The organism is Variovorax paradoxus (genome assembly GCA_016806145.1).
Taxonomy (GTDB): Bacteria; Pseudomonadota; Gammaproteobacteria; order Burkholderiales; family Burkholderiaceae_C; genus Variovorax.
The window spans coordinates 2,296,548-2,411,890 of record CP063167.1; the positions used below are offsets into that span (position 1 = coordinate 2,296,548).

Sequence of the window (115,343 nt, forward strand, 5' to 3'; positions counted from 1 at the left end):
AGGCGCTCGCCGGCAGCACGACGTCGGCGTACCACGCGGTCTCGGTCATGAAGATGTCCTGCACCACCAGGTGCTCGAGCGAGGTCAGCGCGTGGCGCGCATGGTTCAGGTCCGGGTCGCTCATGGCGGGGTTCTCGCCCATGATGTACATGCCGCGGATCTTGTGCGGATCGCTGTCGGGCGCGAGCGCCTTGTGCATGATCTCGACGACGGTGTAGCCGGGCTTGTCGTCCAGCGGCGCGCCCCAGAAATTCTCGAACCAGGCGTTCACGCCCGGGTCGTCCACGCGCTGGTAGTTGGGCAGCATCATGGGGATCAGGCCCGCGTCGCTGGCGCCCTGCACGTTGTTCTGACCGCGCAGCGGATGCAGGCCGCTGCCGGGCTTGCCGATCTGGCCCGTGACGCTCACGAGCGCGATCAGGCAGCGTGCGTTGTCGGTACCGTGCACGTGCTGGCTGACGCCCATGCCCCACAGGATCATCGAGCCCTTGCTGGTCGCGAACTCCCTGGCGACCTCGCGGATGGTCTCGGCCGGGATGCCGCAGATCGGTGCCATGGCCTCGGCGGAGTAGCCCTGCACGTTGGCCTTGAGCGCCTCGTAGTTGCTCGCGCGGCGCGTGAGGAAGTCGGCGTCGGCCAGGCCCTCGTCGATCACGGTGTGGATCAGCGCATTGAGCAGCGCCACGTCGGTGTCGGGCCGGAACTGCAGGGTGCGCCAGGCATGCCGGCCGATGTCCGTGATGCGCGGGTCGGCCAGCACGATCTTCGTGCCGCGCTTCGCCGCGTTCTTCATCCAGGTGGCGGCGACCGGGTGGTTGGCCGTGGGGTTCGAGCCGATCACGAGGATCAGCCCCGCGTTCTCGACGTCGCCGACCTGGTTGCTGACCGCGCCCGAGCCCACCCCCTCGAGCAGCGCCGCGACGCTGGAGGCATGGCACAGGCGCGTGCAGTGGTCGACGTTGTTGCTGCCGAAGCCGGTGCGGATCAGCTTCTGGAACAGGTAGGCCTCCTCGTTGCTCCCCTTGGCCGAGCCGAAGCCGGCCAGGGCCTTGAGGCCATGCGTGTCGCGCAGGGACTTGAGCTTGCCGCCGGCGAGCTCGAGCGCCTCCTCCCAGGTCGCTTCGCGGAACACCTGGCTCCAGTCGGCGGGGTCGCCGATCGCCTCGGGATCCTTCGGCACGCCGGCCTTGCGGATCAGCGGCTTGGTGAGCCGCTGCGGATGGTGCGCGTAGTCGAAGCCGAAGCGGCCCTTGACGCACAGGCGGCTGTGGTTCGCCGGGCCATCGCGGCCGTCGACGCTGACGATGACCTCGTCCTTCACGTTGTAGGTCAGCAGGCAGCCGACGCCGCAGAACGGGCACACCGAGTCGACCTTGCGGTCGACCTCCTGGGGCCCGATGTGGCTCTTGGGCATCAGCGCGCCGGTCGGGCAGGCCTGCACGCATTCGCCGCAGGCCACGCAGGTGCTCTCCCCCATGCCGTCCTGCAGGTCGAACACGATCGCGCTGTCGTGGCCGCGGAAGGCGTAGCCGATCACGTCGTTGACCTGCTCCTCGCGGCAGGCGCGCACGCAGCGGTTGCACTGGATGCAGGCATCGAGGTTCACGGCCATGGCCGGATGCGAGAGGTCCGGCGCGGGCTGGGCGCGGCCGATGGCGGCCAGGGCCGGACGGACCTCGACCTCCATGCGCGCGGCCCACTGGCTCAGTTCGCCGTGCTGCAGCGTGCTGTCGTTGCCGACCCACTTGTGGCCCTGCTCGGGCATGTCCGACAACAGCATCTCGAGCACCATCTTCTGGCTCTTGAGGGCGCGCTCGCTCTTCGCCTGCACCTTCATGCCGGCGACGGGGGCGCGGCAGCAGCTCGGCGCCAGCGTGCGCTCGCCGTCGATCTCGACCACGCAGGAGCGGCAGTTGCCGTCCGCGCGATAGCCCGGCGTGTAGCAAAGGCGCGGAATCTCCACGCCGTGCCTGTCGGCCACCTGCAGGATCGTTTCGCCCTCGTAGCCGCGCACCGGCTTGCCGTCGAGCTCGAACTCGACGGTGGCGGGCGCCAGGAGCGTTCCTTCGCGTGCATTCATTCAGGACACCTCGTGGGGAAAGTACTTCTGGACGCAGCGCACCGGATTCGGCGCCGCCTGGCCGAGGCCGCAGATCGACGCGTCGACCATCACCTGGTTCAGGTCCTCGAGCGTGTCGTGGTCCCACCGCGCCGACGTCATCAGCTGGGCCGCCTTGCCGGTGCCGACACGGCACGGCGTGCACTGGCCGCAGCTCTCGTGCTCGAAGAAACGCATCATGTTCAGCGCGGCGTCGCGGGCCCGGTCCTGCTGGCTCAGCACGATGACGGCCGCCGATCCGATGAAGCAGCCGTGCGGCTGCAAGGTGTCGAAGTCGAGCGGGATGTCGCTCATGCGGGCGGGCAGGATCCCGCCCGAGGCGCCGCCGGGCAGGTAGGCATAGAGGTCGTGCCCGGGCAGCATGCCGCCGCAGAACTCGTCCACCAGCTCGCGCAGGGTGATGCCGGCGGGCGCCAGCTTGACGCCGGGTTCGCGCACCCGGCCGCTCACGCTGAACGATCGCAGCCCGTGGCGACCGTTGCGGCCGAAACCGCTGAACCACGACGCACCCCGCTCGACGATGTCGCGCACCCAGTAGAGGGTCTCGAAGTTGTGCTCGAGGGTCGGCCGGCCGAACAGCCCGATCTGGGCGATGTAGGGCGGGCGCATGCGCGGTTCGCCCCGCTTGCCTTCGATGCTCTCGATCATCGCGGACTCCTCGCCGCAGATGTAGGCGCCCGCGCCGCGCCGCAGCTCGATGCGCGGCAGCTCGTAGGGCGGATTCGCCTGCAGCAACGCGAGCTCGCGCTCGAGGATGGCGCGGCAACCGTGGTATTCGTCGCGCAGGTAGACGTAGCAGGCGTCGATGCCGACCACCGTCGCGGCGATCAGCAGCCCCTCGAGGAAGCGATGCGGATCGCGCTCGAGGTAGGTCCGGTCCTTGAACGTGCCGGGCTCGCCCTCGTCGATGTTGACGGCCATCAGGCGCGGCGCCATCTGCTGGCGCACGATGCCCCACTTGCGCCCCGCGGGAAAACCCGCGCCCCCGAGGCCGCGCAGGCCGGAGTCGGTCATCGCCTTCAGGATGTCGTCGGCCGGCCTGGCACCCGAGGCGACCGCGGCCGCGAGGGCGTAGCCGCCGCGCGCCTGGTAGGCGCGGTAGCCGACATAGGCCGGCGCGGTGTCGTCGGGAGAGGACGTGATGGCGCCGGGTCCGGCCGCCGCGGCGTCGAAGACGCCATCGTCGGCGGGCAGCGGATGCTTCTTCGCATCCCTGCCCACGGCGGCCGCGACATCTTCGGCCCGGGTCATCACCACGGGCGCCTGGCCGACCACCGCCACCGGGGCCTGTTCGCAGCGCCCGACGCACGGCGCCGCCACCACGCGCACCTCGGCGCCGAGCAAGGCGGGCAGCCGCTGCAACAGGTCGCGCGCGCCGGCCAGTTCGCAGGACAGTCCGTCGCACACGCGCACCGTGAGCGCCGCGGGCTGGTCATCGCCGCGAAGCACCTCGAAGTGATGGTAGAAGGTCGCGACCTCGAAGACCTCGGCCATCGGCAGGTTCATCTCGCGCGCCAGCGCCACCAGGTGCCGGTCGTGCAGGCACTGCCATTCGTCGTTGAGGCGATGGAGGTGCTCGATCAGCAGGTCGCGCCGGTGGGGCGCGGGACCGATCAGGGCCCGGACCTCCTCGAGCGCGACGTGGTCGGGCTGGCGGCCCTTCAGCTTGCTCTTGCGGCGTATGCGGCCGCGAAGTTCGTCCAATGTGGCTAGTCGCACCGGTTCAAGCGGGCGCATGGCTGTGGTCATAGCTTCGGCGAAACGGTCAGGCTTCGCTGCGGTGAGGGGAACGGAAAAGGGCCGGGACCCGCATGGCGCCGACGGCGGCACGATCCGCGCGTCGGGAAAGGTTGGGGCCTGCCGCGCCACCGGGTCGAGTGGCGATGCTGACGAATGCCGGAGGCAAGGTCATTGATCGTGGTCAACTTGTTGCGACATGGCGATCGGGTGGCTCCCGATGCGACCGTGCCGCCGAGCGGCCCGAGGGGTTCCGGGCAACTCGTCATCTCTCTTGTATGGGTCTGCGCGGCATGCTACCCGATGTCCCCATGCCCGCCGCCCGAAGAGACGGGGCGGCGATCGGCTATCGTTCGCTCGATGCCTACCCCCGAAACTCCCGCGGCCGCGCCCACCGGCCGCCCGACGCTCGACGTCGCGGTGCTCATGCGCCGCGAGCGGCTGCATGGTCCGTCCGCCCACTGGCAACCGTGGCGCTGGACGCTCGACAGCGTGCTGCCCGACGAACCCGGCTTCGGCACCGAGCCGCGCCTGCTGCAGGACCAGGACGGCGAGCAGCGCTGGCTGCATCCGGGCTTCAAGGTCGAACTGTTCCGCGACGAAGCCGAGGGCTACCACCTCAACGCGATCACGCCGACGCCGTGCTGGTTCGTGCTCTGGCGCATGGACGAGGAAGCAACGCTGGCGCCGGAACCGATCCCGCGGCCGGTGGTGGTGACGCTCAGCTACTACGAGGCCGGACGCTGGCTCGACGCGCAGGAAACCGTCGAGCAGGTGCCGGCGCCCGCGGAGGTGGTCGAGTGGGTGCGCGCCTTCGTCGACGAGCACTACGTGATCGAGCCCAAGCGGCGGCGCCGGCCCGAGAGCTTCCGGTCGCTGGTCGACCGCTTCGGCAATGCCGCGAGCGTGACGACCGAGAAGAAGCGCGGGCGGGGAGCCGGCGATGTCTGAGGGTTTTCTCGGACGCTGGTCGCGGCGCAAGCAGGAGGTGCGGGAGACCGAGGCCGCCGTCGAAGCGAAGGCCGCGCCGGAACTCGCGCCCTCCCCGGCGCCGGCCGCCGAGCCGGTCCCGGCTCCACGCACCGATGCCGCCGATCCCGCCCCGGTTGCGCAAGGCGATGTGGAGACGGCGCCACCGCTGACGCTCGCGGACGTGGAAGGGCTCGGCATCGAGTCCGACTACAAGCCGTTCGTGGCCAAGGGCGTGGCGCCCGAAGTCAAGAACGCGGCCTTCCGCAAGCTCTTCTCCGATCCGCACTTCAACGTGATGGACGGCCTCGACACCTACGTCGACGACTACTCCAAGCCCATGCCGATCCCCGACGGCATGCTGCGCCAGATGGCGAGTGCCAAGTTCCTCAAGCTCTTCGACGAGGAGCCCGAGGAAATGCCCCCGGAAACCCCCGAAGCCGTGGGGACGGAGGACGTGGCACAGTCCGAGAACCCCGGGGAACTCCCCAGCCCGCCAGTTGCCGCCGTGCAACCAGCCAGCCAAGAGACCGATGACCACCACGCTGATCTGCGACTGCAACCAGACGATGCCGCTCGAGCCGAAGACGATCGGCACGGCACTGGCTGAAACCCTCCCCCTGCATTCGGCGCTGTGCCGCCGCGAAGCGCCCGCCTTCCAGCGCGCGATCCAGTCCGGCGACGACGTGGTGGTCGCCTGCACGCAGGAGAAGCGGCTGTTCGGCGAGCTCGCCACGCAGACGCCCGGCGCGAGTTCGCCGATCCGCTTCGTCAACATCCGCGAGACGGGCGGCTGGAGCCGCGATGCGAAGAACGCGATGCCGAAGATCGCCGCGCTGCTTGCGGCCGCGAGCCTGCCCGAGCCCGATCCGGTCTCGACCGTGAGCTACAACAGCCAGGGCCGGCTGCTGATCGTCGGGCCGCTCGACGAGGCCGAGCGCGCCGCGGCGCTGGTCGGCGACGCGCTCGACGTGACGCTGTGGGCGCAGGGCCCGGGCGTGGCCGGCGGCGCGCAGGAGCGGCGCTGGCCGGTGATCGCGGGGCGCATCGATTCGCTCGCGGGCTGGCTCGGTGCCTTCACCTTGCGCTGGACGCGCGACAACCCCATCGACCTCGACCTGTGCACGCGCTGCGATGCCTGCGTGGTGGCCTGCCCCGAACAGGCGATCGGCCTGGACTACCAGATCGACAGCGCGCGCTGCACCTTGCACCGCGATTGCGAGCGCGCCTGCAAGGTGGCCGGGGCGATCGACTTCTCGCGCGCGCCCCAGGCCTTCGACGCGGCCTTCGACCTCGTGCTGGACCTGGGCGCCGCGCCGCTGATCGACTGGCACGCGCCGCCGCAGGGCTATTTCCACCTGCCGGGCGGCGTCGCGCATGCCGAGGGCCTGCAGACCTTGCTGCGGCTGCGCGAGCTGGTCGGCGAGTTCGAGAAGCCCAAGTTCTTCGACTACCGGCAGAACCTCTGCGCGCACAGCCGCAACGAGGTGGTCGGCTGCAACGCCTGCGTCGAGGTGTGCTCGGCGCACGCCATTGCCAGCGACAAGGAGCGGCAGCGCATCGTCGTCAACCCGAACCTGTGCGTCGGCTGCGGCGCCTGCACCACCGTGTGCCCGTCGGGCGCGCTGGGCTACACCTACCCGCGCGCGCCCGACCAGGGGCTCAAGCTGCGCAAGCTGCTCGGCGCCTACACGGCCGCGGGCGGCCGCGACGCTGCGCTGCTGCTGCACAGCCAGGAGTCCGGCCAGGCGCTGATCGAGCGGCTCGGCCGCCAGGCGCAGCTCGGCACGGCCCAGGGCGTGCCCGCGCGCGTGATCCCGGTGGGGCTCTTTCATGCCGCGAGCACGGGCATCGACCTGTGGCTCGGCGCGATCGCCTTCGGCGCCTCGCAGGTGGCGGTGCTCTGTACCGGCGAGGAGGCGCCGCAGTACCTCGCGGCGCTGCGCAAGCAGATGGAGATCGCGCAGGCGCTGCTGCGCGGCCTGGGCTACACGGGCACGCACTTCCGCCTGATCGAGGCGGACTCGACGGCCGTGCTGGATGCCGCGCTGGCCGAGCTGCGCACCACCACGCAGCGCCTGCCCGCGACCCCGGCCCGTTTCGCGGTCGGCGCGGACAAGCGCGGCCGGCTCGAGATGGCGCTCGACCACCTGACGGGCGCGGCCCCCGCCGTGCAGGCGGAGGCACCGCTGGTCGTCGAGCTGCCCGCGGGCTCCCCGCTCGGCGCCATCGCGGTCGACAAGGACAAGTGCACCCTGTGCCTGGCCTGCGTGGGCGCCTGCCCGTCGGGCGCGCTGCTCGACAGCCAGACGGCGCCGCAGCTGCGCTTCATCGAGAAGAACTGCGTGCAATGCGGCCTGTGCGAGACCACCTGCCCCGAGGACGCGGTCTCGCTGGTGCCGCGGCTGCTGGTCGCGCCCGAGCGCAAGCAGCCCGTGGTCCTCAACGAAGCCAAGCCCTGGGCCTGCATCCGCTGCAGCAAGCCCTTCGGCACGCAGAAGGCGATCGAGGCCATGCTCGGCAAGCTCGCCGGCCATGCGATGTTCCAGGGCGAGGCGCTGGAGCGCCTCAAGATGTGCAGCGACTGCCGGGTCATCGACCTCTACAGCGCTACCAACGAAGTGAAGATCGCGCCGCTATGAACGAAGCCTTTCCGGTGTCATCGGCACTCGACGAGGAGGTGGCGCGCGCCGAACTCTACGGCCTGCTGGCGCGCCTGTGGTACGCCGCCCCCGATGCCGAGCTGCTGCAGGCCTTCCAGGTCGCGCCGACCGAGGCGCCGGCCGCGGGCTCGTTCCTGGAGGAGCCGTGGCGCCAGCTGGTCGGCGTGGCGCGCGACACCAGCACGGCCGCGGCGCGCGAGGAGTACGACGCGCTCTTCGGCGGCCTCGGCAAGCCCGAGGTGCTGCTGTTCGGTTCGCACTACCTGAGCGGCTTCCTCAACGACAAGCCGCTGGTGCAGCTGCGCAACGACCTCGACCGCCTGGGCCTCGCGCGCGCGGAAAGCACCTACGAGACCGAGGACCACATCGCCTGCCTGTTCGAGGTCATGCGCTACCTGATCGCGGGCGACGATGTGGAAGTCGCCAACCTTACACAACAACAGGCTATTTTCTCGAAGCACATCCAGCCCTTCCTGGGCGATTTGTGCGATGCAGTATCTCGGCATCCCCAGGCGCGCTTCTATGCGGCGCTGGCCATCTTCACCCGCGCGTTCGGCGAGGTCGAGGCCCAGGCCTTCGACATGCTGGCATGAGGGAGGGGAATCCGGGTTGCCCGTCGATGCCCGCTCGTCTAGTATCGAGCGGCACCGACGGATGCCATCGCGTCGAGCCTAGCCACTCCTGGAGCCATCATGCAGGATAGCCAAGACACCGGCCTCAAGCCGGCATCCCGCCGAGGATTCTTCCTCGGTGCCGCCACCGCCGGCGCCGCCGTGGCGGCCGTCACCGCGCTGCCGAAGGTCGTCGAGACACCCGTCGACACCGCCGACGCCCCCTCCTCCCTGCCGCCCCCGCCCGAAAAAGGCGGCGGCTATTCGTTGAGCGAGCACGTCCAGCGTTATTACAAGACCGCTTCGGCCTGAGGAGTCCATGGTGCTTCTGACCAAGAAATCCCCCCACGCCACGCGCGCACACGCCGCCGATCCCGCCACGGCATCGTCGCCCTTCGTCCACAGCCTGCGGCGCGGCCTCGCGAACGCCTTGCCGACCATGGACCGGCGCGCCTTCCTGCGCCGCTCGGGCCTGGGCGTCGGCGTGGGCCTCGCCGCGAGCCAGCTCACGCTGATCCAGAAGTCGCGCGCCGCCGACGGCCGCCCCGTGGCCATCGGCGCCGGCAAGATCGAGGTCAAGCGCACGGTCTGCTCGCACTGCTCGGTCGGCTGCGCCTCGGACGCGGTGGTCGAGAACGGTGTCTGGGTGCGGCAGGAGCCGGTGTTCGACTCGCCGATCAACCTCGGCGCCCATTGCGCCAAGGGCGCCGCGCTGCGCGAGCACGGCCACGGCGAGTTCCGCCTGCGCTACCCGATGAAGCTCGTGAACGGCAAGTACGAGCGCATCAGCTGGGACACCGCGCTCGACGAGATCACCGCCAAGCTCAAGGAACTCACCAAGGCCAGCGGCCCCGACGCCATCTACTGGATCGGCTCGAGCAAGCACAGCAACGAGCAGGCCTACCTGCTGCGCAAGTTCGTGAGCTTCTTCGGCAGCAACAACTGCGACCACCAGGCGCGCATCTGCCACTCGACCACGGTCGCTGGCGTGGCCAACACCTGGGGCTACGGCGCCATGACCAATTCGTACAACGACATGCGCAATGCGAAGGTCGCGATGTACATCGGCTCGAACGCGGCCGAAGCCCACCCGGTGAGCATGCTGCACATGCTGCATGCCAAGGAGAACGGCTGCAAGATGATCGTGGTCGACCCGCGCTTCACGCGCACGGCGGCCAAGGCCCACGAGTACGTGCGCATCCGCTCGGGCTCGGACATCGCCTTCCTGTTCGGCCTGCTGCACCACATCTTCAAGAACGGCTGGGAAGACAAGCGCTACATCAACGACCGCGTCTACGGCATGGACGAAGTGCGCGCGGAAGTGATGAGCAAGTGGACGCCCGACAAGGTCGAGGAGGCCTGCGGCGTCAGCGAGGCGCAGGTGCTCAAGGTCGCCACGATGCTCAACGAGAACCGGCCCGGCACCATCGTCTGGTGCATGGGCCAGACCCAGCACACGATCGGCAACGCCATCGTGCGCGCCTCGTGCATCCTGCAGCTCGCGCTCGGCAACGTGGGCAAGTCGGGCGGCGGCACCAACATCTTCCGCGGCCACGACAACGTGCAGGGCGCGACCGACGTCGGCCCGAACCCCGATTCGCTGCCCGGCTACTACGGCCTGGTCGAAGGCTCGTGGCGGCATTTCGCCGCGACCTGGGGCGTGGACTACGACTGGATCAAGGGCCGCTTCGCCTCGCCCGCGATGATGACCAAGCCCGGCATCACGGTGTCGCGCTGGATCGACGGCGTGCTCGAGAAGAACGAGCTGATCGACCAGGACTCGAACCTGCGCGGCGTCTTCTACTGGGGCCATGCGCCCAACTCGCAGACCCGCGGTCTCGAGATGAAGCGCGCCATGGACAAGCTGGACCTGCTGGTCGTGGTCGATCCCTATCCTTCCGCAACCGCGGCGATGGCCGCGATGCCGGGGCGGCCCGAGGACGCGAACGCGAACCGCGCGGTCTACCTGCTGCCGGCCTGCACGCAGTTCGAGACCAGCGGCTCGGTCACGGCGTCGAACCGGTCGATCCAGTGGCGCGAGAAGGTCATCGAGCCGCTGTGGGAGAGCCGCACCGACCACATGATCATGCAGCAGTTCGCCGACCGCCTGGGCTTCGGCAAGGAACTCAGCAAGAACTTCAAGATGCAGAAGGTCAAGGGCATGGACGAGCCCGTGCCCGACGACATCCTGCGCGAGATCAACAAGTGCTGCTGGGCCGTGGGCTACTCGGGCCAGAGTCCCGAGCGGCTGCAGGCGCACATGCGCAACATGGCCGCCTTCGACGTGCGCACGCTCAAGGCCAAGGGCGCGGTCAAGGACAAGGTCAACGGCTACGACATCTCGGGCGACTACTACGGCCTGCCCTGGCCCTGCTACGGCACGCCCGAGCTCAAGCACCCGGGCTCGCCGAACCTCTACGACCCGTCCAAGCACGTGATGGACGGCGGCGGCAACTTCCGCGCGAACTTCGGCGTGGAGCGCAACGGCAAGAACCTGCTGGCCGAGGACGGCTCGTACTCGCTGGGCGCCGACATCACGACCGGCTATCCCGAGCTCGACCACATGCTGCTCAAGAAGCTCGGCTGGTGGGACGAACTGACCGACGCCGAGAAGCCGAAGGCCGAGGGCAAGAACTGGAAGACCGACAGCTCGGGCGGCATGATCCGCGTGTTCATGAAGAACCACGGCTGCCATCCCTTCGGCAATGCCAAGGCGCGGGCCGTGGTGTGGAACTTCCCCGACGGCATTCCGCAGCACCGCGAGCCGCTCTACGGCACCCGGCCCGACCTGGCCGTGAAGTACCCGACGCATGACGACAAGATGGCGTTCTGGCGCCTGCCCACGCTCTACAAGACGGTGCAGCAGAAGAACCTGGCCGACAAGGTGGCCGAGAAGTTCCCGTACATCATGACCTCGGGCCGGCTCGTGGAATACGAGGGCGGCGGCGAGGAAACCCGCTCCAACCCCTGGCTGGCCGAGCTGCAGCAGGAGATGTTCATCGAGATCAATCCGAAGGTGGCGGCCGAGAAGAACATCCGCAACGGCGAGCGGGCCTGGGTGCACACGCCCACCGGCGCCAAGCTCAACGTGCAGGCCATGGTGACCGAGCGCGTGGGACCCGACACGGTCTTCATGCCCTTCCACTTCTCGGGCCACTGGCAGGGCGCGGACCTGCTCGCCTACTACCCCAAGGGCGCGGCGCCGATCGTGCGCGGCGAGGCGATCAACACCAGCACCACCTACGGCTACGACAGCGTCACCATGATGCAAGAGACCAAGACCACGGTCTGCAACATCGAGAAAGCATAAGGAATCACCATGGCAAGAATGAAGTTCGTCTGCGATTCCGAACGCTGCATCGAATGCAACGGCTGCGTCACGGCCTGCAAGAACGAGAACGAGGTGCCTTGGGGCGTGAACCGCCGCCGCGTGGTCACGCTCAACGACGGCCTGCCGGGCGAGAAGTCGATTTCGGTGGCCTGCATGCACTGCTCCGACGCGCCCTGCATGGCCGTGTGCCCCGTGCAATGCTTCTACCGCACCGAGGAGGGCGTGGTGCTGCACGACAAGGACGTCTGCATCGGCTGCGGCTACTGCTCGTACGCCTGCCCGTTCGGCGCGCCGCAGTTCCCGTCGCAGGGCACCTTCGGCGCGCGCGGCAAGATGGACAAGTGCACCTTCTGCGCCGGCGGCCCCGAGGCCAACGGCTCCGAGGCCGAGTTCGAGAAGTACGGCCGCAACCGCCTGGCCGAGGGCAAGCTGCCGGCCTGCGCCGAGATGTGCTCGACCAAGGCACTGCTGGCCGGCGACGGCGACGTGGTGGCCGACATCTTCCGCACCCGCGTGCTGCATCGCGGCACGGGCGCCGAAGTCTGGGGCTGGGGCACGGCCTACGGTTCGCAGCAGGCCGGCACGCCGACCACCGGAGAGAAGAAGTGAAGCGCGCGGCGCTGGTCTTCGTGGCACTTGCTTCGGGCGCGGTGCTGCTTGCTGCCTGCGGCGAGAAGCCGCAGACGAATGCCGAGGGCGTCAAGCACGACGCCGTGCCCTGGAGCGGGACCGGCACGCAGACCAACACCGGCACGGTCTTCACCGCACCGGGCTGGAAGGTCGGCGACAAGACGGCATGGGAGCAGCAGATCAAGCTCCGCTCGAACGGCCAGAACGAATACACCCGAGAGAACTGAGCCGGAGGCCGCATGAGCGTCACCATCAGCATCAGGCCAGCGTTCAAGGCGCTGTTGACGACCGCGCTGCTGGGCTGCGCGGCGGTGGCGCTGGCACAGGGCGCCACGCCGGCCGCGGGCGGCGCCGTCACCGAGCCGGCCCCCGCGGTCGCCCCCGCGACGGCGCCTGCGCCGCAGGCCGGCGCGGGCATCCGCAGCCAGAACATCTTCGACGTCAAGCCCGAGGCCAGCGCCGACCCGAACTACCTGAACCAGACCAACGGCGAGCGCAACAAGGTCCAGCCCGGCAACAACGCGCCGATGTGGCGCCAGGTGAGCGGCGGCGTCACGGGCTACAGCAGCCTGCCGGCGAGCGAGGCGCCCGAGGCCGGCAACCTGATCCAGCGCTTCGTGCAGTACCCGGGCTCGCGCTTCACCAACGCCGGCGAGGCCTGGCGCCAGGTGCGCAACAACTGGATCATTCCCTACGGCGCCGCCCTGCTCTTCGTCACGCTGCTGGCGCTCGCGATCTTCTACTTCACGCGCGGAACCATCCGGCTGCACGAGCCCGAGACCGGCCGCAAGATCGAGCGCTTCACGCCCTTCGAGCGCGCCACGCACTGGTCGAACGCCATCGCCTTCGTCACGCTCGCCATCTCGGGCATCGTGATGGCCTTCGGCAAGTTCTTCCTGCTGCCGATACTCGGCAGCTCGCTGTTCGGCTACCTCGCCTACGTGCTGAAGACCGTGCACAACTTCGTCGGGCCGCTGTTCGTCGTGACCACGCTGTTCATGATCTTCACCTTCATCCGCAGCAACTGGCCGCGCAAGGAGGACTTCACCTGGCTCAGGCACGGCGGCGGCCTGTTCGGCGGCAAGGAGCCCGCGTCGCACCGCTTCAACGCGGGCGAGAAGGCGGTGTTCTGGGGCGGCGTGCTGTTCCTCGGCAGCATCGTGATCGGCTCGGGCCTGTTCCTCGACAAGCTGCTGCCGGGCTTCGTCTACACGCGCGGCGAGATGCAGGTCGCGCACATGGTGCATGCGGTGGCCACGCTGCTGATGATGGCGATGATCATGGGCCACATCTACATCGGCACGCTCGGCATGACCGGTGCCTACAAGGCGATGCGCGAAGGCTATGTCGACGAGACCTGGGCGCGCGAGCACCACAAGCTCTGGTACGACGACATCGCGGCCGGCAAGATTCCGGCGCAGCGCTCGACCCCGTCCGACGCATCGGCCCCCGCGCGGCCGGTGACCGTGCAAGGAACCTCCGCATGAAGCAAACGCTGATCCTCCAGGGCGCGCTCACGCTGGCGCTGGCTTCGTCCTCGGCCTTCGCGAAGCTGCCGCCGCTCGGTCCCGAAGCCCAGGCCAAGGCCGCCGATACCGCGGCCCGCACCGCGTGGAGCGGCAAGGTCGACGCCTACCTGCTGTGCAAGGCGCAGGACCAGGTCGCGGCCAAGTATCGCGCGAGCGCCCAGGCCGCCGGCAAGACGGTGCCGGCTGCGCCCGCGACGCCGGCCTGCGCCGATCCCGGTCCTTACGTCGCCGCGGCGGCACCGACCGAGGCCAAGCCGATCGAAGCTTCTGGCGCGCACTCGCCGGCTCCCACGGCGGCATCGCCGCCGAGCGCGAACCAGCCCTCGTCCGAGGTCCATCCCGCTCCCAAGAAGTGAGCTGGCCGCGCGGCGCGCAAGCGTCGGCGCGGGCCGACCGGTGATGGTCCCCGGCGAGCAAGGCTGGCGGCATCCAACTCCTATACTGGCCTCGATGCTCCCACCCGAACGATCCGTCTCGCCCGATGTACGCATGCGCGGCTTCACGCAGCGCGCCGAAGTTCCCACCGCCCTCGCCTGGATCGATGCCCACACGCCGCTGCTGCCGGGCGAATCGGTCGCGGTCGACGATGCCACGGGGCGCGTGCTGCTGAACGACCTGATCGCGCCGATCGCGGTGCCCGAGTTCGATCGTGCCGCCATGGACGGCTATGCGCTGCGCGGCGGCGAGACCACCGGCTCCGGCGAATACAACCCGCTGATGTTCCCGGTCGTCGGCCACGCCTGGCCGGGCCGGCCCTTCGATGGCGCCGTGCCCGCGGGCGCGGCCGTCCGCATCATGACCGGCGCGCCCGTGCCGGCCGACCTCGATGCCGTGGTGCCCGCCGAGTACGCGAGCGAGCAGGACGGGCGCCTGAGCATCACGCGCGCCGTCGCGCCCGGCCAGCACGTGGGCCATGTCGGCGAGGACATCGCGCGCGGCAGCGCCGCCCTGGCCGCGGGCCGCCGGTTGCGCCCGCAGGACGCGGGCCTGGCTGCTTCGCTGGGTCTGGCGCAGCTGGATGTCGTTCGTCGGCCACGCGTGCGCCTGCTCGTGACCGGCAACGAGGTGCGGGCGCCCGGCACGGCCAAGGGCCCCTACGAAATCTACGACGCCAACTCGATGACGCTGCGCGGCCTGGTCGCGCGCGATGGCGGCGTGCTCGAGTCGCACCAGCGGCTCGGCGACGACCCGCGGGTCATCGCGCAGGCGCTGGCCGCCGCGGGCGCCGACGTGGTGCTGGTGTCGGGAGGCTCCAGCGTGGGCGCCGAGGACCATGCGCCGCGCCTGCTGGCCGAGCTCGGCGAGCTCGCGATCCACGGCATCGCGATGCGGCCCTCGAGCCCGGCGGGCATGGGGCGCATTGGCGATGCGCTGGTCTTCCTGCTGCCGGGCAACCCGGTGTCCTGCCTGTGCGCCTACGACTTCTTCGCGGGCCGCGCGATCCGCCGCATCGGCGGCCGACCCGCCGACTGGCCCTATCGCCAGGCGCGCGCCACCGTGGCGCGCAAGATCGTCTCGCAGGTGGGGCGCGTCGACTATGTGCGCGTGAAGATCGGCGAGGCCGGCGTGGAGCCGCTCGCGCTCTCGGGCGCCTCCGTGCTGAGCTCGACCACGCGGGCCGACGGCTTCGTGGTCGCCCCCGCCGAAAGCGAAGGCTTCGGTCCCGGGACCGAAGTGACCGTCCATTTCTACGACTGACCGTGAAACCCCAATCGCAATTCCTCGATGTCGTCACGCGCGACGAGGCCGAACGCCGCTTCCGCGAGCACCTCAAACTCTCTCCGCTGGGCAGCGAGACGATTCCGCTGCACGAGGCGCTGGGCCGTGTGCTGGCCGACGACGTGGTGGCCGCCATCGACGTGCCGGGCTTCGACCGCTCCAACGTCGACGGCTTCGCCGTGCGGGCCGCCGACACCTGGGGCGCGATGGAGGAGCAGGCGCGCTCCCTGGCGCTCGCCGACGAGACGCTGGCGCCCGGCATCGTGCCGCGGCGCGAAGTGACGAGCGGCCGCGCGACCTCGATCGCCACCGGCGGCATGCTGCCGCGCGGCGCCGATGCGGTGGTGATGGTGGAGCACACCGATGCCGAGGACGGCCAGGTGCAGATCCGCCGCGCGGTGACCGAGAGCGAGAACGTCAGCTATGCCGGCACCGACATCGCGCGCGGCGAGACGGTGCTGCGCGGCGGACAGCGATTGAGTTCGCGCGAGATCGGCGTGCTCGCGGCGCTCGGCCTGGCCGAGGTCGATGTGCACCGCAAGCCGCGCGTGGCGATCTTCTCCACCGGCAACGAGATCGTCGCGCCCGGCGCGCCGCTGCCCACGGGCGCGGTGTACGACTCCAACGCCGCGATCATCAGCGCGGCCGTCGAGGAGCTCGGCGGGCTGCCGGTGCGCCTGGGTGTGATCCCGGACGACGAGGCGGCCCTGTCGGCCGCGCTCGCGCGCGGACTGGCATGCGATGCCGTGGTGTTCTCGGGCGGCACCTCCAAGGGCGAAGGCGACCTCTCCTACCGCGTGGTCGCCGCGCTCGGCGATCCGGGCGTGGTGGCGCACGGCGTGGCGCTCAAGCCCGGCAAGCCGGTGTGCCTGGCCGTCACGGGTGGCAAGCCGGTCGTGATCCTGCCGGGCTTCCCGACCTCGGCGGTGTTCACCTTCCATGAATTCCTGGCGCCCGTGATCCGCGCCTTCGCGGGCCTGCCGCCGGAGCGGCGCGAACATGTCGCGGCCACGCTGCCGATGCGCATCAATTCCGAGCGCGGCCGCACCGAATACCTGCTGGTGGGCCTGGTGCCCACGGACGAGGGTCTGGCCGCCTACCCCATGGGCAAGGGCTCGGGCTCGGTCACCACCTTCAGCAGCGCCGATGGCTTCATCACCATCGGCCAGCACACCGAGATCGTCGACGCCGGCGCGCCGGTGCAGGTGCAGTTGCTGGGCCAGGGGCTCGACCCCGCGGACCTGATCCTCATCGGCAGCCATTGCGTGGGCCTCGACTGGCTGGCCGGCGAGCTGATGCGCCAGGGCGTGCGCATCAAGGCCATGAACGTGGGCAGCACGGGCGGGCTGATGGCGGCCCGGCGCGGCGAGTGCGACCTGGCCGGCATCCACCTGATGGACCCGGCCACCGGCGTCTACAACCGGCCGCTGCTCACGCCGGAGCTCGAACTGATCGCCGGCTATGGCCGCATGCAGGGCGTCGTCTACCGCCCCGGCGATGCGCGCTTCGAGGGCCGCGACGCCGCCGCGGCAATCGCCGGCGCCATCGCGGAACCCGGCTGCACCATGGTCAACCGCAATGCCGGCAGCGGCACGCGCATCCTCATCGACCGCCTGCTCGGCAGCGCCAAGCCGCCCGGCTACGGCGTGCAGACCAAGTCGCACAACGCGGTCGCCGTCGCCGTGGCCCAGCAGCGCGCCGACTGGGGCCTGGCCATCGACACGGTCGCGCGGCAGTACGGCCTGGGCTTCATCCCGGTGCAGGAAGAACGCTACGACTTCGTGGTGCCCAAGGCCCGGCTGGCGCGCGCGCCGGTGCAGGCCTTCGTGGCCCTGCTGCAATCGGCCGCGGCGCGCGAGGCGCTCGGCCGGCTGGGCTTTCGCGTCGATCCGCCCCATTGAAAGGAACGTCATTCATGAACGCGCGCAAACGCTCCACCCTTCTCGCCCTCGCCGGCGTTCTTGCCGGCGCCCTGCTCGCGCCCCTCGCCCAGGCGCAGGACAAGTTCATCGTGCTGGCCTCGACCACCTCCACGGAGCAGTCGGGCCTCTTCAAGCACCTGCTGCCGCAGTTCACGCAGGCCTCGGGCATCGCGGTGCGCGTGGTGGCCGTGGGCACGGGCCAGGCGCTCGACATGGCGCGCCGCGGCGATGCCGACGCGCTGTTCGTGCACGACCAGCCGGCCGAGGAGAAGTTCGTCGCCGAGGGCTTCGGGCTGCCCCGCCGGCCTGTCATGTACAACGACTTTGTGCTGATCGGCCCGAAGTCCGACCCGGCCGGCGCGCGCGGCAAGGACATCGCGGCCGCGCTCAAGCGGCTCGGCGCCACGGGCGCCGCCTTCATCTCGCGCGGCGACAAGAGCGGCACCCACTCGGCCGAGCTGCGCCAGTGGAAGCAGGCCGGCATCGACCTCGCGAGCGCCAAGCCCGCCGGCTACAAGGAGTGCGGCTGCGGCATGGGCCAGGCGCTCAACATCGCGGCCTCGACCAATGCCTACGTGCTCTCCGACCGCGGCACCTGGCTGAGCTTCAAGAACCGCGGCGACCTGGGCATCGTGGTCGAGGGCGACAAGGAACTCTTCAACCAATACGGCGTGATCGTCGTGAACCCGGCGAAGCATCCGCACGTCAAGAAGGACCTGGCCCAGGCCTTCTCCGACTGGGTCGTGTCGCCGGCCGGCCAGGCGGTGGTCGCCTCGTACAAGATCGACGGCGAGCAGCTGTTCTTCCCGAACGCGAACCAGTGAGCGGCGCCGGCTTCCTCGGCACGAGACCGCCAACGCCTTCTCGCGGCTGAGCCGGGGGCGCTGCTTCGATGAACACCATGAACGAAGGCTGGGCACTGGCCTGGCGGCTCATCGTCGGCGCCGACCCCGAGCTGGTGCACATCACCGCGCTGTCGCTGCAGGTCAGCGCGACCGCGTGCGCGATCGGCGCGCTGGTCGGCCTGCTGCTGGGCGCCTGGCTCGCGGTGGCGCGCTTCCCGGGCCATGCGCTGGCCGTGTGGCTGGTCAACACGCTGCTGGCGCTGCCTGCCGTGGTGGTGGGCCTGCTGGTGTACCTGCTGCTCTCGCGCTCGGGCCCGCTCGGCGAACTCGGCATCCTGTTCACGCCCGCGGCGATGGTGGTGGCGCAGAGCGTGCTCGTCACGCCGCTGATCGCCGCCCTCTCGCGCCGGCTCGTGCTGGCGGCGCTGGCCGAGGGCGGGGACCAGTTGCGCTCGCTCGGCGCGCGGCCGCTCGTGGCCGCCCTGCTGATGCTGGTGCACGACCGCATGGGCGTGGCCACGGTGCTGCTCACGGCCTTCGCGCGCGCCATCGCCGAGGTCGGCGCGGTGATGATCGTCGGCGGCAACATCGCCGGCGTCACGCGCGTGATGACCACCACCATCGCGCTCGAGACCAGCAAGGGCGATCTCGCGCTCGCGCTGGCGCTGGGCCTGGTGCTGCTGGCCGTGGTCGGCGCGATCAATGGCGCGATCGGGCTGCTGCAGTGGATCGCGAACCGGCCGCTGCGCGCCGATGCGCGACCGAGCCCGGAGTCCGCCGCGCCATCGCCCCTTCCTCATCCGCCGATCGCCGTCGATGCCGCACCGCTGATCGTGGCCGAGCATGCCGAGGTGCGCTTCGGCGCGCTGGTGGCGCTCCGGGATGCCTCGCTGACCGTCTCGCGCGGCGACCGGCTGGTTCTCGTCGGCGCGAACGGCTCGGGCAAGACCACGCTGCTGCGCGTGCTGCACGGCTTGCTGCCCTGCGACGGCCGCTGCGCGCACCTGCCGCTGCGGCCCGAGGGGCGCATGCCGCGCACCGCCATGCTGTTCCAGCGCCCCTTCCTGCTGAGCCTCTCGGTGGCGCGCAATGTCCGCCTCGGCCTTTGGCTGTCGGGCGTGCCCGCCGCCGAGCGCGCCGGACGCTGCCGCGAGGCCCTGGCGCGCGTGGGCCTGCTCGAGCACGCGGCCCGGCCCGCCCGCGCGCTGTCGGGGGGCCAGCAGCAGCGCCTGGGACTGGCGCGCGCCTGGGCGTTGCAGCCCGACATCCTGTTCCTCGACGAACCGACCGCGAGCCTGGACCCCGGTGCCAAGAACGAGATCGAGGCGCTCATCGAGGAGGTGGCCGCCAGCGGCGTGACGCTGGTGATGAGCACGCACAACCTCGGCCAGGCCAAGCGCCTGGCGACGCGGGTGGCCTACCTGCAGGCGGGCCGCATCGTGGTCGAGCGGCCCGTGGGGCCCTTCTTCGACGGCGCGGACCTGCCGCCCGAGGCGGCGCAGTTCCTGCAGGGCGAACTCGGCTGGTCGCGGCCGCCCTCCTGATCCGATTCAGGCTTGCGCCAGTTGCGGCTGCGCCGCTCCCTGGTGGCTCGCGAGCTTCGCGTACACGCCCTGCCGCCGCAGCAGCTCGTCGTGCGTGCCCGCCTCCGCCAGCGTGCCGTTCTCCATCACCAGGATCAGGTCGGCATCGCGGATGGTCGACAGCCGGTGCGCGATCACGAGCGTGGTCCGGTGCCGCATCAGCGCATCGAGCGCGCCGCGCACCTGCAGCTCCGACAGCGTGTCCAGGTGCGAGGTGGCCTCGTCGAGGATCAGCACCGGCGCATTCTTGAGGAAGGCGCGCGCGATCGAGATGCGCTGGCGCTGACCGCCCGACAGCTGCATGCCGCGTTCGCCGACGCGGGTGGCCAGGCCCTCGGGCAGGGTGCGCACGAAGTCCGTCAGCGCGGCGCGGTCGAGCGCGAGCGCGAGTTCCTCGCCGCTGGCATCGGGGCGCGCCAGGCGGATGTTGGCTTCGAGCGTGTCGTTGAACAGGTAGGTGTCCTGCGACACCAGCGCGACGCGTTCGCGCAGGCCGTCGAGCCGCAGCTCGCGCACGTCCACGCCGTCGAGCTTCACGCTGCCCTGGCGCGGATCCCAGAAGCGCAGCAGCAGGCTGGCCACGGTGCTCTTGCCGGCACCCGAGGCGCCGACCACGGCCACGGTGGCACCGGCCGGCACCGCGAAGCTGAGTTGATGCAGGGTGTCCTGCGCCTTGCCCGGATAGGCGAAGCAGACGCGCTCGAAGGCCAGCGACAGACCGTGGGTGGCCGTCGGTGGCGGCAGCGGGCCGTCGACCACGGGCTCGGGTTCGCTCTCGACCACGTGCAGGCGGCGCGTGGCGGCGATGGTGTCGGCCAGTTGGCGGCTGACCTGCGAGATCTCCGACACCGGCAGGAAGGTGGCGAGCGCGATCAGCACCAGCAGCGGAATCATGCCGGCCGGCAAGGCACCGCTCGCGACCTGCAGCGCGCCGACCACTGCCACGGCCAGGCCGCCGAGGCCCATCGCAATCTCGAACCAGGCGGTCTGGCGCGACAGGTCGTTCAGGATGTCGAGGCGCCGCGCGCGGCTGCGGTCCGCGACTTCGAGGAACTGCGCGCGGCGCCGGCCCGTGGCCTGGAAGGCGGTCAGGTCGGCCAGGCCCTGGATGGTCTCGGCGGTATGGGCGCTCATCTCGCCCAGCGCATGGCGGGCGCGGTCGCCGAGCGCGTCGACCTGGCGGCGGCCGCGGATCGGCGACACCAGCGCATAGGCGAGGAACGGCAGCAGCGCCAGCGCCACGGGCCAGCTGTAGAGCGCGAGGAAGCCCAGCACCGACAGCGGCACCAGCACCGAGACGATGGCCGGCGCGATGGTGTGGGCGTAGAAGTACTCGACCATCTCCACGTCGTGCGTGGCCAGCGCGACCAGGTCGCCCGAGCGGCGCTGCAGCAGGTAGGCCGGTGCCAGCCGCTCGAGCTTGTCGTAGAGCTTGACGCGCATGTCGGCCAGCAGCTGGTAGGCCATGGCGTGCGCCAGCCACGATTCGAGCCAGTGGAACAGCGCGGCCAGCGGCGCGGCGACCAGCAGGCCGACGATCAGCGCCGAGGTGTCTCGGTCGTCGCGGATCGCGGCCACCACCAGCGCGCTGAGCACGCCGACGCCGATGAAGGCCGCGACGCGCGCCACGCCCAGCGCGATGGTGGCGATCAGCGTGCCGCGCCAGGGCCGCACCACCGACAGCAAGGTGGCGAGCGTGGCTTTCCAGCCGACCTTCTCGGCGTCGGCATCGAGCGGGCGCAGCGCGGGGCCGCGATCGCCCTCCTCTTCCGTGGCCACGCGTCGCGCCGATGCGGCCTGCGCGTCGACCGGAGCGGGCGTCGCGCCGGCCAGCCCCACGGCCTGCTCGTGCATCAGGCGGTGGTAGAGGCCCTGCTGCTGCATCAGCGCCGCATGCCGGCCTTCCTCGACCACGCGTCCCTGATCGAGCACCAGGCAGCGGTCGGCACCGATGATGCTGGCCAGCCGGTGCGCGAGGATCAGCGTGGTGCGCCCGACCATCAGGCGGTCCAGCGCCTGCTGGATCAGCGCCTCGTTCTCGGTGTCGACCGAGGACAGCGCCTCGTCGAGGATCAGGATCGGCGCATCGCGCAGCAGGGCGCGCGCGATCGCCACGCGCTGGCGCTGGCCGCCCGAGAGCTGCAGGCCGCGTTCGCCGACCTGGGTGGCGTAGCCCTGCGGCAGCGCCATGATGAAGTCGTCGATGTTGGCGGCCCGCGCCGCGGCGCGCACCTGCTCGTGGGTGGCATCGGGCCGCCCCAGGCGCAGGTTGTCGTCGAGCGTGCCGTGGAACAGCGTGATGTCCTGGCTCACCAGCGCCATGTGGCCCAGCAGGGTCTGTGTGGCCAGGCCGTTGACGTCATGGCCGCCCACGCGCACCGTGCCCGACTGCGGCACGAACTCGCGCAGCAGCAGCCGCACGATGGTGGACTTGCCGACCCCGCTCGGGCCCACGATGCCCACGCGCTCGCCGGCCGCGATGCGGAACGACAAGCCCTGGTGGGCCGCGCGCTGCGGCGAGTAGGAGAAGGCCACGGCGTCGAATTCGATGGTGGGCGCGAGATGCGCGGGCCCGGCGGCGTTCGGCGCCGTGTCGGGCGAAGCGGTCGGCGCTTGCGCATCCATCAGCGCGTGGATGCTGGCCGCGGCCGATTGGCCCAGCATGCCCCGGTGCAGCACGGAGCGCAGCTCGCGCAGCGGACGGAAGATCTCGGTGCCGGCCATCAGCACGATCAGCAGGGCCTCCACGCTCATGTCGCCGGCCGTCACGCGCCAGGCACCCAGGGTCAGCGCCAGCGCGGCGCCGAGTGCCACGCCGAGGTCGCTGATGCCGCGCGTCAGCAGGCTCACCGACAGCACCCAGAAGGTGTTGTCCGAGAGCTTGCGCGCGCGGGCCGCGAGGCGCTCGCCCCAGGTCTTGCCCTGGCCGTAGGCCTTCAGCGTGGGCAGGCCCTGCACGGCATCGAGGAACTCCTCGCCGAACGCATTGAGCGAGCGCGTGCGCGCCAGGCTCGCGCGGCTGTCGAGCATGTGGACGGCCATCGGCCCGAACAGCGCGAACAGCGCCGCGACCAGGAAGACGAGCGCGGTCGGCAGGTCCCAGAAGGCGATGACCGCGAAGATGGCGAACGGCGCCGCGGCCGCGATCACGACCTGCGGCAGGTACTGGCCGAAGAAGGTCTGCAGCTGTTCCACGCCATCGACCACCGTCAACATCACGCCGCCGGTGCGCTGGTTGGCGAACCAGGCCGGGCCCAGCGCCACGATGCGGTCGTACAGCCGCGCGCGCAGCGCCTGCTGCACCTCGGCCGAGGCGCGGTTGGCCTGCACCGTGCGCAGATGGTCGAACAGTGCGCGCAGCAGCACCATCGCGCCCGCGCAGGCCGCCGGCGCGATCCAGTCGCCGTGGGGCGCGCCGTCGAACACGCGCGCCAGCAGCTGGCCGAGGAACACATAGCGCGCGATGCCGGCCGCCAGCGCCAGCAGGCCGAGCACGATGCCCCCCGCCATGCGCAGGCGCAGGCCCGCCGTCAATTGCCAAAGTCGAATATCGAAATACATGGTGGTGCGATCGGTTCTTCCTGTAAGGCCGTCATCGTCATGCATCGCGCCACGCGGCGAAAGCGATGGTTTTTCAATCCTGGGTTGAGATAGATTGCACCCTTTGCCGCTCCACCCTGCCCCATGCCACCACTGGCTGCCTTGCGCGCCTTCGAAGCCGTTGCCCGCCTGGGCAGCCTGAGCCGCGCCGCGTCCGAACTCCATGTCACGAAGAGCGCCATCAGCCACCAGCTGCGCGCGCTCGAGGAAGACCTCGGCGTGACCCTGCTGCATCGCGGCGGCACGGTGCGCCGCGCGCGCACCACCGAGGCCGGCGCCGCGCTGCTGGTGTCGGTGCAACAGGCCTTGACCCTGCTCGAGACCGCCTGCCGCGACACGCGCGCCGGTGCCCATGGCCGGCGGCGCAACAGCCTCAACATCTCGGCCAACCCGTCGCTCGCGGCGCTGTGGCTGGCGCCGCGGATCGGGCGCTTCATCGAGCTGCATCCCGACATCGACATCCAGCTGTTCCTGCACGCCAGCCAGGACCCCGCATGGGACGCGCAGGACATCGACCTCGCATTCCTGCACGTGCGCGCGCTGGGCCCGCACCTCGCGGCACCGGGCGACATCCCGCTGATGACCGAGACCGTGGTGCCGGTGTGCAGCCCTTCGCTGGTCGCGCCCGCCGAGCGCGACGACCCGCGCGTGTTCGCGCGCCACCGCTGGCTCGAGGAGAAGCACATCGACAGCCCCGAGACCGACTGGCGCACCTGGCGCCCCCGGCTGGGCCTGCCCGACGGCGCGGGCCAGGAACCGCTGCTGCTCAGCGGCCTGAGCACCGTGGTGGCGGCCGCCGCCGCGGGCGTGGGCATCGCGCTGGGCCGCGCGCCGCTGGTCGACGAGGAACTGGCGCGCGGCCGGCTGGTGGCGCTGACGCCGGGCCTGCGCATGGCCGGCTCATGGGGCTACGTGATGCGGGTGCGCGCCAACCGGCCCATGGACAGCTCGCTGCCGACGCTGGTGGAGTTCCTGGCCGAAGAGGGTCGCCGCGCGCCGGCGTGGTGAAGCGCGACGCCGCTTCTCCTCAGGCGTGCCGATGCGGCGCCGGCTGCGGGATCAGCGGATCGTCGCAGTTCTCGATGTTGAGGCTGACCCAGCCGTGGACGGCGATCGGCGAGTCCGCGGGCACCGGCATGATCCTCTGCCGCAGCAGCGCCGGGCGGCCCGCGTACAGGACGACGGCGAAGCGCTGCTCGGCGCGCGCCCGCACGCCGGCATCGAGGCGGCAGTCGCTGTCGGCTTCCGCGGTGATGGCGCTGCCGGGTCCCATCTCGACGACGTAGCCGATGCGCCAGCCCGCGCCGTAGAGGTGCCAGTCGTCGGGGACGCCGGGCACGGCGGCGCAGCCGCCCCCCAGGGCCAGCAGCACGGCCAGACTCAGCAAGCCGAGGTATCGCGTCATGGCGTGTTCACCGCGACGTCGTCGCGGTTCCACCAGCCGCCGCCCAGCGCCTGGAACAGCGCGACGGTGTCGGTCAGCCGGCTGGCCTGGGCCTGCACGCGCGCGAGCGCCGCCTGCGCATGGGCCTGCTCGGCGCCGAGCACGGCGAGCGAGCCGGCGGCGCCCGCGGCCTGCTGCTTGCGCGCGATCTCCAGGCTGCGGCGCGCGGCGCGTTCGGCCAGGGTCAACGCGTCCAGCGCGCGGGCGTCCGACTGGATGGCGCCCAGGCTGTCGGCGACGTTCTGGAAGGCGCCCAGCACGGTGCTGCGGTAGCTCGCGCCGGCCTGTTCATAGGCGGCCTGCGCCGCGCGTTGCCGGTGCAGCAGCGTGCCGCCGTCGAACACCGGTTGCAGCAGGTTCGCGCCCACGCTCCAGAAGGCGGTGCCGGGCCCGATCAGCTCCGAGAAGCGCAAGGCGGAACTGCCCACGGACGCCGTCAGGCCGATGCTCGGCAGCCGGTTGGCCACCGCCACGCCGACCTGGGCGCTGGCCGCGTGCAGCTGCTCCTCGGCGATGCGGATGTCGGGCCGCTGCTCGACCAGGCGCGAGGGCAGGCTCAGCGGTATCTCGGGCGGCAGCCGCAGCGCGTCGAGCTCGAAGGCGATGGCCGGCGCCTCGCTCGGCAGGCGGCCCAGCAGGATCGCCAGCTGGTTGCGCTGCTGCGCGAGCTGCTTCTCCAGCGGCGGCAGGCCGGCCTGCGCCTGCGCGATCGCCGCCTCCTGCGCCGCGACATCGGCCGCGCCGATCTGGCCCAGCGCCTGCTGCCGGCGGAACAGCGCGAGCTGGCGCGTCGACAGGTCGATCAGCTCGTGCGTCGTGCGGACCTGTGTCTGCAGCGAGGCCAACTGGATGACCGCCACGGCGACGTTGCTGGCCAGGCTCAGGTGAGCCGCCTCGAGCTGGAAGCGCTGGGCATCGGCCTGCGCCTGCAGCGATTCGACCTGCCGCCGGTTGCCGCCGAACACGTCGGGTGCGTAGCCGATGCTCAGCTGCGCCGTGTGCAGCGCGTAGAGGTTGCTGCCCGAGGCCAGCGGGCTCGAGAGCGCCGGCGCCACCGATTGCCGGGTCGGGTTGAGCTGCAGCTCGGCGCTCGGGAAGAAGGCGCCCTTCTGCGCCAGCACGTTCTCGCGCGCGCCGCGCAATGCCGCCTCGGCGCCGCGCAGGTCCGGGTTGGCCGCGAGCGCCTCGACGATCAGCGCGTCGAGCGCATCGCTGCGAAAGAGCGTCCACCAGTCGGCCGGGATGTCGCGCGACTCGACCAGGCGCTGGTCCGCGCCAGGGGCCGTCGGCGGCAGCGGATCGGCCGTGTAGCGCGCCGTCGCGGGCGCGGGCGGACGCTGGTGGTCCGGGCCCACGGCGCAGCCGCCGAGCACCCAGGCGGCCGCGGCCATGCACAGAAGCGGTGTCTTCCTCATGCGTTCTGCTCCTTCGCCGGCATCGCGGCAGGGGTCGACTCGTGGCGATGGGCCCGGCCTTCGAGCCAGCGCTCGACCAGGTAGTACAGGGCCGGCAGCCACACCAGCGTCAGGCCGGTGGCGGTGACCAGCCCGCCGACCACCACGGTCGCGAGCGGGCGCTGCACGTCGCTGCCCAGGCCATGGGCCAGCGCGGCCGGCAGCAGCCCCAGCGCGGCGACGGTGGCCGTCATCAGCACCGGGCGGAAGCGCTCGCGCGCGCCGCGGATCACGGCCTCCTTCAGCGGCAGGCCCTCCTCGCTGCGCAGCCGGTTCAGGTTGGAGACCATGATGATCCCGTTCATCACGGCCACCCCGAACAGCGCGATGAAGCCGACGGCGCTCGACACGTTGAGCGTCATGTCGCGCAGGTGCAGCGCGACCAGGCCGCCGAGGGCGCCGAGCGGCACCGACAGCAGGATCATGGTGGGCTGCCAGAGGTTGCGGAACTGCGCGAACAGCAGCACGAACATCAGCACCAGCACCATCGGCATGATCAGCATCAGCCGGGCCTGCGCGCGCTGCTGGTTCTCGAACTGGCCGCCCCAGGCGAGCTGGAAGCGCGTGTGGTCGTAGCGCACGCCGGATTCGATCCGGGCCTTGGCCTCCTCGAGGAACGAGGCCAGGTCGCGCCCGCGCAGGTCGAGCCGCACTGTGAGATGGCGCTTGCCCATCTCGCGCGTGATCGTGCTCTCGCCGGTGTCCAGGCGGATCGAGGCCACCTGCGCCAGCGGGATGCGCGCGCCGCCCGGCGCGCTCAGCACCAGCCGGCCGATGGCCTCGGGGTCTCCGCGCGCGCCGGCCGCGAAGCGCACGGCGATGTCGTAGCGGCGCTCCTCCACGAACATCTGCGCCACCGGCGCGCCGCCGATGCCGGTGCCGATCAGGTCGGCGATGTCGGCGACGTTGATGCCGTAGCGCGCGGCCGCGGCGCGGTCGACCTCGATGCGCACCTGCGGCAGCGGCGGCTCCTGGTCGATGATCACGTCGGCCGCGCCGGGCACGCTCTCCAGCGTGCGCTCGACCTCGCCGGCGATGCGCCGCGTCTCCGCGAAGTCGTTGCCGTAGATCTTCACCACCAGGTCGCTGTGCGCGCCGGCCAGCTTGTCGAGCACGCCGTCGATCATCGGCTGGGTGAAGCCCACGTGCGTGCCCGGCAGCTGCGCATAGCGCGCGGCCATCTTCTCGATCAGCTCGTGCTTGCTCAGGCCCGACTTCCAGCTCGCCTCGGGATGCAGGCCCACGCTGACCTCGATGTGCGACGGCGTCCACGGGTCGGTGCCGTCGTCGTTGCGGCCCAGCTGGGTGACCACGTACGAAACCTCGTCGAACTCGCGCGTCGCGCGCCGCAGCTCGTTCGACATCTGCGTCGCCTTGTCGAAGGAGATGCCCGGCGGCAGCGTCACCTGCAGCCAGATCGAGCCCTCGTCGAGGTAGGGCAGGAAATCGCGGCCGATGGTGGAGCCGAAGCCGAAGACGCAGGCCAGCGCGAAGGCGAAGGCCGCGAGCGTCAGCAGGCGCCGGCCCACCACGCGCTCGAGCAGCCGCTCGTACAGCGCGCCGAGCCACTCGAGCACCGGGTTGCGGAACAGCCGGCGCGGCTTGCGGTAGGCCAGGTAGGCCAGGCCGGGAATCAGCAGCAGCCCGACCGTCAGCGCGCCGAGCAGCGCGAACCCGATGGCGTAGGCCATGGGCGAGAACAGCTTGTATTCGATGCGCTGGAACGCGAACAGCGGCGTGTAGGCGGTGATGATGACCACCATGCCGAAGAAGATCGGCCGCGTCACCTGCAGCGTGGCGCGCAGCACCTCGCGCGGCGTCAGCGGGCGGCCCTCGAGCGCCTCGCGCCGCCGCAGGATGTTCTCCATCACGACGATCGCGGCGTCGACCACGATGCCGAAATCGATCGCGCCCAGCGACAGCAGGTTGGCCGGCACCTGCAGGTGGTGCATGAAGATGAAGGCGCTCAGCAGCGACAGCGGAATGGTGATCGCCACGATCAGCGCCGCGCGCGGGCTGCCCAGGAACAGCAGCAGCACCAGCGTGACCAGCGCCATGCCCTCGACCAGCGTCCTGCCGACGGTGTGCACGGTGGCGCTCACGAGGTTGGAGCGGTCCAGGTAGGGCACCACCTTCACGTCCTTGGGCAGGATGTTCTCGTTGAAATCGCGCACCGCCTCGTGCACGCCCTCGAGCACGCGCGAGGGGTTCTCGTGCTTGAGCAGCAGCGTGATGCCCGAGATCGTGTCGGGGTTGTCGTCCTTGCCGAGGATGCCGTGGCGCTCCTTGTGGCCGAGCCTGACCTCGCACAGGTCCTTCAGCAGCACCGGCACGCCGCCCTTCTGCGTGACGACGATGTTGCCGAGGTCGTCCAGGCCGCCGATCAGCCCCACGCCGCGCACCACGAAACCCTGCTGGCCGCGGTCGAGCACGCTGCCGCCCGCGCTCGCGTTGTTGGCGTTGATGGCCTGCGTGATCTGGCCCAGCGTGACGTTGTACTTGCTGAGCCGCACGGGATCGAGCTCGAGCTGGAACTGGGTCGTGAGGCCGCCGAAGTTGGCGACGTCGGCCACGCCGGCCACCTGCTTGAGGCGCGGGATCACCTGCCACGACTGCAGCTCCGACAGCTCGCGCAGGTCGCGCGTCTTCGACTCCAGCGTGTAGCGGTAGATCTCGCCGATCGGCGAGGTCAGCGCGTCCAGCCCCGGCTGCGCGCCGTAGGGCAGCGCGACGCCCGCGATGCGCTCCTGCAGCCGCTGGCGCGACCAGTAGTCCTCGGCGCCGTCCTGGAACACCACGGTGATCAGCGACAGGCCGAAGGTGCTCTTCGAGCGCATCACGTACATGCCCGGCGTGCCCATGATCTCGCGCTCGAGCGGGATGGTGATCTGCTTCTCCACCTCCTCGGCCGCGAGGCCCGGCACCTGCGTGACCACCTGCGAGGTGGTGTCGGCGATGTCGGGATAGGCCTCCAGCGGCAGCTGCTTCCAGCAGTAGACGCCGTAGAGCGCGGCCAGCGCGAACACCAGCCAGACGATCCCGCGCCGCTGCAGGCAGACGGTGACGATCTTCTCAATCATCGAGCAGCACTCCATCGCGCTGGACCACGCGCTCGCCGGCCTTCAGCCCCGACACCACCTCGACCTGCTCGCCCTGCCGGACGCCGAGCCGCACCACGCGCGGCTCGAAGCGCCAGGGCGCCGACTCGACGAAGACCCGGTCGTCGAAACCGGCATGCACGACCGCGGCCGCGGGCAGCAGCAGGCCGCCATGGGGCCGGGCGAGGAAGGTCGCCCTGGCGAACATGCCGGGCCGCAGCCGGCCGTCGCGGTTGTCGAACAGCAGGCGCACCTTGAGCTTGCGGGTGTCGGGATCGAGCAGCTCGCCGACGTAGCGCACCCGCGCCTTCATCGGCGCGCCCGGATAGGCGTCGAACAGCACCGTGGCCTCCTGGCCGACGAAGACCGCGCCCAGGTCTTTCTCGTCCACGCTGGCGCTCACGTAGACCGAGCTCAGGTCCGCGACCGTCATCAGCGAGGCGTTGGTGTCGTTCCAGTAGGCGCCGCGCGCCGCGTTGAGCTCGACCACCCGGCCGGCGATCGGTGAGCGCAGGCTCAGCACCGTGCCCTGGGCCGCGCTGGACGTGGCGGCACCGAACTGGGACAGCCTGGCCTCGGCGCGTGCCAGCTCGCTGGCGGCCTGCGTGGCGTCGTTCTCGGCCTGTTCCACGTCGCGCCGGGAGGCGATCTCCGAGCCCGCGAGTTCGCGCTGGCGCGCGAGCGCCTGGCGCGCCAGCACCAGCGCGGAGCGCGCCTTCTGCGCGTCGCTGCGCGCCTGCATCAGGTCGGGCGCGTCCACGCCGGCGAGCGCGTCGCCGCGCTTCACGGCGTCGCCCAGCACCTTGTCCAGGCTCTGGATGCGGCCCGCCACCGGCGACAGGATCTTGACCAGCCGGGACGGGTCGGCCTCGACCACGGCCGGCAGCGAGAACGCGGCGCGCACCTGCTGCTCGGCCACGGGCTCGACCCGCAGCGTGCGCCGCAGCGGCGAGCCCTCGGGCACCACCACCTGGCCTTGCACGCGTTGCAGCACGGCAACCGCCGCGGGTGCCGCCGCGGCGGCATTCCTCGGCCACAGCCACCACGCGCCGCCGGCCAGTGCCGCGGCGCCCAGCAGTGAGACCGCCAGGCGCCAGCGCCCGATGCTTTTTTCGATGTTCATGGCTTCCTCCCGCCTGTCGGTGAAGCGCGCAGCGTAGGCAGGAGCGCCTGAAAAAAGTCCCAAGAAAGCCTGAAGACTTCTTCAGGTGCGCGGCGGGGCCCTTCGAGGAAAATCGCGGGCATGAGGATTCTGCTGATCGAGGACGACCGCAAGGCCGCGCGCCTGCTGGCCCGCGCCTTCGGGGAAGAGGGTTTCCAGGTGGACGTCGCTCATTCGGCCGAGGAAGGCGACGAGCTAGCCTTCGTCACCGGCTACGACCTGATCGTGCTCGACTGGTTTCTGCCTGGCAAGGACGGCCTCTCGGTCTGCCGCGAGCTGCGCGCGCGCGGCATGCAGGTGCCGATCCTGATGCTCACCGCGCGCGACGCGCTCGCCGACCGCGTGATGGGCCTCGACACCGGCGCCGACGACTACCTCACCAAGCCCTTCGCCTTCGAGGAGCTGCTGGCCCGCTCGCGCGCCCTGCTGCGCCGCTCCGAGCTGACGCGCCCCGCGGTGCTGGCCGTGGCCGACCTGCGGCTCGAGCCGGGCAGCCAGCGCGTCACGCGCGGCGAGCAGGTGCTGGAGCTCACGCGCAAAGAGTACGCGATCCTGCACATCCTGCTGCGGCATGCCGGCGCGCTGGTGAGCCGCGCGCGCCTGGCCGAGCAGGTGTGGAAGGACGACCTGATCGCGATCGACAACCTGATCGACGTGCACATGGGCAACCTGCGCCGCAAGGTCGATGCGCCGGGCCAGCCGCCGCTGATCCAGACCGTGCGCGGCCGCGGCTTCCGGCTGGCGCCCCCCGAAAGCGGCGATGCTTAGCCTGCGCGCGCGGCTGGCGCTGGCCTACATGGGCGCCATCGTGCTGGTGGTGGCGCTGGCCGCCGCCGGTGCCCACTGGAGCCTGGCGCGCGCGGTGCACGGCCAGCTCGATGCGGCGCTGCTCGCGCTGGCCGAGACCGAGCTCGCCATGCTGCCGGCCGCTGCGGGACCTTCGGTGGCCGTGCACGACTACTCGCGCGAATCGACGGCCCCGCCCTCGCTGGTGCGCCTCGACCGGCTGGTGCAGATCATCGACGCCGACGGCCACGCGATGGCGCGCAGCGCGAACCTGGGCGAGGCCACGCTGCCGGCGGCGGCCGCGCTGCGGGAGCGCCTCGCGGCCGGCGAGACCGTCTTCCAGACCCTCGACAGCTTCGGCGAGGAGCCGGTGCGCATGGTGTCGGTGCCGGTGCAGGGCCATGGCCCCGTGCTCGCGGTGCAGGTCGCCGGCTCGCTGGACGACGTCAACCATGTCGTCGACTCCGCGAGCCTGCTGTTCGTCGTCATGGGCTTCGCGCTGCTGCTGACCATCGGCGCCGCGGGCGCGTGGCTGACGCGCGGCGCGTTCCGGGCCATCGACGAGGTGGTGCGACAGGCCCACCAGATCGGCGGTACCCGCCTGAGCGAGCGGCTGCCGCATCCGGGCACGCGCGACGAGATCGGCCGCCTCGTGGACACGCTCAACGAGATGCTGTCGCGCCTCGAGCAGGGCTTCGAGGCCCAGCGCCGCTTCACCGCCGATGCCTCGCACGAGCTGCGCTCGCCGCTCTCGCGCCTGCGCACCGAGCTCGAGCTCGCGCTGCGCAGGCCGCGCGATCCGGCCGACTACGTCGCGGCTCTGCGGTCGAGCATGGAAGAGGTCGAGCGCCTCACGCTGCTGGTGGAGGAACTGCTGACGCTGGCGCGCATCGACGCCGGGCAGGAGCGCGGCTCGGTGGAGGCGATCGCGCTCGGCGAACTGGTGGAGGACGCGGTGCGGCGGCTGCACCCATCGGCGCGCGAGCGCCGGATCGAGATCGTCGTGGTGCCCGGCGCGCCGGTCGAGGCCACGGCGGCCCGCGGCGCCGTGAGCCTGGTGCTGGCCAACCTGCTGGACAACGCCGTCAAGTTCTCGCCGCCGGGCGGGCAAGTGCGGGTGGAGATGGCGAGCGAGGGTCGAAGCGCCGTCGTGCGCGTGATCGATGCCGGTGCCGGCATCCGCCAGGACGAGATCCCGCATCTGTTCGAACGCTTCCACCGCGGGGCGAACACGCGTTCCGAACACATCCCCGGGGTCGGCCTGGGACTCGCGATCTCCCAGGCCATCGCGGCCTCCTGCGGCGGGCGCGTCGAGGCCGGCAACGCGATCGGCGGCGGTGCCGTGTTCGCGTTGCGGCTGCCGCGCGCGGACTGAGCCGTCGGCGCGCGGCGAATACGCTCAGCCGCCGTTGGCGATGCCGTAGCGTCGAAGATGCTCGCCCCAGCTCGCGAGATGGCCGATCTCGCCATCGGGCGCGCATTCGAGCAGGCAGTGCATGACGGCGGCATAGCTCTCGAGCGGCAGCCGGATCATCAGGCGGGCGCGCGGCGCGGCGCTGGCGCAGGCGGCATTGACGCGGATCAGGGGTTCGCAGCGCAGCACGCCGGCGCCCGGGCAGGCCGCGATGCCGCGCCGGACGCGGCAGGCGTCGACCGATGGCACCGTGACATCGAGCACCTTGAAGGTGGTCTCGCGCCTGGCACGCACGGTGCCTGCGTATTCCCGATAAGCGGCGTATGCCATGAAGCTCCTGCAATGGAAATGAACAGGGCTCCAGTATCGGAAGCGGCGTGTGAAAACGGTGTAAACAATGCGGGGCGCGCTGGAAACGCGGCGTAAAAATGAATGCGGCAGCGGCCGATGCGCCTCATGCATCCGGAGGCGGCGCGACGCGATCGCCGAAGCACAGCGGCTCCCAGCGATCGGTGCCGGCCGAATGAAGCCAGTGCGCTCCGCAGTGGCCGCAGCGGGCCACGAGAAGGTCGGTGCTGTCCGCCTGCGCGGGCGCACGCACCGGTGTCCCGCAGCAGGACCAATGCAGGCTCATGTCGGGCAGGGCCCGAAGCGCGCGAACCCATGCCGCGACACGGGACCGAAGGGTTCCTGCCGCGGGCATGGGGTTCGCGAGGACGCGCCTGCTTCGAGGCTCAGAGCGTCTTCGTCAGCGTGAGGATGAAGCGCGCCTTGTTCGGCGAATAGACCTGCTGCGTCGTGTAGAAGCCGAAGTCGTAGAGCGGCCCGGCCGCGGCGTTGTAGGCGTCCTTCTGGTTCGCGCCCTGCACCGAGCCGGTGAGCGTGAGCCCGCCGCCGAAGTCGTAGGTGGCGCCCAGGTTGTAGTCGACATAGCTCTTGTAGGCCGTGTTCCTGCGGATGTCGCTCGACAGGGCCGTGTAGCCCACCGCGGCCTTCAAGGTGAGCTTGGGCGCGATCTCCTTGCTGTAGGCCAGGTTCAGGTAGCCGGTGTTGGTGCCCTTGAGGCCCGAGCCCAGCTTGTTGCCCGCGAAGCCGAAGTAGTCCTTCGACACCGTGTGCGAGTACTTGGCCGTGAACGAGCCGAAGCTTTCGCTGGCGTAGGTGGCGCCGATGTACAGCTCGGTCGTGTTGCCCACGGCGTTGCCGGGGTAGATGTAGGTCAGCGCACCGACGTCCATGTCCAGCGGGCCGGCCTTGAACTTGTAGCCGCCGTAGATGTCGCTCTCGATGCTGTTGCCCTGGAGCCAGTTGACGCTGGAGTTCCAGTTGCCGACGTAGAAGCCGCTCTCGCCGAAGGCGTAGTCGAAGCCGCCCTGGATCGCGGGCTTGAGGCCGCGGGTCTTGGCGTAGTCGTTCCTGCCGAGCATGTCCTGGTCCTGGCCGCGGAACTTGTAGTTCGTGGTCAGCGAGATGTTGGCCGTGATCGGCGAGGCGGCGGGTGCCGCGGCGGCGTCCGGGGCGGTCTGCGCGAAGGCGGCGCCCGATGCGGCCAGTGCGGCGAACAGCGCCAGCACGGGCTTCCGTTCGAGGGTGGAAGCGGCCCGGGCGGGGATCTTTTTCATGAGAAGAATCAAGGAATGGAGGAGCGCGTAGCCTAGGAGTCGGCCCGTAAAAGCCGCGTCAAAAGACGCGGCCCGCGCATAAAGAATTCGTCGTGGTGCCGTGGCGCGGCGGCGCGTTCAACGGGCCTTGTCGAGCGCGAGGTTCAACGCGAGCACGTTGACGCGCGATTCGCCCAGGAGGCCCAGCAGCGGCTTCTGCGTGTTGTCGTCGATCAGCGCCTGCACCCGTGCCAGCGGCAGGCCGCGCTCGCGCGCGACGCGCGGCGCCTGGTACTGCGCCGCGGCCGGGCTGATGTCGGGATCGAGCCCGCTGGCCGAGGCCGTCACGAGGTCGACCGGCACCGGTGCCGTGTTGCCAGGGTCGGCCGCGCGCAGGGCCTCCACGCGCGCCTTCACCGCATCGGTCAGCGCCGGGTTCAGCGGGCCCTGGTTCGCGCCGCCCGAGGCGCTCGCGTTGTAGGGCTGCGGCGCGGTGGCCGAGGGACGACCCCAGAAGTGCTTGGGATCGCTGAAGTTCTGGCCGATCAGCTTCGAGCCGACGGTGGTGCCGTCGAGCACGATCAGGCTGCCGTCCGCCTGCGCGGGAAACACCGCCTTGGCGGCGCCGGTGACGGCCATCGGATAGATCAGGCCGGTGAGCGCGCTCAGCAGCACGAAGACGACGAGGGCCGGGCGGATGACGCCGCCCTTTTCGCTGCCGTTGTCGATGGGGTTGTCGATGGTGTTGTTCATGACGGGAGACTCCTCAGACGAGATGGACGGCCACGAGCAGCCAGTCGATCAACTTGATGCCGATGAAGGGAACGAGCAGGCCGCCCAGGCCATAGATGGCGAGGTTGCGGCGCAGCAGCGCGGCGGCGCCCACCGGCCGGTAGCGCACGCCCTTGAGCGCCAGCGGGATCAGGAACACGATCACCAGCGCGTTGAAGATCACCGCCGACAGGATCGCCGACGACGGGCTCGCGAGGCCCATCACGTTGAGCGCGCCCAGCTGCGGATAGGTCGACACGAAGATCGCGGGAATGATCGCGAAGTACTTCGCCACGTCGTTGGCGATCGAGAAGGTGGTCAGCGAGCCGCGCGTCATCAGGAGCGCCTTGCCGGTCTCCACCACCTCGAGCAGCTTGGTCGGGTTGGAATCCAGGTCGACCATGTTGCCGGCCTCCTTCGCGGCCTGCGTGCCGCTGCCCATGGCCACCGCCACGTCGGCTTGCGCGAGCGCGGGCGCGTCGTTGGTGCCGTCGCCGGTCATCGCGACCAGCCGGCCCTCGGCCTGGTACTGGCGGATCAGCGCGAGCTTGTCCTCGGGCGTGGCCTCGGCCAGGAAGTCGTCGACGCCGGCCTCGGCCGCGATCGCCGCGGCGGTGAGCTTGTTGTCGCCGGTGATCATCACCGTCTTGATGCCCATGCGGCGCAGCTCGGCGAAGCGCTCCTTGATGCCGGTCTTCACGATGTCCTTGAGCTCGACGATGCCGAGCACGCGCTCGCCCTCGGCCACCGCCAGCGGCGTGCTGCCGCGGCGCGCGGCCTCCTCGGAGGCGCGCAGCACCTCGCGCGCCATCGCGCCTCCGAGCGACTCGACGTGGCGGCGCACCGCCTCGACCGCGCCCTTGCGCAGCACGATCGGATCGACGCTCAGGCTGTTCGGCCCGGCCGGCAGGTCGACGCCGCTCATGCGGGTCTGCGCGGTGAAGGGCACGAAGTTCGCGCCCTCGACGGCGGCCATCTCGAGCCCGTCGCGGCGCGCGAGCTCGACGATGCTGCGGCCCTCGGGGGTCTCGTCGGCCATCGATGCGAGCATCGCGGCGCGCGCGAGCCGCGCCTTGGTCACGCCCGGGGCGGGCAGGAACGAGGTCGCCTGGCGGTTGCCGTGCGTGATGGTGCCGGTCTTGTCGAGCAGCAGCACGTCGACGTCGCCGGCGGCTTCCACCGCGCGGCCCGAGGTCGCGATCACGTTGGCCTGCATCATGCGGCTCATGCCCGCCACGCCGATGGCCGACAGCAGGCCGCCGATGGTGGTAGGGATCAGGCACACCAGCAGCGCGACGAGCGCCGTCAGCGACACCACGCTGCCCGCGCTGGAGACACCCACGCTGAAGACCGAGAACGGCAGCAGCGTGGCGGTGACGACCAGGAACACCAGCGTGAGCGCCACCAGCAGGATGGTCAGCGCGATCTCGTTGGGCGTCTTCTGGCGCTTGGCGGCCTCGACCATCGAGATCATCCGGTCGAGGAAGGATTCGCCCGGGTTCACCGCGATGCGCACCACCAGCCAGTCGGACAGCACGCGGGTGCCGCCGGTCACCGCAGAGAAGTCGCCGCCCGATTCGCGCACCACCGGTGCCGATTCGCCGGTGATGGCGCTCTCGTCGACCGAGGCCACGCCTTCGATGACCTCGCCGTCGAGCGGCACCACGTCGCCCGACTCGACCAGCACCACGTCGCCCTTGCGCAGGTTGGTGGCCTGTTCGGGCAGGAAGGCCGCGCCGTGGAACGGCTCCTTGAGCTTCTTGGCCCAGGTGTCCTTGCGCAGGCTGCGCAGCGAGGCGGCCTGCGCCTTGCTGCGGCCTTCGGCCAGTGCCTCGGCGAAGTTCGCGAACAGCACGGTGAACCACAGCCAGATGGTCACGGCCAGCACGAAGGCGGGCTTCATGCCGGTGTCGCCCGGGAAGCTCAGCGCATGCACCCACAGCAGGGTGGTCAGGATGCTCCCGATGTAGACGATGAACATCACCGGGTTGCGCCATTGCACGCGCGGGCTCAGCTTGGCCACCGAGGACCACAGCGCCGGGCGCAGCAGCTCGGCATCGAACAGCGAAAGAGAAGTGTTGGTTTTGGTAGTCATGGTCCGGGCCTCACTTTGCCCACAGCATCAGGTGCTCGACGATCGGTCCCAGCGCGAGCGAGGGCACGTAGTTGAGCAAGCCCACCAGCAGCACGGTGCCGATCAGCAGCGTCACGAACAGCGGGCCATGCGTGGGCATGGTTCCCGAGGTGACCGGCAGGCGCTTCTTGGCGGCCAGCGCGCCGGCGATGGCCAGCACGGGAACGATCACGCCGAAGCGGCCGAACCACATGGCCACCGCCAGCAGCGCGTTGTAGAAGGGCGTGTTGGCCGACAGGCCCGCGAAGGCGCTGCCGTTGTTGTTGCCGGCCGAGGTCAGCGCGTACAGGATCTCCGAGAAGCCGTGCGCGCCCGGGTTCGCGATGCCCGCCTTGCCGGCATCCGCGACCACGGCGACGGCCGTGCCGGCCAGCACCAGGATCGGCGTCACGAGGATCGCGATCGAGGTCAGCTTCATCTCGTAGACCTCGATCTTCTTGCCGAGGTACTCCGGCGTGCGGCCGATCATCAGGCCCGCGATGAACACCGCCAGGATGGCGAAGATCAGCATGCTGTAGAGGCCCGTGCCCACGCCGCCGAACACCACCTCGCCCAGCTGCATCAGCACCATCGGCACCATGCCGCCGAGCGGCGTGAGCGAGTCGTGCATCGCGTTCACCGCGCCGCACGAGGCGGCCGTGGTGATCACGGCGAACAGCGACGAGGCGTCGATGCCGAAGCGAACCTCCTTGCCTTCCATGTTGCCGCCGCTTTGCAGCGCGCTCGATATCTGGTCGACCCCCAGCGGCCCGAACAGGGGATTGCCGAGCTGCTCCGCGGGCGTGATGACCACCACCGCGACGACGAACATCACCGTCATCGCGGCGAGGATGGCCCAGCCCTGGCGCATGTCGCCCACCACGCTGCCGAAGGTGAAGCACAGCGCGGCCGGGATCAGGAAGATCGCGATCATCTCCAGCAGGTTGCTGAAGGCCGTCGGGTTCTCGTAGGGATGCGCCGAGTTGGCGTTGAAGAAGCCGCCGCCGTTGGTGCCGAGCATCTTGATGGCCTCTTGCGAAGCCACCGGGCCCATGGCGAGCGTCTGCGTCTTGGTGGTGGCGTCCTCCATCACCGGCTGGCCCTTCTCGTCCTTCAGCGGCTGGCCGTCGGGACCGTTCTTCGGCTGCTGGAAGGCCGTGGTCTCGAGCGTGGCGACTTCCTTGTAGGTGTCGAAGTTCTGGATCACGCCCTGGCCCGCGAGCAGCAGCGCGAGCACGAAGGACAGCGGCACCAGCACCCACAGCGTGACGCGCGTGACGTCGGCCCAGAAGTTGCCGACGAAGCCCTTGCCGTCGGTGCGGCGCGCCGCGAAGCCGCGCACCAGCGCGAACGCCACCGCGATGCCGGTGGCACCGGAGACGAAGTTCTGCACCGTGAGCCCGAGCATCTGCGTCAGGTAGCTCATGGTCGACTCGCCGGCGTAGCCCTGCCAGTTGGTGTTCGAGACGAAGCTGATGGCGGTGTTGAAGGCCGAGTCGGGCGACACCGCGCCCATGCCCGCCGGATTCAACGGCAGCCAGCCCTGCAGGCGTTGCAGGCCGTAGACCACCAGCGCGCCGATCGCATTGAAGGCGAGCAGCGCGAAGGCGTAGGTGCGCCAGTGCATCGAGCGCTCGGGCCTCGTGCCCGCGAGCTTGTAGAACGGCGCCTCGACGCGCTGCATCCAGCGCGGCACCCGCTCGTTGCACAGCGCGGCGAGGAACTTGCCGATGGGCCAGGCCAGCACCAGCAGGATGACGAGATACAGGGCCAGCAGGCCCCAGGCGGAGCTGGCCATGGTCAGAACTCCTCGGCGCAGATCAGCGCGAATACGAGGTAGGCGAACAGGATCACGGCCACCAGCCCCGCGAATCCGTAGAGGATGTCGAGGCCGATCATTGCCGCTCTCCCTTGGGCGCATCGAGCTTGTACAGCCCGACCACCAGCTCGGCCATCACGACCCACATCGCCGCGATGGCGGCAATCCACAAGAAGTCCATGCATCTCTCCTGCAAACGAAACAAGTCAGGAAGTCTCGGCAGGCGTGCGTAAAAACAGGGACAAATGTTCTAAAGGGGGGGTAAAAAAACCATAAAAAACCAGAGTGCGGGGACGCGCGAACGTGGGGGCGGTCCCCGTGCGCCGACCGCGCCGACCGCGCCTCAGGCCGGGCGCTGGCGCCGGGCCAGCGCGCCGAGGCGCCGAACCCCCTCCTCGATCCGTTCGCTCCAGGTCCAGCCCGCGCTCAGGCGCAGGCAGTTCCGGAAGCGCCGGCTCGCCGAGAAGACATCGCCCGGCGCGAAGCAGATGCCGTGCTCGATCGCCTCGTCGAACAGCACGCGCGAGTCGAAGCCGCGGGGCAGCTCGAGCCACAGCGCAAAGCCGCCGGTGGGCCGGCTCACGCGCGTCCCGACCGGAAAGCCCGCCTCGATGGCGCGGGTCAGGTGCCGCAGGTTCTGTTCGAGCACGCGGCGCAGCCGGCGCATGTGGGCGTCGTAGGCGCCGCTGGCCAGGAAGTCCGCGAGCGCGACCTGCGGCAGCACCGGGCTGCAGAGGCTGAAGGCGAGCTTGCGGTCGACCACCTGCTGCGCGTATCTGCCGGGCGCGATCCAGCCCACGCGGTAGCCGGGCGCGAGGCTCTTCGAGAACGAGCTGCAATAGATGGTGTTCGCGCCGCCGTCGAGCGCGATGAAGGGCGTGGGCCGCTCGCGCGCGAAGTGGATCTCGCCGTAGATGTCGTCCTCGATCAGCGGCACGTCGTGCCGCGCGAGCAGGGCCAGCAGCTCGCGCTTGCGCGCGTCGGGCATCGACACGCCCAGCGGATTGCCGAAGCTCGACGACAGCAGGCAGGCCGCCACCGGAGCGGCATCGAGCAGCCGCGCGAAGGCCTCGATGTGGATGCCGTCGACGGGATCGGTGGGCAGCTCCAGGGCCTTGAGGCCGAGCACCTCGAGCGTGTGGAGAAAGCCGAAGTAGGTAGGCGACTCGACCGCGATGGTGTCGCCGGGCCTGGCGACGGCGCTCAGCGCCAGCGTGAAGGCTTCGGTGCAGCCGTTGGTGATGACCACGTCGTCGGGCGACAGCGCATGCCCGATGCGCATCGCGCGCCGCGAGATCTCGCGGCGCAGCCGCGGGTCGCCGCGCGGCGTGCCGTAGACGTTGTGGCGGTCGCCGTGCTGGCGCGCGGCGCGGGCCAGCGCGAGGTCGAGCCGGTGCGATTGCAGCGATGCCGCGTCGGGCACCGCGCAGCCCAGCGGCACCAGCGCCGGATTCGATGCGTGCTCGAGCAGGGCCGCGACGGCGCCGCTGATCGACACGGTCGAGGCCTTCGAGCGCAGGCGCGAGGCCGAGGGCAGCGCCAGCGTCGCGCCCTGCGTGGCCGCGACATAGAAGCCCGACTGCGGCCGCGCGACCAGCACGCCGCGGTCCTCGAGCAGGCGATAGGCCTGCAGCACCGTGGAGATGCTGATGCCGTGCCGCTCGCTGACCGCGCGCACCGACGGCAGCCGCTCGCCGGGCGCGAGCGTGCCGTTGTCGATCGTGTCGACGATCAGCTCGGCGAGCTGCTCGTAGCGATGCGGTGCGGGCGCGCTGCCGGCCGGCTGCTTGCGGCGCTGGAGGGTGCCTGTGTTCATGGGGAGCCCGTGCATGACGAGGCTCGATTGTGGGCGAAGGGGCCCTCGAAGGCACGCAAACTGTACTGGTCCGATTCGATGGAAATTGTGGCTGTTCCGATTCGCAGGCGGTCACTAGGATCGCCCGATGTTCCCCTCTTCCACGCTGCCCGACGCGCCCCGGGCTCCTGGACGACGCTCTCACCCGGGCCATCTGGAAACGAATGACAGTGCTTGAACACGAAGCCCCCGCGGCGGCACGGCCGGCGTGGCGCGGCCGCTTTCCGTACAACGAGATCATCTCGCTGCTCGACGTGAACCGGCCGTTCAACCTGGCCGAGAGCACCTCGCGGGACCTGACGGTCGGCGAGGTGCTGGACATGGCCGGGCTCGAGACGCTGCGCGGCCTGAAGCTGGGCTACGGGCGCTCCGCCGGCTCGCTCGAATTGCGCGAGGAGATTGCCAGGGCCTGCGGCGTGCCCGCCGATTGGATCGTCACGACCCAGGGCACGGCGCTCGGACTGTTCCTGCTGGCCTTCGAAGTCTGCCGCCCCGGCGACGAGGCGGTGCTCGTGACGCCCTGCTTTCCGCCGAGCCGCGACTGCCTGCTCGGCGCGGGCGTCGAGGTGCGCGAAGTACGGCTGCGCTTCGAGAACGGCTACCGGCTCGACCTGGACGCGATCGCGGCCAGCCTGTCGCCGCGGACCAGGCTCGTGAGCCTCGCCTCGCCGCAGAACCCCAGCGGGGTGCGCACGCCGCGCGCCGTCATCGAGCAACTGCTCGCGCTGCTGCAGAGCCAGGCGCCGCAGGCCCTCCTTTTCATCGACGAGACCTACCGCGAGGCCGGCTACGGCGACGAGGCCGTGCCCGAAAGCCTGGCCGCGCTGCATCCGCGCATCGTCACGGGTGCCTCGGTGTCGAAGGCGCTGGGCGCGCCGGGCCTGCGCACCGGCTGGCTCACCGTGCCCGACGCGGACCTGCGCGCGCGCCTCGTGGTGGCCAAGCTGAACACCGTGATCTCGGGCTCGGTGCTCGACGAGGCGCTGGCCACCGCGCTGCTGCGCCATCGCGAGCAGGTGCTCGCGCCGCGCCGCCGGCTGCTCGCCGAAGGCCTTGCCGCATTGGCGGCCTGGTGCGACGCCGAGCGCGAGCGCATCGAATGGATCCGCCCGGACGGCGGCGCGCTGTGCTGCCTGCGCCTGCGCGCCGATCGCTTCGACGACGACGCGGTCGCGCGCTTCTGGCAACTGCTGCCGGGGCACGAACTGCAACTGGCCTCGGGCGCATGGTTCGGCGAGAGCGAGCGCGTCTTTCGCCTGGGCTTCGGCTACCTGCCGCCCGACCGCCTGGCCCCCGCGCTGTCGGCCCTGTCGACGGTGCTGGACGCCGCCACGAAATGAACCCACGACACCGACCCACGCACCGACAGCCCCTGGAGCCCCGCATGAAACAACCCCATCGCTACACCGTGGTCGACGTCTTCACCTCCAGGCCGCTGGCCGGCAACCCGGTGGCCGTGGTGTTCGACGCCGACGGCCTCGACACCGAGGCCATGCAGGCCATCGCGCGCTGGACCAACCTCTCGGAGACCACCTTCGTGCTGTCGCCCACCGTGCCCGAGGCGGACTATCGCCTGCGCATCTTCACGCCGCGCAACGAGCTGCCTTTCGCGGGCCATCCGACCCTGGGCAGCGCGCATGCCTTCCTCGAGGCCGGACGCGGCACGCTGCGCGATGGCGGCCGGCTGGTACAGCAATGCGGCGTCGGCCTCGTCGACGTGACGGTGGAGGACGGCTCCGAGGGCCGCGAGCTGGCCTTCGCCCTGCCCTCCGCGCAGCTGGCGCCGCTGCCGGCCGAGGACCTCGCGGAGCTCGGGCACATCCTGGGCCGCCAGCCGAACCCCGAGGCCGCGCCGGCCATCGTGGACGTGGGTCCGCGCTGGATCGTGCTGCCACTGGCCGATGCGGCCACGGTGATCGACCTGCGGCCCGATTTCGCGCGGCTCGCGGCCCTCGAGCGCCGCCTGGGCGTCACCGGCCTCATCGTGTACGGCCGCTATCCGCAAGGCGACGTGGCGATGGAGGTCCGGGCCTTCGCGCCTTCGAGCGGGGTCGAGGAAGACCCGGTCTGCGGCAGCGGCAACGCCAGCGCCGCGGCCTTCCAGTGGGAACGCGGCCTGCTGCCGCCGGAAGGCATCGCCTACGTGGCGGCGCAGGGGCGCTGCGTGGGGCGCGACGGGCGCGTGAAGGTGCGCGTGGATGGCCTCGGCAAGGTGCGCGTCGGCGGTGCCTGCGTCAGCTGCGTGGAGGGCACGCTCGCGCTGTAGCCCTGCCTGGTGCGCCGCCCAGCGGATTGGCGCGTCCTGCGTCGATGATGCATTGCGGAACACGCGCCTGAAAATTTTCAAGCAGCGGATCTTATTTTTAATTGAATTAGTGCCAGCTAATGATTATAAGGATTGACTTGGATAATTAATCGTATTGCCCGGCTTTGTTTTCCGATGCAGCCAATAAATGAGAATGAATGAATAGGATCCCGGCTGCCTGCAATTGGCTTTGCAGGCAATTTCCTGTTTTCATTCTTAAGGTAAACAATGTCGAAAAAAATCATCTCTCGCTTTGCCGCGATCGCAACCATCGCCGCCGTGTCGCAGGCAGCCCTGGCCGCCGATGGCCAGATCAACTTCACCGGCGAGATCACGGACAGCATCTGCTCGCTGACGCCCGACAGCCAGAACCTGACGGTGCCGCTGGGCAAGGTGAGCCGCACCGCGTTTCCCACCGTGGGAACGGGTTCGACTCCGGCCAAGTTCACCCTGAACCTGGCGGATTGCCCCGCGGGCAGCAACAAGGCCAAAGTGACCTTCTCGGGCACGGCCGACAGCCGCAACGTGGATCTGGTGGCGATCGATGGCTCCGGCACCGGAACGCCGGCCGCGCAGGGCGTGGGCATCCAGATCGGCGACTGGGAAGGCCAGAAGATTGCGCTGGGCTCGGCCTCGCGCGAATACGCCCTGGCCCAAGGCACGAACAAGCTGCAATTCCAGGCGCGCTATGTCTCGACCTTGCCGCTGACGGGCGGTTCCCCGGCCGATCCCGTGCTCAAGTCGGGCCCGGCCAATGGCACCGCGCAATTCACGGTGGCCTATAACTAATTAGGTACCGCGGCATGAGGCCCTCGCGGCCTCATGCCGTCATCGGCGCGCTGTCCCGCGGTGCAATGCCGCGCTGTTTTCGCGCCTTCGCCTTCCGTTGAACCTTTTTCTTCGAGGCGCCGCTGCCGGCGCGTCGGAGTGCTTGCGCGCGCGTCGTCGACGTGGATCGCGCCAAGGAACAGATATGTGCAGCAATGAACGAATTCGGCGGGCGCTCGGCATCCTGGCGCTGCTTTGCCTGCAGGGAGCAGCGAGCGCCAGCGTGATGCTGTCCGGCACGCGCGTGATCCTCCACGAGAAGCAGCGCGAAACCTCCCTGCCGATGAAGAACATCGGGACCTCGCCCTATGTGGTCCAGGCCTGGGTCGATGCCGGCGAGGGCGCTGGCAAGACCCCGCTGGTCGTCACGCCGCCGCTGTCGCGGCTCGATCCCGGCAAGGAGAACCTGCTGCGCATCATGCGTGTGGGCGGCGAGCTTCCGGCCGATCGCGAGTCGGCGTTCTGGCTCAACGTCAAGGAGATTCCCCAGACGCCGAATCAGGAGAACGTGCTGCAGGTGGCGATACGCAGCCGGCTCAAGCTGTTCTACCGGCCCGCGGGACTGCCGGGCTCGCCCACGGAGGCACGCGCGCTGCTCAAGTGGGCGGTGAGCGCACCGGCGCAGGGCCAGGGCGCGGTGCTCAAGGTCGGCAATGCGAGCGCCTTCCACATCACCCTGCTGAAGCTGACGGTCAACCAGGGCCAGGGCCCCGAGCGCAAGGACCAGGAGGAACTCGACGCGGGCATGGTGCCGCCGTTCGGCGAGCTGAGCTTTCCAATCAAGACGCTGAGGGCGCCGCAGGCCGTGCAGATCAACTTCACCACGATCAACGACTACGGCAGCGAATCGCCCGAGGAGTTCGTCGAGGTGCCCGCGGGCGCCGAGCCCGTGCCCTTGAAGGCCCGGCCGGCTCTCGCGACCGAGGCTTCATCGAGCGGCGGTGCACAGCGCTGAGACCATGACACGCACTCATCCGTTGCGGGTGCGCGCATGCGTGCCCTTTCGCCTCGGCCTGTGCGCCGCCGCGCTCGGCGCGTGGGGCGCTCCCGCCATCGCGCAGCAGTTCGCCGCGTCGTCCTTCAATCCGAGCTTCCTCGGCGTCGGTGGCGACCAGCAGAACGCCGACCTCTCGCTCTTCGCCTTCGGCAATCGCGTGCTGCCCGGCTCGTACACCGTCGACGTCTCGCTCAACGAGCGACGCGCCGGGCAGGCCACGATCCGGTTCGACGCCAGGCAGGACAGGAACGACGCCGAGCCCTGCCTCACGCGCGCCATGCTCGACGCATGGGGCGTCAACGTGGCGGTGTTCCCGGCCTTGATGGCGTTGGCCGACGATGCCTGCGTCGATCTGGGCGCGGCCATTCCCGAGGCCTCCTTCGGCTACGACGTCGACAAGATGCACCTGCGCATCGACATCCCGCAGGCGGCGATGAAGCGCTCGGCGCGCGGGGCCGTGGACCCCGGCATGTGGGACAGGGGCATCACGGCCGGGATGCTCGACTACCAGGTCACCGTCGCCCGCTACGGCGGCGACGCCTACCGTCGCAGCTCCGATCCCTTCGCCGCGCAGCGCAGCGCGTTCGACGGCGCCCCCTTTCCGGGACCCGACCGGCAGCCGCGGCGCGACACCCTGTTCGTCGGCCTGCGCGGCGGCTTCAACCTCGGCGACTGGCGCTTTCGTCATTTCTCGACCTACAACCGCGGCATCGACGGCGCGGGCCGATGGCAGGCCGTCAACACCTATGCCCAGCGCGACCTGGTGCCGCTGCAGGCGCAACTGCTGATCGGCGATGGCAGCACGCCCGGTAACCTGTTCGACAGCATTGCGTTTCGCGGCGTGCAACTCGCCACCAACGAATCGATGCTGCCCGACAGCCAGCAGGGCTACGCCCCGACCATCCGCGGGATCGCGCAGACCCATGCGCGCGTGACGGTGAGGCAGAACGGCTACACCATCTACAGCACCTTCGTGGCGCCGGGTGCCTTCGTGATCGACGACCTCTATCCCACGGCATCGAACGGCGATCTCGAGGTGAGCATCGTCGAGGCCGACGGCCGCGAGACCCGGTACATCCAGGCGTTCTCCGCGGTGCCCACGCTGCTGCGCGAAGGCACCTGGCGCTACTCGGCCACGCTCGGCAAGTACCGCGGCGCCCGCGGCGGGAGCGTCTCCTTCTCTTCCCGGGAATTCCGCGCTGGCGATCCGCTGTCGTTCCCGGGCTGGCGGCGACCGGCGCGTGCCGAACCGGCCTTCGCGCAAGGCACGGTGGCACACGGCCTGGGCAACGGCTACAGCGTCTACGGCGGGCTGATCGCCTCGGGGCGCTACCTGTCGGCGATGGCGGGCGTGGGCAAGAACATGCGCGCCTTCGGTGCCGTGTCCGCCGACCTGTCGGTCGCGCGCGCCTCGGTGCCGACGCCGTTTTCGACCGAGCAACGCTACAACGGCCAATCGGTGCGCTTCCTGTATGCCAAGGCCTTCGATGCGGGCACCACCGTGCGCGTGGCGGGCTATCGCTATTCCACCAGCGGCTACCGCACCTTCCAGGAGGCCTCGGACATGCAGGGGCTGGATCCGCTGGAGCGCCTCCACAACCGCCGCAACGAACTGCGGCTGGAGCTGTCGCAGCGGCTCGGCGACCGGGGCTCGGTGTTCGCCTCGGCGCGCCAGCAAAGCTACTGGGGAACCGGTGCCAAGGACAGCCTGGTGCAGATGGGCTACTCGGGCAACTACAGGCAGTTCGGCTACAGCATCCACTACAACCGCAGCACCAGCCAGGGCCGCGCGCCGAACGACCAGATCATGTTCACGCTGAGCATTCCGCTCGGCGGCTCCGCGGCCAGCGTCCAGTACACGGTATCGCACGAGCGCGGCGGCGGCACCAGCCACCAGGCCAGCGTGTTCGGCACCGCGCTCGAGGACGCCAGTCTCACCTACAACCTGTCGGGAAACCGCATTCACGCGCAGGGGTCGACCAGCCATGCGAGCCTCAGCTACCTGTCTCGGATCGGCCGTTTCGAGGGCGGGATCTCGCAGAGCGCCAGCCATCGGCAGGCGAACTTCGGCATGGCGGGCGGGCTGCTGCTGCATGGCGGTGGCTTGACGCTGGCGCAACCGCTGGGCGACACCATTGCCCTGGTGCATCTGCCCAAGGCACCGGGCGTGGGCATCGAATCGCAACCCGGCGTGGCGACCGATGGCGCGGGCATCGCGGTCGTCTCCAACCTGTCGCCCTATCGGATCAACCGCCTGGCCGTGCGCACGCAGGACCTCGGCGACACGGTGGAAGTCCGCAACGCCGCGACCGAGGTGGTGCCCACGCGCGGCGCCGTGGTGCGCGCGACCTTCGAGACCGCGGTGGGCCATCGGCTGATGCTGACGCTGACGAGGGGCAACGGGGAGCCCATGCCCTTCGGTTCGCGCATCGAGAACGAAACGGGCCAGGAGCTGGGCATCGTCGGTCCCGATGGCCAGGCCTTCGTCAGCGGGGCCGAGCCGGCCGGGACGCTGACCGTGATCTGGGGCCGTCGCACCGGCGACCGATGCAACGTGTCGTATGCGCTGCCCGAAGTAACCAGTCCGCCGCCGATCCGCGAGATCGCGGGGCAGTGCGACGCGGACATCAACGCCGAGAGGAAAACAGAATGAGAAACTGGCATCGTCGATCCGTCCATCGAGCGGCCGCCATGGTGTGGAAGGCGGCGCGCCTCGTGCTCCATGCCGTGCTCCCCGTAGCCACGCTGTGGCTGGCGGGCATGCAGGGCGCATGGGCGGCGTGCGTGCGTTATCCGGGCGCGTACGAACACGTCGTCTATATGAACATGGGACAGGTCTATGTCCCCGACGGACTTGCCGTCGGGGGCCTCATCAAGAGCCAGAACTTCCCGCTCAACATTCGCGGCCAGGCTGAGCGCATGTTCAACTGTCGCGGCGGCGGCTACATCTACGGGCCGATCCTGCAAGGCTCACCGGTAGCGGGCTACTACAACGTCTACTCGACGAACGTGCAGGGCGTCGGCATCCGGCTGTCGCGCGTCGACGGTCCCTCGATCAGCTACTACCCGCATGCCTACCCCACCCCCAACGGCATCGGCCAACTGGTGGCAGGCACGTGGTTCCAGGTGGAATTGATCAAGACGGCCAACATCACCGGCAACGGCTCGCTGGCAGGCGGAACCTACACCCGCTACTACGGCGACGGCGAGCCTTACTGGTCGGCGCTGACGACCATTCTCTCGGGGGATGTCAACGGCATCACGATCATCACGCCGTCGTGCTCCGTCGATGCGGGCTCGCGCAACATCCCGGTGGAATTCGGGCGTGTGTCGCTCAGCAACTTCAAGGGGATGGACTCCACGACGGGCGATCGAAGGTTCAGCATCAAGCTCCAGTGCCAGGCGAATCCGAACCTGCAGAAATGGGTGGACCTGCGCATGGACGCGACCCAGGACCCGTCGAACCGGCAGGGAGTGCTGAGGATCACGCAGCGCGGCGCGGGCACCGCGACGGGCGTGGGCATCCAGCTCCTGGGTGGCGATGCCCAACCGGTGCGCTTCGGCGAGGGCATGCAGGTCGGACCGATGAAGAACGGCAGCTACGACGTGCCCTACACGGCCCGCTACTACCAGACCGCCGCGAGGATGCGGCCGGGCCGCGCCGACGGCACCGCGACCTTCACGCTCCAATACCGCTGAGATCGCCGGCGCTCTTCGCACGGGCAGCGCGCCTTCGGGGGGCGTCTGCCCGCGCGCCGCTTTCGCGCTGACGGCAGCGGCGATGCAGCGGCGCCCCGGGCGCTACGAAGTGAACGTCGAGCCCAGCACGACCAGGCGATAGCCGATCCCGTAGATCGTGAGCAGCTGAACTCCCCTGTGCGGCCCGAGTTCGAGCTTCTTGCGCAGGCGGGTCATGTGCACGTCGAGCACGCGCGAGCCGGGATTGGCGAGCCGATCGAAAAGCCGGGTCTCGATCTCTTCGCGGGTGATGACCTTGCCGAGGTTCTCGAACAGGATGAGCGCGATGTCGAACTCGCGCGGCTGCAGGCGAACCTCTTCGCCATCGACCATCACGATGCGCCGCAATCGCTTGAAGTAGTAGCCGCCGCAGACCAGGTCCTCCTCGGCCGGCAGATCGACCGGCGCCAGCTTTCGCGATTGCAGCAGCTGCAGTCGCATCGACAGCTCCGCGCCATTGACGGGCGCGGTGACGAACTCGACGCGTTCGCTGTTGAGCGGTTCGTCGTTGAAGGTGGAGGCCACGTTCATCGCGTCGCGCGATATGACGACCAGAACGGGCAGCTTCACAACGCCGCGCAAGCTGGCCCAGCGCCGCTGGTTCCATGCCTTGTCCGCGCACGCGACCAGGGCATCGTAGCGACGCCCCAGGGAGATCGAATCCCACAGGGCCTGCACCGAATCGAAGGCGGCCGAGGTGAAACCCTGCGAATCCAGCGCGGTGCGCAAGGGACCGCGCTCGTGCTCGTCGCCGAAGATCAAGGCCAGGGAGGAAATGGATTGGAACGCCGACGGATTCGTGTTCTTGCTCGACGTCATGGCGCCCGGCCCTCCACGGTTCGCGTGGAGCGCTCGCCACGTGCGCTCGGCAGGTCGGCGGGCCCGCGACATGCGTCCTCACCTGGTCTTGCTGCTGATTCCCTCATCCCCTGCCCCGGCGGCTTCGGCCGCTTTGTATGTTTATGAAAAATGAAATTTAAAAATGAGTGCGAATACTCATTTCCATCGCAATGCATTATCAATCTTGAGTCTGGACGGGGTGAGCTCCGGATAAGGATTTTGTGGATTTCTTGGGATTATGAACTATATAAGTGACGGATATGAGGGAAATTATATTCTTTCAAAAGCTAATTTGCTGAATCTATATTAACAATTGCGAGCGTACGAATGCATGTGAAATTAAGGGGTTTATTTAAATTTTGCTCTGATTCGCGCGAAGAGCATTTGCAAATGCTTCGAGTCGAGAATGAGTTGATAACTTGTTGGAATCGACCGCCGGTCTCGAGACCGATGACGCGCGGCCTGTCGCGTCTTGCGTCGATTGGCTGAGTTGCCGCACGCCGCCACGCCAGCCAGTCCGCGCAAGCGCCGCCCCGCCCGGCGCGCATAGCCTGCGCATCCCGCGATCGACGATCGCGACTCCGGAGCGTGCATGCCTTCCCTCGAATCCAAGACCCTTTTCGTCACCGGCGCGAGCCGCGGCATCGGCAAGGCCATCGCGCTGCGGGCCGCGCGCGACGGCGCCAACATCGTGGTGGCGGCCAAGACGGCGACGGCCGATCCACGCCTGCCGGGCACCATCCACAGCGCCGCCGAGGAGATCGTCGCGGCCGGCGGCCAGGCGCTCGCGGTGGTGGTCGACGTGCGCGACGAGACCCAGGTCCGCGCCGCCGTCGATGCCGCCGTGGCGCGCTTCGGCGGCATCGACATCCTGGTCAACAACGCCAGCGCGATCCACCTCGAGACGGTGGAGCGCACGCCGATGAAGCGCTACGACCTGATGTTCGAGATCAATGCGCGCGGCAGCTACCTCTGCGCGCAGGCCTGCCTGCCGCATCTCGAGAAGGCGGCCAATCCGCACATCCTGACGCTGTCGCCGCCGCTGGACCTGAACCCCAAGTGGTTCGCGCGCCATGCGGCCTACACCACCTCGAAGTACGCGATGAGCATGCTGAGCCGCGGCCTGGCCGAGGAACTGCGCGAACGCGGCATCGCGAGCAACTCGCTGTGGCCGCGCACCGTGATCGCCACCAGCGCGCTGCGCATCGCGGCGCCCGAGGTGGCGGGCCAGGCGCGCGTGCCGGCCGTGATGGCCGATGCCGCCTGGCACATCCTGACCCGGCCGAGCCGCGAACTCACGGGCCAGCTGCTGCTCGACGAGCAGGTGCTGCGCGAGGCCGGCGTCACCGACTTCGGGCCCTACCTCGTGACGCCGGGCGTCGAGCCGCTGATCGACTTCTTCGTGGAACCGTGACCCCCTCTTCGCTTCGCCCCCCTTCAGGAGACCCTCGCATGCAGACCATCGACCCCGAACGCGCGGCCATCGCGCGCGTGTCCCTCGCCGACATCGTGCGCCGCGGCGCCCGCCGCCATCCCGACAAGACCGCCGTGATCCAGGGCGAGCGGCGCATCAGCTTCGCCGAACTCGACGCGGGCAGCGAGCGCGTCGGCGAGGCGCTGCGCGACCAGGGGTTCACGGGCCACTGCATCGCGACCCTGTGCCTCAACTCGATCGAGCACCTGAGCGCGATCCAGGCCATCCACAAGTCCGGCAATGTCTGGGTGCCGGTCAACGTGCAGCTCGATGCGGCCGCGATCGAGCACGTGCTGAGCCATGCCGAGGTCGGCGCCGTCTTCATCGATGCGCCGCTGCTCGCCATGCCCGCGCTGCGCGCGCTGATCGAGCGCCTGGGCCTGCTGACGGTGGTGATCGGCGGCACGCAACCCGCGCCAGAGGGCACCCTGCCCTTCGACGCACTGGCCTCGCGCGCGCCCGCCCAGCCGCTGGGCGCGCCGGGCGGCGACGACGAGCTCGCGCTGATCATGTACACCAGCGGCACCACCGGCAAGCAGAAGGGCGTGATGCATTCGCACCGCTCGGTGCACGGCGCGCTGCTGAGCTGCGCGCAGAGCTTCGAGGCCACCGAGCACGACGTGGTCGGCTCGGTGCTGCCGCTGTTCCATTGCGCGCAGCACACCATCAGCATGGGCGCGCTGCTGACCGGCGCCACGATCTGGCTGGCCAGCGGCTTCGATCCCGCGGCCATGCTGGCGGCGATCGAACGCGAGCGCATCAGCTGGCTGTCGTGCCTGCCGATGATGTACGACGCGCTGATGAAGCATCCGCAGCGCCCCGCCACCGATCTGTCGTCGCTGCGCCTGTGCATGTACGGCCTGGCGCCGATACCGAAGAACCTGCTCGCGCAGATCCGCAGCGAGATGTGCGCCGACGTGCGCCTGGGCACCGGCCAGACCGAGATGTACCCGCCGACCATGGTCTACCGCGCGAGCGACCATCCCAGCAAGGACGGCAACTGCTGGGGCATGTCGGTGGCGGGCGTCGAGACCGCGGTGATGGACGACGACGGCCGGCTGCTCGGGCCGGGCGAGATCGGCGAGATCGTCCATCGCGGTCCCAACGTCTTCCTCGGCTACCTCAAGGACCCCGAGGCGACGGCCGCGGCGCGCCGCTTCGGCTGGCACCACACGGGCGACATCGGCATGTTCGAGGCCGACGGGCAGATGCTGTTCCTCGACCGCAAGAAGGACATGATCAAGTCGGGCGGCGAGAACGTCTCGAGCATCAAGCTCGAGGCGGTGCTGCTGGCCCATCCCGCGGTGGGCGCCGCGGCCGTGGTGGGCCTGCCGCATCCGCACTGGGGCGAGGCGGTCGCGGCCTTCGTGGTGCGGCGCCCCGCCGCCGAAGCCTGCGGCGAGGACGAACTGCTGGCCTTCTGCCGCGAGCGCCTGGGCCGCTTCGAGGTGCCGAAGTCGATCCGCTTCGTCGACGCGCTGCCGATGACGCCGACGGGCAAGGTGCAGAAGTTCCAGCTGCGCAGCGGGCACCTGGAACTGTTCGCGCCGGACGCCGCGCTTCGCTAAGATGGAGCCGCCGCGCAACTGGCGAACGGATGGAGCACCATCGGGGAGCGCGGCCATCGTCACGCCGATCGCCTGGGCATGTCTGTCGTCTTTTCAGGAGTTCCGACGATGAGTGTCCGCATGCCCGCGCCGTACCGGCGCATCCCTTCCCGTCCACGGCTTTCGCCCCTCCGCCTGGGAGGTGCGCGATGACCGCCCCGACGCCCTGCATCCTGCTCGACGGCAAGTCGGTCGCCACCGCGAACGAGGAGGCGCTGCGACAGCGGGTCTTAGCACTGAAGGCGAGGACCGGCGAACGCACCCCCATCCTCGCCACCCTCCTGGTCGGCGACGATCCCTCGTCCGCGACCTACGTGCGAATGAAGGGCAATGCCTGCCGCCGCGTCGGCATGGACTCGCGCGTCGTGACGCTCGATGCGCGCGCGACCACCGCGGACGTGCTGCGCGAGATCGATGCACTGAACGCCGACGAACAGGTGCATGGCATCCTGCTGCAGCATCCCGTTCCCGCGCAGGTGGACGAGCGGCAGTGCTTCGACCGCATCGCGATCCGCAAGGACGTGGACGGCGTCACCAGCCACGGCTTCGGCCGGATGGCATTGGGCCAGCCCGCCTTCGGCTCGGCGACGCCCGCGGGCATCATGCGGCTGCTCGCGCACTACGGCATCGGCCTCGCCGGCAAGCGCGCGGTGGTCGTCGGCCGCAGCCCGATCCTCGGCAAGCCGCTGGCGATGATGCTGCTGAACGCCGATGCGACGGTGACCGTGTGCCACTCGAAGACCGCGAACCTCGCCGACGAGGTGCGGCGCGCGGAGGTCATCGTCGGCGCCGTCGGCCGGCCGCGCTTCATCCGCGGCGACTGGATCCGCGACGGCGCCATCGTCATCGATGCCGGCTACCACGAGGGTGGCGTCGGCGACATCGAGACCAAGGGACTGTTCGAGCGCTGCGCGGCGCTCACGCCGGTGCCGGGCGGCGTGGGGCCGATGACGATCTCGACGCTGATCTCGCAGACGCTGGAGGCGGCGGAGCGTGCAGCCTAGCCGTGCCGCTCGCCGCGCTCGTCCTGCTCTCCGCGAATGATCTGGTGCAGCGTCCGCAACAGCACCTCCGGCTGCACCGGCTTGAACATCACGACCAGCCCGCTGGCATAGGCCGCGCGCACGCGCTCGGGATCGGTATCGCCCGTGACCAGGATCGTGGGCACGCGGCGGCCGGCGAGCCGGCGCAGTTCCGCGGTGGCCTCGATGCCGTCCTGCGGATCGGCGAGCCGGAAGTCGATGAGGAAGGCGTCGAAGCCGTCGGGCGTGGCGCGCACCTGCGCGCTGGCTTCGGCGAGCCGGTTCGTGATCTCGATGCGCTCGCAGTAGGGCGCGAGCCACATGCGCACCGCCTCGCCCACCGGCTGCTCGTCGTCGAGCAGCAGCACGCGCGGCGGCACCAGCGGCAGCTCGGTGGTGTCGGCCTGCGCGGTATCGGGCACGGCCGCGGGCGCGGCGGGCAAGGCGCTGGGCACGGGCGGGCGGCGCGGCAGGTCGACCCAGAACACGCTGCCGCGGCCGAGCCGCGAGCGCACGCCGATCTCGCCGCCGAGCAGGTCCACCAGCCGCTTGACGATGGCCAGCCCGATGCCCAGGCCGCGCGCGACATCGCGCTGCGGGTTGTCGACCTGGTAGAACTCGTCGAACACATGGGGCAGGTGCTCGGGCGCGATGCCCAGGCCGGTGTCCCACACGGCCAGCCGCAGGCGGTCCCCGCGCGGCCGCGCGCTCACGAGGATGCCGCCCTCACGCGTGTACTTGAGCGCGTTGTCGACGAAGTTGGTCAGCACGCGCAGCAGCAGGTCGCCATCGGTCTGCAGCCATTCGGGCGCGGTGTGGAAACGCAGCGCGAGGCCCGCCTGCTGGGTGCGCGGCTCGAAGATCTGCGACAGCCGCAGGAACAGCGGGTCCACCGCCATCCGCACCGGCTGCGGCACCACCGTGCCCGCGTCGATCTTCGAGATGTCGAGCATCGCGTTGAGCAGGCCGCTCACCGCGTCGGTGGCCTGCACCACGCGGCTGGCCACGGGGGCCAGCGGATGGTCGGCGAGGTCGCGCTCCAGCGAGCGCGAGAACAGCGCCAGCGCATGCACCGGCTGGCGCAGGTCGTGGCTGGCCGAGGCGAAGAAGCGGCTGCGCTCGCGGTTGAGCCGCTGCAGTTCGAAGGACTGGCGCAGCAGCTGCTCGCTCAGCAGTTCCTTGTCGATCTGGTCCGACAGGCTGCGCCGGATCAGCTGGTGCTGCGACAGCGCATAGCGCGCCATCGAGCCGCCGAACAGCAGCCCGACCACGCAGGTGAACCAGCCATCGGTGCCGCCCATCCAGGCGAAGCGCGTGACCACCCCCAGCGTGAGCGGAATCGTGACCACGGGCACCATCGCGCGCCAGGTGGCGATCACCGGCACCGAGCCCATGAGCACCGCGAACATGCCCAGCAGCAGGATCAGGATGCGCATCGGCGACTCGGTGCCCGGCGGCATCAGCGCCCAGGGCGCCAGCGTCCACATCGACATGTAGGCGCCCAGCGGCAGCATGAAGCGCCACGCGCCCTCGGGCTGGCGCAGCGTGAACTCGGGCTCGGGGTAGAGGCGCGCGTTCCAGCGCATGAACACCAGCCGCAGGCACAGCAGCGTGCAGATCGCGACGCCCCATGCCAGCGCGCCGAAGCCGCGCGTCATCCAGAAGAACACGCCGGCCATCGCGATCGCCGAAGCCAGTGCCGTCAACACCGTGGGCGGTCCCATCACGAACATGCGCCGCAGCAGGCGTTCGCGGACCAGTTGCGCGTGGGAGTCGGCGGGCCCGGGCACGGGGCCCGACGGGGTGGAGGTGGCGCCGGGCGTACGCATGGGCGGCAGTGTAAGGGCCGTTCCAGCGCGTCCGGCCGCCGGAGGCGCGGTGCTCGCCCGACCCTTGCCGCTCCTCCATGAACGCAATCGAGGAAGCACGCCGGCTCATCACGGCCGAGCCGAACAGCGAGGCGTTCCTGACCCTGGCACGGATCGCCAGCCGACCTCAGTGCATCTCGGCCAGCGCCTCCTTGACGCCCTGTTCCTGCAATGGCGTGTCGCCGCCGTCGAGGTGCAGGGCCGCGTGCGGCGGTACCGGGGTTGCGCAGTCCTTGTGAATTACGCCATCCTTCATCACCAGTTGCACCTTGGCCGGGTCCGTCAGCAGCGACAGGTCTTGCAGCGGGTCACCGTCCACCAGGACGATGTCGGCGAGAAAGCCGGCCTTCAAGCGCCCCAGTTCGTCGGGCCGCAGCATGATCTGTCCGCCCAGCCGCGTCGCAGCCATCAGTGCCTCCTTGGGTGTCATGCCGATGTAGTCGACGAAGTACTGGAGGTCGTTGGCATTGGTGCCGTGCGGCATCCACGCGAATCCATAGTCGCCGCCCGGCAGGATGCGAATGCCGCGCTTGTGCATCTCGCGCAGCGACGCCGATGCGATCTCCAGTTCGCGCTTGTAGCCCATCTGCGTGGCGACCGCCTCCGTGATGCCGTACTCGGCCGCGTTGTAGGTCGTGCGAATGAGCCAGCCGATGCCCGGTGCGACGAAGTGCCGGTCCCTGGCCGCCTCGAGCATGTCAAGCGCTTCCGAATCGGCAAAGCTGGCGTGGTAGACCATCTCGATGCCGTGGCGCACGCACTGCTTGACCGACTCGCTGGAGCGCGCATGCGCGGCCATGCGCTTGCCATAGCGCTTGGCTTCCTGCGCCAGCATGGCGACCTCGTCTTCGGCGAACGGCGACATCTCCGCGGGCAGGCCGGCGATGTACTCACCCGACAGATTGATCTTCAGGTGGTCCACGCCGTACTTGATGAAGGTGCGGGCCGACTTGCGGATCTCCTCGGGACCGCTGCAGACACTGCCGAAACTGAGTTCTTCGAACTTCATGTGCGGCAGCGTGTTGTCGCCCAGCGCGCCGATGGTGGTGATCTCCTGGCTGCCGGCCAGGTAGCGCGGGCCGGGGAACTCGCCCGCGTCGATGGCGTTGCGCAAGACCACGTCCAGCCGCGGCTTGGCCGCTGCGGCGCCGATCGCGGAGGTCCACCCCATGTCGAGGTAGCGCTTGGCCACGCGCACGCACCAAAGCATGTGCTCCTCGGGCGGCATGAACTGGATGGCCGCGAGGGACGGCTGGTCGTTCCACGAGAAATGCGTATGAGCCTCGGTCATTCCCGGCATGAGAAAGCGGCCCTTGCCATCGATCACGCGCGCGTCATCGGTGCTCACTCGCTGGGGGAAGCGCGCCACCTCGACGATGCGCTTTCCCTCCACGAGAAGGTCGCCGGCGTACGGGTCCTCGCCCGAGCCGTCGAAGATGCGAACGTTGGTGAATGCAATACGGGTCATCGTTGTCTCCTCCGGCATGCGCTGCCGGCCATGGGGTTGTCGAATGGCGCCTGGCGCCGTTTCAGCGCAGTGCCGTGTAGAAGGCGTCGATTTCTCGTGCGCAGCGCTGCGGTTGTTCGAAGGTCGTCCAGTGGCCGCATCCGTCGAGCACGACGACGCGGCTGCCCGCGATGCGCTCCTGCATGGCGCGGACGTTGTGCGGCGGCGCCACGCCATCCTGATCGCCGGTGACCAGCAGGGTGGGCACATCCAGGCGTTCGAGCGCGGCCGACTGCGCATCGGCGAGCGCCGCGCAGCTTTGCGCATAACCCTCGGGCGACTGGCGCATCACGCTCTCCCGCACCAGTGCGAGCACCGCCGGCCGCTGTTCCTTCGTCGACGTGCTCGTCGCGCCTTTCACGATGGCATCGGCGATCTCCTGCATGGCGGCCACACCGCCTCGCGCCGCGTCGGCACGGGCTGCGATGTTGGGGCGGGCGGCATCGGGAGGCTCGGCCAGCGGGCCGAAGAGCACCAGCGATTTCACCGTGCCGGGACGGCGAAGCGCCAGGTGTTGAGCGACGATCGTGCCCATCGAGTGGGCCATGACATGGACCGATCCGATGTCGAGCGCCGAGAGCAGCCCCACCATCGCGTCCACGTAGCGCTCGATCGACAGCGCCTTGCCGTCTTGCGGCAGCGGTGACCTCGCGCTTCCTGGAAGATCGGGCCTGATGCAACGAAAACCGCGGAGCACCGGCAACAGGGGCGTCCAGTTGTTCGAGGAGCCGCCGAGCCCGTGGATGCACAGCAGCGCGTCGCCGGTGCCGTCGATCTCGACGGCCAGGTCGTTCAGAACTCGAGTCGTCATGCGCAGCCCTTCAGACGAACTTGTTCTCGATGGCGCCGAGCCGGTCGATCTCCACGCGCACCACGTCGCCGGCGCGCAGGTAACGCGGCGGACTCATGCCCATGCCCACGCCGGCCGGCGTACCGGTCGCGATGACGTCGCCGGGGTAGAGCGTGATGCCGCGCGAGATGGTCTCGATCAGCGTGGGAATGTCGAAGATCATGTTCTCGGTCGGACCGTCCTGGCGCAATTCGCCATTGACCCAGCAGCGCACGCGCGTCCTTGTGCCGTCGAACTCGTCGGCGGTGACGATCCACGGGCCCATCGGGCAGAAGGTGTCGAAAGACTTGCCCAGGTCCCACTGGCCGTGGCGCATCTGCACATCGCGCGCGGTCACGTCGTTGACGACCGTGTAGCCGAACACATGCGACGTCGCGGCGGCGCGCGTGATGTTCTTGCCGCCCTTGCCGATCACGACGGCCAGTTCGGCTTCGTAGTCGATCTGCGTGGAGATCTCGGCAGGAACGAGCACGTCGTCATGCGGGCCCACGACGCACTCGGGCACCTTGGTGAAGACGATGGGCCACTCGTCGGTCCTGGTCGTGTTGTCCTTGAACACCGAGGCAGCCAGTTCCTTGGCGTGCGCATGGTAGTTGCGACCCACGCACCAGAGGTTGCGGCGAGGCTTGGGCAGCGGCGCATCGAGCACCACCTCGCCCAGGTCGACCGCGGGGCCGGCCGGCTCCGGGAGCGATCCACCTTCGGCGAGGGCTTGGATCAGCGTCAGCACGCCGCTGTCGGCCTGGACCTGCGTGAGTTGCAGCGGGGTAATGGTCTTCCCGTCGACGGAGACGAGCCCGACCTTGCGGTGGCCTTCGCTCGTGAAAGTGGCGATTCGCATGAAGCTTTGCTCCTGTGTTGTGGCGATGCGGCAACTTTAGGAATTGCGGGCCCACGCCGCTTATCGGTCGATCCGGCGACGTATCAAATCGTCTGGTGCCCTCCTAAGGACTTACCCGAGGCACGGTGCCGGTCGCGGAGCCGGGAAGGAACAATCGCCGCAAACCACCTCGATGAAGCAGACAGATGCAGGAAGCCTATGCACTTCACGAAGGCGCGTTCGGCACGGCGATCGTCCTGGAGGCGAGCGCCAATCTGGTGTCGCACGCGCACTCGGAAACGCAGCTCGCCCTTTGGCTGGGCGGGGCGCGCGCCTGCGCGCATGTCGGTGCGCAAACCGTGCCCTACAGCGAGAGCGTGGCGTTGGGCGTGAACGCGTTCGAGGCGCACGACATGGTTCGCCTGGACGACAGCGGATCGAGCCTGTTCATCGTCTTCATGATCAAGAAGGAGTGGCTCGACGAGCTCGGCCAGGCGAAGGACCGCAGCTTTCGCTTTCCCTCGCCGCGAGTGCCCATCGGCGATGCGCTGCGCCGCTCATGCTGGCGCGTGCTGGACCTGATGATCTCCGCCGGCAGCGGACGCGACCAGGTCGACAAGGAGGTGGAGCGCTTGCTGGAAGCCGCCATCGCGGCCTCCAGGACGGGCGGCGAGGCTCTTTCCGTCGCGGCGGGCCTCGACGTCACGCTCGACCATCGCCTTCGGGCCGCCATCGCCCATATGCGCGCGCACGTCTCGGAGAAAACGACCATCGACGAGATCGCTGCCAAGGTCGGCTTGTCGCGCGCGCACTTCTTCGCGCTGTTCCGCGACCAGCTGCACACGACGCCGCAGGTGTTCTGGAGCGGCGTGCGCGTCGAGGAAGCGATGCGGCGCGTCAGCGAAGGTGGCGAACTCACGGACGTTGCGCTCGACCTGGGCTTTTCGGCGCCAGGAAACTTCTCGCGCTTCTTCAAGGAGCACACGGGGATTTCGCCATCGATCTTCAAGCGGGCCACGCGTGCGCCTTCTCCCGTTACCGTGACAGGCATTCCGCGCGAGGGACAGAGTCTTTCTTCATCCGACGATGCGCCGGAAGATGAAGGCGAGCAGGGATCTCGGCACGATCGCGGCCATATCCACAGGATATGAAAACGTGACTCGAAAATGTATTTCTAAATATGGCGGTGCATGCCTACGATGCCCGCATGACAAGAAGAGACAAGCCGCAGGAACCCCCTGCACCTCGGCCGACCGCGAGGCGCCGCACGGCCCTGCTGCTCGCGGCCGGCCTGCTGTTCGGCACGGCCTGCGCCGCCGCGCCGCAGGTCTCCACCATCGTCGTGCCCGCGCCGCCCGGTGGCCCCATCGACCGCGTCGCGCGGCTGCTCGCCCCCGAACTCGCGGCCGCTCTCGGCCATCCCGTGCTGGTCGACAACCGCCTGGGCGCGGCCGGCAAGATCGGCGTGCAGGCGGCCCTGCGCGCAGCGCGCGACGGCCGCACGCTGATCGCGGTCTCGCCCTCCATCGCCTCGGTCAACCCGGTGCTCGACAAGGCGCCCGGCTATGACCCGCTGAAGGACTTCGATGCGCTGGGCATCGTGGCGGCCAATGCCGGCGTGGTGGCGGTGCGCGCCGACCTGCCGGTGGCCGACATGGCCGAGCTGGTGCGGCATGCGAAGGCGCATCCGGGCGAGCTGACCTATGGCTCCTTCGGCATCGGCACCAGTCTGCACCTGCAGAGCGAGGAGCTGCTGCGCACGCTCGGCATCGAGGCGCGGCACATCCCCTACAAGGGCGAGGCGCAGGCGATGAATGCGCTGGCGGGCGGCGAAGTGGACCTGATGCTCTATGCCACCGCGCCCATCGTCCCGCTCGTGCGGAGCGGCCGCGTGCGCGCGCTGGCGGCCACCTCTTCGCAACGCTGGGCGATGCTGCCCGAGGTGCCGAGCTACGCCGACACCGGCGTGCCGGCCTTGCGCAACTACCAGTACCACTCCTGGGTCGGGCTGGTGCTGCCCGCCGGCACGCCGGCGGCGGCACGGCGCGAGGTACTCCAGGCCTGGCAGCGCGCGCTGGCCAGCCCGAAGTTGCGCCAGTCTCTGGTCGCGCAAGGCTTCGAGCCCGCGTCGGGCGATCCCGTGGAGATGCAGCGCACCATCGCCACCGAGATCGCGCGCCACCGCGCGCTGCTCGCGAGCGGCCGCATCAAGCTCGATTGAGCGGTTCGGCCTGCGCGCGATCCATGGCGAAGATGCGCGCGATAGGTCGATCGGCCGATCACGCCTTGCGCGCCTTCGGCTTCTTCTTCGGCGCGATCTCCAGACCCGTGATGCCGTTGAGGAACAGCTGCGTCGCGATCGGCGCCATCTGCTCGTAGGAGAAGCGTCCTCCGGGCTTGAACCAGGTGAACATCCAGTTGAGCATGCCGAACAGGAACATCGTCAGCAGCTTGTGCAGCTGCGATGCGTGCAGGTCGGGGCGCGTGGCGGCGATGGCGTCGGCGAACACGCGCACCACCGTGCGCTCCTTGTCGAGCACGCGCGCCTGCGCCTCGGGATCGAGGAAGCGCACGTCCTCGGTGAGCACGCGGTGCTCGTGCTGCGCCTCGGCGTACTCGGCCATGAAGGCCTCGATCAGCTCGGGCAGCCGCTCGTCGGGCGCGAGCTGCAGCGCTTCCACGCCCGTGACGATGTCGACCAGGCGCGACACATGGCCGTCGGCGATGTGCAGCAGCACCTGCGCCTTGTCCTTGAAGTGGTGGTAGAGGCCGGGCTTGGACAGGCCGCTGGCCTCGGCGATCTCGTTCATCGACGTGGCCGCATAGCCCTTGCGGGCGAACAGCTCGGCGGCGGCCCTGGCGATCAGGCTGCGCTGGTCGCCGTGGCGGGAGGAAGCGGTGTCAACGGTCATGGATGGCGAAGAGGGCTGCGCGCGAGACCACGCGGTCCGCGATCTTAGGGGTTAGTCCCGAGCCTTCGCCGCTTGCCCGTGTCCGTGCCATTGCGTTAGCCTTGCGCGGCTTCCAAACCGACCGGTCGGTTGGTTTTTTAGTCGATGTCCGCATCGACCGAAGCGCGAAGCCATCGAGACAGAACCGCCGGCCATCCGGCACCCATGAAATATCGGAGACAACCATGCGCGACGAGAAGTGTGTGAACCGTGCCCTGCTGTCGGCGGGCCTGCTGATGGCCGCCGGCCTGGCCCTGCAAGGCTGCGGCGGTGGCGGCGGTGGCGGCAGCGGCTTCCTCCCGATCCCGGCACCCGCGCCCGCGCCGGCCGCGCCGCCGCCCGCGGGTCCGTCGGGCCCCAGTGCCGAGCAGCTCAAGAGCACCTGCAGCGGTCTCAAGGGGCAGGTGCTGGCGGGCGTCACGGTCACGCAGACCGCGCGCTTCGAAGCCAGGACGGCGGTCAATGCCTCGGGCTTCTGCCAGGTGCTGGGCACGCGCGCACCCTTCCTCGACATCGAGATCGACGTGCCCGACAACTGGACCGGCCGCTATTGGCAACAAGGTGGCGCTGGCTTCGATGGACGCATCGCCTCGGCAGTGACCAGGGACGGCGGCGGCGCCGTGACGGCGGTCGACCCGACGCTCGCACTCAAGGGCGCGGTGTACGCGGCCTCGAATGGCGGCAACCGTGCGAGCGTGCCCGCGCAGGCCGCGCCCGCCGTCTGGGCCAGCGGCACGGCCGAGGGCCAGCAATCGGCGACCGACTACGCCTATGCCGCGGTGGGCACCACGCTGCGCTTCGGCAAGGCCGTCGCGCAGGCCTTCTTCGGCAAGGCACCGACGCACAGCTACTTCAACGGCTGCTCCAACGGCGGACGCAACGCCTACATCGCCGCGCAGCGCTGGCCGCAGGACTTCGACGGCATCGTCTCGGGCTGCGAGACCATGGACATGGCGGGCCAGACCAGCGCCTGGCTGCGCGCGGCCTCGCTGACCGGCACGCCCGCGGCGCTGAGCCCCGCGCAGACCGGCGCGGCCCATGCGGCCGCGCTCGCGGCCTGCGATGCGCTCGACGGCGCCAGCGACGGCCTGATCGGCAACCCACAGGCCTGCAGCTTCGATCCGGCCGTGCTGCAGTGTGGCGTGGCGGGCGCGAGCACCGATCCGGCCCTCTGCCTGAGCGCCGCGCAGGTGGGCACGCTCCAGTCCTTCCTGTCGCCGCTCAAGCTCTCGAACGGCTCGACCGTGCTCTCGGGCTATTCGTGGGGCAACGGCCTCGGCCTCGGCTGGGGCGGACTCGGCGGCGGCTTCGCGCTGCTCGCGAGCGGCGATCCGGCCTGGCTCACGCCGGCCAGGCAGGCGGGCTTCCAGCTCGAGACCGACTACTACATGCTCGGCGCGGGCCTGGCGCGCATCGGTGCCGACCACGACAAGGCCGCCATCGCGAGCTACGTGGCCTCGGGCCGCAAGCTGATCTCCTGGCATGCCGGCAGCGACGCGCTGCTGTCGCCGAACGACCACTACCGCAACTGGACCACCATGACGGGCATCGCGAAGTCGATGGGACTGGCCGACCCGAACAGCGCCACGCGCTTCTTCATCGTTCCCGGCGGCGGGCATGGCGCCGGCGGCAGCCTGCAGGAAGTGGACTGGGCCTCGGCCATCATGGGCTGGGTGGAGAACGCCGACGCGCCCACGCAGCTGACCTACAACTTCACGAGCGGCGGCACGGCCCGCAGCATGCCGGCCTGCCAGTACCCCAAGTACCCGAAGTACAGGGGCTCGGGCGACGTGAACGCGGCGGCCAGCTACAGCTGCAGCTGAGCTTCGGCGGCGGCGCACCGGCACCGCGTGCCTGCGCGGTGTTCTCGTACCATCGATGCATGAGCATCGAAGCACGAGCCGCCTCCCCTTCCCTCGTCGACATCGGCGTCAACTTCCATTCGAGCCAGCTGGCGTCGATGACCGCGCCGCTGCTGGCGCGCGCCAGGGCCGCGGGCGTGGCGCAGATCCTCGCCACGGGCACCTCGCTCGCCTCGAGCCTGCGCGCGCTCGAGCTGGCGCGGGCGCATCGGGGCGTGGTCTTCGCGACCGCGGGCGTGCATCCGCATGACGCGAAGTCCTTCGACGCCGCCACCTTCGAGCAGCTGGCCGAACTGTGGCGCTGCCCCGAGGTCGTGGCGGTCGGCGAATGCGGCCTCGACTACAACCGCAACTTCTCGACGCCCGAGGCGCAGCGCGCGGCCTTCGACCGGCAGCTCTCGATGGCCGCGCGGACCGGCAAGCCGCTGTTCCTGCACTGCCGCGATGCCTTCGCCGATTTCCACGACATGCTCGCGCCCGTGGTGGCCGATGGCGCGCATGGCGTGGTCCACTGCTTCACCGGCGACCGCGCCGAAGCCGAGGCCTTTCTCGCGATGGGCCTCGACATCGGCATCACGGGCTGGGTGACCGACCTGCAACGCGGCCAGGCCCTGCGCGCGGCCATCCCGGCCATTCCGCTGGACCGGCTGCACCTCGAAACCGATGCGCCCTATCTGCTGCCGAAGAACGCGGGCCTGCGCGGCAAGCCCAACGAACCGGCGTACCTGCCTTGGGTTGCCGCGGGCGTGGCCGAACTGCTCGAACGCGATGTCGCCGAGGTCATCGTGGCCTGCAGCGCCAACAGCCGGCGGCTGTTCGGGCTTCCGCCCGTGGAGGTCGCCGCATGAGCACGTCGACGAAGATCACGATCGAGGTCGATGCCGAGTTGCGCGTGTCGGGCCTGATCGACGCGGCCGACGATGCGCGCTTCGCCCTGGTGCTCGCGCACGGCGCGGGCGCGGGCATGACGCACGCGTTCATGGAGACCGTGGCGCGCGGCCTCGCCGAACGCCGCATCGCCTGCCTGCGCTACCAGTTCCCCTACATGGAACGCGGCTCGAAGCGGCCCGATGCGCCGCCGCTCGCGCACGCCACGGTGCGCGCGGCCGTGGCCAGCGCTGCCACGCATTTCCAGGGACTGCCCCTGTTCGCGGGCGGCAAGTCCTTCGGCGGGCGCATGACCTCGCAGGCCCAGGCGCTGGGCCTGCTGCCCGAGGTGACCGGGCTGGTCTTTCTCGGCTTTCCGCTGCATGCGGCCGGCAAGCCCTCGATCGATCGCGCGGCGCACCTGCACGAGGTCGACGTGCCGATGCTGTTCGTGCATGGCGCGCAGGACAAGCTCGCCGAACCGCCCTGCTTCGCGCAGGTCGTCGACTCGCTCGGTGACTGGGCGAGCGTCGACGAATACGCGGCGGCCGACCATGGCTTTCACGTGCCGAAGAAATCGGGCCTGACGGACGCGCAGGTGATCGAGCAGATGCTCGATGCGGTGGCGGTGTGGATGCAGGCCTGGTTGCTGGATGGAGTTCTTGCATAGCATTTGCACTACAATGCTCGACATGAAAACGGCTCAGCTTCCTCCGGTTCGGGTTCTGGCATCGGTTCGAGAGCAGATCGAAAGCGTTCTGCTCGATGGCGAGACCCTGTCGAACTTCGTCGAGAAGGCCGCGATCGACGCAGCGCGGCGCCGCCAGGCCCAGCAGGAATTCGTGACCCGCGGACGTTCTTCGCTGGCCAAGGCGCGCGCGTCCGGCGAGTACTACTCGGCCAATGACGTGTTCGACGCGATGAAGTCTCGCCTCGAGACCGCGCGCACCGCGGCGCAGCGAGCACAGGGTGGCGTCGGCAAACGGCGCCCGTGAAATACCTCGTCAGCTTCACGCGCGAAGCGCTCGAGGATCTGCAGCGCCTCGAAGGTTTTCTCCTCGAACTGGCGATCAAGCATGGCGACTGGGGCCTGCCAGACCGCGCATTGAACGCGATTCGCCACGAGTTTCGAATCCTGGAATCGAATCCATTCACATGCAGGATCGCCCATGACGACCGGCTCGAACGCGAACTGGTGATTCCATTCGGCGCGTCCGGATATGTCGCCTTGTTCCATATCGTGAGCGAGCAGGACATCGTGGTGTCCGCGATTCGGCATCAGCGCGAGGATGACTACCACTGAGCCTTCGCGATGAAGGACGGTTCCTCCCTCGGGAAAGCATGGCGCGAAGCTACTTCGCGACGATCACCACCAGCACCGACGCATCCTCCCCATCGACCGAACGCAGCTTGTGCGCGATGGTGGAGTCGAACTGCACGCAGTCGCCCACGTTGAGCATCTCCTTGCGGTTGCCGATCTGCAGCTCGATGCGGCCGGTCAGCACGTAGAGGATCTCCTCGCCGTCGTGGTGGCTCATGATCTTGCTGTGGCCGCCCGCGCGCTCGCCGGGGCGCAGCACGAAGGCGCGCATCAGCCGGCCCTGGCTGACGCCGGCGACCAGCGACATGTAGGTGCGGGCCTCCTCCTCCGACGGCGCGGGCGCGCGCACGATGGACACGGCATCGGCCACGGTGGAGCGGCCGAACAGGTTCTCGACCGTGACACCCAGCGCGCTCGCGATCTTCAGCGCCGACTCGATGGACGGCTTGGAGATGCCGCGCTCCACCTTCGACAGGTAGCTGCGCGTGAGTCCGGAGTCGCTGGCCAATTGCTCGAGCGTGAGGCCGCTCTGCACCCGCAGGAACTTGAGATTCAGCGCCATGTGTCTGTGGTGTCCATGCGGTCGATCTTAGCGTCGGCGCAGCGCGGCCCGGGGGCTCAACAATCGAGCGGCGCGGGCGCGCCACGCGTCTGCCGGCACCAGTAGTCGAAGGTGGCGTTGACGATCGAGGGCTTGAGCAGGTAGTCGTGCGCCTCGCGCGCGAGCACGTCGTCCACCGGCGTCAGCGGGCCGAAGGCCTGGGCGCGGATCTGCATGCGCGCGGCGCGCTCGAGGTAGACCGACAGGTAGGTCGCCTCCTCGATGGTCTGGCCGGCCGTGAGGTAGCCGTGGTGCGCGAGCACGATGGCGCGCTTGCTGCCGAGCGCGCCCGAGATGATCACGCCCTCCTGGTCGGCGATCGGAACGCCCGGCCACTCGCCCAGGAAGGCGCAGTCCTCGTGCAGCGGCGTCATGTCCATCTGCGAGATCACCAGCGGCTGGCGCGCTGCCGCGAGCGCCGAGGCCCAGGGCGAGTGGGTGTGGATGATCGACTGGACGTCGGGCCGCGCGCGATACACCCACAGGTGGAAGCGCGTGGCGGGGTTGGGCATGCCGGTGCCGGTCAGGGTGTTGAGGTCCTGGTCGACCTCGATGAAGTCCTCGGGCGTGGCTTCGTCGAAGCCGAGGCCGAAGCGCAGCGTCCAGTAGGCGCCGGGGCGTTCCGAGCGCGCGCTGATCTGGCCCGCGAGCCCGGCTTCCTGGCCGGTCATCGCGAGGATGCGGCAGGCATAGGCCAGGCTCTGTTTCATGGTGCGCGGCGCGCCCGCGAGGTGCTGCGCCATCTCGCGGGTGGCGCGCTCGTCGAAGTATTCCTTGCTGCGGAGTTCGGGGGTCATGGTTCGATGAAGAGGAAGTTGTGTGGGTGGAAGGAAGAGGCGCGGCGCTCAGGGCACGGCCGCCAGCACCATGTCGACCAGCCGCTGGACCAGCGGCGATTGCGGCTTGCCCGCGCGCGTGATCACGACCACGCGGCGGCGCATCAGCGGCCGTTCGATGCGAACCTTGCGCAGGTCGTTGTCCTGCAGCAGCTTGTCGGGCATGCGGGTCGGCAGGATGCAGGCACCCATGCCGGCGGCGACCAGCCGGACCAGGTTGTCGACGGTCTCGGCCTCGGCGACGATCGGCAGCTTCAAGCTGCCCTGGCGCACCATCTTGCCCAGCGCATAGTGGGCCGGAAAAGCCACCAGCCGCGGCCGCTCCTCCGTGAGGTCGATGGTTTCGCCATGGGCGCTGTCGCGCGCGGCGACCAGGCACATCTCGTCGTCGAACAGAGGCCGCGTGTCCAGCGTCTGCGAGGCGACGGCCGTGTCGTAGACCAGGCCGATGTCGGCCTTGCCGTTCTCCACCAGCTCGGCCGCGTCCGACGAACTGCGGCACATCAGCGACAGCGCGACATCGCTGCATTCGGCCGAGAAGCGCGCCACCACCTCGCCGAGCAGGTAGTAGCTCAGGGTATGGACCGCCGCCACCCGCACCGTGCCCTGCGACACGCCGTCGTGCTTGCGCACGCAGTCGACCGCGGCGTCGATGCTGCGGTAGGCGGCCTCGGTCTTCTCCTTCAGGCCGCGGCCCGCTTCCGTCAGCTCCACGCCGCGCCCGTTGCGCACGAACAGCGGCTGGCCGAGGCAGCTCTCGAGCGTCGCCAACTGGCGGCTCAGGCCGGGCTGGGTCTGGTCCAGCGCCTCGGCGGCGCGCGAGAGCGACTTCAGGCTCGCGATCTTGAGGAAGTACCGCAACTGGCGGTCGAGGGAATCCACGCGATCCGATCAGGCGTTCACGTCGACGATCAGGCGCCCTGCGACCTTGCCGTCGATCAGGTCCTGCGCGGCGGGAATCGCCTGCGCCAGGCCGATGGTCGCGGTCATCGCGAGCGTTTCGTCCGCGCCCAGCGTGCGCTGCAACTGGGTCCAGGCTTCCAGGCGCCGGGGCAGCGCGGCCTTCACGCTGTCGATGCCCACGAGCGTCACGCCGCGCAGGATGAAGGGCGCGACGGTGGACGGGAAGTCCATGCCCTGCGCCAGCCCACAGGCCGCGACCACGCCGCCGTACTTCGTGGCGGCGCAGGCATTGGCCAGCGTATGGCTGCCCACGCAGTCGACCACCGCGGCCCAGCGCTCCTTCTGCAGCGGCTTGCCCGGCGCGGACAGCAGCTCGCGGCCGATCACCTCGTGCGCGCCCAGTGCCTTCAGCCGCGCGGCCTCCTGCGGGCGGCCCGTGGCGGCCACGACCCGGAAGCCGCGCCTGGCCAGCAGGCTGACGGCGAAGCTGCCCACGCCGCCGTTGGCGCCGGTCACCAGCACCTCGCCGGCGTGCGGCCCGATGTCGCGCTCGATCGCGAGCACGCACAGCATGGCCGTCAGCCCCGCGGTGCCGATCGCCATCGCATGGCGGCTCGTAAGGCCCGCCGGCATCGCCACCAGGTACGAGGCCGGCACCCTCGCCTTCTGCGCCAGCCCGCCCCAATGGCCTTCGCCCACGCCCCAGCCCGTGAGGATCACCTGGTCGCCGGCCTTGAAGTCGGGCGACGCGCTCTCGCCGACCGTGCCCGCGAAGTCGATGCCGGGCACCATCGGCCACTGCCGCACGATCGGGCCGCGGCCGGTGATGGCGAGCGCGTCCTTGTAGTTGAGGCTCGAGAACTCGACGTCGACCGTGACGTCGCCCTCGGGCAGCGCCGAGGCCTCGAGGGCCTTCACGGCGGCCAGTGTCTTGCCGCCCTGCTGGGTCAGGTGGATCGCATTGAACATGGGTTTCCTTGGGTTCGTCTTCAAAGGGCCGACCGCAGCGAGTCGGCCAGCGCATAGTGGGTGGCGCAGCGCACCTCGATCACGGCCGGGCCGCGCACGGCCAGCGCCTCGGCCATGACCTGCGCGGCCTCGTCCGCATGCCGCACCACATGGCCCGAGGCGCCGAAGGCCCGCGCGAGCGCGGCGAAGTCGGGGTTGCGCAGGTCGGTGCCGCTGACGCGGCCCGGATAGGAACGCTCCTGGAACGAGCGGATCGTTCCGTACGAGGCGTTGTTGGCGACGACGATCTTCAGGTCGATGCCGCGGTCCACCGCGGTCGCGAGCTCGTTGCCGCTCATGAGGAAGCCGCCGTCGCCGCAGAAGGCGATCACCTGCCGCCGCGGATGGCGCAGGCCCGCGGCCAGGCCCGCGGGCACGCCCATGCCCATCGCGCCGCAGGCCGAGCCGAGCAGGCGGTTCGACGGCCCGAGCCGCAGCGCGCGATGCACCCAGGCGGCGAAGTTGCCCGAGTCGGTCGTGAGGATCGTGTCGTCGCGCATCGCGCCGCGCACGGCGTTGATCGCATGGCCCAGCACGTCCTGCGCGGGCACGCGGGCTTCGTTCCAGCCGTGCGCCGCTTCGCGCGCATGCAGGCCCGCACGCAGCCATTCGCTGCGGTCGATGGGCGGCGGCGTGATGCGCAGCAGTGCGTCCACGAAGGCGCGCGCGGTCGACACCACGCCGAGCGTGGTCGTGAAGTGGCGGCCGATCGCGCCAGCATCGGGGTACACGTGCAGCAGCCTCTGCGCATCGGGCGACTGGCGCGGAACCGTGAAGCCCTGCGTCGACACGTCGCCGAGCCGCGTGCCGATGCCGACGATCAGGTCGGCCTGCGCGAACAGCGCCGTGTGGACGGCGGAGGGAAAGAAGCCCAGTTGCCCGAGCCAGTGCGGATGCGTGTTGGGAAAGAGGTCCTGGTTCTTGTTCGTGACCGCGACCGGCAATTGCCAGGCCTCGCTGAGCGCGACCAGCGCCTGCCTGAAGGCGCCATCGGCGCAGGCTTCGCCGCCGACGATGAGCACGGGCCGCTCGGCCCGGGCGAGCAGCGCGGCGGCGTCTTCCATCGCCTGCATCGACGGCGCGGGCCGCGCGACGCCGAAGCGCGTGGCGGCGCATCGGGGGATCTCCTGGGCCAGCAGGTCCTCGGGCAGCTCGACGATCACCGGGCCCGGCGTGCCGCTGGCCGCGGTCGAGAAGGCGCGTGCCAGGGTCTCGGCGGCCTGCGACGCGAGGTGGATGCGGGCGGTCCACTTCGCCATCGGCCCGAACAGGCGCGCCGCGTCGATCTCCTGCACCGCGTCGCGCCCCAGGTTCGGCAGGTCGACCTGCCCGACCAGCACCACCAGCGGCAGCGCCTCCTGCGAGGCCACGTGGATGCCGATGGTGGCGTTCGCGAGGCCCGGCCCGCGGCTCACCATCACCACGCCCGGCGCGCCCGTCAGCCGCGCATCGGCCGCTGCCGCGAGGCTGGCGGAGCCTTCGTGGCGGCAGGTCACGAGGTCGAAGTCCTCGCGGCCGTGCAGCGCATCGAGCAAGGGAAGAAAGCTCTCGCCCGGCACGCTGAAGGCGCGCTGCACGCCGTGAAGGGCGAGGCTGTCGGCAAGGAGGTCGGCGACGCGGAATGGCATGGGGGACTCGGTTTCGATGGGAGTTCGTCGTGCGTTCATGCGACAAGGGCCGCGGCCGGGCGCAACGGCGCGGCGGTCAACGCCTGCAGCCGTTCGAACGAGAGACCGTCGACCATGCGGCTCACCACCAGCCCGTCGGGCTCGACCTCGATCACGGCCAGGTCGGTGAAGATGCGCCGCACCACGCCCACGGCGGTCAGCGGGAAGGTGCAGGCCTCGACGATGCGCGACTCGCCCTCCTTCGTCTGGTGCTCCATCAGCACCCAGATCGACTTCGCGCCCACGGCCAGGTCCATCGCGCCGCCCACGGCCGGCGGCGCCGAGCCATCGAGGCCCATGCTCCAGTTGGCGATGTCGCCGCGCGCGCTGACCTGGTAGGCGCCGAGGATGGCGATGTCGAGGTGGCCGCCGCGCATCATCGCGAACGACAGCCCGGTGTCGAAGTAGGAGCCGCCCGGCAGGATGGTGACCGGGGTCTTGCCCGCGTTGATCAGGTCGCGGTCTTCCGCGCCCGGCGCCGGCCGCGGCCCGATGTGCAGGATGCCGTTCTCGCTGTGCGTGACCACGCCCGAGGCCGCGGTGATGTGGTCCGACACCAGCGTCGGAAAACCGATGCCGAGGTTGACGAAGCTGCGCGGCGGCAGCTGCGAGGCCGCCAGCGCGGCCAGTTGTTCGCGCGTGAGTCTGTTCATCCCCGATCTCCCAGGAAGACGCGGTCGACGAAGATGCAGGGCGTCACGATGCATTCGGGATCGAGGCCGCCGACCGGCACGATCTCGTCGACCTCGAACACCACCGTGTCGGCCGCGGTGGCCATCACCGGCGAGTAGTTGCGCGCCGTCTTGTTGTAGACGATGTTGCCCATGGTGTCGGCCTGCCTGCCCTTGAGCAGCGCGAAGTCGGCGCGCAGCGGCTTCTCGAGCACGTAGTCGCGCCCGTCGATGCGCTCCACGCGCTTGCCCTCGGTCAGCACCGTGCCGATGCCCACCGGCGAATAGAAGCCGCCGATGCCCGCGCCGCCGCAGCGGATGCGCTCGATCAGCGTGCCCTGCGGCACCAGCTCGAGCTCGACCGTGCCGGCGCGGTACGCCACGGCGAAGGCCTTGGCGCTGCGCGGGTACGAACAGACGATCTTGCGCACGATGCCGGCCGTGAACCAGAGCGACAGGTCGTCGGCATCGGCGCCCGCGTTGTTGGAGATCACGGTGAGCTCGCGCACGCCCAGCGCCAGCACGGCCTGGATGATGGCGCGCGGCAGGCCGGCACCGCCGAACCCGCCGACCAGCAGCGTGGCGCCATCGCGCAGGCCCTCGAGCGACTGCGCGGCGCTGTCGACGACCACATGTCTCAGGCTCATGGTTGCTGGGTTCCTTGTTGCTCGCCGCGGGCGGAAGCCGAGGGATAGGCCGCGGCCAGCCCGCGGCCGATGCGGTCGTTGAGCATCTCGGTGCTGCCGTCGGCGAAGGCCGCGAGCCGCACTTCGGACGCGAGCGCGACCAGGCCGTTGGGCGCGGTCGCGCCCACGGCGCCCATCGCGCGGATGCACTGCTCGATGCCCTCGGTGGCGGTCTCGACCGCGATCTTCTTGGCGCTGGCCGCGAGCTCGGGGCCGCAGGTGCCGGCATCGATGCGCCGCGCCGCCTTCACCACGAGCGCATTGGCGGCCTCGAGCCGGGCCGCGACCTCCGCCAGCGCCCATTGCAGTCCCTGGTGCGCGAGCAGCGGCTTGCCGAACGCGGTGCGCTGGCCGCAGTACGCGACAGCGGTGCACAGCGCCGCATGCAGCGAGCCGGTGCACATGGCCGCCACATGCACGCGCGCCGCGTTGATGGCTTCCATCGAGGCGCGAAAGGCCTCGCCGGGGGCGTGGATCAGTGCCCAGTCGGGCACGAAGTGCCGATCGAAGACGATCTCGGCGAGCCTGAACTCCATCGCACCCGGCAGCTCGTGCGGCGTCGCGGCGAAGGCCTTGCCGGCCTCGGGCTCGACCAGGAAGCCCGCGATCGCCTGCGATCCATCGGCCGCGGTGGTGCGCGCGAGCACCATCAGCAGGTTGGCGATGGCGCCATTGCTGACCCAGGCCTTGGTGCCGTCGAGCAGCCAGCCGCCCTCGGTGCGCACGGCCTGCGAACGCAGCTGCGTAAGGTCGCTGCCGGCCGTGGGTTCCGACATCGCCGGTGCGCCGATCAGCCGGCCGGCCAGCAGCCCCGGCAGCAGGCGTTCCTTCTGCACCGCCGAACCGTGACGCCACAGCCGCGTCGCCATGCCCTGCATGTTGTTGAGGCAGAAGGCCGCGGCGAAGCCATGGCCCGCCATGGTCTGCGCGACGCGGACCTTGCAGAGGAAGGAGGCACCGAAGCCGCCGCCCTCCTCGGGCACCTGCAGGCCGAGCATGCCCAGCGCGGCCCATTGGGCGATCACCGTGCGTTCACAGGGCTCGCCGCGCGAACGCGCCTGCGCGAGCCGCGGCGCGAGCACCTCGGTGCAGAAGCGCTCGGTGTCGCGCACCAGCGCCAGCTCGCGCGCCGTGAGGCCGCTGTCCAGTTCGTCGAAGAAGCTCATGGTCAGCGCCTTCCGTCTCAATCGACGATCGGGAAGTTGGAGTCCTTCACGAACTTCTTCCAGTAGTCGATTTCCTTCCTGATGTCGGCCGCGAAGGACGCGGGCGTCGAGCCCTTGATGGCCACCGCGCCGATCGGCGCGAGGCGCTTCTCGAAGTCCTCGCTCGCGATCGCGCGGGTCAGCGCGGCCGAGGCCTTGGCGATGATCTCGGGCGGCGTCTTCGCGGGCGCCACGAGGCCGAACCAGGGCGAGATGTCCATGCGCGCGGCACCGGCCTGCTGCAGCGTGGGCAGTTGCGGGAACAGCGCCGAACGCTCGTCGGCCGCGATGGCCAGGGCGCGCAGCTTGCCGGCCTGCACCTGCTGCGCGACGGTGGATTCGGTGAAGAAGCCGACCTGCACCACGCCCGCCATCAGGTCGGTGATGGGCTGGCCGCCGCCCGGGTAGTTCACCAGCGTCAGGTCGACGCCGTTGAGCACGCCGAACAGCGCGCCGCCGAAGTGCGAGGACGCGCTGTAAGTGGCGCTGTAGTTGAGCTCGCCGGGATGGGCCTTCGCATAGGCGATGAACTCTTTCACGTCCTTGGCGGCCAGCGTGGGGTTCACCACCATCAGCACGCGCTGCTTCGCGAACTTGCCGATGGGCTCGAAGTCGGCCACCGGGTCGTAGGGCAGCTTGCGGAACACGGCCGCCGCGCGGGTCTGCACCGACTCGGCCGTGAGCATCAGCGTGTCGCCGTCGGGCTTCTGCTTCGCGACGTAGGCGGCAGCGACGGTGCCGCCCGCGCCGCCGCGGTTCTCGATGATCACCGGCTGACCCAGCTCCTTCGACAGCGACTGGCCGACGATGCGCGCCACGATGTCGGTCGGCCCGCCCGGCGGGAAGCCGACCACCAGGCGCACGGGCCGCGTGGGCCAGGCCTCGGCGGCCATCGAAGCGGTCATCGAAGTGACAGCGGTCGCGGCGAATGCGGCGCAGACCAGGGACTTGAGCAAGGGAGAGATTCGCATGGGGATACCTCGGAACGTGTGATGAATATGTCCCATATGACACTTTGTGTCAAACCGGAAAACGAGCGTTTTCCGGTGAATAACAGCTATGCATCAGAGGGAGAGGAAGGCGTGCTTGCCTGCGGAGGAACGGAGCACCGTTCATGCCAAACGGAAACTTTGGGTCCTGCTTCGGTGGGGGGCAGGTCTTTAAAGCGGTCGTTGGAATGGAGCGGGCTCGGCCCCACGCTGAAGGCCTTCCGCCGAATGGACACGGGCCGCCGGCGCGCCTCGCGGCCGGCGCGCGAGCCATGCACCGCGCGAGATAGCAGCTATGCGGGCCCGGCCTTTCATGCGCGGCCCGTGGCGGGCCCGGATGCACGGCCGCGTGCGCCGCAGCGGTGCGTTACAGCCCGTCGAGCGCCTGCTTCAGGTCGGCGATCAGGTCGTCCACGTCTTCCAGCCCCACCGAGAGGCGCACCAGCTTCATGGTCACGCCTTCGCTGAGCCGCGCGCCCGGCTCCACCTGCTGGTTGGCGCGGATCAGGGCGCCCGGATGCGTGATCAGCGTTTCGGTGTCGCCGAGGCTGATCGCGCGCGAGATCAGCCGCAGCCGGTCGATCATGCGGATCGCGCCCTGCTCGCCCGACTTGAGGTCGAAGGAGAGCATGCCGCTGCCGTGCTTCATCTGGCGCTGCGCGATCGCATGGCCCGCGTTGTCGGCCAGGAAGGGATAGCGCACCACCTCCACCGCCGGATGGGCGGCGAGCATCCGCGCGATCTTCAATGCGCTCTCGCCATGCTGGCGCATGCGCAGCGTCAGGGTCTTGAGGCCGCGCAGCACCAGGAAGCAGAGCATCGGCGACAGCGTGGCGCCGGTCAGGTAGCGCAGGCCGGCCTTGCGGATCTTGTGGACGGTGGCGGCGTCGCCCAGCACCACGCCGCCGAGCAGGTCGCCATGGCCGTTGATGTACTTGGTCAGCGAATGCACCACGAGGTCGGCGCCATGGTCCATGGGTCGCTGCAGCGCCGGCGACGCGAAGGTCGAGTCGACCACCACCCTGGCGCCATGCCGGCGGGCGATGTCGGCCAGCGCCCGGATGTCGAGCACCTCGCCGGTCGGGTTGACCGGCGATTCGAAGTACACGATCTTGGTCTTGTCCGACAGCGCCTGCTCGAGGTTGCGCGGATCGCAGAAGTCGACGCGCCGCACGCGGATGCCGAAGCGCGGCAGTCCGTCGGCCAGCAGCAGGCCCACGGTCGAATAGGCCGTGTGGTGCGCGATGAGCTCGTCGCCGGCCGACAGCAGGGTCAGCAGCGTGGCGCTGATGGCGCCCATGCCGGAGCCGGTGACCAGGCCCGCCTCGGCGCCCTCGAGATCGGCCAGCCGGCGCTCGAGCAGCGCCTGCGTGGGGTTGTGCTGGCGGCCGTACACGTACTTCTCGCTCTCGCCCGAGAACACGGCGGCCGCGTCGGCGGTCGATTCGAAGGCATAGGTCGAGGTCAGGTAGATCGGCGGCGAGACGGCGCCGAAGGCATCGGCCTCGTGGCCCGCATGGATGGTCCGGGTCTGGAATCCCGCCGCGTGGGCGGCTTCGTTCGATGGCATCAGTGCTCCTGGTGGTTGGGAATAGGTGGCGCTCGGGTCAATGCACGATCTGACTCAGAAAGAGTCGCGCGCGCTCGGTCTGCGGATCGGCGAAGAAGCGCTCGGGCGCGCCCTGCTCGACGATCTCGCCGCGGTCCATGAAGATCACGCGGTCGGCGACCTTGCGCGCGAAGCCCATCTCGTGCGTCACGCACAGCATCGTCATGCCGCTCTCCTGCGCCAGGCCGATCATCACGTCGAGCACCTCCTTGACCATCTCGGGATCGAGCGCCGAGGTGGGCTCGTCGAACAGCATGACCTTCGGGCCCATGCACAGCGAGCGCGCGATCGCCACGCGCTGCTGCTGGCCGCCCGAGAGCTGGCCCGGGAACTTGCCGGCCTGTTCGGGAATGCGCACGCGCTCGAGGTACTTCATGGCGGTCGCGCGGGCCTCGGCCATCGGCTTCTTCAGCACCCAGACCGGGCCCAGCGTGAGGTTCTCCATCACCGTCAGGTGCGGGAACAGGTTGAAGTGCTGGAACACCATGCCCACGTCGCGGCGGATGGTCTCGATGTGGCGCAGGTTGTTGCTCAGCTCGGTGCGGTCGATGACGATGCGGCCGCTCTGGTGCTGCTCGAGGCGGTTGATGCAGCGGATCAGCGTCGACTTGCCCGAGCCCGAGGGCCCGCAGACGACGATGCGCTCGCCGCGCGCCACGTCGAGGTGGATGTCGCGCAGCACGTGGAACTGCCCGTACCACTTGTTGACGGCTTGCATCTGGATGATCGGTTCGGTCACGGCGGAGTCCTTCGTTCCTGTAGAGGGCATGGCGGCGTTATTTGCCGGCGTTGTCGTTGGCATGGCCGGTGGCGAGCGAACGCTCGAGCGACCGGCTGTACTTGGAGAGCGAGAAGCAGAAGACGAAATAGATCGCGCCGATGAACAGGTAGGCCTCCACGCCGAAGCCGCCCCAGGCCGGGTCGGCCAGCGCGGCCTTCGCGGCCTGCGTGAGATCGAAGATGCCGATGATCACGACCAGCGAGGTGTCCTTGAACAGCGCGATGAAGGTGCTGACCAGCGGCGGTATCACGACCTTCAATGCCTGCGGCAGCACCACGCGCCGCATCTGCTGCGCATACGACAGGCCGATGGACTCGGCGCCCTCGTACTGCCCCTTGGGGATCGACTGCAGCCCGCCGCGCACCACCTCGGCGATGTAGGCCGCGGCGAACAGCACGATGGCCAGCTGCGCGCGCAGCAGCTTGTCGATACTCATGCCCTCGGGCAGGAACAGCGGCAGCATCACCGAGGACATGAACAGGATGCTGATCAGCGGCACGCCGCGGATCAGTTCGATGTAGCCCACGCACAGCGCCTTGATGGCGGGCATTTTCGAGCGGCGCCCGAGCGCCAGCACCACGCCGAGCGGAAAGGCGAAGGCGATGCCGAAGGTCGAGAGGATCAAGGTCAGCGGCAGGCCGCCCCAGCGCACGTTCTCCACGTAGCTCAGGCCGAACAGGCCGCCCCACATCAGCAGCGCGACGAGCGCGAGCACGCCGGTCCAGAGCAGGGTGAGCTTCAGGTCCCACGTGCGCCGCGCGGCGCTGTAGACCAGCGTGCCGATCAGCGCGAGGGTCGCGAGCAGCGGCCGCCATTGCTCGTCGTAGGGATAGGTGCCGAACAGGATCAGCCGGTGCTTCTCGGCGATGAAGGCCCAGCAGGCGCCGCCGGGCGCGTTTCGGCAGCCCTGCGCGGTCGGCGACGAGAAGGTGGCCTTCACGATGAGCCAGTCGACCAGCGGCGGCACGGTCATCAGCAGCAGCCAGAGACACAGCAGGGTGCCGAGGATGCCGGCGGGCGACTGGAACAGGCGCTCCCGGGTCCATTGCCATGCGTGCAGGGCACGCTCGGGCGCGCGCGGGGTGGCGGTCGTGCCGCCGGTCAGTGAAGTGGTGGGGTTCATGTCAACGCTCGACGAGCGCGATGCGCCGGTTGTAGGCATTCATGGCGAGCGAGATGCACAGGCTCACCGTCATGAAGGCGGCCATGATGATCAGGATGCCCTCGATGGCCTGGCCGGTCTGATTCAGGGTCGTGTTCACCACGGAGACGAGGTCCGGATAGCCGATGGCCACGGCCAGCGAGCTGTGCTTGACGAGGTTGAGGTACTGGCTCGTGGCCGGCGGCACCATCACCCGCAGCGCCTGGGGCAGCACCACCAGCCGCAGCGAACGCCCGCGCCGCAGGCCCAGCGACTCGGCCGCCTCCCACTGCCCGCGGTTCACCGACTGCACGCCCGAGCGCACGATCTCGGCGATGAAGGCCGCCGTGTAGCTCACGAGCCCCACCAGCAGCGCGAACAGCTCGGGCGAGAGGTTCCATCCGCCCGCGAAGCCGAAGCCGCTCGGGTGCGGGATCTCCATCGACAGCTGCGCGCCGCTCAGCGCCCAGGCCAGCCCGGGCAGGCCGGCGAACAGCGCCACCGCCCAGGGCGCGAGCGCCATCGGATGGCCGGTCAGCGCCTGCCGCCTCCTGCTCCAGCGCGCGAGCAGGAAGGTGCCAACGCCCGCCATGGCCAGCGCGGCGACCATCCATGCGAGCGAGTCGCCGAGCAGCGCCGGCATCAGCAGCCCGCGGTTCGACAGGTACACCCCCGGCAGCGGATGGTGCGCGGCACGCGGCCCCGGCATGCTCTCGGAGATCAGCGCATACCAGAGCAGCAACTGCAGCAGCAGCGGCACGTTGCGCACGCACTCCACATAGGCCGCGGCCAGCCGCGACACCAGCCAGTTGCCCGACAGCCGCGCCACGCCGACCAGCGTGCCGAGCACGGTGGCCAGCACGAGCGCGATGAGCGACACGCGCAGCGTGTTGAGCAGGCCGACGACGATGGCGCGGCGATAGGTATCGGCCGGCGTGTAGTCGATCGGCGTCTCGCCGATCGCGAAGCCCGCCTCGCGGTCGAGGAAGGCGAAGCCGGTGGAGATGTTGCGCGCCGCCAGGTTGTGCAGCGTGTTCGACACCAGGTACCAGGCGGTCAGCGCCACCAGCGCGACCACGACGACCTGGTAGACCAGCGCGCGCAGAGCGGGGTCGTTCCACGACAGGCGCGCGCGCGGCCGTGGGGGCATGGCGCCCGTGTTTTCTTCGGTCATGGGAAATCCTCGATTCGCTTCGGGTACGGCCGAGCCGGCGGTTGCCCGCCGGCACGGCCTCTCTCGTTCAGGAACGAATCAGCGGATCGGCCAGCCGTACATCAGGCCGCCCTTGGTGTAGAGCGCATTGAGCCCGCGATCGAGCTTCATCGGGCTGCCCGCGCCGACGCTGCGGTCGAAGACCTCGCCGTAGTTGCCCACCTGCTTGATGATCCGGTAGGCCCACTTGTCGTCCACGCCCAGCGCCTTGCCCATGCCGGGCACGGTGCCGAGGATGCGCTGGATGTGCGGCGCCGGATTCTTCAGCGCCTCGTCGACGTTCTTCGAGCTCAGGCCGTACTCCTCGGCCTCGAGCATCGCGTTGAGCGACCAGCGCACGATGTTGAACCAGGCCTCGTCGCCCTGGCGCACCATCGGCCCGAGCGGTTCCTTCGACAGCGGCTCGGGCAGGATCACGTACTTGTCGGTGCTGCCCAGGTTGATGCGCGCCAGCGCCAGCTGCGACTTGTCGAGCGTGATGCCGTCGCAGCGCCCCGACATGAAGGCGCGCTTGATCTCGTCCACCGTGTCGAGCAGCACCGGCTTGAACTCCATCTTCAGCCCGCGGAACCAGTCGGCCAGGTTGAGTTCGGTGGTGGTGCCCGGCAGCACGCAGATGGTGGCGCCCGCGAGCTTCTTCGCGCTGGTGACGTTCGAGTCCTTCGTCACCATGATCCCCTGGCTGTCGTAGTAGTTGACGCCCACGCCGATCAGCCCGAGCGTGGTGTCGCGCGTCAGCGTTTGCGTGGTGTTGCGCGTCAGCACGTCGATCTCGCCGGACTGCAGCGCGGTGAAGCGCGCCTGCGTCGTGAGCGGAACCACGCGGAACTTCGTGGCGTCGCCGAACATCGCCGCGGCGATTGCGCGGCAGGTGTCGACGTCGATGCCCTGCCACTCGCCCTTGCTGTCGGTGAAGGCGAAGCCCGGCAGATTGGTCGATACGCCGCACTGCACCAGGCCCCGTTTCTTGACTGCGTCGAAGGTGGTTCCCGCATGGGCGCGGGTTCCGACGGTGAGGACGAGCAAGGCGCTCAGCGCAAGGCCCAACAGCTTCATGGAGTGTCTCTTTCTGGAATTCTCGGAATCAGGCGATATGGCTTCGAAGGGCCACGCTTGCTTCGCGACCGGGGTGCCGCCGCGAAGTGCGCGAAGTATCGGGACGATGGCGCGCGAAGGCCATGTACGAGGCGCCATATCAGCTATACGGCCGGGCATGGCGTCGAGCGACATCCGTGAGATGCCTTGGTACGTGAAGGCGCTGTTCGCCTCGCCGCCGCTGCGCTTCGGTGGCTCGCCTCGGCGATCCTGCTCGCGGTGGTCTTCGGTTTCGTGCCGCGCGGGCTGCGCCGCTGGCCAGCGCTACGCCAGCGCCGAACGCAGCTCCCGCACCCCGCGCCCCAGCTTGCGCCGCAGCAGGCTGCGCACGGTCGCGGCATCGGCATAGCCGACCTCGCTCGCAATCTCCTCGAGGCCCTGGCCGATCGAGACCAGGTGCTGCGCATGCTCGACGCGCAGGTCCTGGAAGAAGGCCAGCGGCGACTTGCCGAGCACCGCCTCCATGCGCCGCTGCAGGGTGCGCGGGCTGACCGCGAGCGCGTCCGCCGCATCGTGCAGCGAGAAGCCCCGCGCGAGGCGTTCGCGGGCCCAGCGTTCGAAGCGCTCGATCAGCGGGTCGGCATGCGCGAGGTGGTCGGGAATGATGTATTGCGCCTGCGAGGGCCGCTTGTCGACCAGCATCAGGCGCGAGACCAGCGCGGCCGTCTCGGGACTCGCCTGGCGCATCAGCCACAGCGCGAGATCGAGATGGCCCATTGCCGCGCCGGCCGTCGCCACGCGGCCCGAGGCCACCACCATGCGCGACTCGTCGAGCCGCACTTGCGGATAGCGCTCGCGGAACAGCGGCGCCAACGGCCACATGGTGGTGGCCTCCTGGCCATCGAGCAGGCCGGTCTCGGCCAGCAGGAAGCTCGCGATGCAGGCGCCGCCCACGCCGCTGCCCTGCGCATGCCAGCTGCGCAGCATGGCCATGGCATCGCGCACGTCGCGCCGGCCCAGCGCCTCGACCAGGCGCGCGGGCTGCTTGGTGTTGAGCGCGGGCACCAGCACCCAGTCGGGCTGGCGCATCTCGTCCGCGCGGTCCACCACCATGGTCAGGCCATGCGCGGTGCGGATGCGCTGGCGCACGCCGACCACGCGCAGCTCGAAGGGCGGCCGCGCCGCGCCCTGCTCGGCCGCCACCTCGTTGGCCGCGGAGAACAGGTCGAGGAACACGCTCAGGCCGGTGTCGAACACGCCATCGAGCGCCAGGATCGCGATCTTCATCATGTCGCAAATGATATCAATATTGTCATTTACGACCATGGCGCCTCGGGGAATACCCGCCTACGCTAGGGACCATGACATCGCCCATCGACTCCCCTCTGGACCGTTCGGCCTGGGCTGCGCTCGTCGGCCCGCAGGCGCACCTGGGACACGGCAACGCCCTGGCCCGCCGCTATCACACCGAGGTCGCGCCGTTCGCGGGACTGGTCGAGGAAAGCCCGGCCGCCTTCGATGCGCTGCGTGCGCTGCTGGGCCCGGACGATCGCGTCATGCTGCCCACGCTCGCGCCGGTCGCCGGCATCGACGGCCTGCAGGCCAGGCTGATCGGCCAGGTCCACCAGATGGTCGCGCTGCAGCCCGGCACGGGCCGCGCGGCGGATGTGCAGGCGGCGCCGCTCGACGCCGCCGACGTGCCCGATGCCCTGGCCCTCGTCGCCCGCACCCGGCCCGGCCCCTTCGGCCCGCGCACGCTCGAGATGGGCGACTACTTCGGCGTCCGCGACCAGGGCCTGCTCATGGCGATGGCCGGCGAGCGCATGCGCTTCGACGGCCACGCCGAGATCAGCGCGGTCTGCGTCGACGACCCCTGGCGCGGCCGCGGCCTCGCCGCCGTCCTCGTGAACCTGCTGCGCGCGCGCATCGAGGCGCGCGGCGAGACCGCCTTCCTGCACGTGCTCAGCGACAACGCGAATGCCATCGCGCTCTACGAGCGGCTCGGCTTCCGCCATCGCCGCACCCTGTTCCTGCACCAGATCGCCCTGGCCACCGTTTGACTCACCCCGCGCTTCGGCGCACAAGGAAACACCATGAAGATCCAAGGTTCCGTCGTATTCGTGACGGGCGCCAACCGTGGCCTCGGCCTCGAATTCGCCCGCCAGGCGCTGGCGCTCGGCGCCGCCAAGGTCTATGCCGCCGCGCGCGAGCCCTCGCAGATCCCGCTGCTGGGCGTGCTGCCGATCCGGCTCGACGTGCGCGATCCCGCGCAGGTCGCCCAGGCCGCGGCCGATTGCCGCGACGTGACGCTGCTGATCAACAACGCGGGCATCGGCCGGCTCGGCGGCTTCGTCGGCGGCGATGCCGAGACCGACCCGGTCGCCACCTTGCGCGAGCAGCTCGAGACCAACCTCTTCGGCATGCTGCACATGAGCCGCGCCTTCGCGGGCGTGCTGGGCCGCAACGGCGGCGGCGCGATGCTCAACCTGCTGTCGCTCTTCAGCTGGGCCAACACCCCGATGATCGGCGCCTACGGCGTGAGCAAGGCCGCGGCCTGGGCGCTGACCAACGGCCTGCGCCACGAACTGCGCGCGCAGGGCACGCAGGTGGTGGGCTTCCATGCCGGCCCGATCGATACCGACATGGTGCGCGCGCTCGAGGTGCCGAAGGCCTCGCCCGAGGACGTGGTGCGCCAGTCGTACGCAGCCATCGAGGCCGGCCAGGAGGAGGTGCTGGTCGACGAAGGCACGCGCCAGGCTAAGGGCGCGCTGTCGCAGGGCATCTACCTGCGGGACGTCATGGCCGGGTGATTCCTGCGGGCAGGAGACGCGTTGTCCGACGCGCGGCGACCGGTCGCGCGCCGGAAGATGGCTTCATGAAGATCGCCACCTTCAACGTCAACGGCATCCACAGCCGGCTGGACCGGCTGCTCGAATGGCTCGCCGCATCGAAGCCCGACGTGGCCTGCCTGCAGGAACTCAAGTCACCCGACGCCAAGCTGCCGCTCGCCGCGATCCGGCGCGCGGGCTACGGCGTGGTCGCGCACGGCCAGCCCGCCTGGAACGGCGTGGCGATCCTCGCGCGCGGGCGCGAGCCGATCGAAACCGGGCGCGGCCTGCCGGGCATGGAGGACGACCCGCAGAGCCGCTACCTCGAGGCCGTGGTCGACGGCGTGCTGGTCGGCTGCCTCTACCTGCCCAACGGCAATCCGCAGCCCGGGCCGAAGTTCGACTACAAGCTGCGCTGGTTCGAGGCCTTCCACAAGCATGCGAAGAAGCTGTACGCGAGCGGCCTGCCCGTGGTGCTCGCGGGCGACTACAACGTCGTGCCCACCGATGCCGACATCTACAACCCCGCCTCGTGGCGCGACGACGCGCTGCTGCAGCCCGAGAGCCGGGCCGCCTACGCGCGCCTGCTGAAGCAGGGCTGGACCGACGCGATCCGCGCGCGCCATCCCGAACGCGCGCCCTTCACCTTCTGGACCTACTGGCGCAACCGCTTCCCGCGCGACGCCGGGCTGCGCATCGACCACCTGCTGCTGAACGCCGAACTCGCGCCGCTGCTGCGCGATGCGGGCGTGGACCGCGACGTGCGCGGCCGCCCGGGCGCGAGCGACCATGCGCCGGCCTGGATCGAGCTCGACCTGCCTGCCTAACTCCGCGCCAGAAATCGCTCGGCCGCCGCCACCCCATCGCTCTCGCTGCGCACGAAGTCGAAGGACAGCCCCAGCACCTTGCCCGCGCCCTGGGCCGCCAGCCGCACCGCCGCGGGAATCGTGCGCTCGCCGGTGACGAACACCAGGCCCGCGCAGAACGCGCGCAGGTGCTCCTTGTGGCGCTTGAAGAACAGCGCGCGGCGCTTGCGGTCCTCGTGGCTTTCCTCGGGGTGGTCGCCGGGCAGGTGGTCGGTCAGCAGCACGAAGCGCTCGCCGCGTTCGAGCAGCGCGGCCAGTTGCGCCTCGGTGTCGGTGTCGTGCGAATGGGCCTGCGGGTCTTCCTTCAGGAACACCAGCGGAAATCTCGTCGTGTCGAACAGCATCGCGTTCTCTCCAAAAAAATGGGAAGCCTTCGTGGGGCGCTCGATGCGTCAGTACAGCTCGTGCTTGACCGCGTGGTCGTAGTGCGCGTCGATCTGAGCGATCTGCTCCGTGCCGAGCTCGGCCGAGGCATCGGCGCGCCGGCCCAGCGCGGCCATCATCTGGCCCACGGTCGGCAGCGCATCGCGCGCGAGGCGGGCACTGTCCTGCCACAGCCGGGCACGGTTGATGGCCTTGCCGCAATGCAGCAGCACCTCGTCGATGCGCACCACGGTCGCGGTCTTGGGAATGCGCTCGCCCTCGCGCAGTTCGTTCAGCAGCCCGGCATCGGTCGAGACGCGGCCGCGGCCGTTGATGCGCAGGAAGAGTTCGAGACCGGGGAACAGGAACACCATCGCGAGCCGCTCGTCGCGCCGCAGGTTGCGCATCGACTCGATGCGGTTGTTGCCGGGCCAGTCGGCGAAGGCGACCGTGTGCGCATCCAGCACGTGGACGAAGCCCGGTGGGCCGCCGCGCGGCGAGGCATCGAGCCCCTGCTCGCTGCCGGTGGCGAGGCAGAAGAAGGTGGCCTGCGCGAGATAGGCCTCGTGGAAGTCGACCAGGCGATCGAGCACCGCCTTCTGGGTCATCTCGGAGGGGGCGGCGTATAGCGCATCGAGGTCGGGCGCCGGGGCCGGATCGTCGAGGAAAGGGCGAGGTCTTGGGTTCATGGCACCCAGCGTACGGACGAAAGCCTTGGCGGCTGTAGACTGGATCGGCCAATCGATAGCTCTCAGCCGCCATGACCGATCCCATTCTTCGCCTCGCCGGCCTGATCGACCGACCGGACGGCCCGGTCCTGATCGCGGCCGAGGGCAGCCAGGGCGAAGAGTTGGCGTCGGGCCCGCATCGCCATGCGCGCGGCCAGCTGTTCGGCTCGCTGCGCGGGTTGGTGTCGGTCGGGGTCGAGGACGGCGTCTGGATCGTGCCGGCCATCCACGCGGTCTGGCTGCCGCCGCACCAGGAGCATTCGGGGCGTTCGCACGGCCCGTTCCATGGCTGGAGCGTCTACGTGGCGGAGCCGGCCTGCGCCACCCTGCCCTCGCGGCCCTGCACCCTCCGCACCTCGGGCCTGCTGCGCGAGGCGGTGCTGCGCGCCTGCAGCTGGCCGCTCGAGGCGCCCAAGGCGCTGGACGAGAGCCGCGCGCATGTGGCGGCGGTCATCCTCGACGAGATCCGCAGCCTGCCGGTGGAACCCTTCGGCCTGCCGCTGCCGAGCGACCCGCGGCTGCAGCGCATCGCGCACGCGCTGATCGCCGAACCCGCGGACGAACGCGACCTCGAGCAATGGGCCGGTTGGGCGGCCGTGAGCTCGCGCACGCTGAGCCGGCGCTTCGTGCTGGAAACCGGCTTCAACTTCACGGCCTGGCGGCAGCGCGCGCGCATGATGCGCTCGCTCGAGATGCTCGCGGCCGGCGTCCCGGTGACGGCGATCGCGCTCGACCTCGGCTATTCGACCGCGAGCGCGTTCATCGGGCTGTTCCGCCGCACCTTCGGCGAGACGCCGGCGAGCTACCGGGCGCGGCTGTGAGCGTTGCGCTCAACGCTGCAACTGGCGCAGCTCGTCGCTGGTGTTGGCGTTGAAGAAGGCGGCCGCGTCGTCGAACGCGACCTGCACCATGCGGTGCTGCGCGGTCCACTTGCCGAACTTGCGCTCGCCCGCCTGCAGGAAGGCGAGCAGGCTCGGCGCCAGGCTGGCACGCAGCAGGCAGAACACCGGTTGCGCGCGCAGCTCGCCGTCTTCGTGCGTGGCGGCCATCGCGATCTCGGCACCCTGCGCGGCCGCGGCCTCGGCCAGCCGGTCGACCAGGTCCGGCGGAAAGTCCGGCGTGTCGCAGGGCACGGTGACGAGCCAAGCGGTGCGCGCATGCTCGAGCCCGGTCAGCAGGCCCGCGAGCGGCCCCGCATAGCCTTCGATGGAGTCGGACCACACGGGCACGCCCATCGCTTCGTAGTCGGGCAGGTTGCGGTTGGCGCTGAGCATGGCCGTGCCCACCTGCGGCTGCAGGCGGCGCAGTGCATGCAGCGCCAGCGGCACGCCGCGGTGGTCCTGCAGGCCCTTGTCGACGCCGCCCATGCGGCTGCCGCGGCCGCCGGCCAGCACCAGGCCCGTGATGTCTTCGCGCGCGATGGAGTTCATGCGCGCATTCTCGCCCGAGCCCTACGACCTCAGCGTGCGCAGCGCCGAAGTCCAGCGCAGCAGTTCGTCGAGCATCGCCTTCGCGGCCGCCGCGTTGGCGGGGTTGGCCGACAGGCCGCCCTCGGCCTGCAGCTGCTGGCCCACGTTCGTGAACGCGACCGCCTCGAGCATCGGCACCACCTTGAGCGTGCCGAGCAGCTGCTTGGTGACCTGCACCGCGCGGATGCCGCCCGACATGCCGCCGTAGCTCACGAAGCCGACGGCCTTGTACTGCCATTCGCGCACGAGGTAGTTCAAGGCATTGACCAGCGCGCCCGGCGGCGCGAAGTTGTATTCGGGCAGCACGAACAGGAAGGCATCGGCCTCGGCGACGCTCGCGCTCCAGGCGCGCGTGTGCTCGTGCGTGTAGCGCTGCAGGCGCGGATGCTCGGGTTCGTCGAACACCGGCAGCCCGAAGGCCGCCAGGTCGACGAAACGGGCGTCGAAGCCGCCGTGCGCTTCGGCGATGCCGTGCGCCCAGTCGGCAACGGCCGGGCCCACGCGGCCGGGCCGCGTGCTGCAGATCAGGGTATGGAGGATGGGACGGGTCATCGCGGAATCCTAAGTCATGGCGCGGCCAGTCCGAGGCGCGCGAGCGTCGCGGCCTTGAGGCGGCTGTCCTCGCGCACCTGGCGCTCGAAGTCCTTGCCCGGCTGGAAGTCGACCACCTGGTTCGCGCCGCGCGCCCAGGCCTGGTACCTGGGCGAGGCCACGGCCTCGCGGCACGAGGACTCGAGGCGCGCGACCACCGCGTCGGGTGTCTTCGCGGGCACCAGCACGCCGCCGAAGCTCGCCTGCACCACGGGCACGCCCGACTCCTTGAGTGTGGGCACGTCGGGGAACGAGGGATGGCGCTGGTCGGTGTACACGGCGATCAGGCGCAGCGCGCCCGATTGCAGGTGGCCGGTGATCGAGCTCGCGAGCACGGCGCCGAAGCTCAGCCGGTCGCTCAGCAGGTCCTGCAGCATCGGCGCGTCGCCCTTGTAGGGCACGTGCGTGAGCGCAACCTTGGTGGCGGCCTCGATGTCCGAGGTGCCCAGATGCGGGATCGAGCCGGTGCCCGAGGTGCCATAGCTGACCCTGCCCGGCTCTTTCCTCGCATCGGCCAGGATGTCCTGCACGCCGCGGTACGGCGACTTCGCCGGCACCGCGATCGCGAAGACGTTGTCGAACACCTTGCAGACGTAGCGGAAGGAATCGAGCCCGTAGTTCAGCGCCTTGAGCCGGTGCGGCTCGCTGGTCAGCGGCACGGCGGGCGTGAAGACCACCGTGTAGCCGTCGGCGCGCGCGCCGGCGCCCGTGTTCAGGCCAATGGTGCCGGCCGCGCCGTCGCGGTTGATCACCGCGAAGGGCTGGCCGAGGTTCTCGGACATGGCCTGCGCGAGGCTGCGCGCGTTGATGTCGAGCCCGCCGCCGGCGGCGAAGGGCACGATCATCTGGATCGGGCGCGAGGGATAGTCGGAGGCCGCCGCGGCGGGCAGCGCGGCGCATAGCAGAGCGAGCAGCAGCGCGCTCCGGCGATCGAATCGTCGGTTCATGGGAATGGCGCCGGCGGGTTATTCGGCGCGGATGCCGTTGCGCAGCACGCCGATGGCGTCGACCTCGATCTCGACGCTGTCGCCGGGCTTCATCCACACCGGCGGGTTGCGCTTGGCGCCCACGCCGCCCGGCGTGCCGGTCACGATCACGTCGCCCGCGGCCAGCGGCGTGAAGGCCGAGATGTGCGCGATCTGGCGCGGGATGCTATGGATCAGCTTGTCGGTGGTGGTGCGCTGCATCTCCTGGCCGTTGAGCCGCGTCACCAGCGTCATCACGCGCCCGTCGGCGATCTCGTCGCGCGTGACCATCCACGGGCCGAAGCCGCCGGTGCGCCAGAAGTTCTTGCCGGCGGTCCATTGCGGCGTGGCGGTCTGCCAGTCGCGGATGCTGCCGTCGTTGTAGCAGGCATAGCCCGCGATGTGCGCCCAGGCATCGGCCTCGGCGATGCGCCGGCCGCCGCGGCCGATCACGACCGCGATCTCGCCCTCGTAGTCGAGGCGCGTCGACTCGGGCGGCAGCACGATGTCCTCGCCGTGCGCGAGTTGCGATTCGGCCACGCGCAGGAACAGCGTGGGCTGCTCGGTGATCTCGCGGCCGGTTTCGCGCACGTGCTCGCCGTAGTTGAGGCCCACGCAGACGATCTTGCCGGGGTTGGGAATCACGGGCAGCAGCTGAAGCTCGCTCAGCGCCAGCGTGGCGCTCGCCTGGCCGACGGCCGTTGCGGCCTCGGCCAGCAGGTCGGCCGCGATCAGCGCCTTCAGGTCCGCGGCGCGTTCGCCGAAGATCTGGCGCAGGTCGACGACGCGGTCCGCGCGGTCGCCGGTCACCGCGCCGTAGCTGTCGGTGCCGTGGAGTTGATAGCTGATGAGTTTCATGGTCTGTCCGTGAGGAGGAGTGGGTGAAGTGGAACTACGCCAGCCGACCTCCAATGCGCTGCGCGCCCTCGGTGATCAGGTGAACCATCTTGTCGAGGTCGACGATGGACAGGCGCGAGGTGTCGAAGACCAGCTGGATGGCGGCCCATGCGCCTCCGTCGGCCTTCGGGATCGGCGCGGCCACGGCCGCGAGCTGCGGTTCGAGTTCGCCGATCGACACGTAGTGGCCGGCCTTGCGGATCCCCGCGTAGAGACGGCGGAATTCGCTCCATTCGGCCGGCAGCCCGCTGCGCACGACCTCGTCGTGGCGGGCATCGAAGACCTTGCGCAGCTGCGGCGGCGCGAAGGTCGACAGCAGGACCTTGGGCGCGGCGCCCAGGAACAGCGGCCGCGGCCGGCCGCGCCCGTAGGCCAGCGTCGGCGGCGTGCCGCCCATCTCGCGATGGGTATCGAGCACCTGCATGCCGAAGATGCCCGAGCTCACGCAGTCGAACCCGGTGGCGGCCACCAGTTCGCGCATCACCGGGATGCCTTCGCGCAGCACCGGGTCGGCATTGCGGATGTAGTGGTCCAGCAGGATGATCCGCGGCCCGAGCGCGTAGTGCGAATCCTCCACGCGCTGCAGCAGCCCGGCCTCGAGCAGCAGCCGCACGTAGCGGTAGCCCGTGGGCAGCGAGACCTCGAGCGCCGCGGAGATGTCGTCCGCCGTGCGCGTCAGGTGGGTGTCGTCGAACAGGTCGAGCACCCCCAGCATGCGCCCCAGGCTGGACATGGATTTTTCCGGCACGCCAATTCCTCCAGAGTGTCATGGCGCGACGGGGAGGTGTTGCGAGATGCGATCCAGATCGTGCCCCGTGCGCGCGACGCCGACGATATATCGGTCGGGGCGCAGTATCACCGCCCGCGCCTCGTGGGCTTCGAGCCAGTGGCGCAGCGGCGCGTCGGGCCGGTCGATGACGATGGCATCGGCGCGGCGCCAGCGTTCGGCGGTGGCGGGTGCGGCGGCCGCGAGCGCGTCGGGGCTGCCGATCACCGCGCTGCGCCGGCCCAGCAGCTCGTCGAGCAGGCGGCCGTCGGCCAGCCGCGGCTGGGGAAAGGGCCGCCCGGCGGGCGAGCCCGCGTCGGCATCGAAGGCGCCCTGGCCCAGCAGCTGCGGCGGCAGCTCGAAGATCTCGGGGCGCCCGGCACGAAAGCGCGCATCGCGTTCGGCCGCGCGCGCGGGATCGGTGGTCTGGATGATGTCGCCCAGCCGCACCGCGAGCTCGATCAGCGCGCGCACATGCGGCGCGCGTTCCGACTCGTAGGTGTCGAGCAGCGTCTCGGGCGCGCCGCGCGCGAGCACGGCCTCGAGCTTCCACGCGAGGTTGGCCGCGTCGCGGATGCCCGCGCACATGCCCTGCCCGAGGAACGGCGGCGTCTGATGGCAGGCATCGCCGGCCAGCAGCAGCCGGCCCTGGCGCCAGCCCTGCGCGATGACGGAGTGGAAGGTATAGATGGCGGCGCGCTCGAGCCGCGCCTGCTCGGGCTTGACCCAGGGCGCGACCAGGCGCCACAGCGTGTCGGGTTGCACCAGCGCTTCGCGGTCGTCGTCGGGCAGCACCATGATCTCCCAGCGCCGCCGGTCGCCGACCACGTTGCAGTAGGTCATGGGCCGGGCCGGGTCGCAGTGCTGCACCGTGTGGGTGGGCAGGTCGACGGGTTGCCGCAGCAGCACGTCGAACACCAGCCAGGGCTGGCGCAGCCCGAGGTCGACCATCGCGCTGCCCATCCGCTGGCGCACCGGCGAGCGCGCGCCGTCGCAGCCGACGACGTAGCGCGCGCGCAGCGTCGTGTTTTCTTGCCGGTGCAGGTCGCGCACGCTCAGCGTGGCGCCGTCGGCGTCCTGCGCGACGCCGGTCAGCTCGTGTTGCAGCCGCAGCTCGACGTTGGGAAAGCGCGCGAGGCCTTCGCGCAGCACGGCCTCGAGCTCGGGCTGGTGGAAGTAGTAGTTGTTGGCGCAGCCATGCGGGCCGAGCGCGGCGCTGCCGCCGCGGATCAGCATCGTCTCGCCCGCGCCGTTGACGAAATGCATGCCCTGCTCGCCGGGGCGCGCGATGGCCAGCACCTGCTCGCGCAGGCCCGCGCCCTGCAGGATGCGCAGCACCTCGCCGTCGAAATGGATCGCGCGCGGCAGCGGGAAGATGCCGGCCTCCTTCTCGAGCACCAGCACCGACAGCCCGGCCGCGCCCAGCAGGTTGGCGAGCGTGGCGCCGGTCGGCCCGAGGCCGACGATCGCGACGTCGTGCATCTCCATCGCTTCAGCCACGCTGGTCTTCCTGCATGCGGCGCGCCACCTCGGCCTGCCATTGGGCGCGGCTCATGAACTTGGGAAAGCGCTTCGCGATGGCTTCGGCCTGCGCGAGGATGGCTTCGTCGGACTGCGAAAGGTCGATGGCCTCGCGCAGCGGCTGGTCGCAGTACCAGGGCGTGTCCATGAACAGCTCGAGCCGGTTGCCCTCGGGATCGCGGCAGTAGAGCGAGATGGCGTTGCCGTGCGTGACCGGATGCATCTCGCTCGCGCCCTCGGCCAGCAGCCGCTCGTGAAAGCGGCGCAGCGCGTCGAGGTCGGGCACGCGGAACGAGATCTGGTTGACCACGTTGAAGCCCGGGTCCGCCGGCCGGCCGGTGGCCAGCACGAGCTGGTGGTGCTCGCGCGGATCGCGGCTCAGGAACACCAGCTGCACCGGGCCCAGGTCGCCCGCGTCGGTCTGCGTGAAGCGCAGCGCCTGCTTGTAGAAGCGCGCCATGCGCGGCAGGTCGCTCACATAGAGGCCGATGTGGCTGAACTGCAGGTCCGAGGGGCCGAAATCCGTCATCTCAATGTCTCCAAACGATAAATCGCACGGAGCTTTTCCGTTTCGATGACTAAATACTATAGTTATTCTCGTATTTTGACAATCACGACGTTTTCCATATCATCGCGACCGGTGCAGACCGCACCCAAGATCGAATGGAGACAAACCGATGAACGTTTCGAAGACGCGGGGCCGCCGCTGGCTGGCCCCTGGATGCATCGCCGTCATGGGCATGCTCGTGGGCACGGCCTGGGCCCAGGCCGACTACCCGAGCAAGGCCGTGCGGATCATTGCCCCCTTCCCCGCCGGCAGCGGGCCCGACGCGAACGCGCGCGAGATCGCGGCCGAGCTCACGAAGATCCTCGGCCAGAGCTTCTATGTGGAGAACCGCCCCGGGGCCTCGAACATCATCGGTACCGAAGTCGCCGCGAAGGCCCCGGCCGATGGCTACTCGCTCTACATCGGCACCACCAGTTCGCTGTCGGTGGTGCCGCACCTGTATTCGAAGCTGCCCTTCGATGCCGAGAGGGACTTCGCGCCCGTGAGCCTGCTCGGCGTGCTCAACACCGGCCTGATCGCCACGCCCGGCGTGGAGGCACGCGACGCACGCGCCCTCATCGCCGCGCTCAAGGCCCGGCCTGATTCGGTGGCGGTCGCGACCGCGGGCATCGGCAGCTATTCGCACCTGTCGGCGCTGTGGTTCAACAGCGCCGCGGGCGTGAAGACCAACCTCGTGCCCTACAACAGCAGCAGCCCCTACGTCGACCTGATCGCGGGCCAGGTGCAGCTGATGTTCGACGGCCTGCCGGCCGCCGCGGGCAACATCCACACCGGCAAGCTCAGGCTGCTGGCCATCACCGGCAAGGAGCGCGCGCCGAGCTTCCCCGACGTGCCCACCTTCGCCGAGGCCGGCCTGCCCGACTACGCGCCGATCGCCTGGCAGGGGCTGCTCGCGCCCGCGGGCACGCCCAAGCCCGTGCTCGAGAAGCTCAGCGCCGCGATGCGCAAGGCCTGCCAGTCGAACGAGCTGGCGCGCAAGTGGCGCGACTACGGCGGCGAGCTGCGCTGCAACACGCCCGCGGAGTTCAAGGCCTTCATCGATGCCGACCGCGCGATGTGGGGCAAGGTGATCCGCGAGGCGCGGGTGAAGCTCGATTGAGTGGGGGACGGCGCGGCGCGGGTGCGCCGTACCGTCGATTCAGCCTATTTCCCGGTCGTGCGGGGAACGAAAGCGAACGAGCGCTTTTCGTAGTCGCGGTAGTCGAGGGACACGCCGTAGGCGGCCGTCACGCCGTCCTCCTTCGTGCCGACGCCGATGACCGTCGGCACGTACGAGTTCGGATTCACCGAGGGCGCGGCGCTGGGCACGAGCCTGCTCTGGATGTAGTAGTAGCCGAGCTCCTTGGTGGGAACCAGGCTCCAGAGCTGATGGTCCCGCAGGCCGGCCTGAAGCGGTTGGACCGTGATCCTGGGGTCCTCGCCCGTGGTGTCGCCGGTGAGCGTCAGGTAGAGGTTCGGGCCGATCTCGGACTTCAGGTACCACCAGCCCGCTTCACCGGATTTCTCGAACTTCCAGAGCTGGTTCTCCGCGTCAGGGCTCGACTTGGACTTCTTCTCCCACAGGATCACGCGGGCGCCGGCCTCGTGCGAAGCGTCCATGATGTCGAGGACTTCGGGCATCGGGCCGTTGCGACGGATGAAGAATTGGGTCTCGAGCGGCACGATGCGCTCGCTGGCGGAAGGCGTGGCCGCCGGTGCAGCGCCGGCATCATTGGCGAGACGCACGGGCACGTCCTGCGTCGCATTGCTCCAGTATTTCTTGATCAGGTCGATGGCTTCGGAGATATCCAGCGAATTGGCACTGTCCTGTAGAAGTTCTATGGCCTGCGGATTGGTCGAATTCTCGGGAATGAAGCAGGGCAGCGTTGGATTGAGATTCACATACCGATCGCCCAGAAGCATCTTGGCGATCTGCGGCATGAGTTCCGACGAGGTCCCGTTCAGACTCAAATCCAACACGGGAGAAGACCCTTGTTGATTCATGAGAAATGGCGTGATGTTGTCGAAGGGGTTGTTGTCCCCTTTCATCCATTGTTCCGCGCCCCAATCGTGGGTGTCGCTTTGCAGCCAATAGGGCATGTAGCCGGTGCCGATCGTGATGGCCGCGATCTGATCGAGTCGCCATCCATTGCGAACGGCCAGCGCGATGGCCGCAACCGTGGGGTCGTGATTGAAGAACGCGCCGTCGACGTTTCCTTCCATCGACCCGAGCTGGCCGGGCATCGCGCCGCTGGAGGTGGCCGCGACGGCAATGAGCGTATGGCCGTTGCCGTCGAGTCCGTCCTGCTTGTCCTGGGCGGTTCCGAGCATGTTCGTGAACATCATCGGCTTCCAGGGCGTGGGCATCATCCTTTCCATGCTGCCGATGTTCTCGGGTTCCGGCTCCACGGAGCCGACGTTGAACGAAACGAGCAGGACGTCCTTGCCCGCTTGCGAAATCGTGTTCTTCCCGTGGAGTTTTTCCTGGCTGGCCAATACGTCGTCGATCGGATACGCGGGCGTATCGGGATGCGTATTCATCTTGTTATAAAAACCCAATTCGCTGCCCTTGAACAGCTCGATCAAATTGGCCGGATCCGGAGTGGCCAACAGTTCGCTCGAGATGATCGATCCGGTGGAACAGCCGGCGTACATCCGGGTCTGATTGAGAACTTCTGCATCAGCGTCGTAAAGACGCTGGAGGATGGTGGCGGAAAGCAAACCGCGAATGCCGCCGCCCACGAATGACAGGATCGTGTAATAGCCGGTCTTTTCTGAAGCCATGGAGTTTCCTTTCGATGAGGGATTCCCAACTTTGGGAATCGCAGTTTCGATTGGTGGCAACTCGCTGGCACCTTACTTTTTCTTGCAATGACGAATAGCTATTTAATTAACTATTTGGTGTTGCAACGGAATTCGGTGGGATGCATTGGGGGATTCCTGGCCCGGGCCAAGGCGAATCCGCAGGACGCCAACCACGGCTCGCCGGCCGCGGGCTCCATGCCGCAACGCATCGGCGCGTCACGAATCGAGATGGCGCTCGCGGCTCCACTGCTCGACGAAGGTCCTCGCATCCTGCTTCAACGCACCCACGACATCGGGGGCGTCGGTGCCCGCCACCACGAGGCGTCGCCGGACGACGCCGCCCAGATTCAGATCGGCATGGCCCGATGCGAAGGCCGCGCCTTGGGTGGTCGTGACACGAATCTTCACGTGCCACCCCTGGTAGCAGAAGTCGAGTTCGGTATCAGGAGTCATGGCAGGCGAGGCGACGTTCGCCCAGCGGGAAATAGCTCGAGATGAAACTGATAGCAAATATATCAATGAGTAGCAATTCTATCTATCCCGATCGACCCTGATACCCGACGCGCTGCGCCGGCGCGCATCTCAACGGAAGCGCTTGCTGAATTCGCGCACCACCCCGATCACGCGCGCCACGCCGAGCGGCTTGATGGGGTAGCGCGGGTTGAGGGGCCGCAGGTAGAACTCGCCCCCATCCCTGACCAGCTGCTTGAAGGTGGTCTGCGCGTGCTCGTTGAGCGCGATGACGTAGTCGCCGGGCAGCACCTCGAGGTCGGGCTCCACGATGATGATCGAGCCCTCGGGAAAGGAGTCGCCCATCTCGCTGGCCATGCTGTCGCCGTGCACGCGCAGCGCGTAGGTGTGGCGCTTGACCGGGACCGTCACGGGGACGGTCTCGAAACTGCCGCGTGGCTTGAAGTTGTCGATGACCGTGTAGTTGCCGGCCTCGACCTCGGACACCAGCGGCACCTCAGCGCGCATGACCGTGCCCTGGCTGATGTTCGGCCCGCCCGAGAGCAGTTCGCCGACGGAGATGCCGAGCAGTTCGGCAACGCGCGGCTGGTTGGCGCGCTTGGGCGCGGTGCCTCCGGCTTTTTCCCATTGCTGGACCGCGCCCCGACTCACACCGACGGCGTCAGCAAACTGCTGCTCGCTCATCCCGAGCCGTCGGCGCCCTTCGCGAATCAGTCTATGAATGCTCATAGTCTAGAGGCTAGGTCCTCCGATGGATGGAAAATAAATCATAGCTAGACGTTCTTGCTAGCTTGACTCTCCCATCCATGGGGAACGAACCTCCGGCGGCGCGCGCGCCGGAAACGCGGCTGCCGGCTCAGCCGGCCAGATCGAAGCAGCAGCCCCCGTAGTAGGCCTTGTCGCCGCCGTCCACGAACGGCACCTCGATCGGCTTGCCTTCGTTGCGCCAGCCGTCGCGGCGACGGTAGCCGGCCTGCTTGAGTTGCGCCATCAGCTCGTCGTGGTGCTCGATGCGGTAGGGGCAGACCGCGAAGCCGATGCTGTTGAGCGTGTAGAGGGTGCGATCGGGATGCAGCGCCGTGGTGTTCAGCACGATGCGCCGGGGCTTCACCGCGAGCGCGGCGAGGATCTCCGACAGCCGTTGCGGCAGGTACTGCAGGCTGCCCGAGGCATACAGCACGTCGCAGCCGCTGGCATCGGCCGGCGCCGTCGTGAAGCCGAGCTGGGCGGCCGCGTCGCGCTGCAGCGCCAGCGCCTCGCCGGCGCGCACCACGCCGGGCACGTCGCACACGGTCCAGCGCAGGCCATCGGGATAGGGCAGCACGCGGCGGAACGCGTAGTACTTGATTCCCACGTGCCCCCCGAGGTCGAAGATGCGCGTCATGCCTTCCTCGAGCGAGCGCCCGAGCCAGAACAGCGCCGGGTAGTCGTAGAAGTAGACCTGGTGGCTGTAGAGCTGCGTGGCCGCCTGCGCGTTGTCGTAGCCCACCGCCTTGGAGGGCGGCGCGCCGGCTTCGGCCGCGGCGAAGCTCCCGAACGAGCCCATGAAGAGATTGTCGTCCTCGTTGTCGAGGAACTTGCGCCGGTAGGCGTTCGCGCCGGGCAGCCGCGCCAGCAGGTTCGAGAGCATTGCAGGCCCCTTTCCAAGGAATTGATTTTTTCGCGCCGGGGCCGATGCTGCTTGTGATTCCCGGAAATTACAAATCCCCGGCCGATTTTTCGATTCCGCTTACGAAGCGGATGAATTATTAACGTCCGCGCCGCCGATCGGGCAATTGAAATCGCCTCGAACCGAATTGAAGGCCCGATCCGCCCTCCTGCCGCGAGCCATGGAAGCCGCTATTCCAGACCGCTCGCACCCGCCGCAGCGCTTCGAAAAAACACGCATTTCCCCAGGGAAACCGCCTCCGGGACGGGCCCGACCTACCCATCTGGAGAGCCTTTGCGGCGCTTTTCCGGTTCAAAAGCCAAATGGCTACCTCGTTTAATCAATATTCGGTAGTTCCCATCTGAAATAAATAAGTCCAAACGTAATTGGCCTCTGAAATAGGGCCCACGCCCAACTTCAAACCTCCTACTATTTCGACACAAATTCATAACAAACAAATGCTTGCGTCGTCGAATCAATAGCCGTTCGAAGCTGTTTTTTCGCTGTCTTCTGCAATTTCGAATCGGACGGTGATATGGACATTCAGACGATGTTTCCGGAATTCCCGGAAAGCCGCAGCCTCGCATGGGAGGACCTGTTCGCGGCGCGCACCGAGCTCGGTGCCGGCCCGAGGCTGGCGTGCAGCCTGCCCTTGCCGATCGACACGGCGCGCCATCCGGGCAGCCTCCACCGGTTCTCCGACGCGCCATGGGCCGCGGCCTGGGTACTGCTGCAATCGCGCTGGCTGGGCCGGGCCGAGCCGGTGCTCCATGAAGCCGCGAGCACCGGCGATGCATTCGCCTCGTCCTTCGCCCGGGATGCGGCACCGACCGCCGCCGAATGGATCGCCGCCATCGACTGCCGGCGCGGCGAGGCCAGCGCGACGCCGCTGCCCACCGAACCGCCCGCCGTGCTGTGGCTGCGCGACGCCATCGACGCCGCCGCGGCGCCCGCGCCGATCCGGCTGCGCTTCGGCGCCGAGCCGCCCTGCCTGCACGCCGACGCGGCCGCCGGCTGGCTCGATGCCCTCTCGCTGCAGCAACTGCTCGCGGCAGTGGCCGATACCGCGGCCGACCTCCTGTCGCGCCCCGACGCGCCGATCGACGACATCCGCAACCTGCCCCAGGCCGACCGCGAACGGCAGCTCGCCAAGTGGAACCGCCCCGTGGCGCCGCTGGACCGCGCGCTGACCGTGACGGGCCGCTTCCGCGCCCAGGCCGCCGCCGTGCCTGAGGCCTTCGCGCTGGTCCAGGGCCGGACCCGCCTGAGCTACCGCGAACTCGACCGCCGCTCCGACGTGCTCGCGCAGTGCCTGCAGCAGCGCGGCGTGCAGGCGGGCGACACGGTCGCCCTCGTGCTCGAACGCTCGATCGACGCGGTGGTCGCGCTCCTCGCGATCCTCAAGGCCGGCGCGGCCTACCTGCCGATCCCGACCGAGCAGCCGCGCGAGCGCATCGCCGCGATGCTGGCGCAGGCCGGTGCGCGGCTGGCGGTCGCGGCCGAGGCCTTCGATGCGCTGCTGCCCCCGTCGACCCCGCTGCTGCGCGTCGACGCACGCCCCGATGACGGCCGGGCCGGCAGCGGGCGCGCGCCGGCGATCGACGGCGAATCGCTGGCCTACCTCATGTACACCTCGGGCTCCACCGGCACGCCCAAGGGCATCGCGATCTGCCATCGCGCGATCCTGCGCCTGGTCGTCGGCTCGGACTTCGCCGCCTTCGGCCATGGCCTGGCCATGCTGCATGCCGCCCCGCTGGGCTTCGACGCGGCCACGCTCGAGATCTGGGGGCCGCTGCTCAACGGCGGCTGCTGCGTGGTCCACGACGAACGGCTGCCCACCGGCGCGGGGCTCGCGCGCACCATTGCCCGGCACGACGTGCACACGGCCTGGCTCACGGCCGCGCTCTTCAATGCGGTGGTCGACGACGATCCCGCCCACCTCGCGGGACTGCGCCACCTGATCACCGGCGGCGAGGCGCTGTCGCTGCCGCACGTGCGGCGCGCACTCGCCGCGCTGCCGGGGCTGGTGCTCAGCAACGGCTACGGCCCGACCGAGTGCACCACCTTCGCGGCGACCCACCGCATTCCCGCCGTGCTGCCCGACACGCTGCGCTCGGTGCCGCTCGGCCGCCCGATCCAGGACACGGTGCTGCGCGTGCTGAGCCCTTCGCTCGCGCTGCTGCCGGCGGGCCTGGTGGGCGAGCTCTGCATCGGCGGCCATGGCCTGGCGCGCGGCTACCTGGGCCAGCCCGCGCTGAGCGCGCAGCGTTTCGTCGCCGATCCCTTCGGCGCGGCCGGCGATCGCCTCTACCGCAGCGGCGACCTGGCGCGCTGGCTGCCGGACGGCACGATCGAGTTCGTCGGCCGCCGCGACGGGCAGGTCAAGATCCATGGCCACCGGGTCGAGCTCGGCGAGATCGAGACCGCCCTGCTCGCGCATCCGGCGATCCAGTCCTGCGCGGTGGTCGCGCGCCCCGATGCCGGCGGCGCGCTGCGCCTGGTGGCTTATCTGGTCGCGCGTGCGCAGCCGCTGCCCTGGGAGGCGCTGCGCGCCCACCTCGCGGCCCTGCTGCCCGCCGCGCTGCTGCCTTCGGCGCAGCTGTGGCTGCCCCGGCTGCCGCTCACGCCCAACGGCAAGCTCGACCGCCAGGCCCTGCCCGAGCCGGCCGGTGAGCGGCCCGCGCTCGCGCAGGCCTACGAGGTGCCGCGCGATGCCGCCGAGCAGACGGTGTGCGAGGCCTTCGCGCAGGTGCTGCAGCTCGCCGAGGTCGGCCGGCACGACAACTTCTTCGACCTCGGCGGCGACTCGATGCGCGTGCTGCAGGTGCTGGCCGTGCTCCAGCGCGACCAGAGCGCGCCGCTGTCGACCAACCTGTTCTTCAGCCATCCCACGCCCGCCGCGATCGCGGACCGGCTGCGTCCGCGCGGCAAGGCGAAGCCCCGCGCCGCCATCGAGGCGCCGCGCGAACGCGCCGTGGCCGCCAGCGCCGACGTCGATGTCGACGCCATCGCCCTCGTCGGCACCGCCGGCCGCTTTCCGGGCGCGGCCGATGTCGAGCAGTTCTGGGACAACCTCCTGGCCGGCCGCGACAGCATCAGCTTCTTCGACGACGCCACGCTCGACGCCGGCGTGAGCGAGGCGCTGCGGCGCGACCCGGCCTACGTGCGGGCGCGCGGCGTGATCGACGGCATCGAGGACTTCGACGCGGCCTTTTTCGGCATCGCGCCGAAGGAAGCCGCGCTGATGGACCCGCAGCAACGCGTGTTCCTCGAGATCTGCTGGGAATGCCTGGAGCGCGCGGGCTACGTGCCCGATGCCGCGCCGGGCCCGGTCGGCGTGTATGCCGGCATGTACAACGCCAGCTACGCGCAGCGCCACCTGAGCACCCGGCCCGACCTGGTCGAGGCGGTCGGCGAGTTCCAGACGATGCTGGCCAACGAGAAGGACTACATCGCCACCCGCGTCGCGCACCGGCTCAACCTCACCGGGCCGGCGGTCAGCGTGCACACCGCCTGCTCGACCTCGCTGGTCGCGGTGGCCCAGGCCTTCCATGCGCTGCGCAGCGGCCAGTGCTACATGGCGCTGGCCGGCGGCGCCGCGGTCACCTGCCCGCCGCGCAGCGGCTACCTCTACAACGAGGGCGCGATGCTCTCGCCCGACGGCCGCACGCGCAGCTTCGACGCGAAGGCGCAGGGCACGGTCTTCAGCGACGGCGCGGCCGTGGTGCTGCTCAAGCGGCTGGCCGACGCGCAGGCCGACGGCGACACCATCCATGCCGTGCTGCGCAGCGCCTGCGTCAACAACGACGGCGGCGCGAAGGCCAGCTTCACCGCGCCCAGCGTCGACGGGCAGGCCGCGGTCATCCGCGCGGCGCTGGCCGCGGCCCGGGTCGACGCACGCAGCATCTCCTTCGTCGAGGCGCATGGCACCGCCACGCCGATGGGCGACCCGATCGAGGTCGAGGCGCTGGCCAGTGCCTTCGCCGAGCACACCGATGCGCTGGACTTCTGCACGCTGGGATCGCTCAAGAGCAACGTCGGCCACATGGTCACGGCCGCCGGCGCGGCCGGGCTGATCAAGACGGCGCTGGCGCTGCAGCACGAATGCATTCCGCCGACCGCGCATTTCACCGAGCCGCATCCCGCGATCGGCTTCGAACGCACGCCCTTTCGCGTCAACCCGCAGCCGAAGCCCTGGCCACGCGGCGCGCAGCCGCGCCGCGCCGGCGTGAGCTCGTTCGGCGTCGGCGGCACCAATGCCCACGTCATCGTGGAGGAGGCGCCCGCGCGCGCGCCCTCGGCACCCGACGAGGGCCTGCACGTGCTGCCGCTGGCCGCGCGTTCCGAGGCCGCGCTGGCGCTGGCGACCGAGCGGCTCGCGGCCCACCTCGAGACCCATCCGGAGGATTCGCTGGCCGACGTGGCCCACACGCTCGCGGTCGGCCGCAAGGCGCACGCCTTCCGCCGCGTGGTGGTGGCGGCCCGCGCGCACGACGCGGTGGCCGCGCTGCGCGACCCCGGTTCGCCATGGCGCGCGAGCGGCAGCGCGGGCGCGCGGGTGCCGCAGCTGGTGCTGATGTTCCCGGGCCAGGGCGCCCAGTACGCCGGCATGGGCCGGGCGCTGCACGCGGGCGACCCGGTGTTCGCGGCGGCCTTCGACGACGCCCTCGCGGCCTTCGCGGGCGAACTGGACTTCGACCTGCGCGAGCGCATGTTCTCGAGCGATCCGCAGGCCCTGCTGCCGACCTCCGTCGCGCAGCCGGCGCTGTTCACGCTCGAATATGCGCTGGCGCGCCGCCTGCTCTCGCTCGGCGCCCGGCCGCAGTTGCTGATCGGCCACAGCGTCGGCGAGTTCGTGGCGGCCGTGCTGGCCGGCGTGATGCGGCTCGAGGATGCGGCCCGCCTGGTCGCGCGTCGCGGCGCGCTGATGCAGGCGCAGCCGGCGGGCGCGATGCTGTCGGTGCGCCTCGGCGCGGCCGAGCTGCTCGCGCGGCTCGATCCCTCGCTCTCGCTCGCGGCGGACAACGGCCCCACGGCCTGCGTGGCGGCGGGGCCGTCGGAGGCCATCGCCGCCCTGCAGGCCTCGCTGCAGCAGGAAGACATCGCGAGCCGCGCGCTGCAGACCTCGCACGCCTTCCATTCCTCGATGATGGACGAGGTGGTCGCGCCCTTCGAGGCGCTGGTGCGGCAGGTGGTGCTGCGCGCGCCGCAAATTCCCATCGTCTCGACGCTCACCGGCCAGCCGCTCGGCGAGGTGGAGGCCACCAGCGCCGCCTACTGGGCCCAGCATGTGCGCGGCACCGTGCGTTTCTCGCCCGCGCTGCGCGACACCCTCGCGCGGCTGTCGCAGCCGCTGTTCGTCGAGACCGGGCCGCGCAACACGCTGGCCACGCTCGCGCGCCAGCACGCGGGCACGGCGGTATCGCTGCTGCATGGCGATCCGGCCGACGAGGTGGCGCTGCTGCGGCTGGCCAGCGCGCGGCTGTGGACCCGCGGCGCCGAGATCGAGCTCGCGCGCCTGTCGAACCGCACAGACGCGCGGCGCGTGCGCTTGCCGACCACGCCATTCGAGCGCCAGCGCTGCTGGGTCGACATCGCGCCCCCTCTTTCCGCCCTCGTCACGGCAGCCGCGCCGGCTGCCGCCCCCCTCGTCCCCCCGATCGCCCTGGAGTCCACCGTGACCGTTGCAACGCCCTCGCCTCTTCCTCCCGCGTCCGCTTCCACCCTCGACGCCCGCCTGCGCGCGCTGTTCGAGGACATCTGCGGCCTCGACATGGCGCAGGCCGACGGGCATGCGCCGTTCGCCGAACTGGGGCTCGACTCCTTGACGCTGACGCAGGCCGCGACGCAGATCAGGAAGCACTTCAAGGTCGAACTGAGCTTCCGGCAGCTGATGGAGAACCATCGCAGCTTCGATGCGCTGGGCGCCTTCCTGCGCCAGAGCCTGCCGGACGAAGCGCCGGCCGCGCCCGCAGCGCCGATCGCCGTCACGGTGCCTGTGATGCCCGCGATGGCGGTGCCGCGGTTCGATGAGAACGCGGGCGCATTCCAGCTGCCCCAACTGATTGCGCAGCAGATGGACATCATGCGCCAGCAGCTCGCGCTGCTGTCGGGCGCCGCCTCGGTCGCGCCCGCTGCCGCCGTCGTCCCGCAGCCCGTCGCCGAACCGGCCATCGCTCCGGCCGCAACCGCGCCGCAACGCTACGACGTGGCCAAGGCTTTCGGCGCCATTGCGCGCATCCACACCCAGCGCACGGCCGAACCCAGCGCGCGCCAGAAGGCGCGGCTCGCGGCCTTCGTGCGCCGCTATGTCGAGCGCACGCGCCGCAGCAAGCAGTTCACCGTGGACAACCGGCCCCACATGGCCGATCCGCGCGTGGTCAACGGCTTCCGGCCGCTGACCAAGGAGATCGCCTACCAGATCGTGGTCGAGCGCTCCAAGGGCTCGAAGCTCTGGGACATCGACGGCAACGAGTACGTCGATGCGCTCAACGGCTTCGGCATGAACATGTTCGGCTGGCAGCCCGACTTCGTGCAGGAGGCGGTGCGCCGGCAGCTCGACGCCGGCTACGAGATCGGCCCGCAGCATCCGCTGGCGGCCGACGTCGCCGGCCTGGTCTGCGAGCTCACCGGCAGCGACCGCGCCGCCCTCTGCAACACCGGCTCCGAGGCGGTGATGGCGGCGCTGCGCATCGCGCGCACCGTCACCGGCCGCAGCACGGTGGTGGTGTTCACCGGCTCCTACCACGGCACCTTCGACGAGGTGCTGGTGCGCGCGGGCCGCAACGCCAAGGGCCTGTCCGCCGCGCCCGGCGTGATGAGCGGCATGTTCGGCGACATCCGCGTGCTCGACTACGGCACGCCCGAGGCGCTGGCCTTCATCCGCGAGCATGCCGACGAGCTGGCGGCCGTGCTGGTGGAGCCGGTGCAGAGCCGGCGGCCCGACTTCCAGCCGCGCGAGTTCCTGCACGCGCTGCGCGCCATCACCGAGCAGCACGGCTGCTGCCTGGTCTTCGACGAGGTCATCACCGGCTTTCGCGTCGCGCTCGGCGGCGCGCAGGCGCTGTTCGGCGTGCGCGCCGACCTCGCCACCTACGGCAAGGTCATCGGCGGCGGCTTTCCGATCGGCGTGGTCGCGGGCCGGCGCGCCTACATGGACGCGCTCGACGGCGGCGCCTGGCAGTACGGCGACGACTCCATCCCGGGCGTCGGCGTCACCTACTTCGCCGGCACCTTCGTGCGCCATCCGCTCGCGCTGGCCGCGGCCAAGGCCGCGCTCACGCACCTGAAGGAGGCCGGCGCGGCGCTGCAGGAGGGCCTGAACCAGCGCACCGGTGCCATGGCCGACGAACTGAGCGCCTGGTGCCTGGAGGTCGGCGCGCCGATCGCGATCGGGCGCTGCGGATCGCTGTGGCGCGTCAACTGGCTCGAGGAGCATCCGCTGCAGGACCTGCTGTTCGCCATGATGCGCAGCCGCGGCATCCACATCCTCGACAACTTCCCCTGCTTCCTGACCAGCGCCCACGGCGCGCAGGACATCGCGGCCATCCAGGCGGCGTTCAAGGCCTCGGTGGCCGAGCTGCAGGAGTCGGATTTCCTGCCGCGCCGCGCGCCCAGCCCCCTGAGCTTCGAGGTGCGCAAGGACGCGCGGGACGGCTCGGTGCTCGCCCGCGACGTCGACGGCCAGCCCTTCTGGTATGTGCCGGCCGCCGACGGCGGCGCGCTGCCCGCGCTGGCGGACCCGGTCCCGGCCGGTGGCGCGAACGCGAAGGCGGTCGCATGAACGCCGTGCTTCGCCCCACCCCCGACGCCGTCGACACCGCGCCGGTCCTCGGCAGCGTCGAGTGCGTGATCCCCACCACCGAATCGCAGCGCGAGGTCTGGCTCGGCGCCATGCTGAGCGCCGAGGCCTCGCTGGCCTACAACGAATCGGTGCTGCTGCGACTGCGCGGCACGCTCGATGCGCAGGCCCTGTCGCGCGCACTGGCGCGGCTGGTGCAGCGCCACCAGTCGCTGCGCGCCACCCTCTCGCCCGACGGCCGCAGCATGCGGGTCGGCGGCGGCGAGCTGCCGGCCCTCGAGCTGCGCGACCTGCGCACGCTCGATGCGGCGGGCCGCGCGCAGGCGCTCGAGGCCGTGCACCAGGCGGCGGTGTGCACCCCGTTCCCGCTCGAGCAGGGTCCGCTGTTCCGTGCTGCGCTGTACCGGCTCGGCGACGCCGAGCACGAGCTCGTCCTGTCGGCGCACCACGTGGTGTGCGACGGCTGGTCGTGGGCCGTCATCGCCGAGCAGCTCGGCCATCTCTATGCCGACGAGATCGGCGAAGGCCTGCCGCTGCGCGCCGCGCCGAGCTACGCGGCCTTCGCGGCCGAGGAAGCCGCCGAGGCGGCCGGGCCCGCCATGCAGGCGCACGTCGACCATTGGCTCGCGCGTTTCGCCGGCACCCTGCCGGTGCTCGAGCTGCCGACCGACCGGCCGCGCCCGGCGGTGCGCGGCTTCGATTCGCAACGCATCGAGCGCCGGCTCGATCGCGCGCTGGTGAGCGCGATGCGCGCCGCGAGCGCGAAGTCCGGCACCAGCCTGTTCGCGGGGCTGCTGGGCGCGTTCGCCGCCACGCTGCACCGCCTGAGCGGACAGGACGACATCGTGGTCGGCATTCCGGCCTCGGGCCAGCTCTCGCGCGACATGCCGGGGCTGGTCGGCCATTGCGTGAACCTGCTGCCGCTGCGCCTCGCGGTGCACGGGCAACAGCGCTTCGACGCGCTGATGGGCGAATGCGGCACGGCCGTGCTCGATGCCTTCGAGCACCAGTCGCTGACCTATGGCGCGCTGCTCGGCAAGCTCTCGCTCGAGCGCGACGCGAGCCGCCAGCCGCTGGTGAGCGTGATGTTCAACCTCGACCCCGACGTGGCCGGCAGCGCGCAGAACTTCACCGGCCTCGAGGTCACGCAGGACACGGTGCCGCGCCGCTACGAGAACTTCGAGCTGTTCCTCAACCTGCGCCCGGCCGAGGGCGGCCTGGTGGTCGAGGCCCAGTACAACACCGGCCTGTTCGACGAGGCCAGCGTGCGGCGCTGGCTCGACATGTTCGAGTGCCTGCTGCGCTCGGCCGTGCAGGCGCCGGACCAGACGGTCGGCCAGCTGGCGCTGCTCTCGCCCGAGGCGGCGCGCGAGCTGCTCGCGCTGCAGCCCGCGCCGAGCCCGCTGGCGGGCCTGCCGCTGGCGCATGCCGGCTTTGAGGCCAGCGCGCTGCTGCAGCCCGAGCGCCCCGCGATCCGCGACGGTTCGCGCCGCTGCAGCTACGCCCTGCTCGACGCGCAGTCGAACCGGCTCGCGCATGCGCTGCGCGAACGCGGCATGGGCCGTGGCCAGCGCGTGGGCCTGTGCCTGGAGCGCGGCATCGACATGGTCGTCGCGCTGCTGGCGGTGCTGAAGTCGGGCGCGGCCTACGTGCCGCTCGACCCGGGCTTTCCGCAGGCGCGGCTCGACCACTACGCCGAGGATGCCCGGCTCGCCTTGCTGCTCACCACATCCGATATCGCTTGCGCGCCGCGCGGCTGGCGTGTCGATGCCGCCGAGCGCGTGTTCGAGCTCGACCGCGACACCGGCTGGCAGCGCGCGCCCGCGGGCGCCCTGCCGCCCGGTGGCGACGATGCCGGCCCCGAGGACGCGGCCTACGTCATCTACACCTCGGGCTCGACCGGCACGCCCAAGGGCGTGTGCGTGCCGCACCGCGCGGTGGCGAACCTGCTGCAGTCGATGCGCAAGGCACCGGGCCTCGGCGAGGGCGACCGGCTGGCCGCGGTCACCACCTTGTCCTTCGACATCGCGGTGGCCGAGCTGCTGCTGCCGCTGGCCGCGGGCGCCGAGATCGTGATGGTCCCGCGCGAGACCGCGATGGACGGCCGCCGCCTGCGCGCGCTGCTCGAGGAGGAGGACGTCACCGTGCTGCAGGCCACGCCCGGCATGTGGCAGCTGCTGCTCGACGCGCGATGGCCCGGCGCGCCCGGCTTGCGCGGCTGGATCGGCGGCGAGCCGGTGCGCGGTCGGCTCGCGCTCGAGCTGCTCGAGCGCTGCGCGCAGCTGTGGAACGTCTACGGCCCGACCGAGACCACCGTCTGGTCCACGGCCTGGAACATGCGCCGCGACACCATCGCCGCGCACGGCGTGTCGATCGGGCAGCCGCTCGACAACACCAGCGTCTGGATCCTCGATGCCGCGCTGCAGCCCTGCCCCGTCGGCGTGCCGGGCGAGATCTGCATCGGCGGCGACGGCCTCGCGCTCGGCTACCTCGAGCGGCCCGAGCTGACAGCGGAGCGCTTCGTCGGCGCGCGCATCCTCGGGCAGGCCACCGCCATCTACCGCACCGGCGACCGCGGCCGCTGGCGCAACGACGGCCTGCTCGAGCATCTGGGACGGCTGGACTTCCAGGTCAAGGTGCGCGGCTACCGCATCGAGCCCGGCGAGATCGAGGCCCGCTGCAACGAGGCGGCGGGCGTGTCGCGCAGCGTGGTCGTGGCGCGCGAGGACCGGCCCGGCGACGTGCGGCTGGTGGCCTACCTGGCGCTGCAGCCGGGCGCCGCGGGCGCGGCCTTCGAACTCGGCGCGCTCATGAAGCAGCTGCGCGAGAAGCTGCCGGCCTTCATGCTGCCGCAGCACGTGGTGACGCTGCCCGTGCTGCCCACGCTGCCGAACGGCAAGCTCGACCGCGTCGCGCTGCCGCCGCCTGGCGCGCTGCCGCGCGAGGTGACGCAGCGCGGCGCCGGCCCCGCCAACGAGATCGAGCGCAAGGTGCTCGCGGCGATGGAGCAGGTGCTGAGCCTGCCGGGCATGGACATGGGCGACGACTTCTTCACCCTGGGCGGCCATTCGCTGCTGGCCGCGCGGCTGGCCACGCTGCTGAGCCGCGAGTTCGATCTCGCGCTGCCGCTGCGCACCCTGTTCGAGGCGCCCACGGCCGAGCGGCTGGCCGCGGTGATCGCCGCCCTGCGCGGCGCGGGCGAAACGCGGCAGACCGCGCTGCCCTGCCGCTTCGAGCGCGAGCTGGCGCCGATGACGCCGTCGCAGGAACGCATCCGCTTCATGGAGGAGCTGCACCCGGGCCGCTCGGTCTACAACGCGCCCTCGGCGCAGCGGCTGCTCGGCGCCTTCGACGCCGCCCGCTTCGAGGCCGTGCTGCGCGAGATCATCCGCCGCCAGCCCGCGCTGCGCACCTGCATGGGCGTGGATCCGGCCAACGGCGCGCCGGTGCAGACGATCGCCCGCGCGGTCGACTTCTCGCTGCCCGTGATCGACCTGCGCGAGCTGCCGGCCGACCAGCGCGAGGCCGAACTCGCCGAGCGCATGCAGGAGCTGGCCGACCGTCCGATCGACATCCATCGCGCGCCGATGCTGCACGCCGCGCTGTTCCGCATCGACGAGGAGACGCATGTCTTCGTGTTCGTGCCGCACCACCTGGTCTGGGACGGCTGGTCCTTCGACCTGCTGCAGGCCGAGCTGGCCGCGCTCTACGACGCGGCCGAACGCGGCCGCCCGCACGCGCTGCCCGCGCTCGCGACCACGCACGGCGACTATGCCGAGTGGCTGGCCGGCTGGATGACCACGCCCGAGTTCGAGGCGCAGCGCGCGCTGTGGCGCGAGCGCGCCGCCGCCGTGGCCGCGCCGCGCCTGCCGCGCACCGACATGCCGCGCCGTGCCGGCAGGAGCGGCCAGGGCGGCTCGCAATGGATCGCCATCGACCTGCCCGCCACCCAGCGGCTGCGCGAGACCGCGCGTGCGCTCGACGTGACGCTCAGCATGTTCAGCTTCGCGATCCATGCGCTCGCGATGAGCCGCACCCTCGGCAGCGACACCCTCGTGGTCGCCAACCCAGTGCGCGGCCGGCAGCAGCCCGAGACCGAGAACGTGATGGGCGTCTTCAACAACATGCTGCCGGTGTCGCTGCGCATCGACATGGACCTGACGCTGCCGGACTACCTGCGCTACGTGAAGCAGGAGCTGCTCGCGCTGATGGGTTGCCAGCAGGTGCCGTTCGAGCGCCTGGTGGCCGAGCCCGGTGGCCCGGCCCGCGCGGGCAGCGCCTACCAGACGATGTTCTCGTTCCAGGATGCGCGCGAACGCGGTTCGCGCATCGGCAGCCTGCGCACGCAGCAGATGCACCTGCTGCAGCGCGGCGCCACCGACGACATCGGCGTGTGGCTGCTCGACACGCCGCACGGGATCGAGGGCGCGCTGATCTACAACGCCGACATCTACCTGCGCGAGACCGGCGCCCAGCTGCGCGAGCGCTACCTCGAACTGCTGCGCCGCGCGGCCGACCGCCCGCACGCGACGCTCGCGCAGCTGGCCAGCGAGGAAGGCTCGGCCAGCGCGGCCTACCTGCGCAAGCTCGCGGCCGAGCCGCGCGAAGCGCCGACGGTGCAGGAAGCGACGCCGGCGGCGCCGGCGCTCGCCGACGTGCTGCCACCCGAGCATGCGCGGCTGGCGCAGATCTGGGCCGACGTGATCGGCATCGACGTCAACGAGATCCGCGCCAGCGACAACTTCTTCGACCTCGGCGGCGATTCGCTGCTGGTGCAACGCTCGGTCGAGCGCGCCGCGCTGACCCTGGGCTGCCGCGTCGAGCCGCGCCGCTACCTGTTCGAGAGCCTGGCGCAGCTGGCGGCCTCGCCGCCGTCGGCGGGCATCGCGCCGGCCGGGGAGCCGAAGCGTGCGCCGGCGCCCGGCCGCACGCTCGGGCTGCTGGGACGCACCCTTGGTGGCTGGCTGCGCGGGGACCGGGCATGAGCGCCGCGCCGGGCCGCCCCAGGCAAGCTCGCACCGCAGTGCGAAGCACGGAGGTACTTCGATGAACCTCACGAGCTACGCCCTCTCGATCGATGCGCCCGTGTGCCGCTACGTCGACCTCGACCTGCGGCTGGACCCGGACTGCGAACGCGAGCTGTCCGAGGAGGAGCGCGTGCGCGCCTCGCGCCTGCACTTCGGCATCGACCGCGAGCGCTTCATCGCCGCCCACGTCGCGCTGCGGCGCGCGCTGGCCGAGCAGAGCGCGCTGCGCGCCGACACGCTGTGCCTGATCTGCGGCCCGTTCGGCAAGCCGTGGATGCCCGAGCGCCCGCGCATCCGCTTCTCGCTGAGCCACAGCCATGCGCTGGCGCTGATCGCGGTCGGCACGCGCGGCCCGCTGGGCGCCGACGTGGAACACCTGCGCCCCGTGCCCGACGCGCTGACGCTGGCCGAGCGCCACTTCACGCCCCGCGAGTACGAGGCCCTGCTCGCGCTGCCGGCCGCGCGGCGCGGGCTCGCCTTCCTCACCTGCTGGACGCGCAAGGAAGCCTGCCTCAAGGCCATCGGCCTGGGCCTGCGGGTGCGGCCCGACACGGTGGAGGTGGGACTGCGGCCCGAGCTGCGCAGCGTCGAGGTCCCGCTGGGCGGCCGCACCCTGTGGCTGGTGGTGGGCCCGGCGCCCGCGCGGGCCGGCAGCGTGGCCTCGCTCGCCGAATGGCGCGCGCCCGAGACGCTGTTCGACACGCCCGAGGCGCTGTCGCAGATGCTCGCCATGCAGGCCCTGCGCGCGAATCCGCGCGCGGCCTTCACCGGCGACCCGGTCCGTGGCGTGGAGGTGACGCGATGATGGCCCGCCCGCTCATGTTCGGCCCGGCCTCGCGCCAGCTGTTCGGCCTGTTCCATCCCGCCGAACAGCCGCGCCCGGGCGACACCGCGGTGCTGCTGTGCCCGCCCTTCGGCCAGGAAGGCCTGCGCACGCACCGCTTCTTCAAGGTGCTGGCCGAGCGGCTCGCCCACTCGCGCATCGCCACCCTGCGCTTCGACTTCCACGGCACCGGCGATTCGCCGGGCGACGAGCGCGCGGGCGAACTCGACGGCTGGCGCCGTGACCTGTGCTCGGCCCACGAGACGCTGCGCGGGCTCGCGCCCGACGCGCGCATCGTCTGGGTCGGCGCGCGCCTGGGCGCCACCCTCGCCGTGCTGGCAGCGCGCAACGGGCGCTGCGACCCGGCGCGGCTGGTGCTGTGGGAGCCGGTGATCGACGGCCCGCGCTATGGAAGCATGCTGCGCGAGCGGCACGTGGAGGCGGTCGACACCACCTTCTGCATTCCCGACCTCGGCTGGCGGCGCGGCTACCTGCGCGATGCCGAGGCCGTGCCCGAGGAGGCGCTGGGCGTGTCGCTGTCGGCGCAGTTGCGCGCCCAGCTCTCGGCGCTGGTGCCGGCATCGCTGCCGCTGACCGCGCTGCACGACACGCTGGTGCTCGCGCGCCCCGACGAGGCCCACACCGCCCAGTGGGCGGCCGAGCAGCAGTCGCGACACATGCCGGTGCGCCTCGCCTACTTCCAGCACCGGCTCGACTGGACCGCCGATCCCTATCCCAACAGCGCCATGGTTCCGGCCGATGCGCTCAACCGCCTGCAAGGGGCCCTCCATGAGTGACATGACCCAAAGCCCGGTGCGCTTCGGCCACGGCGACGGCCTGCTCGGCATGCTGACCGAGCCCGTGCACTGCCAGCCGCTGCCGGTGTGCTGCCTGATGCTCAACATGGGCGCCAACCACCGCGTCGGGCCGCGGCGCATCAACGTCAAGCTGGCCCATGCGCTGGCCGCCCAAGGCATGAGCAGCCTGCGGCTGGACCTCGGCGGCATCGGCGACAGCGAGGCCCCCGGCGGCGCGAGCGCGGTGCCGCTGGCGCTGCGCGCGGTGCACGACCTGCAGGCGGCGATGGACCTGGTGGAAGCGCGGCTCGGCATCGGCCGCTTCGTGATCGTCGGCATGTGCTCGGGCGCCGAGCACGCGATGAGCGCCGGCATGGTCGATGCGCGCGTGATCGGCCTGTCGCTGTTCGACGGCTTCGCCTTCCCGCAGCGGCGCGCGCGCTGGGAACGCACGCTGCGCCGCGCGCTGGCCGCGCCCGCCCACCCCGCCTTCGCGGGCAAGGTGCGGCGCTGGATCGGGCGCGGCCTGTCGCGCTGGCTGTCGCGTTCCAGCGCGGCGCGGCCGCTGCCGGGCTTCTTCAGCGAGGAACTGCCGCCGGTCGTCGCCGAAGCCTGGTTCCGCGCCACCATGCGGCGCCTGTGGGCGCGCCAGGTGGCGCTGCACTTCCTCTACTCGGGTTCGCTGCATGTCAGCGACCGCGGACGCGACCAGCTCGGCGCGTTCCGCGACGAACCCTTCCTGCAGGCCGCGCAGTACGACTTCCTGCGCGACCTCGATCACACGGTCTGCACGGCCAGGGGGCAGCAGCTGTTCCTCGGCGCCGTGGGCGACTGGGTGATCGCCCGCGCCCGCGGCACCGCCGCGGAGCGTCGCAGCCCCGGCACCGCCGCGGCCCCGCTCGACCCTCCCATCGCGGGCGCGCTCGCGCCGCAGTGACCCCCACGGATTTCCAAGGACACCCCATGACGCCCCTCGTTTCAACCGCCCCCGCCGCGCACCCGGGGCGCCGCGCGCGCCTCGGCGCCGCGGCCTTGAGCGCACTGCTCGCGCTCGGCCTGGCCGGCTGCGGCATCCCGGGCTTCAGTTCGCCCGACAGCGGCGCCTGGCGCAGTTCGGGCAGCACGGGCGGTACCGGACCGACCGGCGCGCGCGGCGAGCCGCGGATCGTGCCGATCACGCCCGCGCTGGTGCGCGAGCTGGCCGCGCGCCAGCCGACGGGGCCGTCGCCCGAGGTCCGCGAGCTGTTCGGCAAGTCGCCGGCCTACACGATCGGCGCCGGCGACGTGATCGGCATCGTGGTCTACCGCCATCCGGAGCTGATGCCCAGCCAGGGCGCCGTGATCTCGCAGCAGACCGACGCCACCGGCGTGAGCGTCGCGCCGGGCTTCATCGTGGACGGCGAAGGCGAGATCAGCTTTCCCTACATCGGCCGCACCAAACTGGAAGGCCTGACCGAGAGCGCCGCCTCGGAGATGATCGCCAGGCGCATCGCGCCCTTCGTCAAGGACCCGCTGGTCAGCGCGCGCATCCAGACCTTCCGCAGCCGCCGCGTCTACGTCGAGGGCGACGTGCGCATGCCGGGCCTGCAGATCTTCACCGACGTGCCGATGACGCTGGCCGAGGCCCTGAGCCGCGCGGGCAGCGCCAACGCCAGCGCCGACCGCTCGCGCATCGTGCTCACGCGCGACGGGCGCGCGCTGACGATCGACCTGCCGGCGCTGCAGGTCCAGGGCTACGACGCGGGCCGCATCCCGCTGCGCAACGGCGACGTCGTGAACGTCGGCACGCGCGACGACAGCCGCGTCTACGTGATGGGCGAGATCCTGCGGCCCTCGGCCCTGCTGATGCGCAACGGCCGGCTGAGCCTCAACGAGGCGATCGGCGACGCCGGCGGCCCCGAGCTGCAGACCTCCTCGCCGGGGCAGATCTACGTGGTGCGCAACTCCAGCGGCGACGTGCCCGACGTCTACCACCTCGACGCGAAGAACCCGGTGGCGCTCGCGCTGGCGGACCGCTTCGAGCTGCGGCCGCGCGACGTGGTCTACATCGACCCGGTGCCGCTGGTGCGCTGGAACCGCGTGATCAGCCTGATCCTGCCCGCCGCCCAGGTCGTGAACCTCGGCGGCACGGCGAGCCGCCGCTGATGGCACGCCGCTCGCCGCGCTCCCCCGCTCCCGCCCCCGCCCCCGACAGACCACGAGGTGAACCCATGAATGCCCGATCGCTCATCGCGGCCTCCGCGCCCGCGGACCCGCCGGCCGATGCTCCCCTGACGCGCTCGCGCCTGCGGGAACACATCGACCTCTTCCTCGACAACCGATGGACGATCGCGAAGTTCGTCGCGGCCGCGCTGCTGCTGGGCGCGCTCTACACCCTGTTCGGTCCGCGCGTGTACGAGGCCAACGTGCTGCTGCAGGTGGAAGACGCCGACCGCTCGGGCGGCACCCTGCTGGGCGAGTCGGCGAGCAGCGCGCTCAACGCCAAGACGCCGACCGCGGGCGAGGCCGAGATCCTCAAGTCGCGGCTGGTGCTGGGCCAGGCCATCGAGGACACCAAGCTCTACATCGAGGCCGAGCCGCTGTACCTGCCGCTGGTCGGCGCCTGGCTCGCGCGCGGCAGCAGGGAACTGTCTGAGCCCGGCCTGCTGGGCCTGGGCGGCTACGTCCATGGCGCCGAGCGCATCGTCGTCGCGCAGATGGACGTGCCGCCCGAGCTCGAGGGCTCGCGCTTCCTGCTCACGGCGGGCACGCGCAGCGGCTTCACGCTGACGCATCCGAAGCTGGCCGAACCGATCGTCGGCACGGTGGGGGCGCCGCTCGACGTGGAGACCGCGCTCGGCCCGCTGCACCTGCTGGTGGGCTCGATGGCCGGCCTGCCGGGCGCGCAGTTCGAGCTGGTGCGCCAGTCGAAGCAGCTCACGCTGCTCGCGCTGCAGCGCGACCTGCGCGTGATCGAGAAGGGCAAGCAGTCCTCGGTGATGGACCTGAGCTGGCAGCACGGCGACCGCATGCAGCTGGCCACCCTGCTCAACGAGGTGGCGCGGCTCTATGTGCGGCTGAACATCGACCAGAAGACCGCGCAGGCGCAGCGCGCGCTCGACTTCCTCGGCGGCGAGCTGCCCAAGCTCAAGTCGCAGCTCGAGCAGTCCGAGGAAGCCTACAACCAGTACCGCAACCAGAACGGCACCATCAGCCTGGACGACGAGGCACGCAATGCGCTGACGCAGAACGTGACCCTGCAGGCCAAGCTCTTCGACGCCACCCAGAAGCGGCTCGAGCTGACCGAGCGCTTCACCGCGCGCGATCCCAGCGTGCAGACCATCGACGCGCAGATCGCGGCGCTGCGCAAGGGGCTCGGCACGGTCGAGCTCAGCATCCGGCGCATGCCGCAGCTGCAGCAGAACGCGCTGCGCATGCAGCGCGACATCAAGGTCAACACCGACCTCTACGTGGCGCTGCTCAACAGCTCGCTGCAGATGCGGCTCGCGAAGGAGGGCCGCATCGGCAACGTGCGCGTGCTCGACCCGGCGCTGCAGCCCGAGAAGCCGATCCGCCCCAGGGCGGCGATCGCGATGGGCCTGGCGCTGGTGGCGGGGCTGTTTGCGGGCCTGGGCGCGGTGCTGCTGCGCCGCTCGTGGCGCGCCACGGTCGCGAGCCCGGCCGAGATCGAGGCCCACACCGGCCTCGAGGTCTACAGCACGGTGGCGCTGAGCCGGCGCCAGCGCCTGCTCGACCGCGCGGCGCAGCACGGCCTGCCCGGCGTGCACGTGCTCGCCATGCAGCACCCCGAGGACCCGGCGCTCGAGGGCGTGCGCCGGCTGCGCACCGCGCTCAAGTTCGCGCTGCCGGGCGCGCGCAACAACCGCATCATGGTGTCGAGCGCCACGCCCGGTGCCGGCAAGAGCTTCGTCTCTGCCAACCTGGCGGTGGTGCTCGCCGCCGGCGGCCGCCGCGTGCTGCTGATCGACGCCGACCTGCGGCGCAGCAGCCTGGGCCCGTACTTCGGACTGGCGCCGCGGAACGGCCTGGCGGAGCTGCTGCTCGGCGAGATCGACGAGCAGGCCGCCATCCACCGCGACGTGCTGCCGCAACTCGACGTGCTGGCCAGCGGCATGCCGCCGCGCGACCCCACCGGCCTGCTGTGCGGCGAGGCCTTCGCGCGGCTGCTCGAGCGGCTCTCGCAGCGCTACGACACGGTGATCGTCGATGCGCCGCCCGCGCTGCTGGCCTCGGAGGCGGCCGAGATGGCGGTCCACATGGGCACGCTGCTGATGGTGGCGCGCGCCGGCGACAACGAGCTCGGCGACCTGACGCAGAGCATCAAGGAGCTGCGCCACGCGGGCGCGCGCTTCCAGGGCGTGGTGCTCAACGCGCTCGACGCGCGCCAGCGCTACTACGGCAGCTACGCCTACCGCTATGGCGCCTACCGGGTGCGCGCGCATGCGTACCCGGC

92 protein-coding genes and 1 pseudogene (2 of these 93 cut by a window edge) are annotated in these 115,343 nt (G+C 70.2%); 45 read left to right on the plus strand and 48 right to left on the minus strand.

Annotated elements, in window-relative coordinates:
- Positions 1–2,080, minus strand: the 5' portion of a protein-coding gene (gene fdhF / locus INQ48_41825; GenBank protein ID QRF61899.1) for a formate dehydrogenase subunit alpha. 794 nt of this gene lie to the left of the window's left edge; the window shows 2,080 of its 2,874 coding nt (coding positions 1–2,080); its start codon is at positions 2,078–2,080; its stop codon lies off the left edge, out of view.
- Positions 2,081–3,868, minus strand: coding sequence for an NAD(P)H-dependent oxidoreductase subunit E (locus INQ48_41830; GenBank protein QRF61900.1), 1,788 nt, complete (start codon positions 3,866–3,868; stop codon positions 2,081–2,083).
- Between the two features lie 348 nt (positions 3,869–4,216).
- Here INQ48_41830 and INQ48_41835 point away from each other — a divergent pair, with 348 nt between their 5' ends.
- The 14 genes from INQ48_41835 to INQ48_41900 all read left to right on the plus strand — a co-directional run bounded on the left by INQ48_41835 (position 4,217) and on the right by INQ48_41900 (position 19,619).
- The gene (locus INQ48_41835; GenBank protein ID QRF61901.1) at positions 4,217–4,807 is read left to right on the plus strand and encodes a DUF3305 domain-containing protein; all 591 of its coding nucleotides are present in this window, start codon (positions 4,217–4,219) and stop codon (positions 4,805–4,807) included.
- A complete protein-coding gene (locus tag INQ48_41840) occupies positions 4,800–5,435 on the plus strand; it encodes a DUF3306 domain-containing protein (protein ID QRF61902.1) in 636 nt (211 codons plus the stop codon). Before INQ48_41835 ends, INQ48_41840 begins: the two co-directional genes overlap by 8 nt.
- Positions 5,395–7,467, plus strand: coding sequence for a 4Fe-4S binding protein (locus tag INQ48_41845; protein ID QRF63197.1), 2,073 nt, complete (start codon positions 5,395–5,397; stop codon positions 7,465–7,467). Before INQ48_41840 ends, INQ48_41845 begins: the two co-directional genes overlap by 41 nt.
- Positions 7,464–8,081, plus strand: coding sequence for a molecular chaperone TorD family protein (locus tag INQ48_41850; GenBank protein ID QRF61903.1), 618 nt, complete (start codon positions 7,464–7,466; stop codon positions 8,079–8,081). The genes INQ48_41845 and INQ48_41850 overlap by 4 nt, the downstream gene beginning before the upstream one ends.
- A 99-nt stretch (positions 8,082–8,180) precedes the next feature.
- Positions 8,181–8,411 (plus strand): formate dehydrogenase, encoded by a 231-nt coding sequence (locus INQ48_41855; GenBank protein ID QRF61904.1) that lies wholly within the window; start codon positions 8,181–8,183, stop codon positions 8,409–8,411.
- Positions 8,412–8,421: 10 nt separating this feature from the next.
- Positions 8,422–11,409, plus strand: coding sequence for a formate dehydrogenase subunit alpha (locus INQ48_41860; protein ID QRF63198.1), 2,988 nt, complete (start codon positions 8,422–8,424; stop codon positions 11,407–11,409).
- A 9-nt stretch (positions 11,410–11,418) separates the two neighbouring features.
- On the plus strand, positions 11,419–12,039 hold the full coding sequence (locus INQ48_41865) for a 4Fe-4S dicluster domain-containing protein (GenBank protein ID QRF61905.1): 621 nt from the start codon (positions 11,419–11,421) through the stop codon (positions 12,037–12,039).
- Positions 12,036–12,287, plus strand: a complete 252-nt coding sequence (locus INQ48_41870; GenBank protein QRF61906.1) for a hypothetical protein — start codon at positions 12,036–12,038, stop codon at positions 12,285–12,287. The genes INQ48_41865 and INQ48_41870 overlap by 4 nt, the downstream gene beginning before the upstream one ends.
- A gap of 12 nt (positions 12,288–12,299) precedes the next feature.
- On the plus strand, positions 12,300–13,547 hold the full coding sequence (locus INQ48_41875; protein QRF61907.1) for a formate dehydrogenase subunit gamma: 1,248 nt from the start codon (positions 12,300–12,302) through the stop codon (positions 13,545–13,547).
- The gene (locus INQ48_41880; protein ID QRF61908.1) at positions 13,544–13,945 is read left to right on the plus strand and encodes a hypothetical protein; all 402 of its coding nucleotides are present in this window, start codon (positions 13,544–13,546) and stop codon (positions 13,943–13,945) included. Before INQ48_41875 ends, INQ48_41880 begins: the two co-directional genes overlap by 4 nt.
- A gap of 94 nt (positions 13,946–14,039) precedes the next feature.
- On the plus strand, positions 14,040–15,287 hold the full coding sequence (locus tag INQ48_41885) for a molybdopterin molybdotransferase MoeA (protein ID QRF61909.1): 1,248 nt from the start codon (positions 14,040–14,042) through the stop codon (positions 15,285–15,287).
- Between the two features lie 2 nt (positions 15,288–15,289).
- Positions 15,290–17,209 carry a molybdopterin biosynthesis protein gene (locus INQ48_41890; GenBank protein QRF61910.1) on the plus strand — a complete coding sequence of 640 codons (1,920 nt, stop codon included), beginning with the start codon at positions 15,290–15,292 and terminating at the stop codon, positions 17,207–17,209.
- Positions 17,210–17,223: 14 nt separating this feature from the next.
- Positions 17,224–18,054: an extracellular solute-binding protein gene (locus INQ48_41895; GenBank protein ID QRF61911.1), complete on the plus strand. Its 831-nt coding sequence runs from the start codon at positions 17,224–17,226 to the stop codon at positions 18,052–18,054.
- Positions 18,055–18,122: 68 nt separating this feature from the next.
- Positions 18,123–19,619, plus strand: a complete 1,497-nt coding sequence (locus tag INQ48_41900) for an ABC transporter permease (GenBank protein QRF61912.1) — start codon at positions 18,123–18,125, stop codon at positions 19,617–19,619.
- A gap of 6 nt (positions 19,620–19,625) precedes the next feature.
- On the opposite strand, the gene INQ48_41905 is transcribed toward INQ48_41900, so the two are convergent.
- Complete coding sequence (locus INQ48_41905; GenBank protein QRF61913.1) at positions 19,626–23,219, minus strand: ABC transporter ATP-binding protein; 3,594 nt, start codon at positions 23,217–23,219, stop codon at positions 19,626–19,628.
- A gap of 123 nt (positions 23,220–23,342) precedes the next feature.
- On the opposite strand from INQ48_41905, the gene INQ48_41910 reads away from it, so the two are divergent.
- The gene (locus INQ48_41910; protein QRF61914.1) at positions 23,343–24,266 is read left to right on the plus strand and encodes a LysR family transcriptional regulator; all 924 of its coding nucleotides are present in this window, start codon (positions 23,343–23,345) and stop codon (positions 24,264–24,266) included.
- 19 nt (positions 24,267–24,285) lie between these two features.
- Here the strand turns inward: INQ48_41910 and INQ48_41915 are convergent, their stop codons facing one another.
- From INQ48_41915 to INQ48_41930, 4 genes are read right to left on the minus strand one after another with little or no spacing between them, the layout of a single operon-like run.
- The gene (locus INQ48_41915; GenBank protein QRF61915.1) at positions 24,286–24,663 is read right to left on the minus strand and encodes a hypothetical protein; all 378 of its coding nucleotides are present in this window, start codon (positions 24,661–24,663) and stop codon (positions 24,286–24,288) included.
- Positions 24,660–26,117, minus strand: coding sequence for an efflux transporter outer membrane subunit (locus tag INQ48_41920; protein QRF61916.1), 1,458 nt, complete (start codon positions 26,115–26,117; stop codon positions 24,660–24,662). Before INQ48_41920 ends, INQ48_41915 begins: the two co-directional genes overlap by 4 nt.
- Entirely contained in the window at positions 26,114–29,236 is a 3,123-nt protein-coding gene (locus INQ48_41925) for an efflux RND transporter permease subunit (GenBank protein ID QRF61917.1), read from the minus strand. The genes INQ48_41920 and INQ48_41925 overlap by 4 nt, the downstream gene beginning before the upstream one ends.
- Positions 29,229–30,377: an efflux RND transporter periplasmic adaptor subunit gene (locus INQ48_41930; GenBank protein QRF61918.1), complete on the minus strand. Its 1,149-nt coding sequence runs from the start codon at positions 30,375–30,377 to the stop codon at positions 29,229–29,231. The genes INQ48_41925 and INQ48_41930 overlap by 8 nt, the downstream gene beginning before the upstream one ends.
- 120 nt (positions 30,378–30,497) lie before the next feature.
- Between INQ48_41930 and INQ48_41935 the strand changes: the two genes are divergently transcribed.
- Positions 30,498–31,184 carry a response regulator transcription factor gene (locus INQ48_41935; protein QRF61919.1) on the plus strand — a complete coding sequence of 229 codons (687 nt, stop codon included), beginning with the start codon at positions 30,498–30,500 and terminating at the stop codon, positions 31,182–31,184.
- A complete protein-coding gene (locus tag INQ48_41940) occupies positions 31,177–32,577 on the plus strand; it encodes a HAMP domain-containing protein (GenBank protein ID QRF61920.1) in 1,401 nt (466 codons plus the stop codon). The genes INQ48_41935 and INQ48_41940 overlap by 8 nt, the downstream gene beginning before the upstream one ends.
- Positions 32,578–32,601: 24 nt before the next feature.
- On the opposite strand, the gene INQ48_41945 is transcribed toward INQ48_41940, so the two are convergent.
- The 7 genes from INQ48_41945 to INQ48_41975 all read right to left on the minus strand — a co-directional run bounded on the left by INQ48_41945 (position 32,602) and on the right by INQ48_41975 (position 40,736).
- The gene (locus INQ48_41945; GenBank protein QRF61921.1) at positions 32,602–32,946 is read right to left on the minus strand and encodes a hypothetical protein; all 345 of its coding nucleotides are present in this window, start codon (positions 32,944–32,946) and stop codon (positions 32,602–32,604) included.
- Positions 32,947–33,350: 404 nt separating this feature from the next.
- Entirely contained in the window at positions 33,351–34,238 is an 888-nt protein-coding gene (locus tag INQ48_41950; GenBank protein QRF61922.1) for a hypothetical protein, read from the minus strand.
- Between the two features lie 117 nt (positions 34,239–34,355).
- Complete coding sequence (gene kdpC / locus INQ48_41955) at positions 34,356–34,970, minus strand: potassium-transporting ATPase subunit KdpC (GenBank protein ID QRF61923.1); 615 nt, start codon at positions 34,968–34,970, stop codon at positions 34,356–34,358.
- A 13-nt stretch (positions 34,971–34,983) separates the two neighbouring features.
- Positions 34,984–37,083 carry a potassium-transporting ATPase subunit KdpB gene (kdpB, locus tag INQ48_41960; protein ID QRF61924.1) on the minus strand — a complete coding sequence of 700 codons (2,100 nt, stop codon included), beginning with the start codon at positions 37,081–37,083 and terminating at the stop codon, positions 34,984–34,986.
- 10 nt (positions 37,084–37,093) lie between these two features.
- Positions 37,094–38,899, minus strand: coding sequence for a potassium-transporting ATPase subunit KdpA (gene kdpA, locus INQ48_41965; GenBank protein ID QRF61925.1), 1,806 nt, complete (start codon positions 38,897–38,899; stop codon positions 37,094–37,096).
- A gap of 2 nt (positions 38,900–38,901) precedes the next feature.
- Entirely contained in the window at positions 38,902–39,000 is a 99-nt protein-coding gene (gene kdpF, locus INQ48_41970; protein ID QRF61926.1) for a K(+)-transporting ATPase subunit F, read from the minus strand.
- Positions 39,001–39,263: 263 nt separating this feature from the next.
- Complete coding sequence (locus tag INQ48_41975; protein ID QRF61927.1) at positions 39,264–40,736, minus strand: PLP-dependent aminotransferase family protein; 1,473 nt, start codon at positions 40,734–40,736, stop codon at positions 39,264–39,266.
- 203 nt (positions 40,737–40,939) lie between these two features.
- Here INQ48_41975 and INQ48_41980 point away from each other — a divergent pair, with 203 nt between their 5' ends.
- The 6 genes from INQ48_41980 to INQ48_42005 all read left to right on the plus strand — a co-directional run bounded on the left by INQ48_41980 (position 40,940) and on the right by INQ48_42005 (position 48,604).
- Positions 40,940–42,115 carry a pyridoxal phosphate-dependent aminotransferase gene (locus INQ48_41980; protein ID QRF61928.1) on the plus strand — a complete coding sequence of 392 codons (1,176 nt, stop codon included), beginning with the start codon at positions 40,940–40,942 and terminating at the stop codon, positions 42,113–42,115.
- A gap of 44 nt (positions 42,116–42,159) precedes the next feature.
- Positions 42,160–43,041: a PhzF family phenazine biosynthesis protein gene (locus INQ48_41985; protein QRF61929.1), complete on the plus strand. Its 882-nt coding sequence runs from the start codon at positions 42,160–42,162 to the stop codon at positions 43,039–43,041.
- A 267-nt stretch (positions 43,042–43,308) separates the two neighbouring features.
- Positions 43,309–43,869 (plus strand): fimbrial protein, encoded by a 561-nt coding sequence (locus tag INQ48_41990; GenBank protein QRF61930.1) that lies wholly within the window; start codon positions 43,309–43,311, stop codon positions 43,867–43,869.
- Positions 43,870–44,053: 184 nt separating this feature from the next.
- Positions 44,054–44,863 carry a molecular chaperone gene (locus tag INQ48_41995; GenBank protein ID QRF61931.1) on the plus strand — a complete coding sequence of 270 codons (810 nt, stop codon included), beginning with the start codon at positions 44,054–44,056 and terminating at the stop codon, positions 44,861–44,863.
- A 4-nt stretch (positions 44,864–44,867) separates the two neighbouring features.
- The gene (locus INQ48_42000; GenBank protein ID QRF61932.1) at positions 44,868–47,558 is read left to right on the plus strand and encodes a fimbrial biogenesis outer membrane usher protein; all 2,691 of its coding nucleotides are present in this window, start codon (positions 44,868–44,870) and stop codon (positions 47,556–47,558) included.
- Positions 47,559–47,596: 38 nt separating this feature from the next.
- Positions 47,597–48,604 (plus strand): type 1 fimbrial protein, encoded by a 1,008-nt coding sequence (locus INQ48_42005; protein QRF63199.1) that lies wholly within the window; start codon positions 47,597–47,599, stop codon positions 48,602–48,604.
- Positions 48,605–48,706: 102 nt separating this feature from the next.
- Here the strand turns inward: INQ48_42005 and INQ48_42010 are convergent, their stop codons facing one another.
- Positions 48,707–49,462, minus strand: coding sequence for a response regulator transcription factor (locus INQ48_42010; GenBank protein ID QRF61933.1), 756 nt, complete (start codon positions 49,460–49,462; stop codon positions 48,707–48,709).
- A 613-nt stretch (positions 49,463–50,075) separates the two neighbouring features.
- Between INQ48_42010 and INQ48_42015 the strand changes: the two genes are divergently transcribed.
- From INQ48_42015 to INQ48_42025, 3 genes are all read left to right on the plus strand, one after another.
- Positions 50,076–50,897, plus strand: a complete 822-nt coding sequence (locus INQ48_42015) for an NAD(P)-dependent oxidoreductase (protein QRF61934.1) — start codon at positions 50,076–50,078, stop codon at positions 50,895–50,897.
- A 38-nt stretch (positions 50,898–50,935) separates the two neighbouring features.
- A complete protein-coding gene (locus INQ48_42020) occupies positions 50,936–52,525 on the plus strand; it encodes an AMP-binding protein (GenBank protein QRF61935.1) in 1,590 nt (529 codons plus the stop codon).
- 188 nt (positions 52,526–52,713) lie between these two features.
- The gene (locus INQ48_42025) at positions 52,714–53,568 is read left to right on the plus strand and encodes a bifunctional 5,10-methylene-tetrahydrofolate dehydrogenase/5,10-methylene-tetrahydrofolate cyclohydrolase (GenBank protein ID QRF61936.1); all 855 of its coding nucleotides are present in this window, start codon (positions 52,714–52,716) and stop codon (positions 53,566–53,568) included.
- On the opposite strand, the gene INQ48_42030 is transcribed toward INQ48_42025, so the two are convergent.
- The 4 genes from INQ48_42030 to INQ48_42045 all read right to left on the minus strand — a co-directional run bounded on the left by INQ48_42030 (position 53,565) and on the right by INQ48_42045 (position 58,652).
- A complete protein-coding gene (locus INQ48_42030; protein QRF61937.1) occupies positions 53,565–55,415 on the minus strand; it encodes a response regulator in 1,851 nt (616 codons plus the stop codon). The two genes, INQ48_42025 and INQ48_42030, sit on opposite strands and share 4 nt — an antisense overlap.
- Positions 55,416–55,581: 166 nt before the next feature.
- A complete protein-coding gene (locus tag INQ48_42035; protein QRF61938.1) occupies positions 55,582–56,922 on the minus strand; it encodes an amidohydrolase family protein in 1,341 nt (446 codons plus the stop codon).
- A 61-nt stretch (positions 56,923–56,983) separates the two neighbouring features.
- Positions 56,984–57,772, minus strand: coding sequence for an alpha/beta hydrolase (locus INQ48_42040; GenBank protein ID QRF61939.1), 789 nt, complete (start codon positions 57,770–57,772; stop codon positions 56,984–56,986).
- A 10-nt stretch (positions 57,773–57,782) separates the two neighbouring features.
- Entirely contained in the window at positions 57,783–58,652 is an 870-nt protein-coding gene (locus INQ48_42045; GenBank protein ID QRF61940.1) for a fumarylacetoacetate hydrolase family protein, read from the minus strand.
- A gap of 185 nt (positions 58,653–58,837) precedes the next feature.
- On the opposite strand from INQ48_42045, the pseudogene INQ48_42050 reads away from it, so the two are divergent.
- A pseudogene (locus tag INQ48_42050) lies at positions 58,838–59,701 on the plus strand (helix-turn-helix transcriptional regulator).
- A 137-nt stretch (positions 59,702–59,838) separates the two neighbouring features.
- Positions 59,839–60,852 (plus strand): tripartite tricarboxylate transporter substrate binding protein, encoded by a 1,014-nt coding sequence (locus INQ48_42055; GenBank protein QRF61941.1) that lies wholly within the window; start codon positions 59,839–59,841, stop codon positions 60,850–60,852.
- A gap of 58 nt (positions 60,853–60,910) precedes the next feature.
- On the opposite strand, the gene INQ48_42060 is transcribed toward INQ48_42055, so the two are convergent.
- Positions 60,911–61,543, minus strand: coding sequence for a TetR family transcriptional regulator (locus tag INQ48_42060; GenBank protein ID QRF61942.1), 633 nt, complete (start codon positions 61,541–61,543; stop codon positions 60,911–60,913).
- 224 nt (positions 61,544–61,767) lie between these two features.
- Between INQ48_42060 and INQ48_42065 the strand changes: the two genes are divergently transcribed.
- The 5 genes from INQ48_42065 to INQ48_42085 are packed head-to-tail and all read left to right on the plus strand — an operon-like array spanning position 61,768 to position 65,614.
- Entirely contained in the window at positions 61,768–63,405 is a 1,638-nt protein-coding gene (locus INQ48_42065) for a tannase/feruloyl esterase family alpha/beta hydrolase (protein ID QRF61943.1), read from the plus strand.
- A 59-nt stretch (positions 63,406–63,464) separates the two neighbouring features.
- Complete coding sequence (locus INQ48_42070; protein QRF61944.1) at positions 63,465–64,292, plus strand: TatD family hydrolase; 828 nt, start codon at positions 63,465–63,467, stop codon at positions 64,290–64,292.
- A complete protein-coding gene (locus tag INQ48_42075; protein ID QRF61945.1) occupies positions 64,289–64,981 on the plus strand; it encodes an alpha/beta hydrolase in 693 nt (230 codons plus the stop codon). Before INQ48_42070 ends, INQ48_42075 begins: the two co-directional genes overlap by 4 nt.
- 22 nt (positions 64,982–65,003) lie before the next feature.
- The gene (locus INQ48_42080) at positions 65,004–65,306 is read left to right on the plus strand and encodes a hypothetical protein (GenBank protein ID QRF61946.1); all 303 of its coding nucleotides are present in this window, start codon (positions 65,004–65,006) and stop codon (positions 65,304–65,306) included.
- Positions 65,303–65,614 (plus strand): type II toxin-antitoxin system RelE/ParE family toxin, encoded by a 312-nt coding sequence (locus tag INQ48_42085; protein ID QRF61947.1) that lies wholly within the window; start codon positions 65,303–65,305, stop codon positions 65,612–65,614. Before INQ48_42080 ends, INQ48_42085 begins: the two co-directional genes overlap by 4 nt.
- Before the next feature lie 49 nt (positions 65,615–65,663).
- Here the strand turns inward: INQ48_42085 and INQ48_42090 are convergent, their stop codons facing one another.
- The 15 genes from INQ48_42090 to INQ48_42160 all read right to left on the minus strand — a co-directional run bounded on the left by INQ48_42090 (position 65,664) and on the right by INQ48_42160 (position 81,264).
- Positions 65,664–66,194: a helix-turn-helix transcriptional regulator gene (locus tag INQ48_42090; GenBank protein QRF61948.1), complete on the minus strand. Its 531-nt coding sequence runs from the start codon at positions 66,192–66,194 to the stop codon at positions 65,664–65,666.
- Positions 66,195–66,250: 56 nt separating this feature from the next.
- Positions 66,251–67,030: an aldolase gene (locus INQ48_42095; protein ID QRF61949.1), complete on the minus strand. Its 780-nt coding sequence runs from the start codon at positions 67,028–67,030 to the stop codon at positions 66,251–66,253.
- 48 nt (positions 67,031–67,078) lie between these two features.
- Positions 67,079–67,951, minus strand: a complete 873-nt coding sequence (locus INQ48_42100) for a LysR family transcriptional regulator (GenBank protein QRF61950.1) — start codon at positions 67,949–67,951, stop codon at positions 67,079–67,081.
- Positions 67,952–67,960: 9 nt separating this feature from the next.
- Positions 67,961–68,941: an oxidoreductase gene (locus INQ48_42105; protein QRF61951.1), complete on the minus strand. Its 981-nt coding sequence runs from the start codon at positions 68,939–68,941 to the stop codon at positions 67,961–67,963.
- A 20-nt stretch (positions 68,942–68,961) separates the two neighbouring features.
- Positions 68,962–70,608 (minus strand): decarboxylase, encoded by a 1,647-nt coding sequence (locus tag INQ48_42110; GenBank protein ID QRF61952.1) that lies wholly within the window; start codon positions 70,606–70,608, stop codon positions 68,962–68,964.
- A 35-nt stretch (positions 70,609–70,643) separates the two neighbouring features.
- On the minus strand, positions 70,644–71,300 hold the full coding sequence (locus INQ48_42115; protein ID QRF61953.1) for a 3-oxoacid CoA-transferase subunit B: 657 nt from the start codon (positions 71,298–71,300) through the stop codon (positions 70,644–70,646).
- On the minus strand, positions 71,297–71,965 hold the full coding sequence (locus tag INQ48_42120; protein ID QRF61954.1) for a 3-oxoacid CoA-transferase subunit A: 669 nt from the start codon (positions 71,963–71,965) through the stop codon (positions 71,297–71,299). The genes INQ48_42115 and INQ48_42120 overlap by 4 nt, the downstream gene beginning before the upstream one ends.
- The gene (locus INQ48_42125) at positions 71,962–73,170 is read right to left on the minus strand and encodes an acyl-CoA/acyl-ACP dehydrogenase (GenBank protein QRF61955.1); all 1,209 of its coding nucleotides are present in this window, start codon (positions 73,168–73,170) and stop codon (positions 71,962–71,964) included. Before INQ48_42125 ends, INQ48_42120 begins: the two co-directional genes overlap by 4 nt.
- A 17-nt stretch (positions 73,171–73,187) precedes the next feature.
- Complete coding sequence (locus INQ48_42130; protein QRF61956.1) at positions 73,188–74,114, minus strand: tripartite tricarboxylate transporter substrate binding protein; 927 nt, start codon at positions 74,112–74,114, stop codon at positions 73,188–73,190.
- Between the two features lie 451 nt (positions 74,115–74,565).
- On the minus strand, positions 74,566–75,768 hold the full coding sequence (locus INQ48_42135) for an aminotransferase class I/II-fold pyridoxal phosphate-dependent enzyme (protein QRF61957.1): 1,203 nt from the start codon (positions 75,766–75,768) through the stop codon (positions 74,566–74,568).
- A gap of 37 nt (positions 75,769–75,805) precedes the next feature.
- The gene (locus INQ48_42140; GenBank protein QRF61958.1) at positions 75,806–76,576 is read right to left on the minus strand and encodes an amino acid ABC transporter ATP-binding protein; all 771 of its coding nucleotides are present in this window, start codon (positions 76,574–76,576) and stop codon (positions 75,806–75,808) included.
- Between the two features lie 7 nt (positions 76,577–76,583).
- Positions 76,584–77,711, minus strand: coding sequence for an amino acid ABC transporter permease (locus tag INQ48_42145; protein QRF61959.1), 1,128 nt, complete (start codon positions 77,709–77,711; stop codon positions 76,584–76,586).
- Position 77,712: 1 nt separating this feature from the next.
- Positions 77,713–78,903, minus strand: coding sequence for an ABC transporter permease subunit (locus tag INQ48_42150; GenBank protein ID QRF61960.1), 1,191 nt, complete (start codon positions 78,901–78,903; stop codon positions 77,713–77,715).
- Between the two features lie 78 nt (positions 78,904–78,981).
- Positions 78,982–79,998 carry an amino acid ABC transporter substrate-binding protein gene (locus tag INQ48_42155; GenBank protein QRF61961.1) on the minus strand — a complete coding sequence of 339 codons (1,017 nt, stop codon included), beginning with the start codon at positions 79,996–79,998 and terminating at the stop codon, positions 78,982–78,984.
- 303 nt (positions 79,999–80,301) lie between these two features.
- The gene (locus tag INQ48_42160) at positions 80,302–81,264 is read right to left on the minus strand and encodes a helix-turn-helix domain-containing protein (GenBank protein ID QRF63200.1); all 963 of its coding nucleotides are present in this window, start codon (positions 81,262–81,264) and stop codon (positions 80,302–80,304) included.
- 74 nt (positions 81,265–81,338) lie between these two features.
- Here INQ48_42160 and INQ48_42165 point away from each other — a divergent pair, with 74 nt between their 5' ends.
- The 3 genes from INQ48_42165 to xth all read left to right on the plus strand — a co-directional run bounded on the left by INQ48_42165 (position 81,339) and on the right by xth (position 83,632).
- Positions 81,339–82,037, plus strand: a complete 699-nt coding sequence (locus INQ48_42165; GenBank protein QRF61962.1) for a GNAT family N-acetyltransferase — start codon at positions 81,339–81,341, stop codon at positions 82,035–82,037.
- 33 nt (positions 82,038–82,070) lie between these two features.
- Positions 82,071–82,787, plus strand: a complete 717-nt coding sequence (locus INQ48_42170) for an SDR family oxidoreductase (protein QRF61963.1) — start codon at positions 82,071–82,073, stop codon at positions 82,785–82,787.
- Positions 82,788–82,852: 65 nt separating this feature from the next.
- Entirely contained in the window at positions 82,853–83,632 is a 780-nt protein-coding gene (xth, locus tag INQ48_42175; GenBank protein ID QRF61964.1) for an exodeoxyribonuclease III, read from the plus strand.
- On the opposite strand, the gene INQ48_42180 is transcribed toward xth, so the two are convergent.
- On the minus strand, positions 83,629–84,015 hold the full coding sequence (locus tag INQ48_42180; GenBank protein ID QRF61965.1) for a hypothetical protein: 387 nt from the start codon (positions 84,013–84,015) through the stop codon (positions 83,629–83,631). The genes xth and INQ48_42180 overlap by 4 nt on opposite strands.
- A gap of 48 nt (positions 84,016–84,063) precedes the next feature.
- On the minus strand, positions 84,064–84,723 hold the full coding sequence (locus tag INQ48_42185) for a pyridoxamine 5'-phosphate oxidase family protein (GenBank protein ID QRF61966.1): 660 nt from the start codon (positions 84,721–84,723) through the stop codon (positions 84,064–84,066).
- A gap of 71 nt (positions 84,724–84,794) precedes the next feature.
- On the opposite strand from INQ48_42185, the gene INQ48_42190 reads away from it, so the two are divergent.
- On the plus strand, positions 84,795–85,583 hold the full coding sequence (locus INQ48_42190; GenBank protein QRF61967.1) for a helix-turn-helix transcriptional regulator: 789 nt from the start codon (positions 84,795–84,797) through the stop codon (positions 85,581–85,583).
- A 9-nt stretch (positions 85,584–85,592) separates the two neighbouring features.
- On the opposite strand, the gene mobA is transcribed toward INQ48_42190, so the two are convergent.
- From mobA to INQ48_42225, 7 genes are read right to left on the minus strand one after another with little or no spacing between them, the layout of a single operon-like run.
- On the minus strand, positions 85,593–86,192 hold the full coding sequence (gene mobA / locus INQ48_42195) for a molybdenum cofactor guanylyltransferase MobA (GenBank protein ID QRF61968.1): 600 nt from the start codon (positions 86,190–86,192) through the stop codon (positions 85,593–85,595).
- A 21-nt stretch (positions 86,193–86,213) separates the two neighbouring features.
- On the minus strand, positions 86,214–86,783 hold the full coding sequence (locus tag INQ48_42200) for an NAD(P)H-dependent oxidoreductase (protein QRF61969.1): 570 nt from the start codon (positions 86,781–86,783) through the stop codon (positions 86,214–86,216).
- A 14-nt stretch (positions 86,784–86,797) separates the two neighbouring features.
- Positions 86,798–87,769, minus strand: coding sequence for a tripartite tricarboxylate transporter substrate binding protein (locus INQ48_42205; protein ID QRF61970.1), 972 nt, complete (start codon positions 87,767–87,769; stop codon positions 86,798–86,800).
- An 18-nt stretch (positions 87,770–87,787) separates the two neighbouring features.
- The gene (locus tag INQ48_42210; GenBank protein QRF61971.1) at positions 87,788–88,645 is read right to left on the minus strand and encodes a fumarylacetoacetate hydrolase family protein; all 858 of its coding nucleotides are present in this window, start codon (positions 88,643–88,645) and stop codon (positions 87,788–87,790) included.
- A gap of 34 nt (positions 88,646–88,679) precedes the next feature.
- The gene (locus tag INQ48_42215; protein QRF61972.1) at positions 88,680–89,417 is read right to left on the minus strand and encodes an IclR family transcriptional regulator; all 738 of its coding nucleotides are present in this window, start codon (positions 89,415–89,417) and stop codon (positions 88,680–88,682) included.
- A 33-nt stretch (positions 89,418–89,450) separates the two neighbouring features.
- Positions 89,451–90,950 (minus strand): bifunctional 3-(3-hydroxy-phenyl)propionate/3-hydroxycinnamic acid hydroxylase, encoded by a 1,500-nt coding sequence (locus tag INQ48_42220; GenBank protein ID QRF61973.1) that lies wholly within the window; start codon positions 90,948–90,950, stop codon positions 89,451–89,453.
- Positions 90,943–91,500, minus strand: coding sequence for a VOC family protein (locus INQ48_42225; GenBank protein QRF61974.1), 558 nt, complete (start codon positions 91,498–91,500; stop codon positions 90,943–90,945). Before INQ48_42225 ends, INQ48_42220 begins: the two co-directional genes overlap by 8 nt.
- A gap of 148 nt (positions 91,501–91,648) precedes the next feature.
- Here INQ48_42225 and INQ48_42230 point away from each other — a divergent pair, with 148 nt between their 5' ends.
- A complete protein-coding gene (locus INQ48_42230; protein QRF61975.1) occupies positions 91,649–92,638 on the plus strand; it encodes a tripartite tricarboxylate transporter substrate binding protein in 990 nt (329 codons plus the stop codon).
- Between the two features lie 44 nt (positions 92,639–92,682).
- Here INQ48_42230 and INQ48_42235 read toward each other — a convergent pair whose 3' ends face one another.
- The 4 genes from INQ48_42235 to INQ48_42250 all read right to left on the minus strand — a co-directional run bounded on the left by INQ48_42235 (position 92,683) and on the right by INQ48_42250 (position 96,424).
- Entirely contained in the window at positions 92,683–94,302 is a 1,620-nt protein-coding gene (locus tag INQ48_42235) for a patatin-like phospholipase family protein (GenBank protein QRF61976.1), read from the minus strand.
- Positions 94,303–94,539: 237 nt separating this feature from the next.
- Entirely contained in the window at positions 94,540–94,776 is a 237-nt protein-coding gene (locus INQ48_42240) for a hypothetical protein (GenBank protein QRF61977.1), read from the minus strand.
- 129 nt (positions 94,777–94,905) lie between these two features.
- Positions 94,906–95,478: a hypothetical protein gene (locus INQ48_42245; GenBank protein ID QRF61978.1), complete on the minus strand. Its 573-nt coding sequence runs from the start codon at positions 95,476–95,478 to the stop codon at positions 94,906–94,908.
- Between the two features lie 172 nt (positions 95,479–95,650).
- Positions 95,651–96,424, minus strand: coding sequence for a methyltransferase, TIGR04325 family (locus tag INQ48_42250; protein QRF61979.1), 774 nt, complete (start codon positions 96,422–96,424; stop codon positions 95,651–95,653).
- A 553-nt stretch (positions 96,425–96,977) separates the two neighbouring features.
- On the opposite strand from INQ48_42250, the gene INQ48_42255 reads away from it, so the two are divergent.
- The 7 genes from INQ48_42255 to INQ48_42285 form a co-directional block, all read left to right on the plus strand.
- Positions 96,978–104,225: an amino acid adenylation domain-containing protein gene (locus INQ48_42255; GenBank protein QRF61980.1), complete on the plus strand. Its 7,248-nt coding sequence runs from the start codon at positions 96,978–96,980 to the stop codon at positions 104,223–104,225.
- Positions 104,222–109,228, plus strand: a complete 5,007-nt coding sequence (locus INQ48_42260) for an amino acid adenylation domain-containing protein (protein ID QRF61981.1) — start codon at positions 104,222–104,224, stop codon at positions 109,226–109,228. The genes INQ48_42255 and INQ48_42260 overlap by 4 nt, the downstream gene beginning before the upstream one ends.
- A 61-nt stretch (positions 109,229–109,289) precedes the next feature.
- Positions 109,290–110,075: a 4'-phosphopantetheinyl transferase superfamily protein gene (locus INQ48_42265; GenBank protein QRF61982.1), complete on the plus strand. Its 786-nt coding sequence runs from the start codon at positions 109,290–109,292 to the stop codon at positions 110,073–110,075.
- Complete coding sequence (locus tag INQ48_42270; protein ID QRF61983.1) at positions 110,072–110,890, plus strand: alpha/beta hydrolase; 819 nt, start codon at positions 110,072–110,074, stop codon at positions 110,888–110,890. The genes INQ48_42265 and INQ48_42270 overlap by 4 nt, the downstream gene beginning before the upstream one ends.
- Complete coding sequence (locus INQ48_42275; GenBank protein QRF61984.1) at positions 110,883–111,827, plus strand: hypothetical protein; 945 nt, start codon at positions 110,883–110,885, stop codon at positions 111,825–111,827. Before INQ48_42270 ends, INQ48_42275 begins: the two co-directional genes overlap by 8 nt.
- Before the next feature lie 26 nt (positions 111,828–111,853).
- Positions 111,854–113,035, plus strand: coding sequence for a polysaccharide biosynthesis/export family protein (locus INQ48_42280; protein ID QRF61985.1), 1,182 nt, complete (start codon positions 111,854–111,856; stop codon positions 113,033–113,035).
- Between the two features lie 65 nt (positions 113,036–113,100).
- On the plus strand, positions 113,101–115,343 hold the 5' portion of the coding sequence (locus tag INQ48_42285; GenBank protein ID QRF61986.1) for a polysaccharide biosynthesis tyrosine autokinase. 49 nt of this gene lie beyond the right edge of the window; 2,243 of the gene's 2,292 nt are visible here — the first part of the coding sequence; its start codon is at positions 113,101–113,103; the stop codon falls past the right edge of the window.

What these genes read in the sequence shown, in the direction of transcription:
- INQ48_41915 (QRF61915.1), bottom strand. Translation starts at nt 24,663, where the DNA reads ATGACGCGATACCTCGGCTTGCTGAGTCTGGCCGTGCTGCTGGCCCTG.
- INQ48_42000 (QRF61932.1), top strand. Translation starts at nt 44,868, where the DNA reads ATGACACGCACTCATCCGTTGCGGGTGCGCGCATGCGTGCCCTTTCGC.
- INQ48_41905 (QRF61913.1), bottom strand. Translation starts at nt 23,219, where the DNA reads ATGTATTTCGATATTCGACTTTGGCAATTGACGGCGGGCCTGCGCCTG.
- INQ48_42225 (QRF61974.1), bottom strand. Translation starts at nt 91,500, where the DNA reads ATGACGGATTTCGGCCCCTCGGACCTGCAGTTCAGCCACATCGGCCTC.
- xth (QRF61964.1), top strand. Translation starts at nt 82,853, where the DNA reads ATGAAGATCGCCACCTTCAACGTCAACGGCATCCACAGCCGGCTGGAC.
- INQ48_41995 (QRF61931.1), top strand. Translation starts at nt 44,054, where the DNA reads ATGTGCAGCAATGAACGAATTCGGCGGGCGCTCGGCATCCTGGCGCTG.
- INQ48_41980 (QRF61928.1), top strand. Translation starts at nt 40,940, where the DNA reads ATGACAGTGCTTGAACACGAAGCCCCCGCGGCGGCACGGCCGGCGTGG.
- INQ48_42010 (QRF61933.1), bottom strand. Translation starts at nt 49,462, where the DNA reads ATGACGTCGAGCAAGAACACGAATCCGTCGGCGTTCCAATCCATTTCC.
- INQ48_42185 (QRF61966.1), bottom strand. Translation starts at nt 84,723, where the DNA reads ATGAACCCAAGACCTCGCCCTTTCCTCGACGATCCGGCCCCGGCGCCC.
- INQ48_42190 (QRF61967.1), top strand. Translation starts at nt 84,795, where the DNA reads ATGACCGATCCCATTCTTCGCCTCGCCGGCCTGATCGACCGACCGGAC.
- INQ48_41985 (QRF61929.1), top strand. Translation starts at nt 42,160, where the DNA reads ATGAAACAACCCCATCGCTACACCGTGGTCGACGTCTTCACCTCCAGG.
- INQ48_42215 (QRF61972.1), bottom strand. Translation starts at nt 89,417, where the DNA reads ATGTCCAGCCTGGGGCGCATGCTGGGGGTGCTCGACCTGTTCGACGAC.
- INQ48_41885 (QRF61909.1), top strand. Translation starts at nt 14,040, where the DNA reads ATGCTCCCACCCGAACGATCCGTCTCGCCCGATGTACGCATGCGCGGC.
- INQ48_42115 (QRF61953.1), bottom strand. Translation starts at nt 71,300, where the DNA reads ATGAACAGACTCACGCGCGAACAACTGGCCGCGCTGGCGGCCTCGCAG.
- INQ48_42165 (QRF61962.1), top strand. Translation starts at nt 81,339, where the DNA reads ATGACATCGCCCATCGACTCCCCTCTGGACCGTTCGGCCTGGGCTGCG.
- INQ48_42130 (QRF61956.1), bottom strand. Translation starts at nt 74,114, where the DNA reads ATGACCGCTTCGATGGCCGCCGAGGCCTGGCCCACGCGGCCCGTGCGC.
- INQ48_41990 (QRF61930.1), top strand. Translation starts at nt 43,309, where the DNA reads ATGTCGAAAAAAATCATCTCTCGCTTTGCCGCGATCGCAACCATCGCC.
- kdpA (QRF61925.1), bottom strand. Translation starts at nt 38,899, where the DNA reads ATGGCCAGCTCCGCCTGGGGCCTGCTGGCCCTGTATCTCGTCATCCTG.
- INQ48_42035 (QRF61938.1), bottom strand. Translation starts at nt 56,922, where the DNA reads ATGACCCGTATTGCATTCACCAACGTTCGCATCTTCGACGGCTCGGGC.
- INQ48_42075 (QRF61945.1), top strand. Translation starts at nt 64,289, where the DNA reads ATGAGCACGTCGACGAAGATCACGATCGAGGTCGATGCCGAGTTGCGC.
- INQ48_42170 (QRF61963.1), top strand. Translation starts at nt 82,071, where the DNA reads ATGAAGATCCAAGGTTCCGTCGTATTCGTGACGGGCGCCAACCGTGGC.
- INQ48_41945 (QRF61921.1), bottom strand. Translation starts at nt 32,946, where the DNA reads ATGGCATACGCCGCTTATCGGGAATACGCAGGCACCGTGCGTGCCAGG.
- INQ48_41950 (QRF61922.1), bottom strand. Translation starts at nt 34,238, where the DNA reads ATGAAAAAGATCCCCGCCCGGGCCGCTTCCACCCTCGAACGGAAGCCC.
- INQ48_41935 (QRF61919.1), top strand. Translation starts at nt 30,498, where the DNA reads ATGAGGATTCTGCTGATCGAGGACGACCGCAAGGCCGCGCGCCTGCTG.
- INQ48_42255 (QRF61980.1), top strand. Translation starts at nt 96,978, where the DNA reads ATGGACATTCAGACGATGTTTCCGGAATTCCCGGAAAGCCGCAGCCTC.
- INQ48_42210 (QRF61971.1), bottom strand. Translation starts at nt 88,645, where the DNA reads ATGAAACTCATCAGCTATCAACTCCACGGCACCGACAGCTACGGCGCG.
- INQ48_42030 (QRF61937.1), bottom strand. Translation starts at nt 55,415, where the DNA reads ATGCGTACGCCCGGCGCCACCTCCACCCCGTCGGGCCCCGTGCCCGGG.
- kdpC (QRF61923.1), bottom strand. Translation starts at nt 34,970, where the DNA reads ATGAACAACACCATCGACAACCCCATCGACAACGGCAGCGAAAAGGGC.
- INQ48_42155 (QRF61961.1), bottom strand. Translation starts at nt 79,998, where the DNA reads ATGAAGCTGTTGGGCCTTGCGCTGAGCGCCTTGCTCGTCCTCACCGTC.
- INQ48_42065 (QRF61943.1), top strand. Translation starts at nt 61,768, where the DNA reads ATGCGCGACGAGAAGTGTGTGAACCGTGCCCTGCTGTCGGCGGGCCTG.
- INQ48_41925 (QRF61917.1), bottom strand. Translation starts at nt 29,236, where the DNA reads ATGATTGAGAAGATCGTCACCGTCTGCCTGCAGCGGCGCGGGATCGTC.
- INQ48_41835 (QRF61901.1), top strand. Translation starts at nt 4,217, where the DNA reads ATGCCTACCCCCGAAACTCCCGCGGCCGCGCCCACCGGCCGCCCGACG.
- INQ48_41930 (QRF61918.1), bottom strand. Translation starts at nt 30,377, where the DNA reads ATGAACATCGAAAAAAGCATCGGGCGCTGGCGCCTGGCGGTCTCACTG.
- INQ48_42025 (QRF61936.1), top strand. Translation starts at nt 52,714, where the DNA reads ATGACCGCCCCGACGCCCTGCATCCTGCTCGACGGCAAGTCGGTCGCC.
- INQ48_42275 (QRF61984.1), top strand. Translation starts at nt 110,883, where the DNA reads ATGAGTGACATGACCCAAAGCCCGGTGCGCTTCGGCCACGGCGACGGC.
- INQ48_42140 (QRF61958.1), bottom strand. Translation starts at nt 76,576, where the DNA reads ATGCCCTCTACAGGAACGAAGGACTCCGCCGTGACCGAACCGATCATC.
- INQ48_41850 (QRF61903.1), top strand. Translation starts at nt 7,464, where the DNA reads ATGAACGAAGCCTTTCCGGTGTCATCGGCACTCGACGAGGAGGTGGCG.
- INQ48_42105 (QRF61951.1), bottom strand. Translation starts at nt 68,941, where the DNA reads ATGTTCAATGCGATCCACCTGACCCAGCAGGGCGGCAAGACACTGGCC.
- INQ48_42245 (QRF61978.1), bottom strand. Translation starts at nt 95,478, where the DNA reads ATGAGCGAGCAGCAGTTTGCTGACGCCGTCGGTGTGAGTCGGGGCGCG.
- INQ48_42135 (QRF61957.1), bottom strand. Translation starts at nt 75,768, where the DNA reads ATGCCATCGAACGAAGCCGCCCACGCGGCGGGATTCCAGACCCGGACC.
- INQ48_41900 (QRF61912.1), top strand. Translation starts at nt 18,123, where the DNA reads ATGAACACCATGAACGAAGGCTGGGCACTGGCCTGGCGGCTCATCGTC.
- INQ48_42160 (QRF63200.1), bottom strand. Translation starts at nt 81,264, where the DNA reads ATGAAGATCGCGATCCTGGCGCTCGATGGCGTGTTCGACACCGGCCTG.
- INQ48_41875 (QRF61907.1), top strand. Translation starts at nt 12,300, where the DNA reads ATGAGCGTCACCATCAGCATCAGGCCAGCGTTCAAGGCGCTGTTGACG.
- kdpB (QRF61924.1), bottom strand. Translation starts at nt 37,083, where the DNA reads ATGACTACCAAAACCAACACTTCTCTTTCGCTGTTCGATGCCGAGCTG.
- INQ48_41920 (QRF61916.1), bottom strand. Translation starts at nt 26,117, where the DNA reads ATGAGGAAGACACCGCTTCTGTGCATGGCCGCGGCCGCCTGGGTGCTC.
- INQ48_42045 (QRF61940.1), bottom strand. Translation starts at nt 58,652, where the DNA reads ATGCGAATCGCCACTTTCACGAGCGAAGGCCACCGCAAGGTCGGGCTC.
- INQ48_42055 (QRF61941.1), top strand. Translation starts at nt 59,839, where the DNA reads ATGACAAGAAGAGACAAGCCGCAGGAACCCCCTGCACCTCGGCCGACC.
- INQ48_42200 (QRF61969.1), bottom strand. Translation starts at nt 86,783, where the DNA reads ATGACCCGTCCCATCCTCCATACCCTGATCTGCAGCACGCGGCCCGGC.
- INQ48_42270 (QRF61983.1), top strand. Translation starts at nt 110,072, where the DNA reads ATGATGGCCCGCCCGCTCATGTTCGGCCCGGCCTCGCGCCAGCTGTTC.
- INQ48_41880 (QRF61908.1), top strand. Translation starts at nt 13,544, where the DNA reads ATGAAGCAAACGCTGATCCTCCAGGGCGCGCTCACGCTGGCGCTGGCT.
- INQ48_42110 (QRF61952.1), bottom strand. Translation starts at nt 70,608, where the DNA reads ATGCCATTCCGCGTCGCCGACCTCCTTGCCGACAGCCTCGCCCTTCAC.
- INQ48_42080 (QRF61946.1), top strand. Translation starts at nt 65,004, where the DNA reads ATGAAAACGGCTCAGCTTCCTCCGGTTCGGGTTCTGGCATCGGTTCGA.
- INQ48_41845 (QRF63197.1), top strand. Translation starts at nt 5,395, where the DNA reads ATGCCGCTCGAGCCGAAGACGATCGGCACGGCACTGGCTGAAACCCTC.
- kdpF (QRF61926.1), bottom strand. Translation starts at nt 39,000, where the DNA reads ATGATCGGCCTCGACATCCTCTACGGATTCGCGGGGCTGGTGGCCGTG.
- INQ48_41895 (QRF61911.1), top strand. Translation starts at nt 17,224, where the DNA reads ATGAACGCGCGCAAACGCTCCACCCTTCTCGCCCTCGCCGGCGTTCTT.
- INQ48_42090 (QRF61948.1), bottom strand. Translation starts at nt 66,194, where the DNA reads ATGGCGCTGAATCTCAAGTTCCTGCGGGTGCAGAGCGGCCTCACGCTC.
- INQ48_42280 (QRF61985.1), top strand. Translation starts at nt 111,854, where the DNA reads ATGACGCCCCTCGTTTCAACCGCCCCCGCCGCGCACCCGGGGCGCCGC.
- INQ48_42180 (QRF61965.1), bottom strand. Translation starts at nt 84,015, where the DNA reads ATGCTGTTCGACACGACGAGATTTCCGCTGGTGTTCCTGAAGGAAGAC.
- INQ48_42260 (QRF61981.1), top strand. Translation starts at nt 104,222, where the DNA reads ATGAACGCCGTGCTTCGCCCCACCCCCGACGCCGTCGACACCGCGCCG.
- INQ48_41840 (QRF61902.1), top strand. Translation starts at nt 4,800, where the DNA reads ATGTCTGAGGGTTTTCTCGGACGCTGGTCGCGGCGCAAGCAGGAGGTG.
- INQ48_42070 (QRF61944.1), top strand. Translation starts at nt 63,465, where the DNA reads ATGAGCATCGAAGCACGAGCCGCCTCCCCTTCCCTCGTCGACATCGGC.
- INQ48_42020 (QRF61935.1), top strand. Translation starts at nt 50,936, where the DNA reads ATGCAGACCATCGACCCCGAACGCGCGGCCATCGCGCGCGTGTCCCTC.
- INQ48_41865 (QRF61905.1), top strand. Translation starts at nt 11,419, where the DNA reads ATGGCAAGAATGAAGTTCGTCTGCGATTCCGAACGCTGCATCGAATGC.
- INQ48_42230 (QRF61975.1), top strand. Translation starts at nt 91,649, where the DNA reads ATGAACGTTTCGAAGACGCGGGGCCGCCGCTGGCTGGCCCCTGGATGC.
- INQ48_42005 (QRF63199.1), top strand. Translation starts at nt 47,597, where the DNA reads ATGGTGTGGAAGGCGGCGCGCCTCGTGCTCCATGCCGTGCTCCCCGTA.
- INQ48_42265 (QRF61982.1), top strand. Translation starts at nt 109,290, where the DNA reads ATGAACCTCACGAGCTACGCCCTCTCGATCGATGCGCCCGTGTGCCGC.
- INQ48_42060 (QRF61942.1), bottom strand. Translation starts at nt 61,543, where the DNA reads ATGACCGTTGACACCGCTTCCTCCCGCCACGGCGACCAGCGCAGCCTG.
- INQ48_42240 (QRF61977.1), bottom strand. Translation starts at nt 94,776, where the DNA reads ATGACTCCTGATACCGAACTCGACTTCTGCTACCAGGGGTGGCACGTG.
- INQ48_42150 (QRF61960.1), bottom strand. Translation starts at nt 78,903, where the DNA reads ATGACCGAAGAAAACACGGGCGCCATGCCCCCACGGCCGCGCGCGCGC.
- INQ48_42095 (QRF61949.1), bottom strand. Translation starts at nt 67,030, where the DNA reads ATGACCCCCGAACTCCGCAGCAAGGAATACTTCGACGAGCGCGCCACC.
- INQ48_42040 (QRF61939.1), bottom strand. Translation starts at nt 57,772, where the DNA reads ATGACGACTCGAGTTCTGAACGACCTGGCCGTCGAGATCGACGGCACC.
- INQ48_42015 (QRF61934.1), top strand. Translation starts at nt 50,076, where the DNA reads ATGCCTTCCCTCGAATCCAAGACCCTTTTCGTCACCGGCGCGAGCCGC.
- INQ48_41975 (QRF61927.1), bottom strand. Translation starts at nt 40,736, where the DNA reads ATGAACACAGGCACCCTCCAGCGCCGCAAGCAGCCGGCCGGCAGCGCG.
- mobA (QRF61968.1), bottom strand. Translation starts at nt 86,192, where the DNA reads ATGAACTCCATCGCGCGCGAAGACATCACGGGCCTGGTGCTGGCCGGC.
- INQ48_41910 (QRF61914.1), top strand. Translation starts at nt 23,343, where the DNA reads ATGCCACCACTGGCTGCCTTGCGCGCCTTCGAAGCCGTTGCCCGCCTG.
- INQ48_42125 (QRF61955.1), bottom strand. Translation starts at nt 73,170, where the DNA reads ATGAGCTTCTTCGACGAACTGGACAGCGGCCTCACGGCGCGCGAGCTG.
- INQ48_42120 (QRF61954.1), bottom strand. Translation starts at nt 71,965, where the DNA reads ATGAGCCTGAGACATGTGGTCGTCGACAGCGCCGCGCAGTCGCTCGAG.
- INQ48_42235 (QRF61976.1), bottom strand. Translation starts at nt 94,302, where the DNA reads ATGGCTTCAGAAAAGACCGGCTATTACACGATCCTGTCATTCGTGGGC.
- INQ48_41855 (QRF61904.1), top strand. Translation starts at nt 8,181, where the DNA reads ATGCAGGATAGCCAAGACACCGGCCTCAAGCCGGCATCCCGCCGAGGA.
- INQ48_42250 (QRF61979.1), bottom strand. Translation starts at nt 96,424, where the DNA reads ATGCTCTCGAACCTGCTGGCGCGGCTGCCCGGCGCGAACGCCTACCGG.
- INQ48_41940 (QRF61920.1), top strand. Translation starts at nt 31,177, where the DNA reads ATGCTTAGCCTGCGCGCGCGGCTGGCGCTGGCCTACATGGGCGCCATC.
- INQ48_42145 (QRF61959.1), bottom strand. Translation starts at nt 77,711, where the DNA reads ATGAACCCCACCACTTCACTGACCGGCGGCACGACCGCCACCCCGCGC.
- INQ48_41830 (QRF61900.1), bottom strand. Translation starts at nt 3,868, where the DNA reads ATGACCACAGCCATGCGCCCGCTTGAACCGGTGCGACTAGCCACATTG.
- INQ48_42205 (QRF61970.1), bottom strand. Translation starts at nt 87,769, where the DNA reads ATGAACCGACGATTCGATCGCCGGAGCGCGCTGCTGCTCGCTCTGCTA.